The organism is Streptomyces sp. NPDC046985, from assembly GCF_040644415.1.
GTDB lineage: Bacteria > Actinomycetota > Actinomycetes > Streptomycetales > Streptomycetaceae > Streptomyces.
In genome coordinates, this window is record NZ_JBEYWK010000006.1 from 124462 (window position 1) to 239804 (window position 115343).

Below are 115343 nucleotides of genomic sequence, written 5' to 3' on the forward strand. Positions count from 1 at the left end.
TGGCGAACGCAGAGATCGGTGTCATCGGCGGTTCCGGCTTCTACTCGTTCCTGGACGACGTCACCGAGATCCAGGTGGACACGCCGTACGGGGCGCCCAGCGACTCCCTGTTCCTCGGCGAGATCGCCGGGCGGCGCGTGGCGTTCCTGCCCCGGCACGGCCGCGGCCACCACCTTCCGCCGCACCGCATCAACTACCGGGCCAACCTCTGGGCGCTGCGCTCGGTGGGCGTGCGCCAGGTCCTCGGCCCGTGCGCGGTGGGCGGTCTGCGCCCCGAGTACGGACCGGGCACGCTGCTCGTGCCGGATCAGTTCGCCGACCGCACCAAGTCCCGCGAGCAGACCTACTTCGACGGGCTGCCGCTGGCCGACGGCTCGTTGCCGAACGTCGTGCACGTCTCCCTGGCCGACCCCTACTGTCCCGCGGGCCGGGCCGCCGCGCTGAAGGCGGCCCGCGGACAGGACTGGGACGCGGTCGACGGCGGCACGCTGGTCGTGGTCGAGGGGCCGCGCTTCTCCACCCGCGCCGAGTCGCTGTGGCACCAGGCGCAGGGCTGGTCCGTGGTGGGCATGACCGGTCACCCCGAGGCGGCGCTCGCCCGGGAACTGGAACTCTGCTACACCTCGCTGACCCTGGTCACCGACCTCGACGCCGGCGCCGAGAGCGGCGAGGGCGTCTCCCACGAGGAGGTGCTGCGGGTGTTCGCCGCCAACGTGGAGCGGCTGCGGGGCGTCCTGTTCGACGCCGTGGCCGCGCTGCCCGCCCCCGGGGAGCGGGACTGCCCGTGCGCGAACGCGCTGGGCGGCATGGATCCGGGGTTCGCGCTGCCGTAGCGCATGACGGGGCGAGGGGGCTGCCCGGCGGCCGGGCGGGGCGCACGGGACGTGCGGGTGCGGCGGCGCCGCGGGGGGCTGTGCCCAGCGGCTGCGCTGCGCACACCGCCCGTCGGGGTGGGGCGGTTGTCCACAACCCGTGAGTAGCTCACAGGCTCAAGCGGGCGGCGGCGCGATGCCCGATCGTGGGGGTCGCAAGCGATTCCGCCCGTCCCCGCACCGCAGGTGGTGGTCCCGTGTCCGCGCCGTCCCGTCGTCCTTTCGCCGTCGACATCAGCGTCCCCGCGCATGACGTCCGCGCGCCCTCAGACGTCCCCGCTCCCCGCGAGGTGCCGCACTTCGCGCCGGTGCGGCTGCGGGGCGGGCCGGGCGGCGTGCGCCGGCTGCTGCGCCGGCGCCGGCGGCCCGTGGCCGCCGGGCTCGCCGTAGCCGCGGTGGCCCTGGCGGCGGGCGCCCGCGCGGCGCCCGGAGCGCCGCACATCGGAGTACCGCGCACCGGCTTTCCACGGACCGCGCACGCCCTCGCCGGCATGCCGGACATCAGCGGCCGAGCGGACACCCCGGGCGCCGCGGACACCCCGGGCGCCGCGGACACCTCGGGCGCCGAAGACACCGGTTCTGCGTCCGCTCCCCCATCCGACCAGGTCAGAGCGCCGGACGCGAGGCGCGCGCCGGTCGCGCCCGTCGTGCCGCGCTCCACCGCGACGCGTCCGTCCCGGGCCAATGCGCGGACCCGGCTGGCGGTGACCCGGTGGTGAGCCGTAGGTTGCTGAACTGTTTGTTCAGCAACCGGTACGTCCTAGGAGGGGCCACAGGTGAGCGCAAAGAAGGACCCGAGCGTCTGGCAGGGCTTCAGAGCCTTTCTGATGCGCGGGAACGTCGTCGATCTAGCCGTCGCCGTAGTCGTCGGCGCCGCCTTCAGCAACATCGTCAGCTCGGTCGTGAAGGGAGTGATCAATCCGGTCGTCGGAGCGATCGGCACGCAGAACCTCGACCACTACAACTCCTGCCTGAGCGAGACGTGCAAGGGCGACGACGGCATCCGCATCATGTGGGGCTCGGTCCTGGGCGCCGCGCTTCAGTTCACGATCACCGCGGCGGTGGTCTACTTCCTGATGGTGCTGCCGATGGCCAAGTTCCTGGCCCGGCAGGAGGCGCGCCGGAAGGCGAAGGAGGGCTCCGAGGAGGTCGCGCAGGTGACCGAGCTACAGGTGCTCCAGGATATCCGCGACGAGCTGGTCGCCCAACGCGGCCCGCGGCAGGGCGTGCCGGAGCCGGGAGTTCCGCAGCAGGGCGGCGCGCGGGAGCAGGGCGGACGGTAGCGGCCCGGCAGCGCGGGCCACGCCGGCCTCAGAGGTGGTGGGGCGGCTTCTCGTCCAGGAAGCGCTTGAGGTCGGCGGCGGCGCCGTCCGCGCGCTCGCCCCAGCCCCGGTCGGTGTCGTCCGTGGACTGCTGGTTCAGCGGATCGTCGAAGATCAGCGCGTTCTTGGGATCGCGCGGCTCGGGAGCGGTGGTCATGCCTCCAGGGTACGGTGACCGCCCCGCCCGCCCGTCCCGGGCGGTCCCGGCCGGTTTCTGCTGTGCTGGGAGCCATGACGTCCCGTTCCGGATTCCCCGGGGGTTCCGCCCCCAGGAGCCGTCCGCCCCACCCCCTGCGTCCCCTCCGCCCGCTGACGGCGCGCGGGCGCCACGAGGAGCACCGGGTCGCCTCCTCGCTGGAGCTGCTGTTCGACCTGTGCTTCGTCGTGGCGGTGGCGCAGGCGGGCACGGAGCTGGTGCACACCGTGGCGGAGGGCCGGGCCGCCACGGGCATCCTGAACTACGCGATGGTGTTCTTCGCCGTCTGGTGGGCGTGAACCAACGGAGCAACACTTCATCGCGGGGCGTCTGAGCAGCGGGGATAAACGCGAAAGAGCCCCGCCGCACACCACGGGGGTGGTGCGGGACGGGGCGGATGCGAGCGTCGCTGAGGGGCTTACCCGCGGGTGCTCTGGTCCCGCAGCTCAGCTAGCCGCCGCTGGTACACGGCCCCGGCGGCGTGAGCGCCCCTCTCCCTGCTGGGGGTGGCTTGCTCGATCAGGTGATGAGCCGCCGCCTTCAGATGCGCCGACCACGCCAAGACGTGTTGCTGAGCAGTCCGCCCGCACTGCTGAGGCTCGCCAGGCAGACACAGCGGAAGATCGGGGCCCACCTTGTCCGCGGCGTGCCGGATGTACCGGGCGATGGTGGCCCACTCCTCTTCGGTTCGCTGTATGGCGCTGGCGTTGCCGTCCACGCCCCACGGGCCGAAGTCGTCACCGTGATCGTGCATGTGCGTGCTCCCTGGTGATCTCAGCGTCTTACGCAGGTGCGCCGATCGTATCCGTGGCCGCTGAGCTGTCTGCCTCTCTCGGGTCGCAGTGCCCCACGGATGGGACGCATGGACCGCATGGCCCGCACATGGGCAGGAACTGCGGGGGCGTACACGATTGCGCGCCCTCTCCGTGAACAGCAGAGATATCGGCCAGCACCGCCGCCATTCGCACCCCTTCCCAGATTTCGGAAAGCGGCGACTCAAGCACGTTCCGGACATTCAGGAACCGTCCCAGCACGCACGGCCACACGTTCCCGTCGGGGCCAATGGCGCACTTCTCATGCGCACAGTGCCCGCACAGGTCACCGATGGTCGGCTCAGCGCCCTTGCCGGCCCGTCCGAAGGCACGGGTGCGGTCTCCGCCGACAGTTCCCACACCAAGCGCCGAAAGGTCCCGTGCCGCCTCCCGGACGCGCTGCCCGGACTGCACAGCGACGACGCCACCCCGAAGCGGGATATTCAGGCTGAGCGCCTTTTCGATGTTCGCCCGCGTCTTCTTGTGGGAACCCCGGAGCCTGGTCACCTCGTCGTGTTCCTCCGCCGTATCGGAGTAGTACGACGTTGCGAGCTTGACCCCGCACCCCGTAAAGGTCTCCCACAGCTCATCCTGGATGTGGGTCATGTTCGAGAACACTTCGACAGACAGACCCGCGCCGTGAGCGTGCGTGATCAGCTCCCGAAGGTGCGGGTACAGGGTGGGTTCCCCGCCGATGAACTGCACGTCAAGCGCGCCGATTTCAGCGAGCTGGTCGATGGTGCGCTTCCAGTCCCGCACGGTCATGGCGCCATGCGTTCCCTTCGGAGACGAGTCCGCATAGCAATGACCGCAGAACTCGTTGCAAAGACCCGTCACCTCCAACCACACAAATTTCAGTCGGTTTCGGGCAGCGCTCATCGTGAGACTCCTTACGACTGGTGTTCAGCGGACAGGACACCGCCCCTGCCGGGATTCCGAATGGGCATCGAAGGGAGCCCCAGTTCGGCTACGTTCGGCAGGGGCCGAGATCAGAGGCGGCCAGTAGCGGTCAGGTGTCGCCCCATCCGGACGTTGCAGTCACTTACGCCACTGGCGTCGCCGTTGGCCTGCGCGCGGTCTCGGTCGGTTGCGATGCTGTCGCACAGCGGGCGCCCCGGCACGGGCTTGGGTTCGCCCTGCAACCTCAACGCGAGGCCTGCGGGGTCCGCCTGCGTCGTCTGCGTGGTGGTCATGTCGTCCCCTCGCGTCGGCGATCCGGGGTCCACCCTCCGACCGCGTCCGATCTCCGACTAGCGGCCGCCTGTAGGCCAGTTGTCGGCCAGACTGGGTGCATGACCAGCACCATCGGGGCCAACATCAAGCGCCTTCGTGAAGAGCGGGAGTGGAGCCAAGCGCGTCTAGCACGGGAGACGTGCCGTGCTGCCGGGATCAACGGTGAACCCATCGGGCGGCAGGAAATCAGCCGGTACGAGACGGGCAAGCGCACCCCCCGCGAATGGTTGCCGTTCATCGCGACAGCCCTCGGCGTTCCGGTGACCACCCTCAAAGAGCCGCAGAGGACAACTGAAATTCCTTTGCCGACTCTTGCTGACTTCGTCCCCGCCGAGGACCCGCTAAGCCTTCTCACTGTTCGCACGGGGCGTCGCTTAGGCATCCAATCAGTCAATGACCTACAGCAGCGGGTGCACGGGCTCAGGCTCGCTGATGATGTTCTCGCCGGGGGTGATCTGATCCGCCCGGCGCTTCGGGAACTCCGATCAGCCGTCAGGCTGTACCGGGAAAGCTCGCACACAGGCGAAGTGGGACGGCAACTCCTCAGCCAGATTGGCGAATTGGCGCAGATCGTCGGATGGATCGCCAGCGACGCCGGGCAGCGCGATGAAGCCGAGCGCATTTACAGGTTGGGGATCAGCGCGGCAAGGCAGGCCGGGGACCACACCCTAGCCGGGAATCTGGCAGGGTCTCTTGCCTACCAGATGAGCAATACCGGCCGAGAGGCAGAAGGGCTGCTACTCGCTCAGGCGGCTTTGAGAGAAGCGGGAGTCAACGCCCCTGCGAAAGCCCGAGCGCTCTATCTCGACAGGGTTGCGTGGGCGCATACGCAGGCAGGAGAAGCGCAATCAGCTATGCGGGCGCTCGGAGAAGCAGCAGAGGCATTGGCGGAGGACAGCGAGGAGAGTGAGGCCCCAGCCTATTTGTATTGGGTCGATGCCGGAGAACTCCAAGTCATGGAGTCTCGCGTTTACACGGAACTGCATCGGCCGCTACGTGCCGTCCCGCTATTAAGGGGCGTTCTCAAGAAGTACGACGCCACACACACCCGCGAAATTGCCCTCTATCTCTCATGGCTTGCTGTCGCGCTAGCCGATGCGAACGAGCCCGAAGAGGCGGCGATAGTTGCAGAGCGCGTCATCAGGATTTCTGCTGATGTCGCATCGGAGCGCACCGCCGAACGAATCAAGGTCGTCATGGCCCGTTTGCAGGACTTCGCGGATGTTCCCGAGGTTTCCTCCTTGCTCGCCGACAACGCTGCCTGAACGCACGGAAGCCCTCGAACCGCCACGTCTTTCCCTTGGCACCCGCACCACATCGCCGAGCGGTACGGGCTGTTCACCCTCATCGTGCTGGGCGAGACGGTCTCGGCGGCCACGATCGCGGTGAAGTCGGCCGCCGACGAGCACGACGCGCTGGGCGCGTTGCTGCCGATCGCGGTGGGCGGCCTGCTGATCGTCTTCTCCGCCTGGTGGATCTACTTCGTGGCGCCGGTCCACGCGCATCTGCGCGCCAGCCGCGACGCGTTCCTGTGGGGCTACGGCCACTACCTGATCCTCGCCTCGGCGGCGGCGATCGGCGCGGGCCTGGAGGTGGCGGTGGAGCAGGCGGTCGGCAGGACACGTCTGTCGGCAGGACACGTCTGTCGGCCCTGGAGGCGTCGGCCGCCACGGGCCTCGTCTCGGCGCTGGCGGTGGCGGTGGCGGTGAGCGTCGCCTTCGCGGCCCGCCGGGCGCCGGGCCGCGAGACTGTCCCCCATGAAAGCTGACGCTCTGACGGACGTCCCCGGTGTGCGGGTGGGCCATGCGACGCGCAGGGGCGGAGGACAGCTCACCGGAACGACGGTCGTACTGGCCCCCGAGGGCGGCGCCGTCGCCGCGGTGGACGTGCGCGGCGGCGGCCCCGGCACCAAGGAGACCGACGCCCTCGACCCGCGCAACCTGGTGCGGACGGTGGAGGCAGTCGTGCTGACCGGAGGCAGCGCCTACGGTCTGGACGCCGCCTCGGGGGTGATGGCCTGGCTGGAGGAGCACGGGCGCGGGGTGCGCGTCGGGCCCGACCCCTCCCATGTCGTGCCGGTCGTGCCCGCGGCCTGCGTGTTCGACCTGGGCCGAGGCGGCGACTTCCGGGCCCGCCCGGACGCGGCCGCCGGACGCGAGGCGGTGCGGGCCGCGGCGGCGAGCGACCCGGGCGCCCGCGTGCCGCAGGGCTGCGTCGGCGCCGGGACGGGAGCGGCGGTGGGCCCGCTCAAGGGCGGGGTCGGCAGCGCGAGCACGGTGCTCGACTCGGGCGTCACGGTGGCGGCCCTCGTGGTGGCCAACGCGGCCGGATCGGCGGTGGATCCCGAAACGGGGGTGCTGTACGGGGAGTTGTTCCAGGGGCGGGTGGAGTATCCCGGCGCCGGGGTGCACGAGGCGGCCCGGCGGCGCATGGCCGAGTCCGCCGCGCGCAACGCGCCGCCGCCGCTCAACACCACGCTCGCCGTGGTCGCCACCGACGCCGACCTGTCCAAGGCGCAGGCGCAGAAGCTCGCCGGGACCGCGCACGACGGCATCGCCCGCGCCGTCCGCCCGGTGCACCTGCTCAACGACGGCGACACGGTGTTCGCGCTGGCCACCGGCGCCCGCCCGCTCGACCCGGCCCAGCCGCTCGCGCTGAACGAGATCCTCGCCGCCGGAGCGGACGTCGTGACCCGCGCGATCGTCCACGCCGTCCGCGCGGCGGAACCGGTGAACGGGCCGGGCGGATGGTGGCCGGCCTACGAGGAGTTGTACGGGGCCGGGTGAGAGGAGGCGGTCGCCGGACCGCGCGGGCCGTCCGTCGGTTTTTCGCGGACAGTCGCTTCCCCGGGACGCTGTCGGCAGCGGAACGGCCCCCTCCCCGTCTCCACCGGGCCTCGTTTGTCGCGGTTCTGTCACGTGCGAGCCCGTGAGGCGCGGGGCGGGAACCCGGGGCCGGGCGATCCGCCTCTCTCCCCACACACTGCGGCGGACCACGCCCTCCACACGACCCGGGAGCAGCCCGTGACAAGGCCGGACACAGCAGCGCGGCGCGTACTGGGGGCGTGTGCCGCCCTGATGGTCGGCGCCCTCGCCCTCACCGGATGCGGCGGCGGCGCCGCAGGCGACGCCAAGAGCGGCGGCGGGCAGGGGACCGTGGCCCCCGGCGCGCAGATCGTCATCTCGGCCAAGGACGGATCGACCGGAGCGTCCATCAACGCGACCGGGGTCCAGGTCAGTCACGGCCGGCTCACCGGAGTCCGGATGACCACGGCGGCCTCCGGGCAGGCCGTGCCGGGCGCGATCACGGCGGACGGCGCCGCCTGGAAGCCGAAGGAGCAGTTGGAGCGCGGCGAGAAGTACCGGATCTCGGCGACCGCGAAGGGCGCGGACGGCCGCACGGCCACCGCCACGTCCGAGTTCACCACCGTCACCACGGCGCACAGCTTCATCGGCGCCTACACCCCGGAGAACGGGACCACGGTGGGCGTGGGCATGCCGGTGTCGTTCGTGTTCGACAAGGCGATCCGCGACGAGAAGGCCGTGCAGTCGCACATCACGGTCGCCTCCAGCAGCGGACAGCGGGTGGCGGGCCACTGGTTCGGCGCGCAGCGGCTCGACTTCCGGCCCGAGGAGTACTGGAAGCCCGGTTCCAAGGTCACGATGCGGATCGATCTGGACGGCGTGCGGGGCGCCGACGGCCTCTACGGCGTGCAGCGCAAGACCGTGACGTTCACCGTCGGCCGCTCCCAGGTCTCCACGGTGGACGCCGCGTCGCAGACCATGAGGGTCGTCCGCGACGGACGGACCGTCCGGACGCTCAAGGTCTCCACCGGCAGCCCGGAGCACACCACGTACAACGGCATGATGGTGATCTCGGAGAAGTTCGCCCAGACGCGGATGAACAGCCAGACGGTCTCCCTGGGCGGCGAGTACGACATACCGGACGTGCCGCACGCGATGCGCCTGACGGAGTCCGGCACCTTCATCCACGGCAACTACTGGTACAAGAAGGACAATCCGCCGTTCGGGCGGGTGGGTTCCAGCCACGGCTGCGTCGGCATGGCGGACCTCCGGGGCGGCCAGGGCGCCACCGACGCCGGGTGGTTCTACGACCACTCGCTGCTCGGCGACGTCGTGGTGGTCGAGCACTCCGCCGACAAGACCGTCGCGCCGGACAACGGGCTCAACGGCTGGAACATGCCGTGGAGTCAGTGGACCGCGGGCAGCGCGCTGTGACCGTGCCGCGGTCCCCCGCCCCTCGGTGAGCCGCGCGCTTCCCGACGGGCAGGGCGCCGCGGCACGGGCGGGGGCCGCGCGGGGAACTCCCCACGCGGCCTGGGCGTTCGCTGGGCGACGGCTTCCCCGCCGGCCCGGGTCGGCCGAGATCTCCGGGTCTTTTCCGGTTCTTTTCCCCGTTCCCGGAGACGACGGCCGACCGAGGGGCTACGGTATGCACCCACCAGGTGACATGCAGCAACGCCGGGAGAAGCCTTGAGCGTTCCGTACGAGACGGCGGCGCACGAGCCACGCGAGTCGACCCAGTCCCCCGAGGAGCGCCTCGCGCGGCTCCTCGGCCGCGCCCTGAACTCCTTCGAGCTGCCCGACGAGGCCCTGCGGCCCATGGAGTCGGCGCTGGCCTACGACGGCTCGCTGCACTCGGCGATGCACAGCGCCGGGCTGCACCGCGAGACCTACCGGCACACCTGGCTGCTCGCCGACGGCTCGGCGCTGACCCTGTGGGAGCTGGTGCACAACACCGCCCTCACCGGCGAGCCGCAGCACGAGCTGTACGTCGACGAGGAGGAGCTGCGCGCGGCCACCGTCCGGCTGCCGCTGCCGTCGGACGCCCCGGAGCTGGAACTGCCGCCGCCGTCGCTGCTCTCCTCGCTCTCTTCCATGCCCGAGATCCCGCGCGCCTACGCCCCCGACGCCTCGGCCGACCACGCGCGCCGTCTGCTGCGGCGCGCGGAGAACGCGGACCGGCCGGGCGCGGACGTCGCCGCCGTGCTGGAGGCCGCGTGCGGGCACCGGATCACGCAGGCGTTCGGCCGCCCGTGCCGCGCGGGCCGCACCGGCCTGTGCTTCTCGCTCTACGAGCACGCGTTCCTGCTGGGGGACGGCAGGGAGACGTCGCTGTGGGAGGTCGAGCACACGGCGACTCCCGACGGGCGCCACATGTGCGAGGTCTACGCCACGGAGGACGCGGCCCGAAACGCCATGGAGGACCGGGCGGCGCGAGTGAGCTGAGCCGGGCGGCGGCGGGGGCGGTGAGCCCGGCGGCGCAGGTGCGGTGAGCCCGTCGGCGCAGGTGCGCTGAAGCCGGGTCGGCGCGGGGGTGCGGTGAGCCGGGCGACGGCGGGCCGCCGCGGCGGGCGTAGCGGTCCCGGAGGTCGTGAAGGTCCCGGGGGGCGTGGCGGTCCCAGAGGTCCCGGCGGGCGTGACGGTCCCGGCGGGCGTTCAGCGGCCGTTGCCGAGCTGGCGCATCAGTCCGGCGAAGGCGGCGCGCTCGGCCGGGGTCAGCTCGACGTACTCCCGGTGCGGGCCGGAGCCGCGCTGCGGCGGTATGACCGTGGAGGCGACGGGCTGGCGGCGGCGGAGCTCGAAGCGCAGACCGTACCGGTAGCCGGCGAGGGCGACGGCGCTGGCGGCCATCAAGACGGCGGGTATGGCCACGCCGAGCCACATGACGGTCGAGACGTGGTCAGGCATGCCTCAAGTGAACACCACGGTCCGGGGCGTGGGCCCCGGACCGTGACGTACCTCGCAGGTGACGTGAACTACTCATCGCACCGCAAAGGCGCTTGATCTGCGCGTTCCGGATCAGGCCGCCACCGGGTGCTTGCGCTCCGCCGACCCGGCCGGGGCGTCCTGGCCGCTCGCCCCGCTGCCGGCCGCGTCCCCGGCCGCGCCGCCCTCGGCGGGCTTGCGCAGCGACTTGAGGACGACGACCAGCGCGGTCGTCGCGCACACGCCGGCCGCGATGGCGATCAGGTAGAGGAAGGGGTTGCCGATCAGCGGGACCACGAAGACGCCGCCGTGCGGGGCGCGCAGCGTGGCGCCGAAGATCATCGACAGGGCGCCGGTGAGCGCGCCGCCGACCATGGAGGCGGGGATGACGCGCAGCGGGTCGGCCGCCGCGAACGGGATCGCGCCCTCGGAGATGAAGGAGGCGCCCAGCACCCAGGCCGCCTTGCCGTTCTCGCGCTCGGCGCGGGTGAACAGCCTGCCGCGCACGGTCGTGGCCAGGGCCATCGCCAGCGGAGGCACCATGCCCGCCGCCATCACCGCCGCCATGATCTTCATCGCGGAGTCGCTCGGGTCGGACACCGCGATTCCGGCGGTGGCGAAGGTGTAGGCGACCTTGTTGACCGGGCCGCCGAGGTCGAAGCACATCATCAGGCCGAGCAGCGCGCCGAGCAGGACGGCGTTGGAGCCGGTGAGGCCGTTCAGCCAGTCGGTCATCGCCTTCTGCGCGGCGGCGATGGGCTTGCCGATGACCACGAACATCAGGAAGCCGACCACCGCCGAGGAGATCAGCGGGATCACCACCACCGGCATGATGCCGCGCAGCGCGGCGGGGATCCGCACCCTCTGGACTCCCATCACCACGCCGCCGGCGATCAGGCCGGCCGCGAGACCGCCGAGGAAGCCCGCGTTGACGGTGAGGGCGATCGAGCCGCCGACGAAGCCGGGCACGAGTCCGGGGCGGTCCGCCATGCCGTAGGCGATGTAGCCGGCCAGGACCGGGACCAGGAAGGCGAAGGCCACCCCGCCGATCTGGAACAGCAGGGCCGCCCAGCTATCGCCCTGGCTCCATATGAAGTGGTCCACGACGGAGGGCGCCTTGTTGATGCGGTAGCCGCCGATCGCGAAGCCCAGGGCGATCAGCAGACCGCCCGCCGCGACGAACGGGACCATGTAACTAACGCCGGACATCAGCCACTTGCGCAGCTTGGTCCCATACCCCTCGCCCGCCTCGCCGGACCGTTCGACCGGGCTCGCGCCGGACGCCGCCGGGGCGGTCGCCTCGCCGCGCGCGGCCTTCTGCCGCACCTCGCCGATCAGTTCGGCGGGCCGGTTGATGCCCGCCTTGACGCCGACGTCGACGGTCGGCTTCCCGGCGAAGCGGTCCTTGTCGCGCACGGGGACGTCGTGCGCGAAGATCACGCCGTCCGCCGCCGCGATCACCGCCGGGTCGAGCCGGGTGAAGCCGGCCGAGCCCTGCGTCTCGACGGTCACCTCGACGCCCGCCTCGCGTCCGGCGTTCTCCAGCGACTCGGCCGCCATGTAGGTGTGGGCGATGCCGGTGGGGCAGGAGGTGACGGCGACGATGCGGAAGGGGCGGTCGCCCGCGGCGGTCGCCGGGGCGCCGGGCCTCGTGGTGGTACCCGCCGCGGCGCCGGGAGAGGCCGCTCCCGGCGTCGCGGCGGAGTCTGCGGTGGGTACGGCGCCCGCGGGGGCGGTGTCCGTGTCGGCGCCTGCGGTGGCGGTGTCTGCGGGAGCAGTGTTCGTAGCGGCGCCGGCCGACGCGCTCGCATCCGGGGACGGCGCCTCGGCGGGAGTCCCGGCCGACGTCGGGGCTGACGTCGCGGCCGAGGCGACGGCCGGGGTGGGGGCCGGGACGTCGGCGGCCGGTTCCTCCGTCGGCGTCGCGTCGCCGCGGATGAGGGCCGCCGCGCGCCCGGCGTCGTCCACCGCGCGCAGCGCGCCGGTGAACTCGGCGTTCATCAGCTTCCGCGCCAGCGAGGACAGGATCGTCAGGTGGGCGTCGTCGGCGCCGGCCGGAGCGGCGATCAGGAACACCAGGTCGGCCGGGCCGTCCGGGGCGCCGAAGTCGATGCCGGCGGCGCTGCGCCCGAAGGCGAGCGTCGGCTCGGTGACGTGAGCGCTGCGGCAGTGCGGGATGCCGATGCCGCCGTCGAGGCCGGTCGGCGTCTGCGCCTCGCGGGCGGCGACGTCGGCGAGGAAGCCCTCCAGGTCGGTCACCCGCCCTTGGGCCGCCATCCGCTCGGCGAGCGCGCGCGCCGCCGCTTCCTTGGTGTCGGCGGACAGGTCGAGATCGACCAGGTCCGCGGTGATCATCTCGCTCATCGCGGGCTCCTTCGCACGCGTATCGCCCCGTGATGGGGAGGGGCGGGGGTGGGGACGGGAACGGGGGTGACGCGGGGGGTGGCAGCAGGGCCGGGGGTGGCGCACGAGCGGACCGTGGGGACGGCGGCTCGGTGGGGAGCGGTGAAGAGGGCTGAAGGGGCGGAGGGCGCTGAGGGGCCGGAGAGGGAACGGCGCGCGGGGGCGGCGCGGCGGGCGGTCACGGGGCCGGCTCCGTCAGGAGGCGGTCGGCCGGGACGTCCGCGGTGACCGTCACCGCGCCCGGGTCCAGGTCGTCCGGCGTCGGCATCACGCTGCCGGGCAGTCCGACCGCCGCGGCGCCGTGCGCGACCGCGGAGGCCAGGGCCCGGGGGCCGGAGCCGCCCGCGATCAGGAACCCCGCGAGCGAGGAGTCGCCGGCGCCGACGTTGCTGCGGACCGCGTCGACGCGCGCGCTGCCGAACCAGACGCCCGTGTCCTCCACCAGGAGCTGGCCGTCGGCGCCCAGGCTCGCCAGCACGGTGCGGGCGCCCAGGGCGCGCAGTTCCTCGGCCGCCTTCAGCGCGTCGCCCACCGTCGCCAGGGGGCGCCCGACGGCCTCGGCGAGTTCCGCGGCGTTGGGCTTGACCACGTCCGGGCCCTCGCGCAGCGCCTGGAGCAGGGCGGGCCCGGAGGTGTCCAGGGCGATGCGGCCCCCGGCGGCGTGCGCCCCGGCGACCAGGTCGGCGTACCAGGAGGGCGCGAGGCCGCGGGGCAGGCTGCCGCAGCAGGCGATCCAGTCGGCGCCGCGCGAGGTCAGGCGCACGGTCTCCAGGAGCAGTTCCCGCTCCGGCGGGCCGAGCTGCGGGCCGGGGGCGTTGATCTTCGTCAGGACGCCGTCGGCCTCGGCGAGCGCGATGTTGGACCGGGTGGCGCCGGCCACGGGGACCGGCGCGACCTCGATGCCCTGTGCGTCGAGCAGTTCCGCGACGAGAGCGCCCGGCGCGCCGCCGAGGGGCAGCACCGCGACCGTGCGGCGGCCCGCGGCGGCGACGGCGCGCGAGACGTTCACGCCCTTGCCGCCCGGGTCCACGCGTTCGCCGGAGGCGCGGACGACTCCGCCGCGGTCGAGGCGGGGGACTTCGTAGGTGCGGTCCAGCGAAGGGTTGGGGGTGACGGTGACGATCATGCGCGTACTACTTCCGTGCCGCCGCACCCGAGGGCGGCGGCGTCCTCGGGGCTCAGCCCGCTGTCGGTGATCAGCAGGTCCACGTCGCTCAGGTCCCCGAAGCGGGCGAAGTGCTCCTGGCCGTGCTTGGCGGAGTCGGCGAGCAGCACCACGCGGCGGGCGGCGGCGATCGCCGCGCGCTTCACCGCCGCTTCCGCGAGATCGGGGGTGGTCAGACCGTGGGCGGCGGAGAAGCCGTTGGCGGCGACGAACAGCACGTCGGCGCGGATCTCGCCGTACGCCCTGAGCGCCCAGGCGTCCACCGCCGCTCGCGTGCGGTGCCGCACGCGGCCGCCGACGAGGTGGAGCTGGAGGCCGGGGTGGTCGGCGAGGCGGGCCGCGATCGGCAGCGCGTGGGTGACGATGGTGATCTCGGCCTCCAAGGGCAGGACGGCGGCGAAGCGGGCCACCGTCGTGCCGGCGTCGAGGATCACCGTGCCCTCGGCGGGCAGTTCGGCGAGGGCCGCCTTGGCGATGCGGTCCTTCTCGTCGGCCGCCGTGGACTCGCGCTCGGTGAGGTCCGGCTCGAAGTCCAGGCGTCCGGCCGGAAGCGCACCGCCGTGCACCCGGCGCAGCAGGCCGGCGCGGTCGAGGGCCTTGAGGTCGCGGCGGATGGTCTCCGCCGTCACCTGGAACTCCTCGGCGAGCGACACGACGTCCACCCGGCCGCCGTCCCGGGCGAGCCGGAGGATCTCCTGCTGCCGCTCCGGTGCGTACATGCCCGCTTACCTCCGAACCGTGCCCGAACGTGTGGTTTCCCCGGAGAGTACGCCCGACCGTGTGGAAAGTAAACGGGATCAGAAACCAAGCGGGCGTGAACGGACTTCCGGGGGGGGCGGCACGGGCGGGGGAAACGACGTAGGCCCGGCACACCTTCCGGTGCCGGGCCCACGCCTCATCCGATGACCGCTGACGGCTGACCGCTGACCGCTGACCGCTGACCGCTGACGGCTGACGGCTGACCGCTGACGGCTGACCGCCCCGAGATGCGGTCCGCCGACCGTCTCCGGATCAGGCCACCAGTTCGCCCTGCCGCGCAGGCGCCGCACCGTCCGCCGTCTGCGCCGCGTCGGCGCCGGTGTCGCCGCCGCCCTCGACGTGCTGGGCCGGGCGCCGGGGCAGGGCGGACATCAGGACGAAGATGACGGCGAGCACCGCGGTCACGTAGACCAGCGCGTGCTGGAAGGCGTGGACGAACGCCGGGCCGACCTGGGCCGGGGTCAGCCGGTCGCCGATCACGCCGAAGAACACCACCGACACCAGGCCGAGTCCCAGCGCGTTGCCCATCTGCTGCACGGTGTTGATCAGCCCGGACGCCGAGCCGGCGTGCTCGCGCGGCACCTCGGAGAGCACCGCGTCGGTCAGCGGGGCGACGATCAGGCCCATGCCCAGGCCCATGACGACCAGCGGCAGCGCCATCTGCCAGGAGGCGATGCGCAGTCCGTACCGCTCGGACTCGCCGATGTAGAGCAGCACGCCGACGGCCATCAGCAGCGCGCCCGCCTGGAGCACCTTGCGGCCGAAGCGCGGCACCAGCATCTGCACCGACATCCCGGCCGCCGCCGACACCGCGATCGAGAACGGCACGCCCGTCAGGCCCGCCCGCAGCGGGCTCCAGCCGAGGCCGATCTGCATGTACAGGGTCCAGGTCAGGAAGAACACGCCCAGCGCGACGCCGAAGACGGTCTGCACCGCCACGCCCGCCGCGAAGCTCTTGACCCGGAACAGCGACAGCTCGATCAGCGGGGAGCCGTCCCGCGCCGCCTTGCGCCGCTCGTAGGCCACGAGCACCGCGAGGACCAGCAGGGAACCCGCCATCGACAGGTACCCCCACAGCGGCCAGCCCAGCTCGCGGCCGCGGGTCAGCGGGTACAGCAGCATCAGCAGGCCGAGCGTCACCAGGCCCACGCCCACCAGGTCCAGTTTCAGCGCGCGCGGCGCCTTGGACTCGGCGATGAAGCGGCTGCCCAGCAGCAGGGCGACGGCGCCCACCGGCAGGTTGATCAGGAAGATCGGCCGCCATTCGAGGCCGAAGAGGTTCCACTCGGTCAGCAGGGCGCCGAGCAGCGGGCCGGAGACCGCGCCCAGGCCGACGATCGCGCCGAACAGGCCGAAGACCTTGCCCCGCTCGTGCGCCGGGAAGGTGGCGTGCACGATCGACAGCACCTGCGGGACCATCAGCGCCGCCATGCCGCCCTGGAGTATGCGGGAGGCCACCAGCATGCTCGGGTCGACCGCGAAGCCGCACAGGGCGGAGGCGACGGTGAACCCTCCGATGCCGATGAGGAACACCCGCTTGCGGCCGTGGATGTCGCCGAGCCGGCCGCCGGTGATCAGCCCGGCCGCGAAGGCGAGCGCGTAACCGGCGGTGATCCACTGGATCTGGCTGAAGGACGCGCCCGCGTCCCGCTGGATGGAGGGGATCGCGATGTTGACGATCGTCACGTCCACGAGGTCCATGAAGGCCGCGGTCATCACGATCGCCAGCGCGAACCAGCGGCGGCGGTCGGCTGCCCGCGCCGGGTCGCCGGGGGCTTGCGCCGCACTGCTGACTGGGGTTTCGCTGGAGGTCATGCAGGCACACTAGGTCGGGTGTAGGTCAGAGCGTGTCCTACATCTGCGGCATCCTCGGACGTATGACGACGGACACTCCGGCCCGGCTCCTCCAGCTCCTCTCCCTGCTCCAGACGCCCCGCGAGTGGCCCGGCGGCGAGCTGGCCGACCGGCTCGGGGTGTCCCGGCGCACCGTGCGGCGGGACGTCGACCGACTCCGCGAGCTGGGCTATCCAGTGCAGGCGACCATGGGCGCCGACGGCGGTTACCGGCTGGTCGCGGGCAAGGCGATGCCCCCGCTGCTCCTCGACGACGAGGAGGCGGTGGCGATAGCGGTCGGCCTGCGGGCGGGCGCCGGGCACGCGATCGAGGGCCTGGACGAGGCGTCGGTGCGGGCACTGGCCAAGCTGGAGCAGGTGCTGCCGTCCCGGCTGCGCCGCCGCGTCTCCACCCTCCAGGCCGCGACGACCCCGCTGGTCAGCGGGGACGCGGCGAGCGTCGCACCGGAGACGCTGACCGTGATGGCCTCGGCCATCGCCGGGCAGGAACGGCTGCGGTTCGCCTACCGGGCCGGGGACGGGACCGACAGCCGACGGCAGACCGAGCCCTATCGCCTGGTGTCGACCGGGCGGCGCTGGTACCTCGTGGCGTACGACCTGGACCGGGCGGACTGGCGCACGTTCCGGATGGACCGGGTGAGCGAGCCGTTGGCCACGGGCGCGCGGTTCGCCCCACGGGAGCTGCCCACGGGCAGCGCGGCGGAGTACCTGCGGCAGTCGATGCAGCGCAGGCAGGAGACGTACACGCTCACGGTGACGTTCGCGGCGCCGGCGGAGGCGGTCGCGCGGCGCCTGCCCGGCTGGCTCGGCGCCCCGGAGCCGCTGCCGGGCGGGGAGTGCCGGGTGCGGGCCTCGGTCGGGGAGTCGATGGACTGGCTCGCCGCCCGGCTGGCCCTGACGGGATACGACTTCACAGTGCACGAACCGGCCGAACTGGCCGAGTGCGTGGGGCGCTTGGGGGAACGCCTGACCCGGGCGGCGAACGGCCGCTGACCGCGTCGGCGGGCCGGGCCCTGTGGCAGAATCTGCCGTCCGGGCGGGCCACCCCGGGGTTCAGGTTCGGGGTGGCCCGCCCTCCGGCGCGAGGACAGGTCCCCCGCCGGGACTCCGGACGGAAGCGGACGCGGGGCGGCGCGGAGACGCGGACGAAAGGGAGCCGGGCTCCGGCACCCGGGGGGAGTGGCGCCGGAGCCCGGCTCGCGGGAGGTCCCGGCGCCGGGGGGGAGTTGCGTCGGGACGTGGTTCGTGGATCCGCGGGACGTGCCGCGCGGATACCGTGCTGTGGCGTGAGACGCGGCTCGCGGCCGGGTCTCCCGCGCACGGCAACTGTACGAGGCGACAGCCCGCGACGACGGATCGCCTCGGGCGTCCGGCCGGATTCCTCAGCCGGGCCCGGGAGGGTTTTTCCCGGGCCGCCGTCGGTTGAAGCGGCGGTACACAGCCATGTTCGCGCGGTCTTTCGCCACCGGGCGCACGCCGTTCCGCGCCCTCGCACTCACCCGCGCCCGCCTCGCACCGGGCGCGCCGCCCGCGTGAAGCACCCGCGCCAGCCTCGCACCGGGCGCCGTCGCCCGCGTGAAGCACCTGCCCCGCCCCGCCCGGCCCCGGGCACGGCACGCCCCCGTGCGAAGCGCCCGGTCGGTCAACCCGCCGGTGAGGCCGCTCGCCGATGAGGCCAGTGGATCAGGCCGCCAGCTAAGGCCGCAGGATCAGGCCGCCGCGTCGAAGCCCGTCGCGTGAGCCAGCTTCTTCAGCTCCAGCAGCGCGTGCTTCTCGATCTGGCGGATGCGCTCGCGCGTCAGGCCGTGCTCCTTGCCGACCTCGGTCAGCGTGCGCTCCCGGCCGTCCTCGATGCCGTACCGCATCTTGATGATCGAGGCCGTGCGCTGGTCGAGACGGCCGATCAGGTCGTCCAGCTCCTCGCTGCGCAGCAGGGTCAGGACCGACTGCTCGGGCGACACCGCGGAGGTGTCCTCCAGGAGGTCGCCGAACTGGGTCTCGCCCTCGTCGTCCACCGCCATGTTCAGCGAGACCGGGTCGCGGGCCCAGTCGAGCACGTCGGCGATCCGCTCCGGCGTGGAGCCCAGCTCCGCGGCGATCTCCGTGGGCTCCGGCTCGCGGCCGTTCTCACGGTTGAACTCGCGCTGCACACGTCGGATGCGGCCCAGCTCCTCCACCAGGTGGACGGGCAGCCGGATCGTGCGGGACTGGTCCGCGATCGAGCGCGTGATCGCCTGGCGTATCCACCAGGTCGCGTACGTCGAGAACTTGAAGCCCTTGCGGTAGTCGAACTTCTCCACCGCGCGCACCAGACCGGCGTTGCCCTCCTGGATCAGGTCGAGGAGCGGCAGGCCGCTGCGCGGGTAGCGGCGGGCCACCGCGACGACCAGGCGCAGGTTGGAGCGGATGAAGACGTCCTTGGCCCGCTCGCTCTCGGCCACCAGGGACTCCAGCTCGTCCCGGCTGGCGTCCGCCCTGGACTCCTCGCATCCGTCGAGGATCTGCTGCGCGAACACACCGGCCTCGATGACCTGGGACAGCTCGACCTCCTTGGCGGCGTCCAGCAGCGGCGTGCGCGCTATCTCGTCGAGATACATGCCGACCAGGTCGCGGTCGGCGATCTCGCCGCCGCGGGCGCGAACACTGCTTGCCGCTTCGGCCGTCTCGCCGGAGGCGGACTGACGACGGGCGACGGCACGGGTTGCCATGCGTGCTCCCTTGCGATGGTGGATCAGCGGGTGGTCCTTGGACACTCGGCACTGGATTACGGAGTCTCTGGAACTCTCCTCGTGTGCCCGCATCCAAGGGAAACAACGACTGGAATCCGGACACAATTCCCAACCCGCCCGCCGATTTTTCTGATCATGCAGTATCCTGCCGTCCCGCACCGCGCGGAACGCTTCGGCCGCCGGGGCGGACGCCCAGGTCAGGGTGGGGGCGAGCCACGTTCCGCACACCCTTGTCACCTGCCCGCGAGCCGCCGTTCGACCCGTCGCTGAGACGCCCGTCACACTGATGCAGCAGCCTTTCGCGCCCCGGCGCCGCGACCCGCGCCGCAGAGCGGCGCCGCCTTCGGCCATATGCCGTCCACCCCCTCCCCTTAAGAGGGCCGGTACCGGCGAACGGTTGCCGCAAACCGGAAGTCCCAGGAGGTTCCCAGGCTCTCCACACCGCGGCCCCACACGGGCGCCGCACAGCACCGCAGCACCCCAGCGCCCCAGCGCCTCATCACACCGCACGCCGGCCGGAGCGCACCTCTGCCGCACCGCACGTCAGCCGGACGGCGCCTCAGCGGACCGCACCTCGGCCGACCTGCGTCTCAGCCGGACCGCACCTCGGCCGACCTGCGTCTCAGCCGGACCGCACCTCAGCCGAACTGCACCGACCGCTTCGCCATTCCCATCCAGAAGCCGTCGATCACCGACTTCTGCGCGTCCAGCTCGCCGCCGGCCTCCGCCGCGCCCATGGTCACGAACAGCGGCGCGAAATGCTCGGTGCGCGGGTGGGCGTACCGTCCGGCCGGCGCCTTGTCCAGGAAGTCCAGCAGGGCGTCCCAGTCCCGGGCCTCCAGAGCGCGCCGCCCCCAGTCGTCGAACTCCGACGACCAGCTCGGCACACCCTCGCCCGTGTGCCGCAGCGCGGCCAGGTTGTGGGTGAAGAACCCGGAGCCGACGATCAGGACGCCCTCGTCGCGCAGCGGCGCCAGCCTGCGGCCGATGTCCATGAGCCGTACGGGGTCCAGGGTCGGCATGGAGACCTGGAGCACGGGGATGTCCGCGGCCGGGAACATCTCCAGGAGCGGGACGTAGGCGCCGTGGTCGAGGCCGCGGTCGGGCACGTCCTGCACGGGCGTGCCGGGGCCGCGCAGCGCCTTGCGCACGCGCTCGGCGAGGTCGGGGGCGCCGGGGGCGGCATACGTCACCTGGTAGTAGCGCTCGGGGAAGCCCCAGAAGTCGTAGACGAGGGGGACGGTCGCGGTGGCGCCGAGGGCGAGGGGGGCCTCCTCCCAGTGGGCGGAGACGACGAGGATCGCCGTGGGGCGCGGCAGGGCCGCCGACCAGGCGGCGAGCTGGCCGGTCCAGAGGGCGTCGTCCGCCAGGGGCGGCGCTCCGTGGCTGAGGTAGAGGGCGGGCATGCGCTCCGGGGCGGTGACGGACATGGCGGCGGCTCCCTGCGGACTCCGGTCGGGCCTGACGGGCTTGCTGACGGGCTTGCTCGCTGGCTGACGAACCTGCTGACTGGCTGACTCGCCAGCTTGGCGACTTGCTTGAACTCTAAAGCTCTCTGCGGTCGAGAATACGCCCGAACGGTTTTTCGTTCAACATTCAAGGAAGCTCTCGTACAGTGAACTCATGGACACGGCATCCCCCTCTTCGGCTTCCTCCCGCTCCACCGGCGCCCCCGGCGTCCACGACGCGCCCGGCGCACCCCGTTCCTCCGCGCCGTCGCAGCACGCCCCCGCCGCGCCCACGGCCGAGGCCCCCCGGTGGCTCACCGCCGAGGAGCAGCGCGTCTGGCGCTCCTACCTGCACGCGACCACGCTTCTGGAAGACCACCTGGACCGGCAGCTCCAACGCGACGCGGGCATGCCGCACATCTACTACGGCCTGCTCGTCAAGCTCGCCGAGGCCCCGCGCCGGAGGCTGCGGATGACCGAGCTGGCCATGGACGCCAAGATCACCCGTTCCCGCCTCTCGCACGCCGTCGCCCGCCTGGAGAAGAACGGCTGGGTGCGCCGCGAGGACTGCCCCGCGGACAAGCGGGGGCAGTTCGCGGTGCTCACGGACGAGGGGCTCGACGTGCTGCGGCGCACCGCGCCGGGCCACGTGGCCGCGGTCCGCCAGGCGCTGTTCGACCGGCTCAGCCCGGAACAGCAGAAGTCCCTCGGCGAGATCATGCAGATCGTCGCCGAGGGACTTCAGCCGAACGAAGCGGGCGCCGACCTGCCCTGGCTCCGCTGAGCGGCAGCCAGGGCAGGCCGGTGTTCAGACCGCGGTGACCGGTCCCGCGCGCAGGCCGTGGTGACCGGGACGGGGCTCAGGCCGCGGTGACCGGCACGGCGGCCGAGCGGACCGCGGTGACCGGTACGGCGGCCGCGCGGACCGCAGTGTCCGGTATGGCGGCCGCGCGGACCGCAGTGTCCGGTATGGCGGCCGCGCGGACCGCAGTGTCCGGTATGGCGGCCGCGCGGACCGCGGTGACCGGTGCGGCGCTCAGTGCGCGATGACCGGCAGCGCCACCGCGTCCTCGGCCTCCTCGCCGGAGGCGGACTCCGCGCCGGAGTCGGAACCGGCCCTCTTGGTGCCGCCCGGACGGCCCGCGGTGACGAGCGTCAGCGCGATGACCCCGGCCAGGGCCAGGATGCCGACGGCGAGCCAGATGGCCTGGGTGTAGCCGTGCACCAGGCCCTGGAGCTGGACCAGCCGCTGAGCGGGCCGGGCGGCGCCGGCGGCCGCGATGTGGTCCTTGATGTAGGCGGCCGTCGCGGAGGAGGCGATCGTGTTCAGCAGCGCCGTGCCGATGGCGCCGCCCACCTGCTGCGAGGTGTTGACCATCGCGGAGGCGACGCCCGCGTCGCGCGGCTGGACGCCCAGCGTGGCCAGGGACATCGCCGGCATGAACGCCGTGCCCATGCCGAGGCCGAGCAGCAGCATCGCGGGGAGCAGCAGCGCCGGGTAGGAGGAGTCGATCCCGAGCTGGGACAGCAGCAGCATGCCGACGGACGCGACCAGGAAGCCGGGACCCATCAGCGCCCGCGCCGGGACCCGGGTCATCAGGCGGGCGCCGATCTGCGTGGAGCCGGTGATCATGCCCGCGACCATCGGGAGGAAGGCGAAGCCGGTCTTGACCGGCGAGTAGCCCCGCACGACCTGGAGGTAGTAGGTGAGGAAGAGGAACAGGCCGAACATGCCGATGATCGCCAGGCCCAGCGAGAGGTAGACGCCGCCGCGGTTGCGCTCGGTGACCACGCGCAGCGGCAGCAGCGGCGCCCGCGTCTTGGACTCGACCAGCACGAAGGCGGCCAGCAGTACGGCGGACGCGACGAACATAGAGACGGTCACGGCGTCGCTCCAGCCGTCGGTCTCGGCGCGGGTGAAGCCGTACACGAGGGAGACCAGGCCGAGGGTGGACAGGATCACGCCCGGGATGTCGAGCGGCGAGCGGTTACGGCCGCCGGCGGGCTCGCGGATGACGGAGAACGCGCCGATCGCGGCGACGACAGCGAACGGGATGTTCACGAAGAACGTCCAGCGCCAGTCCAGGTACTCGGTGAGGAAGCCGCCGAGGATCAGCCCGACGGCGCCGCCGCCGCCGGCGATGGCGCCGTAGATGCCGAACGCCTTGGCGCGCTCCTTGGCGTCGGTGAACGTCACCGCGAGCAGGGAGAGCGCGGCGGGCGCGAGCAGTGCGCCGAAGGCGCCCTGGAGCGCGCGGGCGCCGAACATCATCGCGCCGGTCGTGGCCGTGCCGCCCAGCGCGGAGGCCGCGGCGAAGCCGATCAGACCGGTCACGAAGGCGCGCTTGCGGCCCCACAGGTCGGCGATCCGGCCGCCGAAGAGCAGCAGCCCGCCGAAGGCGAGGGCGTACGCGGTGACGACCCACTGCCGGTTGCCGTCGGAGATGCCCAGGTCACGCTGGGCGGAGGGCAGGGCGATGTTCACGATGGTCGCGTCGAGGACGACCATCAACTGGGCGAGCGCGATGAAGACGAGCGCCTTCCAGCGGTTGGCGTCCACTGGCTTCTCCAGGACGCCGGGAGCTTGTGCGGCTGATGCGGACATGGGGATACCCACTTCTGATGCGGTGAGGGAGAGCTTCATCAGCGTTGAAGAAGCGAAAGTGAACTAAAAAGGGCAGATAAGGGGCGGCGGGCAGGCGTTCGTTCGCACTGCCCGGCGGTCGGCCGACGGTCGGTCCGTCCCGGCGCCGATCGGACGGGCGGCGGTCGGCGGCGACCCGCGGCGGCCGATCAGCGCCGCGCGACTGCTGAGCGCGGCTCGCTGACGGGGTGCGCTGACGGGGTGCTGATCGGCGGCCTGGCCGACCGCCTGGTCGGCGGACTGAGGCGGCTGCCGCTCGAACGTCGGCTGGCTGTCGGTCGGTGAGTATCGGTCGGTCAGGTGGGGGCCGGTCAAGCCCGGCGGAGGTCCTCCATGGTCGTGGCCGTACCCGGGAGGACGGAACGGGCCGGGGCCCGGAGCCCGTCCAGGAACAGTTGCAGGTGACGGTGGACGAAGCGGTCGAGGCTGGGACAGCCGGTGCCTGCCGGGGGCCGGCTGAGCTGGGACACGGCGATCAGCAGGTCGCCGACGCCCACGTCGGGACGGAGCTGCCCGGCCGCCCTGGCGCGGTCCATGACCTCCTCGACGAGGCGTTCGCACCGTTCGCGCGCCGCCTCCAGGTCGGGGTGGCTGCGGTCGAATGCGCTGGAGATCATCGGGCACAGCGCGCTGACCCGCTCGTCGGCGGCGACGTGCACGAAGCGCGACAGCGCCTCGAACGCGTCGCCGGTCTCGGCGAGCGCCTGCTCGGCGGCCTGGGCCGTGCGGTCCATGACGGAGCAGACGACCTCGCGGGCGAGGGCGTCGCGGTCCGGGAAGTTGCGGTACAGGGTGGCGTTGCCGACGCCGGCCCGCCGGGCGATCTCGTCGAGCGGGACCTCGGGTCCGTGCTCGACGAGCATCTCCCGGGCGGCGGCGACGATCCGCTCCCGGTTGCGCAGGGCGTCGGCGCGGAGCCGGGTCGCCTTGCGCGGTACGGGATGCACGGTGGTCGCGGCCTGCACGGCGTACTCCTCAAGTGGTCTGGGTCAAAGGGTCGGTCGGCGGTGGGGCGCCTGGGGCGGGCGCCCGGCTCGATCCGGGGAGAGGTTCCCCGCTTCGGCCGGACACAGGTGTAAACGGGGAAGACGTCCCCAGATATTTCCCGCACCCCGAGAGTTTTCCAGTGACCTGGGTCACAGTGCGACGCCTTGGAGGTTTCGGGCGTCCCGGAAGTATCGCGCGTCTCAGGAGTCTCGCGTGTCTCGCTCGCGCGGCCGCCCCGACCCCGCCCTCCTCAGAGATCGCCGTGGTGCGTACGGGCCGCCCCGACAGCCAGAGCCGGCCCGGCCGCCGGAGCCGACCCCCGGCATCCCGAGCCGACCCCCGACAGCCGGAGCCGACCCCCGGAAGCCGCCCCAGCCACCGGCGTCAGCCCCCGGCAGCCGGGGCGAGGCGGGGCGGGGCGGGACCCCCCTCCGCGCACCACCACCCGCGCGCACCCACCTGGCCCTGCCCGTTCCCACGACCGGAGCGTTCGTCGCACGAGTGGACCGCCCCAGCGCGCACCCCACGCCCCCGTGACACAGGGTGATCGAAAGGGTGCAACCGGAGACCGGTGGCCGCCATGGCGAACCGGTGGCCGCCTGGAGCGAAAGGGCCACGCATGCAGCCGCCACCGCCCCGCCGCCGGATACGCAAGCGCCGCGCGGCCGCCCTGGCGTCCGTCGCCGTACTGACCCTCGCGGTCTGCACGTCGTCGGACGCCGCGCACCTCACCGAGGGTGCGTCGGGGACAGGGGCCGGCGCGGCGTCATTGGCCCGCTATCCCGCCCTCGCACCCTGCATGATCAGCGGCGCCAGCACCGTACAGATGACGGAGGGCGTGCCCACGGCCAGCGGCTACGCCCGCTCCACCGGCACCGTGCACGCGCTGACCCTGATGATCGACTTCTCGGACGCACCCGGCGAGGGCACGGCGCTCGACCGCTTCCACGAGTTCTTCCCGCAGACGCAGAACTGGTACCGCACCGCTTCGTACGGGCGCCTCGACTACCGCCCGGAGACCCCGATAGCCCACTGGCTGCGCATGCCGAAACCGTTCAAGGACTACGGCATAGAACGCGGCGCCGCCTTCGACCCCGGCTATCGCGATCTGGTCCAGGACATAGTCAAAGCGGCCGACCCGATGGTGAACTTCCGGGACTACGACCTGCTCAACGTGCTGATGACCCCGAACGCCGGCCCCTCCGCCCTGGACACCGTGCTCTCCGTGACCTTCGCGGGCAACCTGGACGCCCCGGTCGCCGACGGCGTCCCCATAGGGAACGCGTCCTTCGTCTTCTCCCGCCAGGACGACGGCTCCGGCTCCTACGACCACACCGGCTACCGCGTGCTCCCCCACGAGAACGGCCACGTCTTCGGCCTCCCCGACCTCTACACCCAGGACGGCGGGGGCGCGGTGGGCCACTGGGACATCATGAGCGAGGACTGGGGCGTCGACAACGACCTGCTCGGCTGGCACAAATGGAAACTGGGCTGGCTGGACCCGAGCCAGGTGAGCTGCGCGCCGAAACGGGGCTCCGCCGAGTACACGCTGACCCCGCTGGAGCGCAAGGGCGGCCCCAAAATGGTCTTCGTCCCCCTCGCCAACGGCACCGTCTACGCCCTCGAACTGCGCATGCGCGAGGGGAACGACGAGGGGGTCTGCCAGCCGGGCGTCCTCATCTACAAGGTCGACGCGAACGTCGACACCGGCCGCGGCCCCATCACGGTCTACGACGCGCACCGCGACTCCGGCGGCTGCACCCACAGCCCCAACGTCGAGGCGGAACTCTCCGACGCCGCCTTCTCCCCGGGCCAGACGTTCAAGGACCCCAAGGCCGGCCTCCGCATCGACGTGACGTCCGCCGACCTCAAGGGGGACTACCGGGTGCGGGTGACGCGGGAGTAGGGACGACGAGCCACGTTCGAAGACGACGAGCCGCGCTGGACGACGGGCGTCGGACGGCAGGCGTTGGACGTTGGACGACGGGCGTTGGACGACGGGCGTTGGACAGTGGACCCGGACTCGACTCGACGACTTGACTTGACTCGACTCGACCCCGGCGAGCGCGCGCCGCCTCGGGCGCCGACCGATTGCGCACGCCGCGAGAACGTAACTAAGGTACGCCTTACCTAACTGGATCGCCGCGCCCCGTGCGCGCCACCTGTCGGAGAAGGACGCCTGTGCCCCAGCCACCCGCCATGCAGTACACGGAATTGCAGGTCGTCGCCGCGGAGCAGGTGTCCCCGGCCATGCGGCGCGTCACCTTCGACGGCGCCGGGCTCGCGGGGTTCACGTCGGTCTCGCCCGACCAGCAGGTGAAGCTCTTCTTCGCCCAGGACGGCGGCGTACCGCGAGTCCCCGAGCCGCCCGCCGACGGCGACGTAATGCGCTGGTACCAGCGCTACCTGGCGATGCCGGAGGCCGAACGGCCGTGGATGCGGACGTACACGATCCGCCGTCACCGCCCCGAACGGCAGCGGATCGAGATCGACTTCGCCCTGCACGGCGAGGGCGGCGCCCAGGGCCCGGCCACCCGCTGGGCCGTCGCGGCCCGCCCCGGCGACGTCATCGGCATGTACGGCCCCTCCCCCAGCCACTACCGCACCCCGGCCGAGGGCGCCTGGAAACTGCTCGTCGGCGACGAGACGGCGCTGCCCGCGCTCGGCGCGCTGGCCGAGTCCCTGGCGCCGGGCGAACGGGCGGTCGTCTACGCCGAGGTGGCCGACGCCGCGGAGGAGCAGGAGTGGGAGAGCGCGGGCGACCTGACGGTGCACTGGCTGCACCGCGGCGCCACGCCGGCCGGCGACTCCACGGCACTGCTCGACGCGGTCCGGAACACCGCCTTCCCGGAGGGCCCGGTGTTCGCCTGGGTCGCCGGCGAGGCGGCGGCGGTCCGCGCCATCCGCCGCTGCCTGGTCCAGGACCACGGCCTCGACAAGCGCGCCGTCGCGTTCAGCGGCTACTGGCGCCTCCACCTCACCCAGGACGACGCCCCCACCACGGACGACATCGCCGACCAGACGGAAGCCCTGGCCGACGCGACCCCCCTCCCCTGACCGCCCCGCCCCCTCACGACCCCCGACGATCAAACCCGGCCCGCCCCCCAACCACCCGCTACACTGACGGCGGTGGCCCAGCCGCACCCGGCCGAACCACCAGCAGATCCCCGCCTTCGTAGCTCAGGGGATAGAGCACCGCTCTCCTAAAGCGGGTGTCGCAGGTTCGAATCCTGCCGGGGGCACCAGTGCAAAGGCCCCGGACCGATCACGGTCCGGGGCCTTTGGCATCTACTTCTGACATCAACCCGGGCGGTCACCTACGACCGGGACGCCGCTTCCTGAGCAGCCGGTCCATGTGGCTCATCGCCTCGCGCCGCGCGTCCTGCACGACGTGCGTGTAACTTGCCCACTCGTCTATATGAGTATGCCTGTGGGCGGGCATAAGTTCGGGAAGCAAGCCGCCGGCCCGGTTGATGACCGCGCCTGTCAGACCCCTCATGCAGGATCTGTCCATGCTAATCGCCACGAACGCCCGAGGACACACGGTGAAGCGCCCTTCGAAGCCTGCGATAGGGACGATGCTCGCGAACCTGAGCCGCGACAACCAACATATGGTCGTCGACCGCCAGGACGAGGACATCTCTGGGGACTGGTACATCCAAGTCCTCATGCGAGAGGACGACACATACCAACTGGAGTTCCGGGACGGCGTTGCCGCCGAGCACTACCAGACCCGTACCGTCTCGCAGGAGAAAGTGCTCCGAGCGATGCTCGGTTGGGCGGCGGGCACGTCGGAGTGGCGAGAAGAGTTCATGTGGAGCAACATCGGCTCGATGTTCGCCCCCCTGTGACGCCGAGGACCTGCAAGACCTCACCCCCTAGCGTCAGCACCTTCCCGGTCACGCGATCACGTGGCCGGGAGCTGGTACGACAGCACGTAGGCGTCGGCCGCCATGACCGTGTCGCAGACCTCCACGGCCCGCCCGTCCGTGTCGAAGGCGGTGCGGATCAGGTGGATCACGGGCACGCCCGAGGCCAGCCGGAGCGTCCTCACCTCGGACGGCGAGGGCATCCGGGCGCGAATCTCCTCGTCGAAGTGGTCGAGGTGATGGCCCAGCTCTTCGAGGCGGGCGTAGATACCGCCGGGGCCGGGGTTGGGCTCCGCGACCGGCGTTCCTCGGGCGATGTCGAGCGGGAGGTAGGACGTGGCGAACTCGACTGGGCGCCCGTCGAGCAGGTAGCGGCGACGGCGGGCCAGGACGCGGCGCACGGAGCCGAGCCGGGCGGAGACGTCCTGTCCGGCTTTCTCCTCCTTGACCTCCAGACTGTCGACCTGCGGGTGGCTTCCGGCGGCGTCGGCCTCGACGATGAACGCGGACTTGCCCTGTTGGCGGTGACGCTGGGCGAACCGGTCGGAGGCCAGCCGGTGTACCGGCGGGCGCAGTCGCACGAACACGCCCTTGCCGTGCTCGGCGTGCACCAGGCCCTCGCCCTGGAGGACGGAGAAGGAGTTGCGCACCGTCATACGGGACACCCCGTAATGGTCGACTAGTTCCGCCTCGGAGGGCACCTTCTCCCCCTCCTTGAAGCGCCCGCGGTCGATCGCCTCGCGCAAGTGGTCGGCGATCTGCCGGAAGACCGCACGATCACTCGTGGGGTCGAGATCACCGAGCAGACTCGGAAGGAAGGCCACGGGTACTCCCTTATAGGTATCTAGACGAGTGGGCGAGTACTTGTTGAGACGGTGGAGAGCCTAGCCATCTGAGAGGGCCCAGGAACGTGAGCACTGACCGTCCGCACTCCGTGAGCGTCGCAGGAGTCATCGTCGACGACCGGGGCCGCGCTCTGTTGATCAAGCGCCGCGACAACGGCCACTGGGAGCCGCCGGGCGGAGTGGTGGAGCGGGAGGAAACACTTCCCGAAGCCCTTCAGCGCGAAGTCCTCGAAGAGACCGGCATCAAGATCGCGCTTCCCGCGACCCTCACCGGCGTCTACAAGAACATGACGGGCCTGATCGTCTCCCTGGTCTTCCGCTGCGAGGCCGCCGACGGTACGCCCGCCACCGGGGACGAGACTCGGGCGCTGCGCTGGGCAACCCGGGAAGAAGTCACCGAACTCGCCGACGAGGCGTACGCGATCCGCGTCCTGGACGCTCTGGACGCGATGTCTCCGCCGGCCATTCGCGCGCACGACGGCGTGAAACTCGTCTAGCCCGTACCCGCTGCACATGGCGGCCTACCAGCGTGAAGGAACTTGTACACACGAGTACATGAGTACGGCCCGGGTGTGGGGGCTCAGTTGCCCAGGATTTCCCGAGGAGGTAGGCCGGGCCCGACGCTGGACGCGGGACATCCTGCGCGGCTCCCCGCTGGCCGAGGACGCCGCACTGATCGTGAGCGAGCTGAGCGCGAACGCGATCCTGCACACCGCGAGCGGCCACGAGTCGGGCAGCTTCCACCTGGTACTCGCCGTCTCCCCGCAGGTGGTCGCCCTGTCGGTCACCGACGCCGGCGGAACTGGCACCGCCCCCAAGATCGAGCACAAGGACCAGGACGCCGAACACGGCCGGGGCCTGAGCATGGTCAGCACCATCGCCCACCGGGTCGCGGTCCACGACGGCGACGGCGGCCGCACGGTCACCGCGGAACTCTTCACGGCGGGTCGCCCGGAAGGCCGCGTGTGCTGACGCCGACGCCTGCTGAGGAACGCTTAGCCGTCGGGGAGCGCAGCAGCGCCTACCGATGCTGGGCAGCCGCGTACCCGGCACGGAGAACTCGGCCCGTTCCCCTCGGTTCCCACCGCGCCTCCAGCTCTCGCCTGGCGCTGCGCTGGCTACGCGAACGAACCCGTCACGTCACCGACCAGCTCGACACCGCATACGCCCAGCCCGGCCGCCACTGGCTAACGGACGACGCGGAGCACGAACGGGCCCTCGCCTTGCTGACCATGGGCAGCGCCTACCGACTCACGCTGTACGACGAGGACGCCCGCTACGTGCTCGTGGCCAGCCCACCGGGAGGCGGCGACACGTGAACGGACTCCCCCGCGGCCACTGGTGCGAACACTGGACCCAGAACCTCAGCACCGACCAACCGCCCACACTGCACGCTTCCTTCGGCGCCTACTCCCCCGATGAAGCGGACCGCTGGATATCCGCCACACTGCGCACCATCATCCCGGTGCCGGATGCCGCAGCCTCCGAGCACGCGTGGGAGCTGCTATACGAGAGCCGCATCGACACCAGGCGCGCACTCCTCCAAGCAGAACCCTGCTCAGTCACGGTCGAACAGACCGGCACGCTCATCACGTGGACGGTCCGCCCGGTCATCTTCCTGCCGCTGATACAGCGAGGCAGCAAACCACCATGCCTCGCAGTCACCTTCGAGCCTCCCACGGGCGACTGAGTTACAACTTTCTCTACTGGTTCAAGGCGGCTCGCTCCGCTCCCCGCGCGCGGCCCGGCCCCCGGCCGGGCCTGCGCTCCTGTCTCCGCCCCGCTCAGCCCGGCCGGCGACCGGGCCGCGCACGGTTCTCAGTGCGTGAGTCCAGAGGAGGGCTCATCGGGCGGCAACCTACCCTCCAAAGCTTGGCAGCCCTACTCGACAGATCCCTCGTACCACCAAGCCCAGGGGCCTTGCCTGCCACCACGAGCCCCAGATCGTGCTCGTACGCAGGGACACCACAGCCCGAGCCCTACCTGCCTCATTAGCCAGATCTCACAGCCTGCGTAGCACTTTCTCGGTACGCCGCCTGGAGGGGTGCTCATCAACATGAGCCAGGGCAGATCAGCTCGGGGGTCGCATGCAGCAGGGGGAAGAGCGAAACCATCTCCGGATATCAGACCATGCGTCTGTCGACAAAGCCGTAGTGATTGAACATGCTGACCACGTATCGCTTTCCGGGGGAGGGCTCAAGCAGCGAAGACGACCTCTTCAGGCTCCGCGCGATATTCCAGAATTCACGGGACGCCAGGCGATAATCAAACGGGTCGAAGAGTCACTACTCAGCGATCGGGGCGCGCCCGCAGTTTGGGTTCTTTCCGGTATGGCCGGCGTGGGGAAATCTTCAATAGCGATCAGAATAGCGAATGCATTTCCCAATAGCTTCCCAGACGGCATCCTCTATGCCAACCTAGCTGGCGCTAGCGCTAAGCCCACTGATACCGCGGAAATATTGAATCGCTTCCTCAAAGATCTTGGGGTCTCCGTCGGGGAACTTCCCAGTACTTACGAAAGTTTAGTAACCGCCTACAGGACATTGATCGCCACCAAGGCGATCCTCGTCGTGCTCGATGACGCGGCCGACACGGCGCAAGTAAACGACCTTATCCCCACGTCGCCCCTGAGTGCAGCCCTAATTACCAGCCGCCGACCACTCGCGACCCTTCCAGGATCACAGAGTATCCCCATTGATGTTTGGACAGTGGACGAGTGCATCAAATTCCTCCAAGCCCTTCTTGGAACTTCACGGGTAGAAAGTGCAAGCGACGAAGCAATTAAACTCGCGGAGATTTGCGGGCGCCTTCCGATTGCTCTGAGGATCATCGGAGCTCAACTGACAAGAAGGCCCCTTTGGCCTCTTGCTCGCATGGTGGCCCGGCTTCGCGATGAACAGCGAAGGCTCGAGGTCCTGCGGGCAGACGACATTGCGATTCGCTCTGTTTTTGCCACGGCTTATGAATCTCTCACGCCTGATCAAGCGCGCCTATTCCGCAGAGCGGGACTAACTCTCGGTTCGACTTTTAGCATAGAATCGGTCGCCACAATGGCCGATGAGGACGAGTATACGGTCGAGGATCTTCTGGAAGACCTTGCGGATCACTACCTGATTAGTTCAGACGAGGTTCCTGGGAGATATCGACTTCACGACCTTATGCGACTCTTCGCAAAAGAGAGAGCGTACGACGAGGAGCCGCCCGAAGAAAGAATCGCCAGCCTACGGCGCCTCCTAGAGTGGCATTTGCGGGTGCTAGAGGGGGACAGTCCGTCAATCCGCACGTGGGTGCGCCTAGAAAGGCGGAGCCTCGTGACTGGCGTGCTTATTGCCGGAGAAAATGGATGGGACGAGATCTGCTGGCGAACGGCCAACGAGTTGGCCACCTACAACTCGTTGGACAGCGACTACGTAGACTGGATCACCTGCAATCAAGCTGGATTGAAAGCTGCACAGAATTGCCGGTCACGTGAGGGTCAGGCCCTTATGGCTGGCGGGCTCGGTCAGGCTTCAAGGGCACTCGACAAACTCAACGACGCGCGATCCTATCTTGAACAGTCTTTGCAAGCCTTTCGTGAAATAGATGACCAGTACCGTTGTGCTGAAATTCTCTGGGAAATAGGGAAAACTGCAAGTGAGCAATGGGATATCGCGCAAGCCATTTCCGCTTACACTGAGTCGATAGAAATTGCCAAGGCAATCAAACGTCCGGCCTACGTCGCGCGCGCTTTCCACGCTCTGGGGCATCTGTATAGCGGCATCGGTCGTCACGATGAAGCTTTAGCGTGGTACGAAAAGGAATTGCAACTTGCTGCAGAGAATGGTGCTAGTGCCCGCCGCCGCGGCGTCGCTTACCAAGGAATGGCTGCCTGCCTGGATGCCAGCGGCATGGCTGAGCAATCGGTCGATTCTTACGAAAAATCGATCACGCTAGCAAGAGAGACTGACGACACTAGAGGATTGCGCATTCGGCTTGTCCGAAAAGCTAAGGTACTAGAAAATTTGGGGCGCGTAGCGGAAGCTAATGCAGCATATCAAGAGGCTCTAGAGATATCCCGCGAGGAACAGAACGACAACGCGATCACCTGGGCTACGCACTCATTGGCTGATGCGCTCGCGCGACAGAATGAGATTGAGAAAGCCGACGCGCTTTACGCCGAAGCTCTTACAGTTGCGGAGTTGGAAGATGATCCAGAAGGGTTCATTAGCACACTTCACTGCTGGGGAGATTCGTACACGAAACGCGGAGATTTTGATCGCGCTATTGAGCTGCTCGAGGAAGCTGCGCTAGTTGCTCGCCGTACCGAAAAGGACCAGGACCTAATTCAGATTTTGCTCTGTCGAAGCCGGGTCGAGGAAAAGAGGGCCGATCTCCCTTCTGCTCTCCTTCATGTACAAGAGGCGGTGAACGTAGCACGCTCCTATGGCTCAGCAAGAATTTTGGCAGATTGCCTCAGGCGTGAGGGAAGGCTGCTTAAAAAGCTTGAAAATTTCAGAGTCGCGGCAGACGTCTTCGATGAACAACTCCGTCTAGAGGTTCTCATGCAGCAGTGGGAATCAGCCCGCAATGCCGCTAACGAGCTTTCGTTGATTTGGGCCGAATTGGGGGATGTAACCAAGGCGGAACAATTCGACACTATCGCATCAAGGTATTCTACGAAAGAAGGAACGAAAAAGTAGTTCCACCCCTTCATCAAGCGCGACAACTCAAAGAAAGTGGGCACCGCAATGGCTGAACCTATTTCCCTGACAGTAGTAAGTCTCATTGCCGGGGGTTTCCTAGCCGAGGCTGGCAGCGGCACCTGGCGAACTGCGACCCGTGTGGCTGACTTTTTGAGGCGGAAATTCGGGAGGGATCAGGGGGCGAGTGAGGCTCTTCAGCAATGCGAGGAAGCCCCCTCCGACGAGTCAGCAAGAAACAATCTTCGTGCGGTGATTGACCGTTACCTGGAGGGTGATAACCGGTTCCAAGGGGCTTTGTTGTCCACTCTCGAAGCTGAAGGCTACAGTCGCGATGAGGTGCAAAACAATCGCATCGCAGTATCCGACAACGCTAACGTGGGCAAGATTGTCCAGATAAAGAGTGTCCATGGCGACGTCAGTTTCTGACGGTATGCAGGGAGCGCAGAAACGCGCGGAGCTATTGGGCTCTGGCCGATGACACAAACCAGTAGCGTGGCTAAGGCCAGTGGGGGTACCAGCGAGGCATACGCGTGCCTGATTGGCCGGTGCACCCGCCGTAGTGGCCGGCTGTCGTTGGCTGAGGTTCGTACCACTGCCGTGCCAGATGCAGCGATCAGCCACGCTCAACGAAGGTGTCGGGCAGTCGAGTTGCTAGGGCATCTCACCAGCCTTCGAAGCACCTGTTCAGCGGCACGACACCCCAGCCGCTCCCCCCAAAGCGGGCGTACGCGAAGCGTAAGGGCGTCCCGGGCATGTGGAGACGCCATGTCATCGCCCAAGGCCGAACACTCACCCAAGTGGCTTCGGGACGAACAGGTCATCACGCAAGGTGCCACCTATCCGCTTCCGTCGTAGCGGCTTGTGCTGGTCAACGGCCGACAGCGTGGCTCAGACCGGCGGGGGCACAGCGAGGCACACGCGTGCCTGCACGGGCGGCTGACCCATCGTCGTGGCTGACTGTCGCCGGCGGAGGTTCAGGCAGGGCGCATCGAGGGTGCTGGCCGTCAGCCGAGCGCGCCGAAGCTGGGCCGTCCCTGGGCCGTCCCACGCCGCTCAACAGTGGTCAATGACGACCAACGACGACCACCAGGCCCAGGAGCCCACCGCTCCTGAGCAGCGAAAACGCAGGTCACCAAGATCCCCGGCAAGACCCCAGGCAAGAAGAAGTAGTCCGCCGAGCGGTCAGCGCCTGTCGTGTGGGTCAGGCCTTGCGACGCTGACGAGCGTGGAGCCAGCGGACACCCTTCACGGCGTACACGGCGGTCATGAGCACGAAGCCAGCGCAGGTGAGCCAGAACCAGGATTCCGCAACTGCGAGACTCAGTACTAGGCCGCCGAAGAGCAGCAGAGAGGCGACGACATCCAGCAGGTCGAGGCGCGTCTCGAAACGCACCGCCGAGTCGGATACGCGCAGTCGGCGGAAGACGGGAACGAGGCCGAGGGCCTGCAAGACGGCCAGACCGAGAGCGAGCCAGACGAACCAGCCGGGTATGTCCACGGCGCGCACTGTATCGCGTCCCCGGAACCCACCCTGTCATCGGCCAGGCCAGACGTGGCGCGCGGTCGGCGCTGGCAGGTCACTGCTTGGCCATCGACGAAGCCCAGCCGTCGGTTAGGTCCCGGACGAGTCTCCAGGCCGCCCTCAGACAGGCCAGGGATGCAACCATTCCTTTCAGAGCTGGAACCCCCGGAAGCCGACCGCGCGCTGGAGAACATAGCCGTCGGCACTGACAACGGACCCGACGGTGACCGGCCGTCAGTTGTGCACCACAACCGCACCAGAACGAGGGGGGAAGCGCGGGGAACCACGGTGAAAGCAGCCGAGCAGGCAAGGGCCGCTCCCTGGCCGTTCGCGCAGGTCAGCGCGCGAACCCGTTGTAAATGCCCGCAGCTTCCCAAGCTGAGAGCTCGCATCCGGCACGGTCCCGCCGGCGCGGCTTGCTCTGGTCGACGTCGGGGATAGCGTGGCTGAGGACGGTGATGGGGCAGCGAGACACACACGCACCCGCCCAGTCGGCAAGCCCGCCGTCGTGGCTGACTGTCGTCGGCTGAGGCACAGGCGGGCTTCGTCGCGTCCGTTGACCGGGCCCCGTCAGCAGCGGATCGGGCATAGGTGGTGATGGTGACTATCGCAGGCCAAGACGGGCCAAGCCCCACTCCGTTTCTGCTCATCTGGGGCGTCGTGGCCCTCGCTCTCGGAGGAGCGTTGGCGACCCGCGGGGTTTCCGAGCGCTTCCGCGCCTTCATCGTCGAAGGCCTGGCCTCCAAGCCGGGCTATCAGGGCCGAGCGCGGTCCATGTCTCTGGGCTTCCCCCGCTTCATCGGCGGTGTCTTCATGGTCTGTGGCATGGTCGCGATACCCGTGTCCATCGCCATGATGGTCAGGAGCTGAGTCCAGACGGACCTGCCTGCTGACATCCACACGTGACATCAACGAAGGCAGACAACGGCAGCCACGAGCGACCTCTCACGGCCTCGCATCCTTCGTTCCCTGCTGCAGCGAAGCCTCGTGGATCGAACTCCTAAAGCGGGTGGCGCAGGTTCGAATCCCGCCGGGGGCACCAGGCGAAAGGCCGCCTAGGAATGCTCCTAGGCGGCCTTTGACATCCGCTTCCGAAGCGGACCGAGCACACGGTGGATAGAGAACGGCTGGTCAGCGCAAGGTCGGTGTCCAGTGCACGCGCCTGTGCGGCGCGGGTCGCAGCGCAGCGTGGCGCCCTGGCGCACCCATACGGGCGGCAAAGGCTGTCCCGTCCCCGCAGGCGCCGTGTGCGTTCCGCGACCCTGATCACACCCGCTCGGACAACCTGGGGGTGAGCAGCTCCAGCGCTTCCTCCCAGCGGAAGTGGTCGGCCCCGCCGCCGGCCTTCGGCCGGTGAGGCTCGTACGAGCCGATCAGGACGCCCATCTCGCGTAGCCGGTCAAGGCTCTGCTCATACGCGGGGTGGGCGGCCTGGGCCGAGTTCACGTACGGCAGGACGGCGGTGGGGATGCCGAAGCCGTGCGCCTCGCACAGGATGCCCAGGGCGAGCGTGTCGGATATCCCCGCCGCCCACTTGTTGACCGTGTTGAAGGTGGCCGGGGCCACCGCGATGGCGTCGGCGGGCGGCAGCGGGCGGGGATCGCCGGGCGAGCGCCACGCCGAGCGGATCGGATAGCCGGTCTGGGCCTCGATGGCCGTCGCGTCCACGAAGCCCAGACCCTGCGGAGTGGCGATGACGCCGACGTCCCAGTCCGCCTCCTGCGCGGACGTGATCAGCTTGCCGACGTCGCCCGCGACTCCGGCCGCGCACACGACGACGTACAGGAACGGCTTTTTGGTCTGCTGGTCGGACTGATCGCTCACGCGGGGACTCCCAGTTGACGGCTGAAGTGGTGCAGTGCAGGCAGGGTACGGCGGCGATCGCGGGCTGCCATGTCGGCGACCAGCTCCCGGACAGCGGGGCGGCGGACGTCCTGGGCCGCGCAGCTCTCGGCAATACGCAGCGCCTGGTACCCATCGGCGAGGCGGCCCTGTTGGCTGTAGGCGCGGGCGGCGTCGACCCACAGGGCGGCACGACGCTCGGGGACCGGGATGTGCCGGCGCATGAGCGGCCGGGCTGTTTCCAGGGCGATGCCTGCGTCACCGAAGGAGACAGCCGCGCTGACCTGGTGGAGGGCGACGTTGGTCGGGCTGAAGTTCGCCCAGGCGTCGGGCCGGTCGAAAGCGACGTAGCGGGCCACCTCTCGGGCTTCGGTGAGGAAGTCCTCGGTGGTGTCGCGGTCGCCGTTCCTGCTGGCTGCGGTCGCCCCCCGGAGCAGCAGCAGGCCGACCGCTGCCAGGTAGCGCGGCGACCGCTGGTCGTAGGAGCCGGTGAGCTGGTCGGCGGTGTGGCGGATGATGTTCACGGCCTGTGGGGTGTGCTTCTCGCGGATGAGGACGTGGGCGTGAACGCGGACGCTGGCGGCGAGGACGACGGGGTCTCCGGATCGCTCCGCCTCGGCCATGGCGCGACCGGCCGCGAGCCAGGCGTTGCCCTGGTCCGCACGCTTCAGTAGGAGGCTCACGGACGTTTGGTACGCGGTCGCGAGCAATCCGGACGCCTCGGCCGTGCCGGATGAGCCACGGGCTGCCTGGCGCAGGTCGGCGATCAGCCCTGGCAGGGTGCGCTCCAGCTCCGTGTAGTCGCACGTGCAGAACAAGTGCCGTACGGCTCGTGTCCGATCACGCAGCCCATTGATGTCCAAGACTTGGCCCGTGGCCGTTGGGCTCGTACCGGGCAGCAAGACCCGAACCAGGTCGTGATGCGTTGCGGCGGGCGAAGTCGGAACCGCGAGCGCGGCGACGCCTGCGGCAAGAAGGGTACGGCGGTGCATGTCCTCTGCCTCAAGGTCCGAGGTGTTGGTATTCGGCGCGACAGCGAGGCCAAGGTGGTGTAACGGAATGTTCAGCGCCTGCGCGACCTCGCGCAGCATGCGGACATCGTCGGTACCCCGGCCACTCTCCAGGCGGCTCACCTTCGACTGGTGATACCCCAGTGCGGATGCGACGTCTTTCTGCGAGCGCCGCTGTAACACGCGTGCCCGACGGATCATTTCGCCGATCCGTCTCGCCTCGTTCTGCGCCTCGGCCATCCGTGCCACGGCTCCTCCTGCCGCCGCCGATCCTGCCCCTTCAACCGAGCGTAGCCGAGGGGCGATTGACCGTGATGCAGCTCCTGCATAAGTGATGCAGCCCCGGCATCCGGCGTGGCTCCGCTTGTGCCTGGCGCGGTTGTGTGGGAGAGCCGCACCGATCCAGGAGGTCGCTCATGGAAGTGCACCAAGTCCGTTTCCCCGTCTCCGGCACACCTGCTGCAGCTACGGCTGCACGGCAGCAGCTCGCGGGCGTGATACGGACCTGGGATTCGTTCCTGGGGCCGGAACTCCTGGACACGGCGGAGCTGGTGGCTGCCGAGCTGATCACGAACGCGGTGCGGCACTCAGGAAACGGGCCGATCTTGGCCGGCGCCCGCCTGAGCGACGTGCGTCTGCTGATCGAGGTAACAGACACGAGTCCTGACCTCCCGCAGGTCGGTCTGCCCGACACGGACGAGGAAGGAGGACGGGGCCTGTTCCTCGTCGCCGCGCTCGCAGATCGCCACGGATTCGATCAGGTGCCACGAGGCAAGCGCTGCTGGGCCGAGTTCAAGGTCAGCGCACCGCTCCAGCCCTCTCCACGCTCTCCCTTGCAGAGGAGTTGACTGTTGACAACCGTACGGATTCCCCCAATCGCAGCCGAAGTAGTCGCCATCCGGCCCGGCAGCCCCCTTGCCGGTTCCGTCGGTGTCGACGGGTCCAAGAACACAGCGTTGCCCCTGCTGGCCGCTGCCGCGGCCATGCACCGACCGGTGCATGTGGGCAACGTTCCGAGCAACACCGACGTCGAGACCATGCTCACCCTGCTTCAGCAGGCCGGCTGGCACACGGCGCGTCCCGTCAGCGATCCGCACACCGTGGTGATCCTGCCGAGCGACAAGATCCAGCCGGGCCCTGATGCCGACACCGCCGCCCGCATCCGGGCCTCGTACTACCTCGTACCCGCACTGCTGGGCGCTTACGGGCGAGCCCGACTTCCCTGGCCGGGCGGCTGCCGCATCGGGGAGCGCGGGATGGAGCAGCACTTCAAGGTCTACGAGCGCTTCGGTGACCGCACGACCGTCGACGACCACGGCTACCTCGTGGAGGCAGCATCCGCCCCGACCGGCACGGTTTCGATCATGCTGCCCTTCCGCTCTCGGGGTGCGAGCATCGCCGCTCTCCTGCGTGCGGTCGTAGCCGGACGGCCGCTGCGTCTTGGCCAGCCGAACCTGTCACCGGAAGTGCTCAGCATCGTCGAAGCATTGGAGGTGGCCGGATGGGAGTGCCGGGTCAGCGAGTCCGTACTGACGCTCGCACCGCCCCCGGCTGCCCCCACCGGGACCATCACCTGGAGAGTGCCCGGCGACAAGGTCGAGGCCGGAACGCTGGCCTGTGCGGTCGCGGCGACCGGCGGCGACGCGCGCATCTGCGGCGTCCGCGGCGATGACGTCGCTCCTCTGGTCGCCGCCCTGCGATCGCTCGGCGTACCCGCCGACACCGAGGGCGACGTGCTCGCGGTGCAGGCCCGGAACTCCCACCCTGCCGACAAGCCGCTGCGAGCCATCGCCTCCCTCTCCCCCGGCGGCCTGGACGCGGACTTTGAGCCACCGCTGTTGGCGTTGGCTCTCGGCCGTCCTGGCACCCACCTGTTCGCTGACGCCATCAACCCCGGCCGCCACGGTAACCTGCTGCCCCAACTCGCTTGCCTGGGTGCCGAGATCCACGAGCTCTCCTCCACCGAGTGCCGCTTCACCGGCCCGCAGCAGCTCGCCGGCGCAGGGGTGGAGGCCACCGACATCCGCACAGGCTCCGCCCTGCTCATCGCCGGCCTCACCGCTCGCGGCGTCACCACGCTCGGCGGCCTCGAACAGCTCCGGCGCGGCCATGCCGACCTGCCCACCAAGCTGCACGCCCTCGGCGCCGACATCTGCGAGGTCACTCAATGACCCGACATCTGCGGCAGATCATCGCCACGACCGACGTGCATTCCGCCTTCGACTCGGCCGCAGCGATGCTCGCTCACCTCCACACCGCCAGGGCCGACAGCCTGATCGTGGACTGCGGTGACTTCTTCGAGGGCAGCGGCTTCTACCGCTTAGGCAAGGGCCGGATCGAGCACCAGGCCCTGACTGGCCTCTACGACTTGCTCGCACCGGGTAATCACGGCTGGCCGCACTACTTCGAGCCGACGCTGCACGAGATGACCGTGTGCGCCAATGCGGTCGACGAGAACGGCAAGCCCCTCTTCGACCGCGTACGCATCAAACGCATCGGCGGCCGTCGAGTCGCCGTCACCGCGGTGATCGGACCGCAGGCGTTCAACGCGGTTCCCGTCGACCAGCGCGCAGGCCATCAGGTCACAGATCCGGCCCAGGCCCTGCGGAAGGTGATGCTGGAGCATCACCACTGCACTGATGCCTGGATCGTGTTGTCCCACTCCGGCTTCGACGAGGATCTGAAGCTCGCCGCCGCGTGCCCGTTCGCGGACGTCATCTTCTCCGGCCACTGTCACAGCGACACCTACGGCCCCGTGCACATCGGCGACACCCTCGTCGTGAAGGGCCTCGAACTCGGCCTCGGATACGCCACCGCAGAGCCCGTCGGCAGCGGCTGGGGCGCCCGCGCGTGCACCTTCCCGGACTCGGCCGCGGTCCCCGAGGACCTCGCCGCACTGCACGACGAGATCACCCTCATCGCCCAGACGCTGACAAGACCACTCGGCACCGTGAACGAGCCCTACCGTAATGCGCCGTTGGACCGACGCCACCTCCTGACAGAGATCGCCGGCCGACTGCACTCCAGTCTCGGCGCGGACGCGGTCATCCTCAACGAGACCGCCCTGCGTTCCACCCCGCTCGGCCACATCCTGACCCTCGGCGACCTGCTGTCCATCGAACCCTTCGACAACCAGCTCGTCCACGCGTTCCTCCCCGACGAGTACGCCCAGGGCCACGACAAGCTGCTCAACCGCCTCTCCGAACGCGTCGGTCCGCTGGTCATCACGCCCGAGCCTCTGCCCTCCGCGATACGCAGCGTGCTGACCACCGACTACCTCGCCGACAGCTACCTCGGCGGACGTACGCATCAAGCCGGACTGCGGCTGGGGCAGGCCGCACGAAGCGTCCTCGCCACGCCCTTCCCCTCGACTGCCGGCCTCATCGAAGGAGGCGAACAATGATCCTCACCGGACCCGAGATCACCGCCGCGACCCACGACGGCCGCCTGGTCATCAACCCCTTTGAGCCGGACCAGGTCAACCCCAACAGCTACAACGTCCGCCTCGGCCCCACTCTGCTGACCTACACCGCCGCCGAGATCGACGCCCACCGCCCCAACCCCACCCGTGAGGTCAAGATCGGCCAAGGCGGATACGCACTCCAGCCCGGCGAGCTCTACCTCGGCCACACGGTCGAACACGTCGGCTCCGACACCTTCGTGCCGCTGCTGTTCGGCCGCTCCTCCGTCGGCCGACTGGGCCTGTTCGTCGAGATCACCGCCCCGATCGGAGACGTCGGCTTTCACGGCCAGTGGACGCTGATGCTCTCCCCGATCCGCCCGTTGCGCGTGTACGCGGGCATGAAGATCGGGCAGATCATGTTCTTCCTCTCCACCGGCGCCATCGACCTCTACCGCGGCAAGTACCAGGCCGCCGTAGGCCCCCGACCGTCGGCCTACTGGCGCGACGTCACAAAATTTCGGACGGTTGCCTCGTGATCCTCACCGGCCCCGCAATCGCCGCCGCCGTCCAGGCCGGCGAGATCACCATCGAGCCGTACGACCCCACCCGGCTCTCTCCGAATGCCTACGACTGGCGTCTCGGCGACACACTCCGCGTCTGCGACGGTGACCTCGACGCCGCCACACCTACCGCATTCATCGAGCAGCCCATCCCGGTCAACGGCCTGGTGCTACAGCCCGAGACGCTTTACCTCGGCGTCACGCTGGAGAAGACCGGTTCGGAGACGTACGCACAGATGCTCAACGGCGACCGCACCATCGGCGCCCTCGGCATCTGGGTCCACGTCTCAGCCCCGCTCGGACACCAGGGCCACGCCATCCGCTGGACCCTGGAAATCCGGGCTGCCCGGCCCGTGCGCGTCTACCCGGGGATGACCTTCGGAAAGCTCGTTTTCCTCACGGCCTTCGGCGCCCCGGCCAGCTACCAGCAGCAACCCGCCAAGTACGCCTCGACAGAAGGCATCGACATCTCCCGCCTCTACGAAGAGATTCCCGGAGGTGCCTTGTGAGCTCCCGCTCAGCCACCGGGCCGCTAGTCGCCACCTTCCTGGACCTGGCCGCCGGAAGCCCCGGCGGCAGCGTCGAACTCTTCCTCGACCTCTACACGGGCGAACGCCCCCTCATTCCTGCACGCGCGTTCATGCTGGGCCCGTCGAGTCCCAGACGCCTTCTCCCTGCCGGGCTCGACCTGCTGCCCGTGACCGGGAAGTGTCTGGAGGGTTCCGCCTTCGGTCGCTACGTCGCGGCCCTTCGCAGGGCTCTCGCGATGGCGATCGACCCGGCCCAGATCGGCGTACTGCACCTGCAGCACCTCTCCTTCGGTGCCGCTCCCGCCTTGATGCGGGCGCTCCCCCTGCAACCCCGCATCGCCTTGGTCCACGGCACGGACCTGATCTTCGCCGAAGCCCACCGCGACCAACTCCAGGTTCTGCGCGAAACCGCGAGAGCAGCCGACGCGATCGTCGTTCCGACGGGGGCAATGGCCGACCACCTCCTCAAGCTCGCCCCACAAGTCGACCGCCGAAAGATCACCCGCATCCCCTGGGGCATCCCCGACCACCTGCTCACCGATCCACCGGCCCGACCCACCCGCACGACCTCCAGCCACCTACGACTGCTGTACGCGGGGCGGTTGACCGCCGAGAAGGGCGTCGAGGCCCTGGTCAAGAGCGTGGCCCCGGTGCCAGGCATCGAGCTGAGCATCGCCGCTCCCAGAACCCAGTTCCATGCCCTGGCTCCGCTACTGCAACGGGCCGGCGTAAGGACCCGCTACCTCGGCTGGCTCCGCCGTCCACAGCTCTGGAGAGCGTTCACCGAGCACGACGTACTGGTCATGCCGTCAACCACCCTGGAGGCCATGGGCCTGGTCGCGCTGGAGGCCCAAGCCTGCGGGCTGCCCGTCCTCTACCAACCCGTTCCCGGCCTCAACGAAGCCCTCGCCGCCTCCGGCGCTGCCACCGACTTCACCCACTCTGCCGCCCTGGCCCGAGACCTCGACCGGCTACGCACCTCCCCCGGCCTGTTGGCCGCCCTGCGGCAGGCGGGCTACGCGAACGCCGCGCGCTATCCGCTCTCGGCGACCGCACGATCCCTGACCGAACTCGGCCGCCAACTCGCCTGAACGGCCTTCGAGCAGTCCGCCACGTCGCTGCCCGCCCCGCTCCGTGAACGTCACTACGCTGGCCGGCGGGATGTCCTAGCGAAGAGGGAGACCATGACGTACGACGTCGACCGCATCGAAGCCCTGCTCGACGAGGGCGTCCGCGACAAGGTGTACCCCGGCGCCGTGTGGGCCGTCGGCGACGCCCATGGCATCCGCGCCCAAGGCACCAGGGGCGTCCTCGATCCCGACGAGCCGGACGTGCCGATGCGCGCCGACACCGTCTTCGACGCCGCCAGCCTTACCAAGATCCTCGCCGTGTGGTCATGCATCGGCGCTCTGTGGGAGGACGGCGCCCTTGACCTCGATCAGCCGCTTGGCGGCTTCTGGCCCGAGGTCACCGGCCATCCTCTTGGAGCCGTAACCGCGCGACAACTGCTGACGCACACAGCCGGCCTCCCCCTGCGGGCGCAACTGAAGAACCTCTACGGCACCAACAGGGAGGACATCCGCCGGGGCGTGCTGCACGAGCAACTCAACCGGTCACCCGGCGAGGCCGTCGAGTACACCGACCGGGCCGCCCTCATCCTCGGTTTTCTGGCTGAGCACATCGCCGGCTGCCCATTGGACCAGTTGGCGACCGACCGCATCTGGCGCCCCTTGGGCATGGACTCCACTCGCTTCGGCCCGTTGCCGAACGCGATCGCGGCGCGCTGCGCCCCAACCGAATTCGACCAGGACACCGACACCCACCTCAAGGGCGTCGCACACGACTTTTCCGCCCGACTCCTTGGCGGAGTGTGTGGCATCGCTGGCTCCTTCACCGTCCTGGACGACGTCGCCCTATTCCTGCGCCACATGCTGGACACCGCCACCATGCTGGAGCAGCTCGGGTTCGGCCCCACCTGGATCGCGGAATCATTGACCGTTCAGACTGGTCCACTGGAGCCCGCACGCGGCCTGTTCTGGCACCCCGCCCCCGGCACGCGCCCCGGCGACGACATCTGGGTCCACTACGGCTTCACCGGGACGGGCATGTGGATCTCACCCCGGCAGCATCGATGGGCGGTGCTGCTGACCAACAAGCTCTTCTACACCCGCGACCGCCAGCCTCTCACCGAAGTGCGCAACACCTTTCGCGCATTCGCTTTCGACTGAGGATGTAGCCTCCGGCACCACCGTTAGGAAGCCTTACCCTCCACATGGATCAAGCCAACATCGCTAAGTACCGGACACATCGCGCTCCCGGTTGACCATGTCCCTCACCTGGGAGACCAGGAGTCAGTCCGCTAAACACATCCCGCCATGGCACGGCCGAACAGGTTTCAGTCTCGGCGTAACCCTGGTTATCCACGTGACACGTGGGCAGGATGCCCGCTCAGGATGGGGCTTCCGGGGGGGGGAGGTGGCGTATGTCCCTGCTACCGTGGCGGGTCTCAGCGCTGGATGATTCATCCAGCAACGGCATGAAGAAAACCGGCCCTTCGGACTCTTTCCCAGGCGTCCCTGTGCAGGCAGCCCCAGACGATCTGAGCCCCGTCAGTGGCCACTGGGCGTGGCGCACCACCTATGCCAAGCGCAATGACGTACCCGACGCGAACGCGGTAACTCGCCAACTAGCGGGCATCATGCATGCGCGTGTGGACCGCATCGGACAGGCACGCGATCTGATCGGACGTTGGCAGGACCGCACCCTGGGGCGGCGGCAGCGGGAGATCCGGCAACTGCCTGACATTGCCGGCGAGAAACTCGCCAAGTGGGCGCTGGACAACGTACTCAACACACGCACGCGACCAGCCCCCTCATTCGGATTCGGGCTGTCCCCGGTCCTCACTCACAGCGTCGCAGCGCACCGCCAACAGCGGATGCGCGGCCTCCTGCTCGCAGGAGTCGTCGTGCTGATCGCGGTGCGTCACCCGTGGGGGACGGCCGCCTTGATGGCGACGGCACTCCTGTACCAATTCGTCGCCACTGGCCGCTTCGGCTCTCTGCTCCGCTGGGGTGTCAGCTCACTGGTCTCCTTGGCCGTCCTGGTGGCGGGCGCCTTCTTGGCCTGGACTCAGATGACGTCCCACTCGTTCCTGCTCAAAACCATGGTGCAGGACGCGGTTTCGGCCGGGGTATGGCTTACGGTACTGATCACAGGCGTCTATACCGCGGACGGCTGGGTGGTCCTGGGCTATATGTCGTCCCTGAGACCGTCACGCGAGAGGGTCGCACGACGCCCCCGGCTCGCCCCGCGCGCAAAAGCGAGAATCGCTCAATGCGAGAAGGCCGAGCGCTGGCAAAGCACGCCGTACCTGAAGGAAAAGAACGGGGCGCACCGCTTCGTAGGTGCCGGCCTCGATGCCTGGGGCTCAGGTGGACCACGCATTCAGCTCACGCCTGCCCGTCGAGCATCTGACGGCGAAGGTACCGAGGGCGGCAGCGACAGCATGGTGCCCGGCAGCAAGGCAGCCTCTGAAAATGTGGGAGACGGGAACCAGGACGGCATCCTCAAGTTCGAAGCAGATGAGTTGCTCGACAAGGTGCGTGACGAGCTGGAACGGCTCTGCGGTGTACTCGTCGAGACACACGCCCTGCCCACCTGCGACGTCTTCGAGACACTCGCGGTGCCGCAGTCTCGATGGACGAGCCTGCTGCGCGTACCCGACCACCCGAAGAAGGACCCGGGAGTAGTCAGCCCGGGAAAGACCCGATTTGCGCCCTGGCCGGAAGCCCGGGAGATGATCGCCCAAGGCAGGCAGGCCCCTTCGGGGCATCTATCGCGCCGCTATCTGGCTGCCCAAGTCGTCGGTTGGGAAGGTCAGGTCGTCGTCACGGTATTCGCCCACGCGGCGTTGGAGGGCAAGACGCTGCATTTCGTCACCCGCCCCCAAGTCCTTGCCCCGCTCAGGAAGGAAGTCCGCGCCGTACCTGTCGAGGGTCGGGCGCTGGTCTGGAACATCCTGCTCACACCTGTCCACGCCCTCGGCGACACGGTTGCCCTGGCACATCGGTCGTACGGCATCCTCATCCGCGCACTGACCAGCCTCGTACCCGGCGTACTCGGACGGGCCATGCGCCAACAGGTGGCAATCGCTCTGGACGAGGCGGCCAGGGATGACGACAGCCCGGTCAGCCTGCGTGAGCACTGTGCGCTCGTCGAACCGGAGGACATGCACCAGATCGAAGACGCCCGTCGACACATCTCCATCCTCCAGTCCCGCATGTTCAGCACGGTCAGCGCATTCCTCGATGACCACGGGGTGTTCACCGGCGACTTCAGGCGACAGGCGGAACAGTTCGTCACCAAGGTCTTCATCAACGGCGACCACAACCAGGTGAACACCGGCACTGTGCAAGGCAGTCAGACGCAGGCGAACCCGACCGACGACGCGACGGCGAAAGGATGACGATGGGCACCTGGCGAGAGCGACGCGACACCCGCGGTGGCATGCACATCACTGGCAGCGGCAATCAGATCAACACGGGACGGGTGGGCGGAGACCAACGTCAGTTCCACATCAGCGGCACCGCACCTGAGGCAGCCCACCACCTGGCGGCAGCACAGGCGAGGCTGGACGAGCTGACCGCCGCCCTGGAGGAACACGCGACGGAACTGAGCAACCCCGACCTCGCCCGCCGCACCGCCGCACGTATCGGCGAAGAACTGGAGAGCCCTAGTCCTGACCAGCGCCGTCTGACGGAGAACCTCGAAGACCTCGGCCTGGCCGTCGGAGCGGTGGCATCCGTGGTGAACATCCTGCAAACGCTGACAGATGCAGTAGTCGCGCTGCGTGGCTGAAGGCCCGCCAAGGGCGTCAGAACTGGGAGTCATCTGGGCGCCAACGTGTGTCGGCGTCGCTTGATGGGGTTGACTGCGTCAGTCGAGCGCCGCTGTACTTCCACGCATGCCAAGGACGCATGACGACCAGTCGACCGATGCCTACCCCGCTGTCGGTCGGCCTGTGGCCACGGCGCAGGACTACGTAGACACCAGGCTGACTCAATACCAGAAGTGGTACGACAAGAGGGCCGTCAAAGCGAAGGCCATGCACCTGCGGATGCGGACGATATCTGTGGTCGGGGGCGCCTTGGTCCCGGTTTTAGTCAACCTGGATCTGTCCTTCGCGAAGCTCACCGCTACTGTGCTGAGCTTGATCGTCGTCGGCTCCGTGTCGCTGGAGAGCGTGTACCGCTACCGCGAGCAGTGGAAGAACTACCGGTCGACCGAACAACTCCTCGGACATGAGCGGGTCTATTTCGAGACCAAGGTAGGGCCGTACTTGGGTCTCTCCGACAGCGAGGCGTTCACGACCCTAGTCGCCCGTGTGGAAAGCGCGATCGCCAACGAGAACTCCGCGACTCTCAACGTGATGACCTTGGGCGGCCAGGTGAACGCTGATGTTCAAACGCCACCGAACATCCCCGGCGCCAGATGAGAGCTTCTGTGACGAGTTGGTCGGCGCGCAGGTCAGCGGTCGACGCCGAGCCCGGGAGGCGGGCAGTCGAGGCCCAGGGAGAGGTAAAGATCGCGATATAACCTGCGGCCAGGGGAGAACGATCGTGCCGAGAGCGCATCGGCCACACCACTGGGGGGAGATCAAAATGGAGACGGAGAATTCGGTCAGACTGGCCGTGCTGATCGATGCGGACAATGCCAGTCCGGCGATCGTCGAGACTCTGCTGGCCGAGGTGGCCAAGTACGGGACCGCGTACGTCAAACGGGCCTACGGCGACTGGACCGGCACCTCGCTCAAGGGCTGGAAGGATCAGCTTCTCACCCAGTCGATCCAGCCCATCCAGCAGTTCGCTTACACCACCGGGAAGAACGCCACCGACGCGGCGATGGTGATCGATGCGATGGACCTGCTGTACACGGACCGTTTCAACGGGTTCTGCATCGTGTCGAGCGACAGTGACTTCACCCGGCTGGCCGCGAGGATCCGTGAGTCCGGCCTCACCGTGTACGGCTTCGGGGAGCGCAAGACGCCCAAGGCTTTCGTCGCGGCCTGCGACAAGTTCATCTACACCGAGAACCTGACCTACACTCAGAGCGTTCCCCCGTCCTCCGTGAAGCCAGTTGCGGACCGGTCCGTGGAAGGCAAGTCATGGGACGACGCCCTCCTCGGTCTCCTGCGCAGCGCCGTCGAGGACTCGTCGAACGACGACGGCTGGTCGCACCTCGGAGGCGTCGGGAACATCATCCGGAAGCGGCAGCCCGACTTCGACGCACGCACCTACGGGTACCTGAAGCTCATGCCTCTCATCGAGGCGACCGGCCTGTTCGACGTGGACAAGCGTGATCCCGGAGACGGGAACCCGACGGTCGTCTACGTCCGTAACCGCTGACCCGTTCCCCGTTGACGCGTCAAGCCGCCGACAGTAGGAAGAGTCCGCCCTTCAAACGCCGCGTTCCATCACGGCTCCGCCACGATTTCCCAAGTTGACCGCAGTCGCGGTTAGGCTGCGTAAGTGTCACACCAGCCCGTATCCCTTGCCTCCGGACGGCGGCGCTCCCCCTCCTCGCGGCGGTCGGGGGTGAGGCGGCGACTTCTCGGCGTCCTCGTCTCCGTCGGCGTGCTCGCCGGATCGGTGGCCGCCGCCGTGGCCCTGACCGGTTCTGACGCCCCGTCGCGCAGCCCCGACGACGGCATCGGGGCGCCGACGTCCGGGGCGGGGTCGGCCGCGGCGACGTCGGGCGGCGCCGGCAACCGGGGGCTGGGCTTCGGGCTGTCCTACGGGGACACCCTGACCTGGATGACGGACGCGGAGCGGACCAAGGCGATGGACGACGCCGTGGAACTGGGGGTGCGCTGGCTGCGGGTGGACCTGTCGTGGCGCAACGTCCAGCCCGACTCCCCGAGCCGGTACCAGTGGGGGCGCTTCGACCGGGTGGTGGCGGCGGCCCGTGCCCGCGGGCTCGACGTGCTGCCCACGCTCTCCTACACCCCGGGCTGGGCCGCCGACCCGAGCTGCGGGAGCGACAACCAGGCGTGCCCGCCGGCCGACGACGACCGGTTCGCCGAGTTCGCGCGGCAGGCGGCCGAGCGCTACGCGCCCCAGGGCGTGCACACCTGGGAGATCTGGAACGAGCCCAACATCAAGCCGTTCTGGTTCAGCGGTCCGAGCGCCGAGCGCTACACCGCCCTGCTGAACGCGACCGCTCCCGCCGTCCGGGCCGCCGATCCGCACGCGTATCTGCTGCTCGGCGGGCTCGCCGCCGTGCGGACGATCCCCTCCCGGCAGTACGTGTCCCACACGACCTTCCTGGAGGAGCTGGCCCGGCTGGGAGCGCTGAAGCAGGTGGACGCCGTCTCGTACCACCCGTACACCTACCCCCTGCTGCCCAGCACCGAGACCGCGACCGGCAGCCGCTTCCAGGAGATCGACCGCACCGAGGACAGTCTGGTCTCCATCCTGGCGCGGTACGGCGCCGCCGACATGCCGATCTGGCTCACGGAGACCGGCGCGCCGACCTGGGCGCAGGGCACAGCGGCGGACACCGAGGCCGCCCAGGGCACCACGCACGTCACGCCGCGGCTCCAGGCCGAGATCGCCGGGGACACGGTGAGCGCTGCCGCGGCGATCCACTCGGTGAAGGTCGTCTTCTGGTTCTCCTACCGGGACGGGGCGCCCGAGACCCCGCACAGCCGCAAGTCGCAGCACTACGGCCTGACGTACTACGACGGGCGGCGCAAGCCCGCCTTCGACGCCTTGGAGCAGGCCATCCGCGGCTACCGGGAGAAACAGGCGAAGCAGGCCGACTAGTGCGGTGACGCGGACCGGTCCCGGAACAGCTCCAGGTACCGGGCCGTCAGGCGGGGCCAGGCGTAGTGCTCCTCAGCCGTGCGCCGGCCGGCCGCGCCCATCCGGTCCGCGAGGCCCCCGTCGGTCAGCAGCTTGGCGCAGGCGGCGGCCAGGGCGTCCGGGTCGCCGGGCGGCACCAGCAGACCCGTCTCGCCGTCGGCGACGACGTGCGGGATGCCGCCGACGTCCGAGCCCACCAGGGGCGTGGCGCAGGCCATGCCCTCGACCAGGGCCATGCCGAAGGACTCGGCCTCGGTGAGGGAGGGCAGCGCGAGGACGGCGGCCGTGCGCACCGCGTCGGCCAGGGCCTCGCCGCTCAGCGCGCCCGGCGTCTGGAGCCGCTCCGCGACGCCGAGTTCGGCGGCGAGCGCGCGCAGGCCGGGCAGGGCGTCTCCGTCGCCGACCAGGCGCAGCCGCGCCTCGGGCACGTCGCGGGCGAGGCGCGCGAAGGCCCGGACGAGCACGTCGACCCCCTTCCACGCCGAGGAACGGTCCATCCGCCCGACGTAGACGATCGTGCGGGGGCGGCGGGAGGCCGGCTCGCCCGGGGTGAAGCGGTCGGTGTCGACGCCCGGTGTGATGCGCACGGCGTGCGGGCGGCCGTCGGCCAGCGACACCGGGGACACGGCGACCAGGTGCCGGGCGCGGGCGAAGACCCGGGGCAGCACGGCCCGCTCGTACAGGCCGATCAGCCGGTCCGCGGCGCCGCTGCCGGCGGCGCCCTTGTGCATCGAGCCCGCGTGGTACGTCAGCACGGTCGTCCGCCGGCGGCCCGCCGCGGCGACGGCGAGGTCGCCCAGTCCGGGCACGGGCGCGTGCGCGTTGACCACGTCGGCGCCGGTCCGCCGCAGCCAGCGGCGCAGTTGCAGGGGCCACAGGGGGCTGAGCGGGGTGTTGGACAGCTTCAGCCAGGCGCCCAGGCGCACGACCAGGACGCCGTCCTCGGTGCTGACGCGGGTGCGCAGGCCGCCGTCGAGACGCGTGGTGATCACCACGGCCCGCATGCCGGGGTCGGCGGCGACGGCGGCGGCCAGGCGCGCGGTGTACTGCTCGACTCCGCCGATCTTCGGCGGGTAGTACGGGGTGACGACGGCGACGGTGCGGCGGCGGCTCACACCGCCTCCCGCAGCCGGGCGGGCAGGGACTCGGCGCGGGCGAGGTAGCCGGGCAGGTTCGCGTCGAGGATCCGGCGGTACGGGTCGGGGTCCTTCAGCAGCGGTTCCACCAGCGTCCACAGCCGGTCGTGGGTGACGTCGGCGATGGGCAGGACCCACGCGCCGAGGTCCAGGTCGGCCATGATGCCGCGGGTCTTGTGCTCGTACTCGATGGCCACGCACGGGACGCCGCTGGTCAGCGAGAAGATCACCGAGTGGAAGCGGGTGCCGATGAGCAGCGCGCACTCGTCGTACAGGCCCTTGAGGTCGCGGTAGTCGACGACCTCGTCGACCATCAGCGGGCGGGTGGCGCAGTACCCGGCGATCCTGCGCTCGCAGACGCGGTCGTCGTCGCCGAGGTAGTCGGTGCTGACCTGGGGGATGAGGACGACGCGGGCGCCGGTGGCCTGGACGGCGTCGAGGGTGCGGGCGAGTTCCCGTTCGTAGCGCTCTTGGGCGGCGGGGGCCAGCCAGCGGCGGGCGGTGACGCCGACCAGCCGCTCGTCCGGGCCGACGCCGAGCCGGGACCGCCAGTCGGTGCGCCGCTCCGGCTGGAAGGCGAAACCGGCGTCCACCGCCCGCTCGACGCGGTCGGCCGGGACGCCGCACGCCAGCAGCTCGCCCACGCTGACGTCCTCGCGGGCGAGCACCGCGGCCGAGCGGCGCATGACCCGGCCGACCAGGCGGCGCTGGAGGGCGGCCGGGAACGGGCCGAAGGACTGCGGGGCCCAGACCACGGGGACTCCCGCCTTCTGCGCGAGCAGCGCCGGAAGCAGCACGAAGAAGACGTTCTGGTAGCCGTCCAGGCCGGGGCGGGCCAGCACGTAGCCGCCGCCCATGGACACCACCAGGTCCGCCCGCATCACGGCGTCGGCCTCGCGCCGGGCCTCGGCGGGCAGCGTCCGCAGCAGCACGCGGGCGAGCGGGGCGGGCAGCATGACGGCGCCGGCCCCGACCAGGCCCGCCAGCGCCTTGCGCAGGAGGCGGCGGGGCAGGGTGACCGTGCCGTCGGCGACGTGGCGGCGGATGGAGCCGATGTTGGGCACCCCCTCGAACGCCGGGTGCACGGCCGCGTCCTCCATCCCCGCGATCACTGTGTCGGCGCCGGGGAAGGCGTCGTGCACGTGGCGCAGGCAGACGGAGAGGAGCGCCGCGTCGCCCGCGTTCTCACGGACGTAGGCGTTGATCACGACGATGTTCACGGTGCGGGCCTCTCGGGGCTGGTGCTGGGCCGGGACGGACCGGCCGGGTGGGTGGCGGCGTAGGGCGCGGGGGCGCCGGGAGCGGGTGTACGGGGGGCGGGGGTACGGGAGGCGGGGGTACGGGAGGCGGCCTCGCCGGGGCGATCAGGCCAGGCGCCGTGCTCCTGGGGCTCGGCCTCCTCCCAGGGCCAGGCGCCGCGTGCCTGGGGATCCGCCTCTTCCGGGGGCCGGGCGTCGCGCGCCGGGGGCCCGGCCTCCTCCCGAGGCCAAGCGCCGCCTGCTGGGGGGTCCGCCTCCTCCCGGGGCCGGGCGCCGCGCGCCGGGGGCTCGGCCTCCTCGCGGGGCCAGGCACCGGCTGCCTGGGGGCCCGCCTCCTCCCGGGGCCAGGCGCCGCGCACCGGGGGCCCGGCCTCCTCCCGGGGCCAGGCGCCGCGTGCCTGGGGGGCCGCTACGTCCCGGGGCCGGGCGAAGGCGTCCGGTGCCGCACCGGGGACCACCGGCCCCGCGACGGCGGCCACCGGCCCCAGCGCCGCTGCCACGGGAGACGGACCCGCGGCCGCCGGTGACGCGCCCGCACCCGCCGGAGACGCCCCCGCACCCGCCGGAGACGCCCCCGCACCCGCCGGAGACGCCCCCGCAACCACCGGAGACGCCCCCGCGACCACCGGAGTCGCGTCGTCGCCCGCGATCGGCGTGGTGACCGTCTTCGGTCGGGACGGGCGGCCCAGGATCAGGGCCGCCGTGGAGTAGACGCCGGCCACGGCGTTGCCCGCGGCCCAGGCGTAGCCGACCCAGACCAGTCCGCGGTCGGCGAAGGCCGCGCTCAGGCCGATCGACAGGACGGCCATGACGGTGTTGGCGGTGATCAGGTGCCCCATGCGCTGGGCCAGCTTCAGGGCGAAGCACGCCCAGGTGTTCAGGGCGACGGGCAGGGCGGCGACCGCGAGGACGGTCAGCAGGGGCCGGGCGTGCTCCGCGTAGCCCGCGCCGAACACGTGCAGCAGCAGTCCGCCGCCGAAGGCCACCGCCGCCGCGGCGGGCACCTGGACGACCGCGATGATCCGCGCCGAACGCAGCATCAGCTCGCGGAACTTGGACTGCTGGTGCGACACCTCGGCGAAGACGGCCTCGCCGACGGCCGTGGACACCGCGTTCAGCATGGCCGCGATCTGGAAGGCGACGAAGAAGTAGCCGGCCTCGGCCGCGCCCAGGTGGTGCAGCACGATCAGCGGGGTGGCCAGCACCGGTGCCAGGTTGATCAGGTTGGAGGCGTGACTGGCCGCGGAGAAGCGGAACTTCTCGCGCAGCCGGGTGCCGCGGGTGCGCAGGTCGGCGCGGAAGCCGAGGCGGCGCCAGAGCACCAGCAGGGCGACGCCCAGCGTGACGACGTAGCCCACGCCCGCGGAGGCGACGATGCCGAAGACGCCGAGCCCGGTGAGGACGGCCGGGACGGCGACCTTGGCCGCGCCCTGGGTCAGCCCGTCGATCAGCACGTTGTACTCGGGGATGCGGGCAGCGTTGAAGATCGACTTCACCAGCATGCTCGCCGCCGCGCAGCCGCAGAAGGCCGTGAAGGCGACGGCCGACGTCCAGTCGTCGCGGACGAACGCCAGCTTGGCGCCGTACCAGGGCAGCCCGAGCAGGTAGAGGCCGCCCGCCGCGCAGCCGACGCCCGCGACCAGCAGCAGCGCCTGGCTGATCTGCGCGTTGCGCGCCTGCCGTTCGGCCGGGAACCGGATCAGCGTGTTGTTCAGCCCGAGCAGGCTGAAGGTGGCGAGCAGCGAGGTCGCGGAGATCAGCGAGGTCGCCAGGCCGACCTGGGCGGCGGTGTAGAAGCGGGCGACCACGACCCAGAAAACGAAGCTCAGCGCGGCCGTGACCACGGTGGAGACGAGCAGGAAGAAGGAGCTGCGGTAGACGCGGTCGCCCGACTGGCGGTGCCGGCCGCGTCCGCGGGCGACCGGGGCGGAAGGGGCGGCGGCCGTCATCGGGGCGCCTCGCCGCGGTAGTGCGCCAGCAGGGTCTGGACGTGGTCGTCCCAGGCGAAGGACTTCTCCGCGTAGGCGCGGGAGTACGCGCCCATCAGGACGCGGCGCTCCGGGTCGGCCGCCAGGGCGCGCAGTGCGGCGGCCAGCGCGGGCGTCTCCCGGGGCAGCAGGGACACCCGGTCGCGGTCCAGGGCGTAGGGCGCGTAGCCGGGGTCGTCGGTGGTGACGAGCGGCAGCCCGGACGCCATCGCCTCCTGCACGGTGAGCGGGAAGCCCTCGGCGGTCGAGGGGAGCGCGAAGACGTCGCAGGCGCGGTAGGCGTCGGCGACGTCCTCCTGCGCCAGCGCGCCCAGCCAGTGCACGCCCGGCCGCCCGGCGAGCGCGGCGGTGTCGCCGCTGCCGGAGAAGACCAGGTCGTAGCCCGCGTCGGGGGTGTGTGCGGCGAGCAGCAGGTCGTACCCCTTCTTGGGGACGAGCCGGCCGGCGAACAGGACCAGGACCCGGTCGGCGGGCAGGCCGAACCGCTCGCGCAGAGCGGCGCGTTCGGCGGCGGAGGCGGCCGGGCGGAAGCGCTCGGCGTCCACCCCGTTGGCCAGGTGGCGGGTGCGGTGCTCGGGCGCGCCGTGCGCGCGCACGAAGCGGGCGACGGAGGCGTTGAGGGTGAACACGGAGCGGGCGCCGCGCAGCAGCGCGCGGCCCGCCGCCCCGTACACCGCGCGCTGCACGGCCTGGACCAGGGCGGAGGGGTGCTCGACGACGGCCACGTGCTGGGTGAGGACGTACGGCGTGCGGGTGAGCCGCGCGGCCAGTCCGGCCGCCCACGAGCTGAGGTAGAGGCAGTCGTGGACGTGCACGGCGTCCGCCCGGCGCGCCAGGCGCAGCGCGGTCGTCAGCAGCGCGGGCGAGAACAGCGGGAAGGGGACGCCGGCCCGGCGTTCGGCGCCGTTCCACGCGGCCACGCGGACCACGCGCACGCCGTCCTCGACGGTGACGGACGAGCGGTCGCCGCTGGTGAGGACGGTGACGTGGGCGCCCTGAGCGGCCAGGCCGCGGGCCTCGCGGTGCACGACGTTCTCGATGCCGCCGAGGTGCGGCGGGTAGTAGTGGCTGACCAGCAGGATTCTCAAGCCGCGTGTGCTCATCGGTAGATCACCGCTCCCCCGTTGCTGTAGATCAGGTCCCGGGAGTCCAGGACGTCCATCGGATACCGGTACGTGATCAGGTCGCCGCCGTAGAAGACCGTGACCAGGCCGGTGCGGGCGGGCGTGGTGCCCAGCAGCACGTAGGAGTCGGTGCGCAGGGCGGCCGGGTGCACGTCGGCGAGGGTCGGATGGGTGAGCAGCGCCTGGAGCCGGCCGTAGCTGAACCGGTCGGTCTGCACCAGTCCGCTGCCCTGCTTGGTCAGGCGCGCGTCGAGCCACAGGGCGGCCCTGCGCTCCTCGGCGTGCGGGTAATAGATGGCGTAGTACTGGCCGGAATCGGACAGTTGGAGCTGCGCCGGGTAGCCGCCGAGCACCTTGGGCACGACTCCGGACAGGTCGAGCAGCAGCGCGGCGAGGAGCGCGCAGGCCAGGGGCACGGTGCGGCGTCCGGCCCAGCGCAGCGCCCACAGGGTGGCGGTGGCGAGGAACGGCGCGAAGAAGAACAGGCCCTGCTGGAAGGCGCGCAGCAGGCTGTAGTCCACGGACAGTTGGGGCACGAGGGTGAAGACGGCGACCATGCACCAGGCGCCGGCGGCGATGGTCACCTGGTCGCGCAGCGGGCGGAACGCGGAGCGGCGCGCCCACAGCGCCACCGCGAAGCCGGCCATGGCCATCACCTGGAAGAACAGCGCGGCCGCCTGGCGCAGTCCGCCGTTGAGGCCGGGCACGCTGACGCCGAGCCCTTCGAGCGCCCGGCCGACGGGGGTGAGCCGCATCGCCGGCGCCGGGACGACGGGCGTGGACAGGTCGGCGACCTGCCGCGCCGGCAGGTAGTCCCCCTCCGTCCGCTGCGCCGCGGTCTGCTTCAGCAGGTCCGCCCGGTAGTCCTTCATGCGCTGGGCGGCGGGCACTTTCGCGCCGCCGAAGATGCTGTACGCGGTGTCCGAGGAGCCGGACTCCGACGAGCCGCCGAGCAGGGCCGACGCCACGGCGTGCAGGGTGCGCTGGGCCTGGCCGCCGGTGTGGGTGAGCGGGCCCGCCCACAGCAGGGCGAGCACGGCGGGCACGACCACGACCCACCAGGTGAGGAAGGAGCGCATCCGGTCCTCGCGCCGCCTGCGCCGCATGCGGCCCCGGCCGCGCCGGGACGCCAGCCGCCACGCCTTGTCGAGGAGGAACGAGACCGCGAGGGTGCCGACGACGACGTAGGTGGTCGAGTAGTGCGACAGCACGATGCCGGCGAGCAGCACCACGAACACGATCCGGCGCAGCCGCAGCGGTCCCCGCGAGTCGGTGAGCACCACCATGGCGCAGCCCAGCAGCAGGAAGGCGATCTCCTGGCGGCCGAGGTAGGGCATGTCGGTGAGGAAGGTCGGGAAGACGACGAAGTACACCGCCGAGATCAGCGCGACCACCCGCGGCGCCACGTTGCGCACCGCGCGGTGCACCAGCACCGGGGTGAGGGCGAACAGCAGCGGCAGCACGACCTTGAAGATCGCGGTCTCGGAGAGCGCGGTGAGCTGGAAGGCGCTCACCGGCAGCAGGGTGATGCTCAGGCAGGCGTTGTACGGGTCGCTGTACTTCGCGATGTCCCAGTGCTCGCCGCCGAGCGCGAGCCGGAAGTACAGGAACTCCTTCTGGATGTCGTGGCCGGTGATGTACTGCCCGCGCAGCGAGGTGAGCAGGAGCAGCGCGGCCGACGCGCAGTACAGGCCGAACTCCAGGACGGTCACCGGGTAGCGGCCCCGGCGCAGCAGGAGCAGCGCGACCAGCGCGGCGACGACGACCATGGCGACCGTGCTGACGGTCCCGCCCAGACCGTTGTTGAGCCGGATCGGCCCGGCGACCGCGAGGAGCAGGGCGGCGGCGCCGACGGCGGCGACCGGCCTGACGCCGCGGGTCGCGAGCAGCGCGCGGCCCGGCGGGCGCTCGGAGCGTTGCGGCTCCGGGGCCAGCGCGCCGAGCACGACCAGGGCCGCGGCGGTCCCGATCGTGAGGGCGAGCCGGGTCAGCGGGCGTGCCACGCCGAACGGCGGCAGGGCGGTGTTCACGGTGAGCGCGACGACGATGTCGGTGATCACCGTGAAGCCGACCGAGAGCAGCAGGGCGGCCGTCGCGGTGGTCACGACGCGCTGGGCCACCCCCCGCCACAGCACGATGGGCGCGCCGAACAGCAGCCACAGCCCGGCCAGGGTGTGCAGGACGGCGGGCGGCTGGGGCAGCAGTTCGACGACGCTGGCGGGGGCGAGGCTGAGCAGCAGGACGAAACGCCGGTTCCGGCGGAACAGCCGGGGGAGCCGGGGGCCCCAGGCGGGCCGCTCCCGCCGTTCCTCGCCGGCCGGCGGGAGCGGCTCGGGGGCCGCCACGCGCAGGGCCAGGGTGTCCTTCACGCTCACAGGCCCGCCTTGGCGTAGACGTCCTCGACCAGCCGGGCCACGGTCTCCCAGGAGTAGCCGCCGGCGCGGTCGGCGCTGGCGCGCGCCAGCCGGGCCCGCAGCGCCTGGTCGGCGGCCAGGGCGTCGATCGCCTGCGCGAGGGCGACCGGTTCGGGCGCGGCCAGCAGTCCGGCCCCCTGGACCAGCTCCCGGGTGCCGGGCACGTCGGTGGCCACCACCGGCAGCCCGGCCGCCATCGCCTCCAGCACGACCAGGGGCATGCCCTCCTTGTCCGAGGGCAGCACGAAGGCGTCCGCGTCGGCGTACGCCTTGACCAGGTCCTCGCCGAGCAGTCCCCCGCTGAACTCCACGTGCTCCAGGCCCAGTCGGCGGGCCTGCTCCTCCAGGCGGCCGCGCAGCTCGCCGTCCCCGACGATCCGCAGCCGTACGTCCTGGCGCGTCAGGCTCAGGGCGTCCAGCAGCCGGGCCACGTTCTTCTGCGCGCCGAGCCGCCCGACGTACAGCAGGTTCAACGGCCCCGGCGCGGGTATGCGGGGCGGCATGAAGTACGCCTCGGACACGCCGTTGGGCACGACGTGGACGCGGTCGGCGGGCACCTGGTAGGCGTCGGCGAGGAAGGCGGCCTGGGCGTCGGAGAGCGCGATGACGCCGGCCGCGGACCGCAGGACGCGGCCGAAGACGTGCTTCTTGTAGTGCGGCAGAAGGGCGCCCAGCGGACCGGAGGCGTCCACGTCGAGGTGGAAGTGCAGCAGGAAGCGGAGGCCGCGCAGCCGGGCGGCCAGCGCGACCGTCTCGGGCAGCAGGGCGTGCGCGCAGTGCAGGTGGAGCACCGCGTCGCGGGGCAGCCGGGCCAGGTGGGCCGCGAGGCCGGGGGCGACGGCGGTGTGGGCGACCTCCGCCGCGCGGTGCCGGTGCACGACGACGCCGTCCTCGCGCGCGGTGCGCGGCGCGTCCGCGGCGCCGAGGGAGGTGGTCAGGACCCGTACGTCGTGCCGCTTGGCCTGCTCCCGCGCCAGGTGGGAGACGACGCGCTCGAGCCCACCCAGATGCGGCGGGTAGTAGGGGGTGATCTGGACGATGCTGCGCATGAGGCTTCCCCTGGGGTGGGCTGGTGCGGCTCGGGCGAGCGGGCGGGTGGCCGCGTGGGCCGGCGGCCGGGTGCGGCGCGGTCAGTGCAGGTGCATCCGCAGTCGCTGCGGATGACCGGGCAGCGTCACCTCGACCAGGTCCGCGTCACGCTGCTCGCCCTTCTTGAGGCGGAGCCGGACGTCGAGGCCGATCAGGGCGCCCGGCTTGGTGGCGACCGTTTCGGTGCGGGCGGCCAGGCGGCGGCCGTCGGCGGCCTGGACCCAGGTCCGCACGGAGCGGCGGCCGCCGCTCTCGCCGTGCTCGACGAGTTCCAGCGGTACGACGAGTTCGCCGCCGTCGAAGAACGGCTCCTTGCCGGAGTACAGCTCGATGTAGGACTGCTGGCGCTCGGTGAAGGAGTCCCGCAGCACGGACCGCACCGTGGAGGAGGTCCAGGCCGCGCCGCACAGGCCGAGCACGGCCAGGACGCAGACGACCGGGCCGAGCACCCGGCGCGGCAGCCCGCGTCCGCCGCCGCGCGCCGCCGTCCGGCCGGGGCCGGCGGGCCGCCGGGGACCAGTGGTCCCGGCGACCCGCGGCCGCGGCGTCTCCTCGAACGGCGGTGTGCTCACGCCATTTCCAGCGGAACCTCATTGACGGTGCGCGGCGCCGGCATGGTCGGCAGCGTCATGACGCCGCCCCGCGGTTCGGCCCGGTCGGAGACCAGCCGGGCGGCGTCGAGGGCGGTCAGCTCCTCGGCGGCGGCCGCGGCCCGCTCGGCGGCCTCGACGGCCCGCTCGGCGGCGGCCTGGGCGCGGGCCACCTCGGCCAGCGGCACCATGCGCGTGGGCGCGGTGCGCAGGCGGTTGTCGCGGATCTTGTGCTGGAACAACTGACGCAGGTTGGCGACCCCGTCGGGCAGCGCGTTCAGCTTGACCTCGCCGCCGCGGACCCGGTACTCGATGGGGACCTCCAGGCAGCGGAACCCGGCCCGGGTGGCCGCGTTCTTGATCTCCTGCGAGAAGGCCATGCCCGGCGAGCGGACCTCTATCGCCTGCCAGACGTGGCGCTGGAAGATCCACATGCCCGACTGGGAGTCGCGCAGCCCGTTGCGGAAGAGCGCCCGGCTGAGGGCGCTGAGCGCGTGGTTGGCCACCGTGTGGGACGGCTTCATGGCGTGCCGGTTCTCCAGGCCGAGCCGGTTGGTGGTCATGAACTCGACGCCCCGGGCGTCCAGGATGTGCAGGAGATGCGGCAGGGCGTCGAACGGGTAGGTGCAGTCGGCGTCGCCGGTGGCGATGACGTCTCCACGGGCCGCGTCGAATCCCGCCTGGTAGGCGTTGCCGTAGCCGCGGCGCGGCTGCGAGACGACGGTGGCGCCGAGGGACCGGGCCACCTCGGCGGTGGCGTCGGTCGAGGCGTTGTCGACGACGATGACGTCTACCGACCAGCCCGCTTCCGCCAGTTCGCGGCGCGGGATGGACGACATCACCGTCGGCAGGTTCTCGGCCTCGTTGAGCGCGGGAATGATGATGGACAGAGATCGCAAGGAAAGCCCCCCAGACCAGGCAGATGGTCTCGAGACACCACTGAGGACCGCGGGCCCCTTTACCCGCTCCAGGCGGCGTCGCGGCTCGTGTCACGGGACACGAGCCCCCCTACTTCGCTACTTCGCCGCGGGATCCCCGCGCCCCCTTGAGGGACGCGTCGTCAAGTGGTGTCTGTTTCAAGTATTTCACAGGCACCCTAGCCGATCCTCACGGCACCTCCACGCTTCCTTGGCTCAGTTGTTACCCATATCTCTTGCGTACCGCCGAGGGAAACGCACTAATGCGGGCATCTCATGCAAACGGGATGATCGCCTCTCGACTCGCCTTTATCGGGGCAGACTTGGCCGCCGCTCCGTCAGGGCGGACTCGGCCGCCGCTCTTTCAGGTCGGTCTCGGTCATCGCTTTCTCAGGGCGGACTCGGTCGCCCGCCCGGCGTGCCTCACCGCACCCGCGGCGTCCCGATCCGGATGTCGCCGCAGACCACCGCGCGCACCCGGCGTCCGTGCGCGTCGGTCATCGTCAGCAGGGCGCCGGCGTCGGTGCGGGACGGGTGAGGGGGGCGGACCGCGACCGAGGGGGTCACGTGCGCCGGCAGGGCGCAGTAGCCGTGGAAGGGCGCCGCCGGGTAGTAGAGCGGGAACTGCGCGCTGCGGCCGTGCAGGAGGACGAGCCGGACCCGTCCGGCGGAGGCCGGCGCCGCCGAGACCGACGGGCCCTTGCCGACGTACACCTCAAGGGAGGGGTAGCCGTCGAAGGCGCAGGGGGCGCCGCCCGTGTTGGCGGCGCTCAGCAGGGCCGCGGGCGCGTGCCGGCGCGCGGCGCCGTGCAGGCGGGTGAGCGTCCACCGCAGGCGGTCGCCGCCGCAGTCGGCCAGGCGCGGGGCGCCGTGTCCGTGCGGGGACGTGCGGGGCGGCCGGGCGCCGTCCGCGCGGCCCTCGGCGGGTCCCGTGGACCGGGCGGGGCCGGTGGGCTTCGGGGAGGCGGCGGAGCGGCCGGGAGCGGACGCGGACGGCGTGTGCCGCGCGGACGGCGACGCGGACGGCGCCGAGTCCGGGCGGGCGCCGCCGGAGCGCCGCGCGTCCGGTGCGGCGTGCCGTCCGTCGGGCGCGCGCTGTGCGTCGCCGCGGCCGTCCGGGCCGCAGGCCGCGGTCGTCGCGGCCAGCACCAGGGCGAGCGCGCAGGCCGCCGCCGTCCGCCTGGTCATGGGCCGTCCCTCCGGCGAGGATCCCCGCGGCGGCCGGGCGCCGCCGCTCGTACGTCCCGCACGGGGAAGATGCGCGGGGCGGCCTCCGGGTTCCCGGCTCGGGCCGTTGTCACCCGTCGCGGTTACCATCCGCCCATGACCACAGCAGACAGCGTCAACGCACCCCTCGACACGGAGATCGGCGCCCTCCAGGGCGGTTCCGCCGACCTCGGCCAGTACGCCGGACGGCCCGTCCTCATCGTGAACGTGGCCTCCAAGTGCGGGCTCACCCCGCAGTACACCGGACTGGAGAAGCTGCACGAGCGGTACGCCGAACAGGGCTTCACCGTCCTCGGCGTGCCGTGCAACCAGTTCATGGGACAGGAGCCGGGCAGCGCCGAGGAGATCTCCGAGTTCTGCTCGGCGACCTACGGCGTCACCTTCCCGATGACCGAGAAGATCGAGGTCAACGGCGAGGACCGGCACCCGCTCTACGCCCGGCTGACCGGCTTCGCCGACGCCGAGGGGCACAGCGGCGACGTCCGCTGGAACTTCGAGAAGTTCCTGATCGGCCGGAACGGCGAGGTCGTCGCCCGCTTCTCCCCGCGGACCGAGCCGGACGCCCCCGAGGTCGTCGCCGCGGTGGAGGCGCAGCTCGGCTGAGCCGCACGACGCGGACCGCGACGCCGCGTAGGGGGGCGCGGCGGGCGCGTACGGGGGCGCGGCTCGCGGCAGACGCGTGCCGCACGGTTGACCTTGCCCCTGGGGGAAGGCCGAGCGTTCTTCCCACCGGGCGGAACAGGCCGCCCGGCGACGGAGGACGGCGAAAGGGGCCGGGGCGTGAGCCGGGATAAGGGGGCCCAGGCCGTGAGCCGGGACGGGGAGCGCGGCAGGGCGCGCGGCGCCGACGGTGAGCTGCTCGGCATCGGCGCGTTCGCCGCGCGGGCACGGCTGTCGGCCAAGGCGCTGCGGCTGTACGACCGCCTCGGGCTGCTGGTCCCGGCGCACGTCGACGAGGCCACCGGCTACCGCTTCTACCGCGCCTCGCAGGCCGAGCGAGCCCGGCTGGTGGCGCTGCTGCGCCAGCTCGACATGCCGCTGGCCACGATCGCCCAGGTGGCCGAGGCCGACGGCGACGAGGCCGCCGCGCTGCTCGCCGCCTACTGGGCCGGGGTCGAGACGCGTCTGGCCGGGCAGCGGACCCTCGCCGCCTACCTCCGTGGACGGTTGTCCGGAAGGAGTTCCGAGATGCACGGCATGTTCAGGGTGGAGACGGTCGACGTACCCGAGCGGACGGTGATCACCGAGACCCGGCACACGCTGGCGGACGAGCTGCCCGCGTGGATCGGGGCGTCGCTGGCTCGGCTGGAGTCGGCGGCGGCCGCGTGCGGGGGCATGACCGGGGCGCCGTTCGTCGTCTACCGGGCCGAGGTGTCCATGGAGAGCGACGGGCCCGCCGAGGCGTGCGTGCCCGTGGCGGACGCGGCGGCGGCCCGCAGGTGGGCCGCGGAGCGCGGACGGTCCCGGGACATCGGAGTGCGGGTAGAGCCCGCGCGGCGGCTCGCCTTCACGCGGATCGCCAAGGCGCAGGTGGCCCACCCTCAGATCCTGGCGGCGTTCGAGGCGGTGGAGCGGTGGATCGCGGATCAGGGCCTGGAGCAGGCCGGCCCGTGCCGTGAGGTGTACTTCGCCGACTGGGAGGCCGCCGGGCCCGACGATCCGGTGTGCGACGTGGCGTTCCCGGTGCGGTGAGGCCGGCCGGATCCGCGCCCGGCGACGCGCGGGGGCGCGATGCGCGCGGCGGCGCCTCCCCGGGCGGTGCGGGGAGGCGGCGGCGTCACTTCAGCTCGTCCGGGCAGGGGGTGCCGCGGGGGAGCTGGTAGGGCGCGGCGAGGCGGTACGTTCCCGCGTGCGGGGCGAGCAGCGTCGTCCACTGGTCGCCGCTGGCGTCCTCCTGCGTCTGCGCCAGGCAGCCGTTGACGTTGTCGAACGTCTTGGGGGCGCCCTCGGGCCGGTGCTTGGAGGCGAGCGTCTCCTGGGGGGCCTTCAGGCTCTTGCCGTGGCCGTCGACGAGGCTCAGCCAGGGCGAGTACGGGATGCGGATGAGGATGCGGCCCGGCTCGCGCACCTCGATGGTCAGCTCGCCCTGCTCGGCGCGGTCGACGACCGCGTCGGGCTCGGCGAGCGGCGCGGGGTCCGTCACCCGGAAGAGCTGCCAGTCGGCGTCGCCCCACACCTGGCGCAGGTACGGCGTGCCCTGCCGCACCAGGGCGCGCTCGCGCTGACCGCCGTCGCCGTCCGGCTCGTCCTTGGGCAGCACCACGTAGTGGACCGCCCAGCGCTGGAGCCACTCGTGGTAGTTGGCGGAGTCCAGGGTGTCGTCGTAGAAGAGCGGGTTGCGCTGCATGTCGGCCTGGCGGTTCCAGCCGCGGGCGAGGTTGACGTAGGGGGCCAGCGCGGAGGCCTCGCGGTGCGAGCTGGCCGGGACCACCTCCACCCGGCCCTTCTCCGCGCCCGCCCGCTGCAACTGGTTGACCAGGGGCGCCAGCTCGCGCGACCAGGACGCGGCCGGCGCCGTGTGGACGACGTCGTCGACCGACTTGAACCCGATCCAGACGCCGAAGCCGACGAGCGCGAGCACGGTCGCGTACCAGGTGCGCGAGCGCGGCGCCGCGAACGGCAGCGCGGCCGCCAGGACTGCTCCGGCGAACAGCATCGCCAGCCGGGTGATGTTGGAGCCGATCTGGGAGCTGACCAGCCAGACCCCGACGACCGCCAGGGCGTACACCCAGGAGGTGATCCGGACCGTTTTCCACCGGCGGGGGACGAGGACGGCGGCCAGCACCGCGAACAGCAGCGGCAGCACCACCGAGCCGAAGCCCATGGGCTGGGTGCCGGAGAAGGGGAACAGCAGCGCCGAGACGGCCACCACGGCGGCCGGCGCCAGCCCCAGCGCCCAGGCCCCCGGGCGGCGCCGTTGCAGGAACAGCGCCACCGCGATCAGCCCCAGGAACAGGCCCGCGACCGGCGAGGACATGGTGGCGAGAGCGGCCAGCGGGGCCGCGACCAGCGCCTTCGCCCACCGCTTGTGACGCCAGCGGTACGGCCAGCAGAACACGGCCGCGAGCGCGCCCAGCGCGAACATCGTGCCCAGGCCGAACGTCACCCGGCCCGAGACCGCGTTGCACAGCAGCCCGAAGACCCCGGCAAGCGCCGCCCACAGCGGGTTCCTGACCCGGCGGCTGCGGACCAGCACCAGCGTCAGCAGGCCCGCGGAGACCGTCCCGGCGATCATCATCGTCGTCCGGACGCCCAGCACGGACATGAGATACGGCGACACCACGCTGTACGACACCGGGTGCATGCCCCCGTACCAGGCGAGGTTGTACGCCGAGTCCGGGTGCCGGCCGACGAACTCGGCCCACGCGTCCTGGGCCGCGAGGTCGCCGCCGCTGTTGGCGAACGTGAAGAACCAGATGACGTGCAGGACGGCGGACACGGCGGTGACGGACAGGGCCGGGTGCCGCAGCATCCGCTCCCGCACCGTCATGACCGCGGCCCGCAGTCGGCCGCCTTGACGGCCGCCCTGACGGCCGTCCACGGGCGCGCGGTCACCGGCCGGTCCGCCGCCGGGCGCGGTTATTCGCGGGCGGGCGCTCCGGCCCGCCTCGGCGTCGTCGGCGCGTGTCGGCTCCGCAGTGGCCACCTGAAGGCACTCCCCGTGTCCCGTTCCCTGTTCGCCGGCCGCGCCTCGCGACCGGCGACGTGCCCCGATTCGTGACGCTAGCACGCACCCCGCCGGGGAGCGCCCGGACGGGGCTTCCCGGCGGGGTGCGCGCGGTGCGCCGGTCAGCCGAGGCGGGTCAGCTTGTCCGCGAAGCCGGGCTCGGCGAGGTCCTTCTGAAGGACCACGGGCGCCTGGACCGCGCCGCGGTCGCCGTCGCCCACGGTGAGCGTGCCCACCTCGGTCCCGGCCTTCGCCGTGTGCGGCACGTCGTGGGCGGAGAAGGACAGCTTCGCCTTCAGCCCGGCCCAGCCGACCGCGGGGAGGTCCTTCGTGAGGACGACCGGGGTACGGCCGCCGAGCTGGTCGTCCACGTAGCCGACGACGTCGCCCTTCTTCAGGATCGTCTCCGAGGTCAGCGCGTTCCGTGCGGCGACCAGCGCGGTCTTGCTCACCGCGTTGACCGTGTCCAGGATCGACGGGCCCTTGTGCTGGCCGAGGATCGCACCGACCACGGTGACCGTCCGGCCGCCGACCTGCTTGCGGGCGGCGAAGAGCAGGTTGCCGCCGGCCGCGGTGGTCGTGCCGGTCTTGATGCCGATCGCGCCGATCGTGAACGGCAGCGAGTTGTAGTTCTGCCAGCCGTGACCGGAGGGGTCCCTCCAGCTCGCGGCCCCGGTGATGGCCACCAGGGCGGGCAGCTTCACCACCCCGTCGCCCAGCTTCACCTGGTCCTGGGCTGTGGAGACGGTGCTCTCCTTCAGGCCCGAGGGGTCGGTGTACGTCGTGCCGGTCATCCCCAGGTCCCGCGCGGCGGCGTTCATCTTCTTGACGAACGCCGTCTCGGAGCCCGCGTCCCAGCGCGCCAGCAGCCGCGCGATGTTGTTCGCCGAGGGGATCATGACGGCGGACAGGGCCTGCTTCTCGGTGAGGAAGTCGCCGGCCTTGACGGTGTTGAGCGTGGACTCGCCGCTCTTGTCGTAGCCGCCCTCCTTCTCCGCCGTCGCGTCGACCTTGATCTTCGGGCCCTCCTGGCCCGGCTTCAGCGGGTGGTCCCGCAGAACGATGTAGGAGGTCATGGTCTTGGCGACCGAGCCGATGGCCACCGGCGTCTGCTTGCCGAAGCGGCCCATCGTGCCGATGCCGTCGACGTCCATCCAGCCCTGCCCCTCGCCCGGCCAGGGCAGACTCACCTGGGCGCCGGCGAAGTCGTAGCTCTGCTTGGCGGTGAGCGCGACGGCGGGGGACGGCAGCGGGCGCAGCGCCTGCACGACCGCCAGCACGATCGCGAGGAGCAGCACCAGCGGCGTCCAGATCTTCACCCGGCGCCACGTGGTGCGCAGCGGGGTCTCCGGCGGCGGCGGGGTGTTCGTCAGCTCCGCCAGCAGGTCCAGCGGGGGCTTGGGGGGCAGCGGCTGCTGGGTGGTGCGCTCGGGGCCGACGGAGGCGGGCTTGTCGGCGGCGGGGGCGGCCTTGTCGGCAGCCGGGGCGGCCTTGTCAGGGGCGGGAGCGGGGGCGGCGGGCGCCGGCGCCTCGGCGGCCGCGGCGCCGGACGCCTTGCCGGCCGGCGGGGCGTCCAGCGACTTGAGCGCGATGAATTTGCTGGTGCGCTCCACTTCGGACTCGGGCGCGGGCGCGGGTGCGGGCGCGGACGCCTTGGAGGCGGGGGACGGGTTCTTGCCGTCCCCCGCCTCGGCGTCCTGGTCGCCGTCCTGGGGGGCGCTGGGGTCCCTGGGGTCCTTGAGGTTCGTGGGTTTCTTGTCCTGCTTGTCGCTCTTGACAGCCTCGTCGCTCTTGCCGACCTTGCCGCCGCCCAGCTTCAGCATCGTGGTCGGCTGGTCCACGGCGGGCCTGGGGGCCCGGAAGATCGCGGTGGGCTGGTCGACGAAGGGCTCGGACGGGGCGTCGGCGGGGGCGTCGGCGGCGGCCTTCGACTCGAGGTCGGGCTCCGGCTTGGACTCGGGCTCGGGCTTGCTGTCGTCGTCACCGGCGGCGTCGGCGTCTGCGCCCTCGTCGGCGGCGTCACGGGCGGGCTTGGACTCGGGCTCTGCCTTCGGCTTGGCGTCGGCCTTCGCTTCCGGTTTGGTCTCGGGCTTGGGCTTGACGTCGGCCTTCGCTTCCGGCTTGGCCTCGGGCTCGGGCTTGGCGTCGGTCTCAGCTTCCGGCTCCGCCTCGGCCTCGTCCGCGTCTGCGGCGGCCTCGGCGTCGGCTTCGGCTTCGGGGAGGGAAACGGGGGCGGCGTCGGCGTCGGCGTCAGGGACGTCTTCGGCGTCGGCCCCCGCCTGCTCGGCCTTCCCCGCGCCCTCGGGGTCCTCCGGGGTCTCCGCTTCCTCCGAGGCGTGCTCTGCGGAGTCCTCCGCGTCCTCCGCGTCCGCGGCCGGCCCCTCCGCCGTCTCGGCGGCGCCCGTGCTCTTCGCGGAGCCCACCCAGGCGGCCACGGCGGCGCGCAGCCGGGCGTCCTCGCCCGCGTCCTCGCCCGGGGCGTCCTCAGGCTTCCGTGCGCCCTCGGACGGGCTCTCCGGGCTCGCAGCCGACTTCCCGGCCGTCTCCTCAGCCTTGGCCGGGGCCTCAGCCTTCACCGGAGTATCGGCCTCCACCGGGGCCTCAGCCTTCGCCGGAGTGTCGGCCTCCACCGGGGCCTCAGCCTTCACCGGAGTCTCGGCCTTCGCCGAGCCCGCGCCGGTCCGGGTCCGGGTCGCGGCGCCGGGGGCCTCCTCGGCGTCAGTGTCGGCGTCGGCGTCGACGGCCGGCAGCGACAGCACCTTCGTCGCCGTGTCCACACCGCCGCGCCCGTCGCCGCCGTCGTGCCCCTGGGACACCGCTCCGGCGGACTCCCCCGTCAGCGCGAGGCGGGGGTCGCGGGTCTCCCGCGCCTCACCCCCGGACGCGGGAACCGGACCCGCGCCCCCCGACGTCGTTCCCGCTGACGACTCGCGCTGCTTCGACCTGTCCGGGGACTCGCCCGCCACCGATGCCTCCTCCATGTTCCACACGCCCACTCGGCCGTACCGCTGTCGGAACCATGTACCAGTGTCCTGTGTACGGGCCAAACCCATGCGCTAGACGAGAACGACATATGTACCGGTTCCACTACGAAGAGGTCACGCACCCTCGACAGACCAATGTGAGAGGGGTCACCCTGTCATTCATCCACGCGGGGAGGCATGGATGGGCAGGAGCCGCAGAACACTTCCGGAAGAGCTTCTGCTGCTGGCACTGGACCCGACGACGGGTACCACTGCGCAGCCGCAGTCGCTCGACCTCGGTCTGGCCGGAGCGCAGCTAGTGGAGCTGGCGCTGGCCGGACGAATAGCCCCGGACGGGGATCGTATCGCCGTGGTGGCGCCACGGCCGACAGGAGATCCGACTCTGGACTGCGCGTTGGAGCTGCTGCGAAGGCGCGGCGCTCCGGTACGGGCCGTCCACTGGATCGGCGGGCCGCGTCTCGGGCTCCGCCAGACGTATCTCTCGCACTTGGAGCGGTGCGGCATGGTCGCCGCCGTGCCGGGCCAGATGTGCGGGGTGCTGCCGACCACTCGCTACCAGGCGACGGACACCGCCATCAGCCGCGAGATCAGGGCCCGGCTGGACTCCGCGATCCGCACCGGCGTGCCGCCGGATCCGCGGACCGCGGCGCTCGCCGCGCTCGCGCACGCGGTGGGGCTCGGCAAGCACCTGTACCCGGGCAACGAGGGGCGCTCGTCCCGTTCCCGGCTACGGGACTTGATCAGGCACGACCCCATGGGCGGCCTCGTGGCGCACGCCGTGATGGACGTGCAGAACGGTGCGGCGGCACCACCGCGCCGGCCCCCGGGGCCGGCGGGCCGACCGCCCGCCGCGGCCAGGTCGGCGCCCGCGCCGGAACCAGCCCGCGGCGTCCCGATGCAGCCGCACCACGGCTCCATGGCGTCTATGGCACGCGCAGCCGTCCACTGAGGCCCGCTGCGGCGGCCTGAGCCCGCTGGGGACGCTGGACCGCTCTGAGGCCGCGCACGGTCCCGGCCGCCAGCGGGGCAGTCGCCATACGGCGGCCCTCGCACCCGTAGCGCACGCCTGACGCACCATCCGGCCGCCGAGCGGCGGCGGACGCGCCCGTACGGGACAGCGGCCGCCGCCGGGCCCGGACGGGCGCCGCCGTCCCGGGCGCCGCGCCGCACATCGCATTTCGCACATAGCACGTCGCACCGCACGTCCCCGGGCCCGGTCCGGGCGCCGTCGGCAGGGCGGGGCGCCGAGAACCGCGTGGTCTCGGCGCCCCGCCCTGCCGTGCAGCGGGCGCGCGGCGCCGTGGACCCCGGCCAGCGCTGTGGCGGGACCGGTCAGCGCTGTGGCCGGAAAGGTGCGCTGCGAGCCGATAACCCTATCCGGTCACAGCGTCGGCGCCGCACATCCGGCGTTCGCCAGCGGCGGGAAGCACCTTGATGGCAGTCTGCCGAACAGCAGATACGTAGAAGTCGAGCCATGCAGGCGGAGGTGCGCGTTACGTGGCGTCCAATGTCAATCCCACTGTCAGGCGGCGCCGACTCGGCCAGGAGTTGCGCAGGCTCCGCGAGCTGAAGGGCATGACGGCCGAGGAGGTGGCGGAGCGGCTGCTGGTGTCGCAGTCGAAGATCAGCCGCCTGGAGAACGGCAGACGCAGCATCAGCCAGCGCGACGTGCGCGACCTGTGCGGGGTCTACGAGGTGGAGGACCACCGGATCGTCGACTCGCTGATGCAGATGGCCAAGGACTCGCGCCAGCAGGGCTGGTGGCACTCGTTCGGGGACATCCCCTACAGCGTCTACATCGGTCTGGAGACGGACGCCGCGAGTCTGCGCGTCTACGACCCGCAGGTCGTCCCCGGTCTGCTCCAGACGCGCCAGTACGCCGAGGCGCTGATCGCCGGCGCGCTGCCGGAGACGGCGCCCGCCGACGTCGACAAGCGCGTGCAGGTCCGGATGCGGCGGCAGGAGCGCATCAGCGCCGCCGAGAGCCCGCTGCGGCTGTGGACCGTGCTCGACGAGGCCGCGCTGCGCCGGGTGGTCGGCAACCGCTCGCTGATGCGGGACCAGTTGGAGCACCTGGTCGAGCAGTCCTGGCTCCCGCACGTCACCGTGCAGGTCATCCCCTTCGACCTGGGCGCCCATCCGGGTCTCAACGGCCAGTACGCCATCCTGGAGTTCCCCGACGCGGCCGACTCCAGCGTGGTCTACATCGAGGGCGTCACCAGCGACCTGTACCTGGAGAAGGCGAACGACGTGCAGAAGTACAGCGTGATGTACGAGCACCTGCGCGCGCAGGCCCTGAACGTGGAGCAGTCACGGCAGTTCATCACGGACATGTCGAAGCTCCACGAACGCTGAGAAGCGGGCACAGTACACCCCTGACTCAGGTACGGGCAAGAACAATCGGAATATGCCATACGGTCGAGTGAATGATCTCCTCAGCCTTCGGGCCGGGCGAGTAGCGTCGATCACGCCAATCGGGCCACAGCGTTGGCGCGAACCGCACGATGGTTTTCGGGGGAGAGCCTCGTGCGGTGAGGCAACTCAACCACTCCACTGGCAATCCGGAGCAGAAATGGCTATTCGTCAGGGCGCCACGAAGACGTGGACCAAGTCTTCGTACTCCACGGGCAACGGCGCATGCGTCGAGGTCAAGTCACCGTTGGTCGCGGCCATGGCGGTCCGGGACTCCAAGGTCCCCGAGGGCCCGTTGCTGGGCTTCCCCGCCGCCGCGTGGAACTCCTTCGTGGCCTCGATCAGGGCGTGAGCCGGAGGATCTCCGCGATCCTCCCTCCGGCGCAGCCATCGGCAGATCGACCACCGAATCCGACCGTCGCGTCCGGCCGCCCGGCCGGGCCCTCGAAAGCAGTGCAGCGGGTGCGCCCGACGCGTCAGGCGCCCCGCCCGTAGCCCCCTCGCCAGCTCGCCGACCTTGCCGAGGGGGCTCCGCGCTGCCCGCGCCACGCCCGCCCGGCGCGTCAGCCCGGTCTCGCGGGTCAGGCCCGTCCCGTGCGTGGGCCCGTCCCGTGCGTCAGCCCCGTCTCGCGGGTCAGGCCCGCCTCGTGCGTGGGCCCCGTCTCGTGCGTCAGCCCCGTCTCGCGGGTCAGGCCCGCCTCGTGCGTGGGCCCCGTCCCGTGCGTCAGCCCCGTCTCGCGGGTCAGGCCCGCCTCGTGCGTGGGCCCCGTCTCGTGCGTCAGCCCCGTCCCCGCGTCGGCGCCGGTGACGCCGCCCGGACCCCGCATCCCCGCTCCCGCCCCCTGCCGGCCGGTTCAGGCCCCGCGCGGGTACCTGGCCAGCCATCCCGGGGCCGACACGGCCGGTCCGTGCAGGGCGGGGCCCTGGGTCATCTCCATCGCGAAGTCGTCCGCGAGGACCAGCAGCGTGGGGCGGCCCTCCAATTCGGCCAGCCAGGACGGCGGGAGAGCCGTCTCCCCGTGCAGAGCGCCGAGCAGTCCTCCGGCGAGCGCGCCGGCCGCGGCCGAGGGGCCGCTCTGGTTCACCGCCAGGCACAGCCCGTGCCGCACGTCCTCGCCGACCAGCGCGCAGTACACGGCGGCGGCCAGCAGCGACTCCGCCGTCCCGTCCCCGGCCAGCTCCTCCACCCGCGCCGGGGAGGGCATGCCCTGCCGCACGGCGCCCAGCGCGCGCTGGAGGGCGTCCGAGACCGGCTGGTGGCCGGGCCGCGGGGCGAGCAGCGCCAGCGCCTTCTGCACCGCCCCGTCGAGTCCGTCCGCGCGGGCCAGCGCATGCACGATCACCGCGTACGCGCCGGCGGCGAGTCCGGCGGCCGGGCCGCCGTGGGTCTGCGCGGCGCACTCCACGGCGAGCTGCACGACCAGTTGCGGCTCCCAGCCGACGAGCAGCCCGAACGGCGCGGACCGGACGGCCGCCTCCGGACCCGGCTCCCCCGGGTTCTTGGGCGCCTCCAGGGTGCCCATGGTCTCGTCGGCGAAGCCCAGGAGCAGGGCGCGCGGAGCGTCGCGGCGGGCGTAGAGCCACTCCTCGCGGGCCAGCCACCCGTCGTCCGCGCGCCGTTCGTCCGGGCCCCAGTCCCGCTGGGTCGCGGCCCAGCGCAGATAGGCACGGTGCAGGTCGGTGGGCGGATGCCAGGCGCCGGCGTCGCGCCGCACCTGGGCGCGGATGAGGCCGTCGACGGAGAACATCGTGAGCTGGGTGAGGTGGGTGACGGCGCCGCGCCGCCCGTAGGCGGGCGCCAGGTCGGCGACGCCCTCGGGGCCGTGCGCCTCCTGGATCGCGTCGAGTGCCAGCCCGTCCACGGGCGCGCCGAGCGCGTCGCCGAGCGCCAGGCCCAGCAGCGTGCCCCGTACCCGGCTGCGGAAGTCCTGCTGCTCCTCACGCCCCCAGACGGCACCGGACGTCGTCCCCACCCAGACCTCCTCGCGGCGCCGCCCGCACGTACGACCCTCAGCACTGTAATCGAACACAGACGCTGTGGTCAGCGGCGGAGGTCGCTGCCGCGGCGGACGCGGGAGCGCGGGAAGGCGTGAGAGGCGGTACGGGGCAGGTGGTGCGGGAAGGCCGGGGCGCGGTGAGACGCGGACGGGCGTGGGGAGGTGCGGGGCGCGGTCAGGGGCCCTGGCAGGGCGCTTGGGTGCGGGCAGGGCGCTTGGGTGCGGGCACGCGTCGGCCGCGGCGGCTCCCCCTCGGCGCCGCCGCGGCCGTTCCCCCGTGTCCCCCGTGTCCCTTTGGTCCCCCCGTTTTCCCCGTTGTCCCCGTTCTCCCCCGGGTTCCTTCGGCCCCCGCCGACGACCGGCCGTCAGGCCTTTTCGTCGGTGATGTGGGTGTCGTGCGGCTTGACGGCGGCGCTGTCCGCCTTGACGTCCGTGATGTGGGTGTCCTGCGGCTTGACGACGCCGTGGTCCGCCTTGACGTCGGTGATGTGGGTGTCCTGGGGCTTGACGACGCCGCCGGACTTCTTCGCTTCGGACATGGGTGTTCAGCTCCTGTGGTTCCGTGGTGACGCCCGACCGGCGACTCCCCCGAGGGCCGCCGGACGGGCCGGCGCGGACCGGCGCCGTGAACGGCGGGTCCCGTACCGGCCGTCTGCCCCCCGACGCGACGGTGCGGTAGGACAAGAGTGCCGCGGCGGCATAAACGAATGATGAACGCCCCGGCCGCACGTCTCAGCAGACGGCCTCGGCGACGCCCGCCGGGGAGAGCAGCAGCCGGACCTCGGCCGCCTCGGCCGCCCCCGACTCCTCGTAGAGCGCCAGCGCGTCGCGCCAGCAGGCGCGGGCCCGGTCGACCTGTCCGGCCTGGTGAAGCGCGGTGCCGAGCAGCGTGAGGACGTTGCCGCGGCGCCAGTCGCCGCCGATGCCGCGCAGCAGGGCGAGGGACTGCTCCGCGAGGGCGGCGGACCGGGCCGGGCCGTCCTGGGCGAGCGCTGTCTCCGCGAGCCGGAAGACCGTCATGCCCTCCCACAGCCGCTGTCTGCTGTCCCGGAAGACGTCGAGCGCGACGGTGAACTGCGCCTTCGCATCGTCGAGTTCGCCCGACTGGGTCAGCGCGAGTCCGAGCGCGTAGCGTCCGTTCGCGCCGCGCAGCGTGTGGCCGAGGCGGTCGTAGACGGCGACGCCCTGCCGCGCCAGGTCGATGGCGCTCGCCGTGTCCCCCATGGCGAGGTGCGCGCGGGAGAGGTTGCACAGCGCGCTCGCCTCGCCCGCCAGGTTGCCGTCGACGCGGAAGCTGGCGATGGCCTGCTCCAGGAAGGCGGCGCCCTCGGCGTGCCGGCCCAGGTACACCGCGATCACACCGCAGTGGTTGGGGACCCAGCAGTCCAGGGCCGCGTCGTCGATGTCCGCCCCCAGCGACGCGGCCTGCGCGGCCTCCTCCTCGGCCTGCGCGAAACGGCCGGCGGCCAGGTGCGTCTCGGTGAGCGTGACGCGGGCCCTGGCCTGCGCGTGGGCGTCGCCGCGGGCCCGCGCGGCCTCGCGGGCCGCGGTCGCGGCCGCTCCGTAGCCGGGCGCGTTGGCGCCGGACTCGGCCAGGTCCTTCGCCGCCCACAGCAGATCCACCGCGCGCCGCAGGCCCCGGCCCGCCGCCGACTGGCTCACGCAGGCCAGCAGGCAGTCAGCCTCCGCGTACAGCCAGTCCCGCGCCGCGTGCCGGTCGCTGAACTGGATGCCCGGGAACGCGGTCGGCGCCAGGTGGTCCACCAGCCGGTCCCCGGGCCGTTCGATGGCGTACACGCCCGCGGCCGTGGCCAGGTAGAAGTCCAGCAGCCGGGACATCGCCGCGTCGCGTTCGCTCGGCGGGTGCTCGTCGCGTTCCGCGCAGGCGCGGGCGTAGAGGCGGACCAGGTCGTGGAAACGGTAACGGCCGGGGGCCGCCGACTCCAGCAGGGAGGTGTCGACCAGGGCTTCGAGCAGGTCCTCCGTGCGGTCGGCCGGACGGTCCAGGACGGCCGCGGCCGCCGCCAGGGAGACGTCGGGGCCGTCGGCGAGGCCGAGCAGCCGGAAGGCGCGCGCCTGCGCGGGCTCCAACTGGCCGTAGCCCAGCTCGAAGGTGGCCTTGACGGCGAGGTCGCCTGCCTGGAGTTCGTCGAGGCGGCGGCGTTCGTCGGCCAGCTTGCCCGCCAGGGCGGCGACCGTCCAGGTGCGGCGGGCGGCGAGGCGGGAGGCGGCGATGCGCAGCGCCAGCGGGAGGAAGCCGCAGGCGGCGACCACGTCCAGCGCGGCCTCGCGCTCGCCGCGCACCCGCTCCTCGCCCACGATCTTCGTGAACAGCGACAGCGCCTCGTCGGGGCTCATCACGTCCAGGTCGACCAGGTGCGCGCCCACCAGGTCCACCATGCGCACCCGGGAGGTGATCAGGGCCGCGCAGCCCTCGGTGCCCGGCAGCAGGGGTCTGACCTGGGCCGCGTCCCGCGCGTTGTCCAGCAGCACCAGGACCCGGCGGCCGTCCAGCACCGAGCGGTACAGGGCGGCGCGCTCCTCCAGGGAGTCCGGGATCGCGGAGTCGGCCGTGCCCAGGGCGCGCAGGAACGAGCCGAGGACCGTCTCCGGGTCGGCGGCGCGGTGGCCCGCGCCTTGCAGGTCCACGTACAACTGGCCGTCGGGGAAGGCGGTCCGCGCCTGGTGGGCCACGTGCACCGCCAGCGTCGTCTTGCCCACGCCGCCGATCCCCGCCAGCGCCGACACGGCCATCACCCGGCCCTCGGCCGACGCCAGCACCTCGCTCAGCTCGGCCACGAACGACGAGCGGCCGGTGAAGTCCGGCACGGTGGCCGGGAGTTGCGCGGGACGCACCGGGGGCGTGGACGGCTCCGGCGCAGGCGCCGACGGCTCCGCGAGCGCCGGGTCCGCCCGGAGGATGCGCTGCTGGAGGTCGCGCAGCGCCGGGCGCGGGTCCACGCCGAGTTCGTCGGCGAGCAGGCGGCGGGTGTCCGCGTACACCGCCAGCGCCTCGGCCTGACGGCCGCTGCGGTAGAGCGCGAGCATCAGCAGTTCGCGCAGGCGCTCGCGCAGCGGGCAGGCCGCGGTGAGGGCGGTCAGCTCCGACACCGCCTCCGCGTGGCAGCCCTGCTCCAGGTCCAGGTCCAGCCGGGACTCCAGCAGGCTGAGCCGCCACTCCTCCAGCCGGACGCGCTGCGCCTGCGCGTACGGGCCCGGGACGCCGGCCAGGGCCTCGCCGTCCCACAGGTCCAGCGCGCCGGCCAGCGCCTCCCGCGCCCGGCGCAGGTCCCCGGCGGCGCGCGCCTTCTCCGCCTCCGCGGCCAGCCGCTGCGCGTCCGCCAAGTCCACGGCGTCTTCGGCCAGTCCGCGCACCGCGTAGCCGCCCGACTCGCTGACCAGGACGCCCGGGTCGAGCACCTTGCGCAGCCGGGAGGCGTATGTGCGCACCGCGGCCAGCGCCTGCAAGGGCGGCTCCTCGCCCCACAGGGCGTCGATCAGCTCGGCGGCGGTGGCCGTGCGGCCCTTGCGCAGCAACAGCGCCGCGAACAGGGCGCGTTGCTGGGGGGAGCCGGTGTTCACCGGCGCCGGGCCGCGCCAGGCGCGCACCGGTCCGAGCACGCTGAAGCGCAGCGTCGCCGGTTCTCCGGGACCCCGCTGTCCAGGCACTCGCGGTACACCGTCCATCGCTGCCCCCTGGCCCCCCTGGCGAATCTTCCCTAACTGAGAGGCAAGTCTGCCTTGTTCGCGGCAGATGCGTCAGCTCGGGGAGACGCCGATCACAGGCCGCCCGGGGGCGTCACAGGGACTCCACATCCTCTCCGCACTCCCCTGGCGCGCGTTCCTACGGCCCGCGTTCCGGCCGGGCGGCCGGACGGCCGTCGCCGAGGAAGATCGGGTTGGTGAGGGCCGCCGCCACGCCCGGCACCGGTCCCGCAGCCGTCTCGTGCCGCAGCTCCGCCCGTACGTAGGCGGCGTGCGCCGGGGTGGTGCGCCACTCGACCTCGCCGGTTCCGGAGACCGGGAACGGGCCCGCGGTCAGCACGGCGCCCTGGTCGGTCACCAGCCGGGCCGTGCAGCGCGGCGCACCCGACGCCGTCAGGCGGACCGTCACCGGGGCGTCCTCGGGCGCCGCCAGCCGCTCGCCGATCCCCGCGGACAGGGGGGCGCCGTCGGCCGCGGTCGCCGTGGCGGTGAAGGCGAGGCTGACGCGAGCGGACTCGGCGATGTAGGAGCGGCCCGCGCGCAGGCCCGCGAGGATCGCCTCACGGGTCAGGTCGTCGGCGAGGACGACCGTCTGGGGCGCGCCGACCGCGTCCGGCGGCCGGTGAGCGTCGCTGTTCCCCATCGCGGGCAGCCAGTGGGGGGCGGGGCTTGTGCGGGCGGCGCCTCCGTGCCCGGCGCCTCCAAGGGCGGGGTCTCCAAGGGCGGGGTCTCCAAGGGCGGGGTCTCCAAGGGCGGGGTCTCCAAGGGCGCCGTGCCTACGGCCCTCGTCCTGGCGGCCGCCATCTCCCTGCCCGGCGTCTCCGAGGTCGCCGTCTCCTTGCCCGGCGTCTGCGCGGGCGGCGTCTCCATGGGCGCGGTGCCCACGGTCGTCATGGGCGCCGTGCCCACGGTCGTCATCCTGGCGCCCGCCGTCCCCGTGCCCGCCGTCTCCGCGGTCGCCGTCCCTCTGCCCGACGTCCCCGCGGTCGCCGTCCCCCCGCCCCGCGTGCTCGCGGTCGCCGTGGTCGTGCGCGGAGGTCGTCAGCAGGGCGTCCCAGGCGGCCAGGGCCGTCTCGTCGTCGGGGGTGAAGGGGCCGTTCCACACCTCCGCCGCGTCCGCCTGCGCGTACCCGAACTTCCAGGCGCAGCCGAGGCAGTCGGCGTACGGGTGGGCGGGGACGACCAGGCCGCCGGCGCTGCGGATCTCGCGGGCGACGGCGGCGAACCGGCCGTCGCGGGCGCGGTAGCGCCAGTCCGCGAAGGCGCCGGGGGCGGCGCCGACGACCAGGACGTGGCCGTTCCTCGTGGTCACCTCCTCGCCCAGCATGATCAGCAGGTCGTCGCCCGCGTGCTCGGCCCAATGCGCGTGGGAGGAGGTCGTGTTGTGGTCCGAGGAGTTGATGAAGTCCAGTCCCGCGGCCCGCGCCCCGGCCGCGATCTCGGCGGGGGCGCGGCGGCCGTCGGAGTGCACGGAGTGGAGGTGGCAGTCGCCCCGGTACCAGGCGCGGCCCCGCCCCTTCGCCCGGTCGGGCGGATAGACCGGGCGGGGCGCGCGGCCGGGCTCGCCGCGCGTGAGCGTGACGGCGACCTCGTACGCGAGTCCCCGGGGCGCCACGGTGTAGGGGGCGAGCGCGATGTGCCAGAGGCCCGCGCCGACCGGGCCGGGCAGGTAGCCGGGGGTCGCCTCGTCGGCGCGCACGAAGAACTCCGTGCGCGCCCCGCCCGACCAGCCCCGGAAGCCGCGCCCGCCGAACGCCGTGCCGCGCTCGTCGAAGAGGCCGACGTCCAGCGCGTTGCCCCGGGCGCCGGGCGGCGCCGACGGCCGGTCGTAGGCGTAGGAGACCGCGATCTCCCGTGTGCCGGGCGGGACTTCGACGGGCAGGTAGACGTAGTCAGGCGAGCCCGGCGGCAGCATCCCGCGGAGGACCCGGGTCCGGCGGACACCGCCCGCCGCCCCGTCGCCGCTGCCGCTGCCGCTGCCGCTCGCGATGGTCACGTCTTCTAACGTAAGCGGCGAGGCGGCGCGCGTCACGGCGGGCGGACGCCGTCGCCCGGGGGGCGGGGAGGCACAGCGGGCGGACGCCGTCACCGGGGGGCGAGGGCCCATGGGGGGGGCGGACGCCGTCGCGGCTGCCGGGGCGTGCCAGGGCGAACACGGACGCGAACCCGTACCCGCCCACCCCACGACGTGAGCAAGCGATACGAGCACGGAGACGCCGAGCGCCGGCCCGGACCCGTACGCCCCCCGGAGGCGCGGGCGCGTACGGGTCCACGGCAGATCGCAGCGCGGCCGGATCGAGACGTGGGAGCTGATCACCCCTCCGTATGCTCGGAGGATGACGACCTCCGCGGCTTCCGGAACCGGCCCCAGCGAGAACTCCCTGCGTCGCGCCCTCAAACGCGCCCGTGACGGCGTGGCCCTGGACGTCGCCGAGGCGGCGGTGCTGCTCCAGGCGCGCGGCGGGCATCTGGACGACCTCGCCGCCTCGGCCGCCCGGGTGCGGGACGCCGGGCTCGAGGCCGCCGGGCGGCCCGGCGTCATCACCTACTCCAAGAGCGTCTTCATCCCGCTGACCCGGCTGTGCCGGGACAAGTGCCACTACTGCACGTTCGTCACCGTCCCGGGCCGGCTGCGCAGGGACGGTCACGGGATGTTCATGTCGCCGGACGAGGTGCTGGACGTCGCCCGCCGGGGCGCCGAACTCGGCTGCAAGGAAGCCCTGATCACGCTCGGCGACAAGCCCGAGGACCGGTGGCCCGAGGCGCGCGAGTGGCTGGACGCGCACGGGTACGACGACACCCTCGCCTACGTGCGGGCCGTCTCGATCCTCATCCTGGAGGAGACCGGGCTGCTGCCCCACCTCAACCCGGGCGTGATGTCCTGGACCGACTTCCAGCGGCTCAAGCCGGTCGCCCCCTCCATGGGGATGATGCTGGAGACCACCGCTGCCCGGCTGTGGTCCGAGCCCGGCGGCCCCCATTACGGCTCCCCGGACAAGGATCCCGCCGTGCGGCTGCGGGTCCTTGAGGACGCCGGCCGCTCCTCCGTGCCGTTCACCTCCGGCCTGCTGATCGGCATCGGGGAGACCTACGAGGAGCGCGCGGAGTCCCTGTTCGCGCTGCGGAAGGTCGCCCGCGCCTACCACGGCGTTCAGGAGCTGATCATCCAGAACTTCCGCGCCAAGCCGGACACGGCGATGCGCGGCATGCCGGACGCCGAGCTGGACGACCTGGTGGCGACGGTCGCCGTGGCCCGGCTCCTGATGGGTCCGGCCGCCTGTCTCCAGGCGCCGCCCAACCTGGTGGACGCGGAGCACGGGCGGCTCATCGGCGCGGGCGTCGACGACTGGGGCGGCGTCTCGCCGCTCACCATCGACCACGTCAACCCCGAGCGCCCCTGGCCGCAGATCGAGGTGCTGCGCGAGCGCTCCGCCGCCGCGGGCTTCGAGCTGCGCGAACGGCTGTGCGTCTACCCGGAGTTCGTCAGCCGGGGCGAGCCGTGGCTGGACCCGCGGCTGCTGCCGCACGTGCGGGCGCTGGCCGACCCGGAGACCGGCCTGGCGCGCGAGGACGCCGTGGTCGAGGGCCGGCCCTGGCAGGAGCCGGACGAGGGCTTCACCGCCTCCGGCCGCACCGATCTGCACCGCACCGTCGACACCGAGGGCCGCACCGCCGACCGCCGGGACGACTTCGACGAGGTCTACGGCGACTGGGACGCCCTGCGCGAGGCGGCCGTCCCCGGCATGGCGCCCGAGCGGATCGACGCCGACGTGCGGCAGGCGCTGCGCACGGCCGCCGACGACCCGACCCGGCTGACGGACGCGGAGGCGCTGGCGCTGCTGCACGCGGACGGCCCCGCGCTGGACGCGCTGTGCCGGATCGCCGACGGCGTGCGCCAGGCGGCGGCGGGCGAGGAGGTGACGTACATCGTCACCCGGAACATCAACTTCACCAACGTCTGCTACACCGGCTGCCGTTTCTGCGCCTTCGCCCAGCGCCGCACGGACGCCGACGCCTACACCCTGTCGCTGGAGCAGGTGGCGGACCGCGCGCGGCAGGCGTGGGACGTGGGCGCGGTGGAGGTGTGCATGCAGGGCGGCATCCACCCGGACCTGCCCGGCACGGCGTACTTCGACCTCGTCAGGGCGGTCAAGGAGCGCGTCCCCGGCATGCACGTGCACGCCTTCTCGCCGATGGAGGTGGTCAACGGCGCGACGCGCACCGGGATGTCCGTGCGCGAGTGGCTGACGGCGGCCAAGGAGGCGGGCCTGGACACCATTCCGGGCACGGCGGCGGAGATCCTGGACGACGAGGTCCGCTGGGTGCTGACCAAGGGCAAGCTGCCGGCGGCGACCTGGATCGAGGTGGTGACCACCGCGCACGAGCTGGGCATCAGGTCGTCGTCGACGATGATGTACGGCCACGTCGACCAGCCCCGGCACTGGCTCGGCCACCTGCGCACCCTGGCCCGCGTGCAGCAGGAGACCGGCGGCTTCACCGAGTTCGTGACGCTGCCGTTCGTGCACACCAACGCCCCGGTGTACCTGGCGGGGATCGCCCGGCCCGGCCCGACCGCGCGGGACAACCGGGCGGTGACGGCGATGGCCCGGCTGCTGCTGCATCCGTGGATCCCGAACATCCAGACGAGCTGGGTGAAGCTGGGCGCGGAGGGGGCGGCGGAGATGCTCCGCTCGGGCGCCAACGACCTGGGCGGCACGCTGATGGAGGAGACCATCTCGCGGATGGCGGGCTCGTCGTACGGGTCGTACAAGTCGGTCGAGGACCTGGTCGCGGTCGCGGCGGCCGCCGGGCGCCCGGCGAGGCCGCGCACCACGCTCTACGGCGAGGTCCCGCAGGAGCGGCAGCGCGCGGCCGCGGCGTCGGACGGCCGCCTGCCGGAGCTGCTGCCGGTGCTGGACTGACCGGGACGGGAGGAACCGGGCAGGACCCGGGCAGGACCCGGGCCGGGGCCGGGGTCGCCGAGGGCGCGTGGCGGAGGCCGGGGTGGCTGAGGGCGCTTGGCGGAGGCCGGGGTGGCCGAGGGCCTGCGACGGACGCCGGGAGGGAGGGCCGGGGGCGTGCGACGGAGGCCCGGAACCCAGGCTGGGGCGGGACCAGCGGCGACCCACAGTACGATGATCCGACCCTCCATGGGGCCAGCAACTGAGTAGCCGAGGAGATACGTGCCGTGCCTGCCCGAATACCTTCGTGGGCCTGGGTCAGCGGCCTGACCGCCGCGGCGGTCGTCGCGGTCGGGGTGCTGGCGGCGAAGGCGGACCAGGGTCCGCACCCCACGGCCGGCCGCCCGGCCGCGTCCGCCTCGGCGAGCGCCCGCCCCTCCGCGGCGCCGAAGCCGCCCGCGCCGCCGGCCGTCCCGGCGGGCTCGGGCACGGGCCGGCGGATCGTCTACTCGCTCGGGCAGAAGCGCGTCTGGCTGGTCGACGCGAGCGAGAAGCCGTCCCGGATCCTCCCGGTGTGGCCGGGCACGGTGAACCCCGATCCGGGCGCCTACAAGGTCTCCCTGCGCCGCCGGTCGACCACCGGGTCGGACGGCGTCGCGATCGAGCACATCGTCTACTTCGCCGCCAAGTCCGGCCACTCCGTGGCCTTCTCCAACGCCCTGGACGGCGCCTCGCCGCCGCCCGCCGCCGGGAAGCAGACGGGCGGCATCCGGATGGCGGCGGCGGACGGCGCGGCCCTGTGGGCGTTCACGTCCGCCCCGACCACGGTGACGGTGGTGAACTGAGCTTGGGCTGACGCTGCGTCGGAACTGACGTAGCGTCACTATTAACGGAGACGCCGCCCCTCCCCAGGAAGCGCACCGTCACGTCGAAGGTCGCCTCGCGGCTGTCGGGGTGGGAGACCTCGGCGGTCGGGTGCCGCGGCGGTCACGGCAGGCCACCGGCGGGCCGCCCCGAAGACCGACGGCCGCCGTCCGCGCCCTTCCGTGAACCCGCGCGGCGGCCGTCACCCTTCACGCGCCGACCCCGCCGCGCGCCTGGCCTGAGCGATGCGCGCAGCCGGTCTCACGCGCCGCGAGCCCGGCGCCGCGCACCGCGCCGGTCTCAGGACGTGCGGGCCGTCCCCGTCCCCTTCTCCGCGTCCAGGGCGTACACGCAGCGGTCCTTGCTGCACGCGTACACCACGCCGTCCCGGACCGCCGGGGAGCCGGTGATCTCGCCGCCGGTCGCCAGCTTCCAGCGCAGGCGGCCGTCGTCGGCCTTGAGGGTGTACAGCAGGTGGTCGGTGGAGCCGAAGTGGATGCGGCCCTCGGCGACCGCCGGGGCGCCGACGATCTCGCCGCCCGCCTGGAAGCGCCACTTGGGCGTTCCGGTCACCGCGTCCAGGGTGTACAGGCCCTTGCCGCTGCCCACGTGCACGTGTCCGGCGGCGACCAGCACCGGGTCGGTCGAGGCGCGGGCCTCGGTGGCGATGCGCCAGCGGTCGCGGCCGTCGGCGGCGTCCAGGGCGTAGACGGTGCCGAGGTAGTCGGCCAGGTACACGCCGCCGCCGGTCACCGCCGGTCCCGGGGCGAAGGCGGGCGGGCACAGGAAGACCGCGGGCGCCTCGAAGTGCCAGCGGACCCGGCCGCCGGCCGCGTCCACGGCGAGTACGCGGGCGCCGGCGCAGACGTAGACGAAGCCGTCGGGCGCCGGGGCGATGCGGACCGGGACGCCGCCGCAGGAGGCCGCGTCGCCGACGGGGTACGACCAGCGCTCCTCGCCGGTGCGGGCGTCCAGCGCGCGCAGCCGGGCGTCCTGCCAGACGTAGACCGTGCCGTCGTGCAGGGCGGGGCCGGCCTCGGCGGACTCGAAGTCGCTCTGGCAGCCGGTCAGCTCCCACAGCTTCTGGCCGCCGGCGGCCTCCCACGCCTGGACGCCGCCGCCCCGGGTGCCGGTGACGACCGTGCCCCGGTCCGCCGCGAGCGAGTACACCCAGCCGTCGGTCTGGACCCGCCACAGGTCGGCGCCCTCGCGGGCGTCCAGGGCGAACAGCGTGGGCCCGTCGGAGGCGTGCACCCTGCCGTCGGAGACCGCCGTCGACCAGGCGACGTCCCGTGTCTTGAAGCGGCGGCGGCCGGTCGCCACGTCCAGGGCGTGCACCTCGAAGGAGGTGACGTAGACCAGGTCGCCCGCGACGGACGGGGTGCCCCAGACGTCGTTGGACATGCGGAAGCGCCAGGGGCGCCAGCCGCCCGCGGTCTCCGGGAGCGGCGCCGGGGCCGGGTCGGCGCCGTTCGCGCCGGGTCGGGCGCTGTGGCGCCGGGTCCACGAGGCGGCGAGGCCCGCCTCCGGCGGCGGCGCCTTGACGGCGGCGGCGCGCGCGTCGGCCACCCGCGGGCCGGGCCCGATCGGCATCTGGGCGCCGGCCAGCCGGACCGGACCGGAGTCGGGGCCGCCGAGCGGGGCCGGGACGCCGGGCCGGGGCGGGACCGGCGGGGCGGGCGGGATCACCGGGTCGTGCGCGGGCGGGGGCGGCGCCGGCGGCCGGGCGACGCTGCGCGGACCGGGCGCGGCCCGCGGCGGGACGGGCCGCCCGCCGCGGCGGGACTCGATGAGGCTCACCGCCTGCTCGGGCAGCCAGGCGGAGGCCGTGCCGCTGTCGTCGGTGCCGGAGCCGAACAGGTGCGGGGCGAGCTGGGCTTGGAGGTCGGCCGGGGAGGGCCGGCCGGCGGCCTCCATCTTCATGCAGGACTCGATGAGCGGGCGCAGCTCGTCGGGGAGCCCTTCGACGTCGGGTCCCTCGCGCAGCAGCATGAAGACCGTCTCGACCGGGTTGGCGCCGTGGTATGGCGCATGGCCGGTGGCCGCGAAGACGAGGGTGGAGCCGAGCGAGAAGACGTCGCTGGCGCCGGTGACGCTACGCGAGTCCTTGGCCTGCTCGGGCGACATGTAGGCGGGGGTGCCGACGGCGACGTTGGTCATGGTCAGCCGGGTGTTGGACACACCGGAGGCGATCCCGAAGTCGATCACCCGCGGGCCGTCCTCGACCACGAGCACGTTGGACGGCTTGAGGTCCCGGTGCACCAGCCCGGCGCCGTGGATGGACTGGAGCGCCTCGGCCACGCCCGCCGCCAGCCAGCGCACCGCCTGGGCCGGGAGCGGACCGCACTCGGTCACTATCTCCTCCAGGGAGGGCGCGGGCACGTAGGCGGTGGCCAGCCAGGGCACGGCGGCGCGCGGGTCGGCGTCGACGACCGCGGCCGTGTAGAACCCGGAGACCGCCCGCGCCGCCTCGACCTCGCGGGTGAAGCGGACCCGGAAGAGCTGGTCCTCGGCCAGCTCGGTGCGGACCGTCTTGATCGCCACCCGGCGGCCGGACGCCGAGCGCGCGAGATAGACCAGCCCCATGCCGCCGGCGCCCAGCCGTCCCAGCACCTCGAACGGCCCGATCCGCCGCGGATCGTGCTGCGTAAGCTGCCCCACCACTTGCCTGCCACCTCCCCGTACGAGCCGCGCCGCCTTCGTGTGCACGCGGCCCCCGTGCAGCGTCTCACCACCGCACCGCCGCGGCGGTGCGCACCCCGATTCTTCCTGGCCGAAGCGCTGGTGGCGAACCCGGCGACGAATCGGTGCGTCCCGCCGCAAATCCTCCGCGGATCGGCTAAGCGCCCGCCGTCCACCGGCCATGAGCGCCCCTTCCGCGCCGCGCGGAGGGGCGCCGTCAGCGTTGCTGGAGGGCGAAGGACGCCCCCTGGTCGTCGGCGACGACGGCCACGGTCCCGTAGGACGTCTCGAAGGGCGCCGCCCGCACCCGGCCGCCGAGCCGGTCGACGACCGCCAGCGCGTCCGGGAGGTCGGCGACGCGGAAGTGGACGAGGAAGTGGGGCGGCATCCCGGCGTCGAAGACCTCCGAGACGGCGGCCCGGCCGAAGTCGGGGCGGGCGCCGGGGCCGAACAGGGCCTCGTGGAACAGGGCGCCGTAGAAGGCGTTGGCGGTCTCGGTGTCGCGGGCGTAGAGCTGGACCCAGCCGAAGGCGCCCGGCCGGTGCCGCAGGCCGAAGCCCTGGTGCAGCCCCGGCTGCCACAGGCCGAAGACGGCGCCCTGCGGGTCGGCGGCGAGCAGGAAGGCGCCGTAGGGGCCTACGCGACGGGCTTCGCCGAGGATCTGGCCGCCCCGCTCCCGGACCCGTGCGGACAGCGCGCGGGCGTCCGGGGCGGAGAAGTACACCGTCCACTCGGTGGGCATCCGGCCGTCCGCCTTCCGCGTGAGCGCGGCGACGGGCTTCCCCTCCAGGCGGGCCAGCACGGAGCCGCCGTACTCCCGCTTCTCCTCGAAGGACCACCCGAAGAGCTCACCGTAGAAACGCTTGCCCGCCTCGACGTCGGGAAGCTGCGCGTCCGTCCAGCAGGGGACGCCCTCTGTGTACGCGGATGCCCTGTTTTCGGCCATGTGATCAACGTAGTCGCGTCTCCCACGGCCCGCAGACCAGGCACACCACCCTCCGAACGCTCCCGCACCCCATTTGCAGTCGGCCGAATCGCGCTCTCACACCCCCTCGGTAAGCTGACGACATGACAGGACAAGTGCGTACCGTCGACGGCCGCGTGGCCGGACGGCGTGGGCAGGCGACCCGGCAGAAGCTGCTCGACTGCCTCAGCGAGATGCTCAGCTCCTCCCCCTACCGGGACGTCAAGGTCATCGACGTCGCCCGGAAGGCGGGGACTTCGCCCGCGACCTTCTATCAGTACTTTCCGGACGTCGAAGGCGCCGTTCTGGAGATCGCAGAGCAAATGGCCGCGGAGAGCGCCGGCTTGACCGATCTGGTCGAGGGCCGCTCCTGGGTCGGCAAGGCCGGCTGGCAGACGTCGCAGGAACTCGTGGACGGGTTCATGGACTTCTGGCGGCGCAACGACGCCATCCTGCGCGTGATCGACCTCGGCGCGGCCGAGGGCGACAAGCGCTTCTACAAGATCCGTATGAAGATCCTTAACTCTGTGAACAGCTCCCTCGCGGATTCGGTCGCCGAACTCCAGTCCAAGGGAAAGATCGACAAGGAGGTGAACCCCGCCGCCATCGCCGGTTCGCTGGTCACGATGCTCGCGGCGGTCGCCTCCCACCAGAAGGGGTTCACCTCCTGGGGCGTGAAGCAGGCCGAACTCAAGCCTAATCTGGCGCTGTTGGTGCACCTGGCGATGACCGGGAAGAAGCCTGCGCGGTAGCGGAACACTCCGGCCCGCGACGCGCTCGACGCGGTCCTGGCCGGCAAGTCCTGTCAGACAGGCGGCGGTCCACCCGGGTGGACCGCCGCCTGTCGCGCTGTCCGGCGCGGTGCGCCCGGCCCGGCCGGAACGGGGACGGACGCGGGCAGGGGTGCGGACGCGGGTACGGGGAGGCCGCCGTCGGCGCGCGGGGCGATACTCGGGACATGCACGACGACGCCGACGCCACCGAGGACAGCGCGAACACGGAGTACGGCGCGGACGACGCCGCCGACGCCGAGGGCGCCCGTAGCACCGACGAGCTGCTGAGGGCGGCGCGCGTCTGGGATCCGCAGGTCACGCGGCTGCCCGCGTTCGACCCGGAGACCGCGCCCGAGACCCCGCTCCCCCTCTTCGCGAACTGGTTCGCCGAGGCGGTGGCGGCCGGTGAGCGGGAACCGCACACGGTGTCGCTGGCGACCTCCGACGAGGAGGGCCTCCCGGACGCGCGGATCGTGATCCTGCACGGCGCCGACGCGGAGGGCTGGTCCTTCGCGACCCACGACGACAGCCGCAAGGGCCGCCAACTGGACGCCCGCCCGTACGCCGCCCTCGTCTTCTACTGGCCCCTGCTGGGCCGCCAGGTCCGGCTGCGCGGCCCGGTCGCCGCCGCCCCGCACGAGCAGTCCCGCGCCGACCTGCACGCCCGCTCCACCGGCGCGCTGGCCGCCGCCCTCACCGGACGTCAGAGCGAGGTCCTGGGCTCCCTGGACGACCTGTCCCGCGCCTCGGAGGCGGCCTGGGAGCAGGCGCGGCGGGCCCCGGAGACCGACGCCCCGTCCTGGACCCTGTACCGCCTCGCCCCCGCGGAGGCGGAGTTCTTCCAGGGCGACCCCGACCGGCGCCACGTCCGGCTGCGCTACCGCCGCACGCCGGACGGCTGGCGCCGGGAACTGCTGTGGCCGTGAGGCGGCCCAAGGCACTGCGGGACACGGGCCAGGCTGACGAGCGCGGGCGCGGCTCCGGCTCGGCTCTGGATGCCGCTACGACTCCGGGCGCGACTCCTGCTCCTGCTCCTGCTCCTGCTCCTGCTCCTGCTCCGGGTGCCGTACGACCCCGAGTGTCCTACGACTCCGCTCCGGCCACGGCTACGGGGCGAGGTCCGGCTCAGGGTCCGTGGACAGGCGGGCGTGGAGGTGGCAGTCGCGGAAGGCGTCGCGCCGCTCCGCCTCCCACATCGCCTCCCGGAGCGTCCCCTCGGGCGGGTAGCCGCACCGTTCGGCGACGCGGCACGACGCCTCGTGCCCGAGGGCGTGGCCCAGTTCGAGGCGGTGCATGCCGAACTCCGTGAACGCCCAGCGCGTGGCGAGCAGCAGCGCCGAGGTGGCGACGCGGCGGCCCCGGGCCTCGGGCAGCACCCAGTAGCCGACCCGCCCGGTGCGCATCGGGCGGCTGACGGCGCCGACGCTGATCTGGCCCAGGATCGCCCCGGTCGCCTCGTCCGCGACGCAGAACGTCACGGCGGCGCTCTCGGCCGCCTCCCGGAGGCGGGTGGTCAGCGCCCCGCGGACCTCCGCCAGGTTCCTCTCGGGCGCCAGCGGCGTGTTCCAGCGCCGGAACTCCGGGTCGGACCGCCCGCGCAGCCAGGCCGCGGCGTCGGTCTCGGACTCCGGGTCCCAGGCGCGGAGCCGCAGACCGCGACCGTGCACCTCGGGGGCGGCGCCGAAGGGAAGCGCTTCGGGTATGTCAGCCATCGGATCATTGTGGCCGACGCCGTGGCGCCTGAGTCCGGGAATTAAAGGGGCGGACCGCGGGGCGGCGGTGCACCACAGGGCCTGGACTCCGCCGGACTCCGCCGGACTCCGCCGGACTCCGGGGAACGGCATCAGGGGCCGACGGCGAACCCCGGGCGCCGCAGGCGGGGTTCGGCGCGGGACGCCGGTAGCCGTCTGTGATCAATCCGCAACCAACTTCCGGGCTTGACGGAACCCCAACAAGCGGGAGCGTGATTACGCTCGCGCTCATGGCCGACTCCCCTTCCGACTCCACGACCGCGGACTCCACGACCGCAGCCGACACCGGCGCCGACACTGCGACGGACGCCGCCGCCCGCGCCGACGCGCCCGCCGCCGGGCGGTCCGCTCCCAGCCGCCCCGTCTACGTCATCGGCGGCGGACCGGGCGGGCTGGCCGCCTCGTACGCGCTGCGCGCGCGGGGCGTACGGGCCGTGGTCCTGGAGCGCTCCGACCGGGTCGGCGCCTCCTGGAGGGGCCACTACGACCGGCTGCGCCTGCACACCACCCGCCGCCTGTCCGCGCTGCCCGGCCTGCCGATGCCGCGCCGGTTCGGGCGCTGGGTCGCGCGGGACGACGTGGTGCGGTATCTGGAGAAGTACGCCGAGCACCACGAGCTGGAGATCGTGACCGGCGTCGAGGTCTCGCGCGTCGAGCGCGCCGCCGACGGCACGGGATGGCTGCTGCGCGCCACCGGCGGCCGGGAGCTGACCGGGTCCGCGGTGGTGGTCGCCACCGGCTTCAACCACACGCCCCGCCTGCCCGAGTGGCCGGGCCGCGCCGGATACGCCGGCGAGCTGCTGCACGCGTCCGCCTACCGCGGTCCCCAGCCGTTCGCGGGCCGGGACGTGCTGGTCGTCGGCGCCGGCAACACCGGGGCCGAGATCGCCGTGGACCTGGCGGAGGGCGGCGCCGGGCGGGTGCGCCTGGCGGTGCGCACCGTCCCGCACATCGTGCGCCGGTCGACGGCGGGCTGGGCGGCCCAGTACACCGGCGTCCTCTGCCGCCGGCTGCCCGTGGCGCTGGTCGACCGGCTCGCCCGGCCGCTGGCCCGGCTGAGCGTGCCGGACCTGTCGGCGCACGGCCTGCCCCGGCCCGAGACGGGCCTGTACTCACGGGTCAAGGAGGGCGCGATCCCGGTCCAGGACGTCGGCCTGATCGACGCCGTGCGCGGGGGCGCGGTCGAGGTGGTGGCCGCGGTGGACGGCTTCGAGGACGGCGAGGCGGTCCTCGCCGACGGCAGCCGGATCGCACCGGACGCCGTCGTCGCCGCCACCGGCTACGCGCGCGGCCTGGAGGACCTGGTCGGCCACCTCGGCGTGCTCGACGCCCGGGGCCGACCGGTCGTCCACGGCCCGCGCACCCCGGCAGACGCCCCGGGGCTGTACTTCACCGGCTTCACCAACCCGATCAGCGGAATGCTCCGCGAACTGGCCGCCGACGCGGGGAGGATAGCCAAGGCGATCGACAAGGCGGCCGCCGCCGGGAAGTCCTCGTGACGCGTCAGGCGACGGCCGGTGATCCGGCCCGCGGCCCGCGCCGGATCACCAGGGCCATCAGCGCCGCCGCCGCGCACAGCGCGCCGGAGGCGTACCAGACCACGTCATAGGAGCCGAAGACGTCGCGCGCGAGGCCGCCGAGGTAGGCGACGAGGGCGGCGCCGACCTGGTGGGAGGCGAGGACCCAGCCGAAGACGATCGCGCTGTCCTCGCCGTAGTGCTCGCGGCACAGGGCCAGGGTGGGCGGGACGGTGGCGACCCAGTCCAGGCCGTAGAAGACGATGAAGAAGATCATCGGGGGATGCACGGCCGGGGCCAGCAGCAGCGGCAGGAACAGCAGGGACACTCCGCGCAGGGCGTAGTAGACGGCGAGCAGGCGGCGCGGCGCCAAGCGGTCGGTGAACCAGCCGGAGGCGATCGTCCCGGCCACGTCGAAGACGCCGACCACCGCGAGCAGCGAGGCCGCCGCCGTGACGGGCATGCCGTGGTCGTGGGCGGCGGGCACGAAGTGGGTCTGGATCAGGCCGTTGGTGGACGCCCCGCAGATCGCGAAGGTGCCGGCCAGCAGCCAGAAGGGGCCGGTGCGCGCCGCGGAGGACAGCGCGGTCAGCGCCCGCAGCGCGGCCCCCGGCGCCGGTTCCGGCTTCGGGACGAACTCCACGGCGCCCAGCGGCCGTTCCCCCACGTCCGCCGGGTGGTCGCGCAGCAGCAGCCAGACGAAGGGGACGACGGCGAGGGCGGCCAGCGCCACGGTGAGCGCCGCGGGCCGCCAGCCGTGCGACTCGACCGTCCAGGACAGCAGGGGCAGGAAGATGAGCTGTCCGGAGGCGGAGGCGGCGGTGAGGATGCCGCTGACCAGGCCGCGCCGGGCGGTGAACCAGCGGTTGGTGACCGTCGCCGCGAAGGCCAGCGCCATCGAGCCGGAGCCGAGGCCGACCAGCAGGCCCCAGCAGAGCCACAGTTGCCACGGCGCGGTCATCCACACGGTCAGGGCCGCGCCGAGGGAGATCACGGTCAGCGCCGCGGCGACCACCCGGCGGATGCCGAAGCGGTCCATCAGCGCGGCGGCGAAGGGGGCGGTGAGCCCGTACAGCGCGAGGTTGAGCGAGACGGCGGCGCCGATCGTGCCGCGCGACCAGCCGAACTCCTGGTGCAGGGGGTCGATGAGCAGTCCGGGCAGCGAGCGGAAGGCGGCCGCGCCGATGATCGTGACGAAGGTCACGGCGGCGACGAACCACGCCCGGTGCACGCGGACGCGGCGCCGGGGCGACCGCTGACCGGCGGCGAGGGCGTCGGATGCGGGGTCGGTTGTCTGGGTCACGTCCTAGAGCCTGCGCCGTGCGGCGACGGCCAACGAGTGGCCCGGAAGACAGTGTTCGCTAGGATCGGGCCATGGACCCGGCCACCGACCCGACCGCCTTCCGCCCGCACCGCGTCGTCGTCCTCGCCCTGGACGGGCTGCTCCCCTTCGAACTGGGCATCCCGCACCGGATCTTCGGCCGCCCCAAGGACGCCCTGGGACGGCCGCTGTACGAGGTCGTCACCTGCGCGGTCCGGGCGCCGGGCCCGGTGCGGACGGACGCCGACTTCGCGATCACGGTCGCGCACGGCCCCGAGGCGCTGGCCGGCGCCGACACCGTGATCGTCCCCGCCTCCTACGAACGGGGCCCGGTCTTCGAGGAGGGCCGGCTGACCGAGGAGCTGGCCGCCGCCCTCGCGCACATCCGGCCCGGCGCCCGGCTCGCCTCGATCTGCACCGGCGTCTACGTGCTGGCCGCCGCCGGGTACCTGGACGGCCGCCCCGCCACCACGCACTGGTCCGACGCCGAGCGCTTCCAGCGGATGTTCCCGCGGATCGACGTGGACGCGGACGTGCTGTTCATCGACGACGGCGACGTGCTGACGTCGGCGGGGGTCGCGGCCGGGATCGACCTGTGCCTGCACATGGTGCGCCGCGACCACGGCGCCGCGGTCGCCAACGACATAGCCCGCCGCACCGTCGTGCCGCCCCACCGCGACGGCGGGCAGGCGCAGTTCATCCAGCGTCCGGTGCCCGACCCGCAGGTGGCGACCACCACCGCGGCGCGCGCCTGGGCGCTGGGGCGGCTGCACGAGCCGATCCAGTTGCGGGACATGGCCGAGCGGGAGGCCATGTCGGTGCGGACGTTCACCCGGCGCTTCCGCGAGGAGGTCGGCGTCAGCCCGGGGCAGTGGCTGACCGGGCAGCGCGTGGAACGGGCCCGCCATCTGCTGGAGTCCACGGACCTGTCGGTCGACCAGGTGGCGCGCGACGCGGGGTTCGGCACCGCGCAGTCGATGCGGCAGCACCTCCAGTCGTCCCTCGGAGTGACGCCCACGGCCTACCGGCGCACGTTCCGAGCGACGACCGCGGACGCCTGAACGCACACGGGACCGAAGTCCGCCGCGCGCAGCGCGCGCCCGCGTACGGGGCGGCCGGGTCGCCCGCCCCCGGCCCCCGGGCCGCACGACGGCGAAGGCCGGGCGGCGGCGGCGAAGGCCGAGCAGCGGCGGCCGGAGGACGGCGGCGGCCGAGCAGCGGCGGGACCGCAGGGCAACAGCCGCAGGGCGGCGGCAGCTCAGCAGCGACGACGGGTGAAGGGCGGCGGCGGCCAGCAGCGACGAGGGCTGAAGGGCGGCGGCTGAAGGGCGACAGCCGCAGGGCACCGACGGCCGGCAGCGACCGCGCGGCGCCCTGCCCGCCACGGGCAGGGCGCCGCGCGGCGCCATACAGTTCCGGCGCGCCGGTCCCGCCCCCCTCGTCCCAGCCGGGAACGGCCCTCGCCGGCCTCGCGACCCGCGCTCGGCGAGGGCTCCGGCGAGCGGGTCCTCGCCGTCCCCTCACGGCGCGTCGCTGCCCACCAGCGTGATCACAAGCACACGATCCGTCAACACCGCATAGTTGATTCACCCGTTATGCCGGGATCGCATCGGACGCGCACGGGAGCACCCCCGGCGCACGGCCCCGCCCAGGCGCCGTGCCCGCGGAACAGGCCGACGAGAACGAAGCCGAGGACGCCGAGGACGCCGTGCGCCGCCCGCAGGGCCGCGCATGCGCAACGCCGCGGCTACACCGCCTCGTAGGCCAGCCCGTCGTAGGCGGGACCCGCGTGCGCGGCGCCCTCGCGCCCGGCGCCGCAGGGCGTCCCGTCGCCCGCCGGGGCGTGGCCGCCGCAGGCCGCGGGCGTCGCCGCCGAGGGCGGCTTCGACGCGCAGCGGTCCAGTTCGCACCAGATGCTCTTGCCACCGCCCTCGGTGCTCCAGCCCCAGCGGTCGGCGAGGCCGTCGACGAGGGCCAGACCGCGGCCGCCCGTGGCCTCGTCGCCCGCGCAACGCGGCACGGGAGCGCGGGCGCTGGCGTCCGCCACCTCCAGACGCACCACGGCCTCGTCGGCCGCCGAGCCGGGCAGCGAGAGTCTCAGCACGGCCGGTCTGCCGGTGTGCACCACCGCGTTGGTGACCAACTCCGAGACGAGCAGCACGAGAGTCTCCGAGAGCGACTCGTCGGCGGCCACCGCCGACACCGCGAGCCGCGCACGCGCCCATCTGCGGGCCCTGGCCACCTCAGCGGGGTCGGGCCGGATCTCTAGCTGCACTTGTAGCACCTGCACCGCTCACACCATCCGAACCGGCGGCCCCATGGCCCCGCGCCGCACGAGGGCCACGATCGCAGCCATTTTCTGCAGGACCAGAACAACGGCCAGAGCAAGGATCACGGACTGTGACTTCCTTGCCGTCCAGCATGGTTGACGTACCGTCACCACAACAAGCGCTTCGGGCATATTCCCCCGCGAAGGACTACTCGTGCGGCATACTGTGCGACGCTCGCCGCAGGGCGTAGCGCAGGCGGGCAGCGGAGGCCGCCCGACCTCACAAGGCGTGACGCGCACCGCCTGTTTCCGGGCCACCGCAGGGGCGGCGCCGGGACAGCCGGCGCTCGGAGCCTCTCGCACCCTGCACAAGGTACCGGAGCGAGACGGCGACTCCGGTACGTGACGGGCCCCGTCGCCGTAACGACTCGCCGACTACGCTCCGCAACCGGCCTGCGGGCGCCCCGGGCGACGGCGCCGCCGCTACTCGGACACGGTGAAGTACCGCGCGACGGCGGGCACGACCTCCCGTTCGCTCACCCGCCCGTCGCCGTCGGCGTCGAGCGCGGCGACGGCGGTCCGCGCGACGTCCTGCGGCACGCCGAGCACCCTGAGCACGCGCACGGCGTCGTCGACCGTGGCGGCCACCGCGTCGCCGTCGGCGCCCGCGACGGCCAGGGCGGCGTGCAGGAAGGGGCGGGCGATCTCGGCGAACCGGTCGGGGTTGTCGCGCAGCCGCTTGACCGCGCCGGTGACGAACTCCTCGCGGCTGATGCGCTGGTCGCCGTCGCGGTCGGCGATCCCCGCCATGCCCTGCCAGAACGCCTCCGCGCCCGCGTAGAGGGCCTGGCCCCGGTCGGAGCGCGCGGGAACGCCGAACTCGGCGAGCAGCGCCTTGGCCGCGACGCTGAAGTCCTCGCGGTCGATGGCGCCGTTGCCGTCCTGGTCGAAGGCGGCGAACCGGGCCGCGATCCTGCGCTCGTACTCGCTGCTGAACATCTTCTCTCCGGCGGCTTCGAGGTGGGGGGAGCGTCTGGCGCCGTGACCGTGCGACGCACGGCGGGCGCGGGTCACGCGGACAGCGGCTCGTCGTCGTCCAACGCCGCCGTGACGTCGGGGTAGACGTCGAAGAGGCGGCGCACGCCGAGGGCGCCGAGCACCCGGTTGACGTGCGAGCCGTCGACCGCCCCGCCGGCCGGCAGGATCAGGCGCAGTCGCCCCTGGCAGGAGCGGATCAGGCGGCGCACGGCGATGAGGACGCCGACGCCGCTGGAGTCGCAGAAGAAGACGTCGGAGAGGTCCAGCACGAGATCGTGCCGTCCCTCGGCCACCACGTCGTGCACCCGCTGGCGCAGCACCGGCGAGGTCACGAGATCCAGCTCGCCCGAGACCCGGAGCACGCTCCACGCGTCCTGCTCGCCGCGCCGGCCGCTCGGCCCTCCGCCGCCCTTCCCGCCTTCCGCGCCCTTCTCACCGCCGGTCTCATAACCGGTCACTTCGAACGCCACGGCTGCCCTCCGCTCGCCGGATCTTCCCGGAACCGCTCGGAAACGGAAGCAGTTCCCACGCTTCTCTTTCCGCGCCGCTGCCCACGCCGCCGTTCCCGCAAACCCCGCACGGCAAACCGGCCCCGGTCACCGACAGACGTGTTTCGGTCACCGTCCCCCGTCTCCCCGGGCACCGTCTCCCGTGCGCGCGGAGTCGGCGGGCGGAGAAGTGGGTAGGCGCGTTCCGAGGCGCCGTCCTCTACCACCTGCGGGTCCCTGGGGGGCGCATATTGCGGTAAAGGGGCGTGCGGGGTCGTACGCGCCGACTGCATGCGAGAGGATTCAGTCGGGGACGCTGGATCCGTACACCGGAGACGGGCGCCGGTTTCGGCCACCGGACGCGGGTGCCGTTCTTCGGACGCCGCGTCAGGCGGGACGAGGCGGAGGCGGCAGCACGGCCGGGTGGGGAGGGGCCGCATGGCGAACAGGAACGCACAGCCGCGCTGGGACCGGGACATGCAGCGGCGGCTCGCCCGCGGAGAGGCGGCCGCCCTCGGCGAGTTGTACGACCGGTTCGCCTCGCTCGTGCACGGCCTCGCCCACCGCGTGCTCGACGACGAGCAGGCCGCGGACGACGTGACCCGCGAGGTCTTCGCCTGCGCCTGGCAGCACCCGGGGAGCTACCGCTCCGACCGCGAGTCCCTTCGCTCGTGGGTCGCCGGACTCGCCCACGTCCTCGCGGTGCGGCGGCTGCGCGCCACCGAGACCGCGGCCCTCGCCCGCCAGGAGGACTCCCCGGAGCTGCGGGAGGACCTGGAGAGCAGGGTGCGCCGCGCCTCGGTGGCCGCACGCGCCGACTACATCGTCCACTCGATGCCCGCGCCGCTGCGCGCGGCGCTGGAGCTGGCCTACTTCCAGCGCCAGGACTGCCGGCAGACCGCCGCCCGCCTCGGCGTCACCGAGGACGAGGCCCGCCGCCGGCTCCGCCTCGGACTTCAGATGCTGGCCACCGCCCACGAGACCGCGGCGTTCGGGTCACCCCCGGAGCAGGACGGAGCGGCATGAGCGGAACAGGACCGCCCGCGGACGACGGCGACCGCGCCGCAGGCGACCGCGCCGCGGACGGCGGCGGGTGCAAGGACCGGCTCGGGCTCGCGGGACGCGGCGGCCCCGCTCGGCGGCCCGAACGCACCGAACGCACCGGACGGCGGGGTGAGAGCGGCCGGCAGACGTGCGGCGCCGTGCTCCGGACCGCCGTCGGCGACGGCGACCGCACGCGGCCCGCGCGGCAACAGCAACCACAGCAACAACCACAGCCACAGCCACAGCCACAGCCGTCGGCGCTGCCCGCCGAACCCGCCGTTCCCGCCGTTCCCGCCGTTCCCGCCGTGTCTTCCGCGTCCGCCGGAGCGGCGGCGTCCGCGAGGGCCGGGGCGGCGGCCTCCGGCGAACACCGCGTCCTCAAGTCGTTCCTCGGCGCCTGGGCGCTGGCCGCCTGCTCCGCTCGTGAGGCGCAGGTCGTCGAGGCGCACCTCGGCGGGTGCGGCGACTGCGCGGAGGAGGCGCTGCGGCTGCGGCACGCGGTCGGCCTGCTGCACCGGTCCGAGCCCCTCGACCTCGACCCGGCCCTGCGCCGCCGGGTCCTGGAGACCTGCCTGGCGCGGCGGCCGGCGCGCTCCCCGGTGCCCGAGTGGGCGGCCCCCTACGACGCCGAGACCGCCCGGCTGGACGCGCTGCTCCAGGACATGGGGGACGCCGAGTGGGACGCGCCGGTGCGGCTGCGGTGGTTCGACGGCGCGGGGACGGCGAGCCGCCGTACCACCGTCGCCGGAGTCATCGGGCATCTCACGAGCGTCGACGGGCTGGTCGCGGTCGCGCTGGGCCTCGACGACCCGCTCGGCGGGGCCGCCGGGCCGACCCCGGCGGCGCGTACCGAGGCGTACTGGCGGGCCCGGCGGACCTCGGCGGCCGGTTCGGTCCGGTCGGCCTGGCGGCAGCAGACGCACGCGCTGGTCCGGGCGGCGTCCCGGGCGGCCTGCGCCGGCCCGCCGCCCGTCGTCTCCTACGGCGCGTTCGCGCTGCCGCTGCCGGACTCGCTGCTCGACCGGGCCTTCGAGTGCTGGACGCACGCGGAGGACATCGCGGAGGCGGTGGACTACCCCTACGGGCCGCCCGCCCCGCGCCATCTGCGCAGGATGATCGACCTCGCGGCCCGTATGCTGCCGGTCGCGCTGGCCGCACAGCGCGAGGCCGGGCTCGCCGCGCCCGCTCGCGACCTGCGCCCGGCGGCCGCGAGGCGTTCCGGGCGCAGCCTGCGGCTGGAGATCGAGGGACCGGCCCGCGGCGAATGGCTGATTCCGCTGGACGCGCCCGGAGCGCAGGACTCCGCCGCGCACCAGGTGGCCCATGTGGCGCTGGACGGCGTGGAGTTCTGCCGGATCGCGGCCGGGCGCCTCGCCCCGCGCGAGGCGGCGGCGGGCCAGGACGGCGACCGGGAGGCGATCCGGGACGTGCTGTACGCGGCGGCGTCGCTGAGCCGGATGTAGCCCACCCGGCCCACCGGGCGCCTCGCACCCGTCGGTCGGGCGGTCGGGCGGTCGGGCGGTCGGCTAGGCGAAGACCACCGTGCGGCGGCCGTTGAGCAGGATGCGGTGCTCCGCGTGCCACTTCACCGCACGGGCCAGCGCCTGGCACTCCACGTCCCGGCCGACGGCGACCAGTTGGTCGGGAGTGACGTCGTGGCCGACCCGCTCGACCCCCTGTTCGATGATCGGGCCTTCGTCCAGGTCGGCGGTCACGTAGTGGGCCGTCGCGCCGATCAGCTTCACGCCCCGGGCGTGCGCCTGGTGGTACGGCTTGGCGCCCTTGAAGCTCGGCAGGAAGGAGTGGTGGATGTTGATGATCCGGCCGCTGAGCTGCTTGCACAGGTCGTCGGAGAGGACCTGCATATAGCGGGCGAGGACGACCAGTTCGACGTTCTCCTCGCGGACCAGCTCCAGCAACCGCGCCTCGGCCGCGGACCTGGTGTCGCGGGTCACCGGGATGTGATGGAAGGGGATGTCATAGGAGCCCACCAGCTCGGCGAAATCGGTGTGATTGGACACCACCGCCGCGATCTCCACGGGCAGCGCGCCGATCCGGGCCCGGAAGAGCAGGTCGTTCAGGCAGTGCCCGAACTTGCTGACCATCAGCACGATCCGCATCCGGTCCTCGGCCCGGTGGATCTGCCAGTCCATCCCGAAGGAGTCGCCGATCGCCGCGAAGCTGGCGCGCAGCTTCTCCACGGTCGCCGGGGCCTCGGCGGAGAAGTGGACGCGCATGAAGAACAGTCCCGTGTCCTGGTCACCGAACTGCTGGCTGTCCACGATGTTGCATCCGGTCATGAACAGAAAACTCGACACGGCGTGCACGATGCCCTTTTTGTCCGGGCAGGACAAGGTCAGGAGGTACTGGTCGGCCGGCTCGGCCGCCGCGGCTCGCGGGGACTGCTCGCTCATGCAGGACAGAGTCCCACACACCGCGCCTCCCACGACGGCGCGCCCGCGGGGCGGAACGGGCGGTTCACCCCACGTCGGCCGGCCGGGCCCGGCAGCGGTCCTCCCTGCCACGCGGTGCGGTCCTCCCCTGTATATGCGGCGCGGGCGCTCCTGTGTATATGCGGCGCGGGCGCTCCTGCTACGCGGCGCGGGTCATGATCCGCAGCACCTCCAGGCTGCGCGGCTGGACCTCCGGGTCGTCGCCGTCGCTCGCCGCCATCCGCACGTGCGCGTCGCGGGCCGCCCGCACCGCCTCCGGCCAGCCGTGGTGGTCGAGGTACGCGGCCACCGGGGCGTCCGGCCCGACCTGGTGCATGATCCGCAGCACCCGCAGCACGGCCGTGTCGACGAGGGCCGCCTCCTGCGAGTCGCGGAAGATCGTGCCGACGTACTTCTCGGCGGACCAGCTATCCAGCCAGGTGTCCTCCACCAGGCGGTAGACGGCGTCGGTGACGTCGCCGTACCCTTCGACCCCCGCCAGCCACACGTCCCGCTGGAACGCCGGGTCGGAAAGCATGTGCAGCGCGGAGCGCACGTTGCTGCGCCAGCGCCACCACGGCATGTCGTTGAGTGGCATGCCGTCCATGGTGGAGGAGCGACGGCCACGACGGGAAGAGTTCTCCGAAGCTTGCACGGTCATCGATCGTACGTTCCCTTCGTCGGCGCGTCGGACGCCCCCCGTTGTTCACCCGCGCGTCACTCTTCGTTGGGTGCGGGTCACTCATCGGTTAGCCATGTGCGGGAATCGTGCGTGTGCATGACCGGCAGGCGACGCACACGCACCATCGACGTCAGTGTCCCCACCGCCCCCCGCCGCTCCGCCCGGCGGCGCAGAGCGCTGCTGGCCGCCGGCGCGCTGGCGGCCGGCGCCTCGCTCACCGCCGGGTGCAGTGCCGTCCCCGGCGTCACCGGGGGCTCCGGGAGCGACACGGTGACCGTCATGACGTGGGCGCCGGACGGCACCAAGACGACGAACAAGCCGGGGATGCCCGCCCTGGCCCGCGCCTACGCCCGCTGGATCAACGCCAACGGCGGCATAGCCGGCCGCAAGCTCAACGTCCTGACCTGCAACGAGGCGAACGACAGCGTGGCCGCCGGGGACTGCGCCCGGCGCGCGGTCAAGGAGGGCGTGGTCGCCGTCGTCGGCTCCTACAGCCAGTTCAGCGACTCCTTCTTCCCGCCGCTGGAGGGCGCGGGCATCCCGTACATCGGCGGCTACGGCGTGACCACGACCGAGTTCACCCGCGCCCAGTCCTACCCCGTCAACGGCGGTCAGCCCGCGCTGCTGGTCGGCCTCGGCAAGGAGCTGGCCTCCCACTGCGGCCCCGTCTCGCTCGTCCGCCCCGACAGCATCGCGGGCGACGAGCTGCCCGGACTGCTCGACGCCGGTCTCCAGGCGGGCGGCCACAGCCGCGCCCACGACGAGATGGCCGCCGAGGACGCCACCGAGTACTCCGCCCCCGCGGACCGCGCGCTGCGGCAGGCCACGGCGGCGCCGGGAAAGAAGGGGTGCGTGATCCCTGCCCTGGGCGAGCGCACCAGCACCTTCATGGACTCCTTCCGCCGCAGCCGGGAGAGCTATCCGCCGGTGCGCACCGACGCCGTGCTCGACAGCGTCGACCAGACGGTGGTCGACGCCAGCGGCGGCGCGTCGGGACCCTACGAGGGGTCGTACGTCACCGGCTGGTACCCGGTGGCCAGCGATCCGCGCTGGGAGCCGATGAAGAAGGTGATCAACAAGGAGGCGTTCGGCGACAACCGCGTCGACCCCGCCGACCCCGGAGTGCAGACGACCTGGATCGCCTACACCGTCCTGCGGGCCGCCCTGGAGAAGATCGGCTCGGGTGACGTGACCGCCGACAGCGTGCGGCGCACCCTCGACGACGGGCTGCGGGTGGACACCGGCGGTCTGACGCCGCCGTTGCAGTGGCGCCCCTCGGGCCCCTTCACCAGCGCCGGGTTCGCCCGGCTGGTCAACGCCGAGGTGACCCTCCAGATGGTCCGCCAGGGCCGGCTGATCGCCGCGCCGAAGGACGTCCTCGACGTGACGAGGACGCTCCAGAACGCGACCATCGACTAAAGCCCCGCTCCGGGGGTCGTCGCTCCCGGAGCGCGCACGGCGGTTCCGGGGCCGGAGCAGCGCCCCGCGCCCCGCGCCGGGCGCCGGGATCGCCGTGCGCCCGCCCGCCATGCGGCGTCCCGCCCGGCGGGCTGGGGGCGCACTCGGCTGCCCCGCACACGACGCGCCGCAGCCGCTCGCGCCGCGTCGCCCCGCTTTCGGGCGGGCGGGCCGCGGGCGGGTGAGCGGGCCGCGGGCGGGTGAGCGACGGGAGGCTGCCGACCTGGTCTCGGCAGGGCGCCCCCAGACCCGGGCTGGGCTGGGCTGGGCTGGGCTGGGCTGGGTGAGGCTGGGCGGCGGCTAGCCAGTGCCGCCGCCGGAAAGGTCCACCGGCGCGCGACGCGTCCGGCGGACCCCTCCGGCCGCAGCCACTAGAGCTGGGTCGGCTGGCGCTCGGTGAGGCCGTATGTGCGGGCGATGGTGTTCCAGAGCTGGGCCGCCTTGGCCTTCTGCGCGCTGGCGACGCCGCTCTGGCGGTTGCCCTGCTGGACCTCGCCGGTGACACGGGCGTGGCCCTTGTGGCAGCCCTTCGCGGCGCCGGTCTGGTCGGCCCAGGCCGCGTAGTGCCGGTCAGCCGACTCCGACGCCTTCCACGCGCTGGTGAGCGCGGCGGTCAGCTCGGCGTGGGCGGGGAGCTTGTCCACGGCCAGCCCGCCCAGCCGGGTCACCAGCTCGCCGCGCTTGCCGCCCGCCGCGCGCAGGTCGTCGCCCGCCTTGCCGAGGTCGGCGCACTTCTTGACGTTCGCCACCGCGTTGATCACCGAGGTGCGGCTGCCGCCGCTGTCGGCCAGCAGCTTGTCCAGCTCGACGGCCTGCGCACGGGCCGCGTCGCCGCCCGGGGAGGCGGAGGAGCCGGCGGTGGGCGCGGTGGCCGAGACGCTGGCCTTCTTGCCGGTGTCGTCGCTGTCGCCGCCGCCGCTGAGCAGGGCCCCGGCGCCCACGCCGAGCGCGATGATCCCCACGCCGACGGCCGCGATCAGCGGCACGCGCGAGCCGCCGCGCCCCCGGCCGCCGTCGCCGTCGTCGCCCCGGCCGTCGAAGGCGCCGCCGCCCGGACCGCCCGGTCCCGGCACGCCGGGTCCCGGCGTGCCCGGCCAGCCCGGACCGGCGCCGTGCGGCTGCTGGACGGGCGGGAACTGCCGGGTGGAGGAGGCGGCGTCGGCGTCGCTGCGGAAGAGGTTGTCGAACTCCGCGGGCGGCTGCCGCTCCCCGGCGGCCGCCGCGCCGTACGGGGCCGCGGCGTCCATGGGCGGGATGTACCGGGTGGCCTCGGCGTCCGGGTCGCCGCCGGACGGCAGCGGGCCGTGGCCGCCCTGCGGGAAGTGGCCCAGGTAGTGGGTCCCCGGGTCGCCGGACGCCTCGGGCGGCGCCGTCCCGGAGGTCACCGGCGGTATGTACTGCGTCGCGCCCTCGTCCGCCGGGGCGGCGGGCACGGGCGGCAGGTACTGCGTGGCGCCCTCGTCCGCCGGGCCGCCGTAGCCGGAGGAGGCCGCCGGAGCGCCGTACGCGGGCCCGTGTCCGGACGGGGCGCCGTAGCCGTGGCCGTCCGAGGCCGCCGGGGGCAGCGGGGCGCCGTAGCCGCCCATGGCGTACGGGTTGGGGGCGGCCTGCTGCGGGGCCGGGGCGCCCTCCGGCGGCAGGGCGCCCGGAGGCGCGGACTGGGCGGCGCCGTAACCGTCCCAGGAGGACTGCGGCGGCTGGTGCTGCTGGGCGCCGGGGTCCCAGGACTGCTCGGACGGGGCGCCCCAGCCCTGTCCGGGCGAGGCGGGCGACGCCTGGCGGCCGTCCGGTCCCCACGGCTGGCCCCAGGCCCGGCCTTCGGCCGGGGCCGGGGGCTGTCCGGCGGGCGGCACGGGCGCGGGACCGCCCTGCCCTCCCGCCGTGCCCGGCAGCAGGGGCTGCCCACCGTCGGAGGGCAGCACGATGCCTTCGCGCGCGGGCCGCGCCGAGGGCTCCTCGCCCTGTCCGCTCTGCGTCACCGGGACTCCTACGTATGGGGGACCTTCGGAATCGTCGGCTCACGCTACCGGGTCCCCGGAGTCCGGTGCCACGCAGCGGGGGGCGCGGCCCCCTTCCCTGGGCCGGCGGTAACAGAACCCGCGCCGGATGCGCTGTATAGGACCTCCGCGCGCGTCAGGCCGCGGCCCGCACCTCCAGCCGCGCCCCGAACTCCCTGACCGCCGACTCCTCCCGGTACGGTTCCAGCCGCTGCTGGAAGTCCTCCAGATACTCCGCGCCCCGGTCGGACCGCAGCGTCTGGAGCAGTTCGACGGCCTTCAGGCCGGTGGCGCAGGCCTGTTCGACCTCCCGCTGCTGCGCCTGCGCCGTGGCGAGCAGCACATAGCCGATCGCCCGGCGCCGGGTCCGCGACGCCGGATGCCCGGCCAGCGCCGCCCGCGCCTGCCGCTCCGCCGCCTCCGGCTGCCCCAGGTCCCGGTAGCAGTGCGCCAACTCGTCGGCGAGATACGCCTCGTCGAAGTGTGCGATCCACGGCGGGTCGTCCCCGGACTGCGGCTCGGCCGCCTCCAGGGCGCCCTCCGCCCGCCCCGCCGCCAGCCGGGCCGCGCGCGCGTCGCCCAGGAGCGCGTGCCCGCGGGCCTCCGCCGCGTGGAACATCGCCTCGGCGCGCGGCGTCACCCGCCCCCGGGCCCCCTCCTGCGCGGCGCGGGCCAACTGCGAGATCTCGCGCGGGTTGCCGAGCTGGGCGGCGAGGTGGCTCATGGAGGCGGCGAGCACGTAGCCGCCGTAACCGCGGTCGCCGGCCGCCTGGGCGAGCCGCAGCGCCTGGATGTAGTACCGCTGGGCCAGACCCGGTTGCCCGGTGTCCACGGCCATGTACCCCGCCAGCTCGGTCAGTCGGGCGACGGCGGCGAACAGGTCGCGGCCCACCGCCTCCCGGTAGGCCCCGGCCAGCAGCCCGGAGACCACGCTGTTGAGGTAGTGCACGACCACCGGGCGCACGTGCCCGCTGCCGTAGGTGTGGTCCAGCTCCACCAGGGCCTGCGTCATGGACCGCACGGCTGACACGTCGGACTGGCCGACCCGCGGTCCGGCGGAGCGCGCCACCTGGCCGTCCGGCGCGGTGATCAGCCAGTCGCGGCTGGGCTCGACCAGCGCGGAGGACGCCACGGCGGAGCCGGACAGGAAGTCGCGCCGTCCCACGTCGCTGCGCCACAGCTCGCAGACCTGCTCGATGGCCCCCAGGACCGTCGGCGAGAACTGGAGGCCCACCCCCGAGGCGAGGTTCTTGCCGTCGGCCATGCCGATCTCGTCGATGGTGACCGTGCGGCCCAGCTTGCGGCCCAGCGCCTCGGCGATGACGGCCGGGGCCCGTCCGCGCGGCTGCTGTCCGCGCAGCCAGCGCGCGACGGACGTCTTGTCGTAGCGCAGGTCCAGGCCGTGCTCGGCGCCGCACATGTTGACCCGCCGGGCCAGTCCGGCGTTCGAGCAGCCCGCTTCCTGGATGAGCGCTTGCAGCCGTTCGTTCGGCTGCCGCGCGACGAGAGGCCGTGCGGCCATGTGGTGACCCCCTGCTTCCTGGCGGCTCGCGTGCGGCTGCCGCGCCTGCCCACGCACCGGGTTGACGTGAAGATCGATGCCCAACGGACATGCTGACAATGCGGGACATGCGCGGATTGCCGGGGTAACAGTGGATGCCCCCGCGTACAGGACTACCCGGCGACCGGCGGCGATCCGCCCGCGCGCCCCCGCCGATGCACCCGTGCGCCCCGGGCGGAGGTCCAGTGCTCCCCTCCCGCGCGCGACGGCCGTGACGTTGCCGCCGGGACCGTACGCCCGGAAGCGGGCAGCCGGGACCGTACGTCCGGGAGCGGGCAGCCGGGCCCGTGGTTTCCCCGCCCCCTCCCCCGCCCCTCGGCGTGGCGTCCCGCCGTAGGGTTCGTCTCTGACGGAGGGAGCAGCGGACGTGAGTACCAGCGCTCTACGCGTGCAGGGGCTGTGGAAGCGGTTCGGTCAGCAGGTCGCCGTGGCCGGGGTCGATCTGGACGTGCCCGCGGGCCGGTTCATCGGACTCGTGGGGCCCAACGGGGCCGGGAAGACCACCACGCTGTCCATGGCGACCGGGCTGCTGCGGCCCGACCAGGGGACCGTCGAGGTGGGCGGCCACGACGTGTGGCGGGACCCGGTGGCGGTGAAGGCGCGGATCGGGGTGCTGCCGGAGGGACTTCGGCTCTTCGAGCGGCTGACCGGACGTGAACTGCTGTCGTACGCCGGGCGGTTGCGCGGGCTGCCCGCGGCCGAGACGGACCGGCGGGCCACGCAACTGCTGGACGTCCTGGACCTGGCCGGGGCCCAGCACAAGCTCGTCGTGGACTACTCGACGGGCATGCGCAAGAAGACCGGTCTGGCCGCCGCCCTGCTGCACAACCCCGAAGTGCTGTTCCTGGACGAGCCGTTCGAGGGCGTCGACCCGGTGTCCGCGCAGACCATCCGGGGCGTCCTGGAGCGCTACACCGCCTCCGGGGCGACCGTCGTCTTCTCCTCGCACGTGATGGAGCTGGTGGAGTCGCTGTGCGACTGGGTGGCGGTCATGGTCGCGGGCCGCATCCGCGCCCACGGCCCCCTCGCCGAGGTGCGCGGCGACGCCCCGAGCCTTCAGCAGGCGTTCCTCGAACTGGTCGGCGCGCAGGACCGGCACGCGGGCGCCGACCTGGACTGGCTGGGCGGCGGCGCCCGATGAGCGACGCCGCCGGCGCCCCCGCCCGGGGCGGCTCGCCCGCTCCCGGCGCGCGCCTCTCCCCCGCCGCCCCGCTCGGCGCCACCCCGCTCGGCGCCGCCGCGCCCGGTGTGCCCGCCGCTCCCGGCGCGCCCGCCGAGTCGGTGACCCGCGTCATGATGCGGCTGAAGCTGTCGCTGCTGCGCAACGGGCTGCGGCGGTCCGGCGGCCGCCGCGCCGCGTACGTCGTCTCGGCCGTCCTGGCGCTGCTGTTCGCCGTGCTGCAACTGGCGGGACTGGTCGCGCTGCGCGGTCACGCGCACATCGCCTCGGCGGCCGTGCCCGTGGTGGCCGTGCTCGCCGTGGGCTGGGCGGTGATGCCGCTGTTCTTCCCCAGCGGCGACGAGACGCTGGACCCGACCCGCCTGGCGATGCTGCCGCTGCGCCCGCGACCGCTCGTCCGGGCGCTGCTCGCGGCCTCGCTGATCGGCGTCGGGCCGCTGTTCACGGCGCTGATCGCGGCGGGTTGCGTGATCGCGGTGGCGCACGGGGCCGTGGCGTACGCCGTCGGGGTCGTCGCGGCAGCGCTGGTGCTGCTGGTGTGCACGGCCCTCGCGCGCGCCGTGGCCGCCGCCAACGTCCGGCTGCTGTCCAGCCGCAAGGGCCGCGACCTGGCGGTGCTCAGCGGACTGGTCGTCGCGGTCGGCACGCAACTGGTCGACTTCGGCATGAGGCAGCTCGGTTCGGCGGGGCTGGAGCGACTGGCCCCGGTGGCGGACGTGCTGAGCTGGGCGCCGCCGGCCTCGGCGGTGGGCGCGGTGGACGCGGCGAGCGCGGGGGCGTACGGCACGGCCGCGGCCAGACTCGCGGTGACCGCGGCCGCGCTGGCCGCCCTGCTGGCGGCGTGGGCGCGCAGCCTGGACCGGCTGATGACCGCCCCGGACGCCTCCACGATCCAGCCCGCCGAGACCGCCGCGGGCGGCCGGTCCCGCACCGCCGGCCTGGCCCGGCTGCTGCCCTCCGGCCGCACCGGCGCCGTGATGGAGCGCAGCCTGCGCTACGTCTGGCGGGACCCCAAGACCAAGGCGGCCTGGGTGACCTCGCTGGCCATCGGCCTGATCGTGCCGGTGTTCAACGCGCTCCAGGGCACCGGGACGCCCTACTTCGCCTGCTTCGCCGCCGGGATGCTCGGCGTCCAGATGTACAACCAGTTCGGGCAGGACACGTCGGCGTTCTGGATGGTGGCGCTCGCCGTCTCCACCCCGCGCGACGCCTATCTCGAACTGCGCGGCCGGGCCCTGGCCCTGCTGCTGGTGACCGTGCCCTACGCCGTGCTGGTCACCGCGCTGACGACCGGCCTGCTCGGCGACTGGTCCCGGCTGCCCGAGGTGCTGGGACTGTCCTTCGCCCTGCTCGGCGCCATGCTCGCGACGGGCGCGTGGACCTCGGCTCGCTTCCCGTACTCCGTCCCGCAGGAGGGCCACAAGAACGTGGCCCCCGGTCAGGCCGGGCTCGCCTGCGTCGCCATCGTCGGCGGCATGGTCTCCTCGGCCCTGCTGTCGGCCCCCGTCATCGCGCTGGCCGTCTGGACCCACGTCAGCGCGAGCGGCGGCCACTGGAGCGGCCTGGTCCTCCCGGTGGGCGCGGCGTACGGCGCCGGGCTCACCCTCCTGGGCCTCCGCCTGGCCGCCCCGCGCACAGCGGCCCGCCTCCCGGAGATCCTGGCCTCGGTGAGCAGGGGATGAACGCGGCGGGCGCCCCGACCCCGCCGGGGCGGGCGGGGCGCCCGTGGGCGCCTGGCGGGGCGCTCGCTGGCGGCCGGCGGCGTTCGCGGGGGCCGGGGGCTCGGCTCTGACGCGGCGCGGGCGGCAGGGAACGCTCTACGCGCGCGGGCGGCCGGGGACGGCTCTACGCGGCGCCGGGCGGCTGGGTAGGGCTCACGTAAGCGGCTGAGGGCCGCTCACGGCGACGCGGCGCCGGGCCGACCGGCTACGGCTCACGTCAGCGGCTGAGGGTCGCTCACGGCTACGCGGCGCCGGGCCGACCGGGTACGGCTCAGCGGCTGAGGGGCGCTCACGGCGTCAGGACCTCCTTCAGGAAGGGCTCGACGGCCGCGCGCCAGGCGTCCGGCTGGTCGTAGTGGACGAGGTGACCGGCGTCGGGGACCTCCGCGTACCGGCCGTGCGGCAGGACGCGCACCATCTCCTGCGCCTCGGCGCGGCCCAGTTCGCCGTCGAGGCCGCGGACGACAAGGGTGGGGCAGCGGACCTGGGCCAGCTCGTCCCAGTGGGCGTCGTAGACCCAGCTCTCGCGGGCGACGAGCATCTGCTCAGGGTCGAAGACGGGGCGCCAGCCGTCCGCGCACTCGTGCATGATCTCGGCGTAGAAGGCGCCGCGGGCCGGGTTGGGGCGCTCCACCCAGGGGTCGTCCTCGCCGAACCACTTGCGCGCGTCGGCGAGGGTGGCGAAGGGCGTGGGCCAGGCCGCGAACCAGTCCTCCCACTCGCGCTGGGAGGCCGCGCCGAGCGCGGAGGCCCGCATGTCGCAGATGACCACGCCGCGCACCAGGTCGGGGCGCTCCGCGGCGAGCTGCCAGGCGGTCAGGGCGCCCATCGCGTGGCCGACGAGCACGGCGGGGCCGAGTCCGAGCTGTTCCAGGGCGGCCCCGGCGTCCTCCACGTAGGCGTCACGGGTGTGGGCCGTTCGCGGGGGCTTGTCGCTCTGGCCGTGACCGCGCTGGTCGAGGGCGACGGCCCGGTGCCGGCCGGAGAGCCAGCGGGCGGTGCCGGCCCAGTGCGAGGCCCGGCCCATGAGCCCGTGCAGCAGGAGCACGCCGGGCCGGGACGCGGGGTCCGCCGCGCGGGCGTGCTCGGCTTCCGGTTCTGGCGGCTCGGGCGGCTCGGGCGACGCCCGGCGCCGACGGGATCCCGCCTGGGCCGGGATGAACGGCCGGTCCCGCGGAGGCTCGGCGAACTCCCAGGCGGCGAGCCGCACACCGCCCGCCCCGGTCACGTCGATGCGTCGAACCACTGGTCCTGGCACCCCCCTGGATCCGTCCCGCCCGCTGGCGCGGGTCGGGGCGGCCGGCTCTGTGTACCGCGTTCCGCTTGTCCGTTGCCGTGTATACGCCGTCGCACGCCATGGTGCACGTAGGGCGGCGTCCGGGTCACGCATGACCCTCTCTCAGGCTATCGAATACTCATTCGAAAGAGCCCGTTTCCGCGCGAACACCCCTCGTTCGAGTGACCCCCTGTGAGGCATGATCGCCGCCGCCACGGGGAGATCTTCAACGGGAGGCGGACCACTCGGGGAAAAGGGGTCCGATAGGGGACGACCCTGGGAGCTCGGGGCTCCGGGTCGTGACAGGGGAGGAATGGCCCCGGCGTCGTACGGCGCCGGGGCCTTCCCCATGTCTGCGGCACATCCTCCCCACTCCTTCGAGTCATATGCCTCTGGTGACAGCCTCCCACGCGAACGGCGCGGGCGCTGCGCTCCGACGCGCTGCACTCGTAAATCACGCCAGCCCTCCGGACCGCGCGCACTCCGGGCCGCGCACCGGCCCGGAGAGACGGCCGCCGGGGGCGAGGAGGGAGCGGGGCGCGGGGTGGCGAGAGGGAGAGCCGAGGGCGGGAGTGGGGGGGGGGACGGACATGGCGCGGGAGCGGCCCGACCGGGGCCGGTCAGACCCGGTCCCGAGACTGGTCAGGACCAGAGACCGGTCAGGCCCGAGCCCCGTCAGGCCCGGAGACCGGTCAGGTCCGAGCCCCGTCAGGTCCGAAGGCCGGTCAGACCCGGAGACCGGTCAGACCCGAAGGCCGGTCAGACCCGGAGACCCGTCAGACCCGGAGACCCGTCAGACCCGGAGACCCGTCAGACCCGGAGACCCGTCAGACCCGGAGACCCGTCAGACCCGGAGACCCGTCAGGTCCGGAAACCCGTCAGGTCCGGAAACCCGTCAGGTCCGGCGGCCGACCGTGGCCGGATCGGGGTCAGCGCTTGGCGACGAAGACGTGCGAGGCGACGTCCGCCGCCAGCTCGGCGGCCTCGCCGCCGCTGCCGACCAGCACCCCGCCGGCCGCCTCCGTCACGCTCACCACCGATCCGGGCCGCACGCCCGCGCGGCGCAGCGTGTGCATGAGCTGCGCGTCCGTCTGGATCGGCTCCCCGATCCGGCGGACGACGACCGTCTTGCCGTCGGCGCCCGGGTCGAGGTCGGCCAGCGAGACCATGCCCTCGTCCAGGAACGGGTCGGCGCCGTCCTTCTCGCCCAGCTCCTCCAGGCCCGGGATGGGATTGCCGTACGGCGACTCGGTCGGGTGCCGCAGCAGCTCCAGCACCCGGCGCTCGACCGCCTCGCTCATCACGTGCTCCCAGCGGCACGCCTCGGCGTGCACCTGCTCCCACTCCAGGCCGATCACGTCGACCAGCAGGCACTCCGCGAGCCGGTGCTTGCGCATGACCCGCGTGGCCAGGCGGCGGCCCTCGTCCGTCAGCTCCAGGTGCCGGTCGGGGGCCACCGAGACCAAGCCGTCGCGTTCCATCCGCGCGACCGTCTGGCTCACCGTCGGCCCGCTCTGGTCCAGCCGCTCGGCGATCCGGGCGCGCATGGGGACGACGCCTTCCTCCTCCAGCTCGAGGATGGTGCGGAGATACATCTCCGTGGTGTCGATCAATCCGGACATACGTGCCCCTCGATTAGCTCTGAGTAGCTCTAAGCTCTGCCGCGGCTCGACGGCTCCGGCAGGTGCGCCGGCCCTGACGTCAATTCTGACGCATGGCGCCGACAACCGGAGCGCTCCGTCGCCGGAGCGGTCCGGGCGCGCCCCCGCGGCCGTGCCGCACGCCCGTGTTGACAGGACTCTGGTCCAGACCTCACCGTGATCCGCGGCACACAGGCCGGGGAGTGACAGCCCCCGCAGCCCCGCAGGCACTCCGGAGGGATCCCGCATGAGCGACCGCACGCTGGCCGGCCAGTTCTTCGACGCGGCCGTCGGCCTGCTCCAGCGGGTCCGGGACGAGGAGGCCGAGTCCGTGGCGGCCGCCGGCTCGCTGCTCGCCGACACCGTGGCCACGGGCGGCCGCCTGTTCGCCTTCGGCGCGGGCCACTCCTCGCTCGCCGCCCAGGACGTCGTCTACCGGGCCGGCGGCCTCGCCCTGATGAACCTGCTCGCCGTCCCCGGCACGGTCGGCGTCGACGTCGTGCCCGCCACCCTCGGCTCCGCCCTGGAGTGCGTGGACGGCCTCGCGACGGCCGTGCTGGACAGCTCCCCCCTGCGGTCCGGCGACGCCCTGGTGATCGTCTCGCTGTCCGGCCGCAACGCGCTGCCCGTCGAGATGGCCATGACGGCCCGCGAGCGGGGCGTGAAGGTCATCGGCGTGACGTCGGTGGCGTACGCGGCGCAGACCGCCTCGCGGCACGCCTCGGGGACGTTCCTGAAGGACCACTGCGACCTCGTGCTCGATTCGAAGATCGCCGTCGGCGACGCGGAGCTCACCGCGGACGCCGTCCCGGCGCCCTTCGCCCCGGCCTCCACCGTCGTCACCTCGGCCCTGCTCCAGGCGGTCGTGGCCACCGCCGCCGGCGCCCTGGCCGAGCGCGGCGTCGAGCCGCCGCTGCTGCGCTCGGGCAACGTCGACGGCGGCCACGAGTGGAACGCCCGGCTGTTCGAGCGGTACGCGGACCGGATCTTCTACCGCCGCTGACTCCGCCCCCGCCTCTGTCCCTGGCCCGGCGGCCCCCTGCGGTGCGGCGCGGCGCGGATTCACTCGATCCGGCCGTCTTGCGGGAACTCGATGTGCGCTGCGTCACGTTCACGTTCAATGAGAGGCAGTGAGCGAACCGGCGCGCCGTGCGTGCGGGCGCAGGCTGCGCAGGGGGTCCAGGTGAGTGCTTCCCGGCATGGCGGGTCCACCGACGAGCTGGGGCCGGAGGAGCCCGAGCCGGGTCGGAGCGGTCCGCGCGACAAGCGGGACGAGGACGGGGTGCGGGACGAGGACGGGGTGCGGGACGAGAAGGACGTGCGGGACGGGCGAGACAGGCGGGTCGGGCAGGACGGGCGCGGCGACGCGGGCGCGCGGAACGCGGCGGAGAGCGGGCAGGAGGACGACGCGGCCGGTCCGGCGGACCGTGACGGGACCCGGGAACGGCACGCCCCCGGCGAGGCGGGCGGTCCGGGCGGTCCCGGCGACCCCGTAGGCGCTGGCGATCCGGGCGGTCCCCGCGATCCCGTAGGCGCCGCCGATCCACGCGGCCCCGGCGATCCCGTAGGCCCCGGTGACCCCGTAGGCGCCGCCGATCCGCGCGGCCCCGGCGACCCCGTAGGCGTCGACGATCCGCGCGGTCCCGGCGACCCCGTAGGCACCGGCAATCCGCGCGATCCCGTAGGCACCGGCGATCCCGTAGGCGCCGGCAATCCGCATGGCCCCCGCGATGCCCTAGGCGCCGACGGTCCCCGCGACCCCGTAGGCGCCAGCGGTCCCGTAGGGACCGCCGATCCCGTCGGCCCCGACGACTCCGCTCTGCTCGCCGCTCTGCTGGACGGCATGGACGCGGCTCTGTGCGCCTTCGACGCCCGGGGCGCGGTGACGCACTGGAACCGCGAGGCCGAGCGCGTCCTCGGGTGGAGCGCGGCGGAGGCGGTGGGACGGCGCGGCCTGGCCGGCTGGGCGGTGCGCAGCGCGGACGCCGAGGAGGTCGAGCGGCGGCTGACGTCGGCCATGCACGCGCCCGGCCGCCAGGTGCACGAGTTCGCCCTGCTCACCAAGGACGGCGGCCGGGTGCTGGTGCGCACCCAGTCCGCGGCCGTCCGCGGACCCGACGGCGGGGCCGCGGGGCTGTACTGCGCCTTCAGCGAGGTGCACACGCAGATCGACCTGGAGCGGTCCATCGCGCTCAGCGAGGCCCTGTTCGACGACGCCTCCTGGGGCGTCGTCGTCATAGACGCCGACCTGCGGCCCGCCGTGGTCAACGCGCACGCCGCCCGCGCCCTCGGCGCCGGGCGCACGGCGGCGCTCGGGCGGCCGCTGGGCGAGCTGCTCTCCCACGGCGCGGAGGAGGTGGAGAGCGCCCTCACCCACGTCCTGGCCGAGGGGACGCCCCGCGCGCCCGCCGAGATCTGGGTCGGGGTGCGCACGCCGGACGGCGAGCGGCGGCGCTGCTGGCGCTGCGGATTCGTCCGGCTCGCCTCGCCGCTCGCGGAGGAGCCCGTCCCGCTGGGCGTCGCCTGGCTCTTCGTCGACGTCACCGAGAACCGGCGGAGCGAGCAGGAGGCCGCGCTCCTGCGGTTCCGCACCAACCAGGTGCACCGGGCGGCCCGCGCCGCCGCCGAGTGCGAGAACCCGCTGGAGGCCGCCGCCGTCCACCTGGACTTCGCGCTCGCGGGCTTCGCCGACCACGCCCTGATCGACCGCGTGGCCGACGGCGCCGCCCCGGGCGAGGGCGTCTCCGCGGCCCCGGTGCGCCTGGTCCGCCTCGCCGCCACGCCCGCCGGGGACCCCGGGCCGAGCCTGCTCACCGGCCGCGCGGGGCTGCCCGTGCGCTACGGCGAGGGGCATCCGGCCCTGCGGTGCGTCGAGCGGACCGGCTCCGTGCGGACCGAGGCGGGACGCGAGCCGGCCGAGCGGGCGCGCGAGCGGGCCCTCTCCCGGCAGTGGCCCGCGGACGCGGTGCACGCCCTGTGCGCGGTGCTGCGCAGCCGGGGCCGGACGCTGGGCGTGCTGACCTTCCTGCGCGGCGCCGGCCGCCCCGCGTTCGAACGGTCCGACGCCGCGCACGCCGAGGACGTGGCCGTACGCATCGCCGCGGCTCTGGATCTGGCCGGGCTCGAAAAAAGCGGTTGATGAAGCGGACGCGGCTTCCTAGGCTTGTAGTCACTTCGGAAAGGAGGTGGTTCGGCAGATGTATGACAACCGGACGGAAGAGGTGGCTGCGGGCTGACGGCCCGTCACCACATTCTTGTGCGGTGCCGGACCGGCGTGGACTGGATCCACGCGACCGGCCCAATCCCACGCAGTCACCCGACCCGCGAACTCGCCGGCGCGTCCGGCCGGCCCCCCGCCGCCAGGCGGAGGACCCGAGTTCGCGGGTCGCCTGCGTACGGGGCCCGGCAGCCGCGCCTGACCGTTCAGGCCGCCCCGGCGCGTCCGTTAGTGCTGTGGCCGGAAAGGTTTGCCGGAAAGCTCGCGGCGTCCGGTGCGGTGCATCGCAAGGCGGAGCACTGCCCGCGTACTGGACGTACTCGGGCGGTGCGACAACGCGGCGAGGCGCCGTGCCGGGCGTCGCGAGCCGGTGAGCCTTTCCGGTCACAGCACTAAGGACTCAGCCGCTCCACCCGCCAGCCGCCGTCGGGCTCGGCGACGTAGCGGAGGCGGTCGTGCAGCCGGTTCTCGCGGCCCTGCCAGAACTCCACCGATCCCGGCGCGACGCGGAAACCGCCCCAGTGCGGCGGGACCGGCACCTGCTCGCCCTCCGGGTACCGCGCCGCCAGGTCCGCGTAGGAGGCGTCGACGGCGTCGCGTGTGTCGATCACCGAGGACTGGGCGCTGGCCCAGGCGCCGAGCTGGGAGCCGTGCGGGCGGGTGCGGAAGTAGGCGGCGGTCTCGTCCCGGCCGGTGCGGCGGGCGACGCCCTGGACGATGACCTGGCGGCTCATCGGGTGCCAGGGGAAGAGCAGCGAGACGTGCGGGTTCGCGGCCAGCTCGCGGGCCTTGCGGGAGCCGTAGTTGGTGTAGAAGACGAAGCCGTGCTCGTCGAAGCCCTTGAGCAGCACCGTGCGGGAGCTGGGCCGTCCCTCGGCGTCCGCGGTGGAGACGACCATGGCGTTCGGCTCGGACAGGCGGTCCTCGGCGGCGGCCTGCCGGAACCAGCGGGCGAACTGCTCCACCGGCGTGTCGGCGAGGTCGGACGCGGACAGCCCCTCGGACTGGTATTGCAGGCGCATCGCGGCGAGGTCGAAGGGCGCGGATTCTCCGGCTTCTCGGTCGGTCACGCGGTCATCTTGCCGTATCGGCGGCCGCGACCCGCCGGATGGCTTTCCTCACGGCCTGGCACTGAGTGCCGGACGCTCTCCCCAAACGTGGCACCCGGGGATATCGTGCTGGTGCCGTGCCGTTGGGATGAGCGCCGACCGCTCGGGGCATGACAGGGATGGCCGCCCCGGACGGCGTGTCGGCGCGCATGACCGCGGATTCGCGCGGACGGTGACCGCACGCACGCGAACGGCGTCCGTCCGCCCCCTTGAACGCCCGTTTTCGATAGCTGGTCGTCGTCTTCCGTCGCACCATCTGTCGCACAGACCACGAGGAGCCGCCAGATGTCCGACTTCGTACCCGGACTCGAGGGAGTCGTCGCGTTCGAGACGGAGATCGCCGAACCGGACAAGGAGGGCAGCGCCCTGCGGTACCGGGGCGTCGACATCGAGGAGCTGGTCGGCCACGTCTCCTTCGGCAACGTGTGGGGGCTGCTGGTCGACGGCGCCTTCAACCCGGGGCTGCCGCCCGCCGAGCCGTTCCCGATCCCGGTGCACTCCGGCGACATCCGGGTCGACGTCCAGTCGGCGCTGGCGATGCTGGCGCCGGTGTGGGGTCTCCGGCCGCTGCTGGACATCGACGCCGAGCAGGCCCGCGACGACCTGGCGCGGGCCGCCGTGACGGCGCTGTCCTACGTCGCGCAGTCGGCGCGCGGGCAGGGGCTGCCGATG

97 protein-coding genes, 1 tRNA gene and 3 pseudogenes (2 of these 101 only partly in view) are annotated in these 115343 nt (G+C 72.7%); 53 read left to right on the plus strand and 48 right to left on the minus strand.

What is annotated here, in order from left to right:
* From ABZ861_RS09785 to mscL, 3 genes are all read left to right on the plus strand, one after another.
* A protein-coding gene (locus tag ABZ861_RS09785) for an S-methyl-5'-thioadenosine phosphorylase (RefSeq protein ID WP_361626497.1) crosses the window boundary here: on the plus strand, nucleotides 1–833 show its 3' portion. Its footprint begins 1 nt before the window's first position; 833 of the gene's 834 nt are visible here — the last part of the coding sequence; the start codon is cut by the window's left edge — 2 of its three bases fall inside, at nucleotides 1–2; the stop codon is at nucleotides 831–833.
* Nucleotides 834–1069: 236 nt separating this feature from the next.
* Nucleotides 1070–1591: a hypothetical protein gene (locus ABZ861_RS09790; protein WP_361626500.1), complete on the plus strand. Its 522-nt coding sequence runs from the start codon at nucleotides 1070–1072 to the stop codon at nucleotides 1589–1591.
* Between the two features lie 57 nt (nucleotides 1592–1648).
* Complete coding sequence (mscL, locus tag ABZ861_RS09795) at nucleotides 1649–2155, plus strand: large conductance mechanosensitive channel protein MscL (protein WP_361626503.1); 507 nt, start codon at nucleotides 1649–1651, stop codon at nucleotides 2153–2155.
* Between the two features lie 28 nt (nucleotides 2156–2183).
* On the opposite strand, the gene ABZ861_RS09800 is transcribed toward mscL, so the two are convergent.
* Nucleotides 2184–2351: a hypothetical protein gene (locus ABZ861_RS09800; RefSeq protein WP_361626506.1), complete on the minus strand. Its 168-nt coding sequence runs from the start codon at nucleotides 2349–2351 to the stop codon at nucleotides 2184–2186.
* A 74-nt stretch (nucleotides 2352–2425) separates the two neighbouring features.
* Here ABZ861_RS09800 and ABZ861_RS09805 point away from each other — a divergent pair.
* Nucleotides 2426–2686 (plus strand): annotated as a pseudogene (locus tag ABZ861_RS09805) (low temperature requirement protein A); the annotation flags it as partial.
* A 122-nt stretch (nucleotides 2687–2808) separates the two neighbouring features.
* Here ABZ861_RS09805 and ABZ861_RS09810 read toward each other — a convergent pair.
* The 3 genes from ABZ861_RS09810 to ABZ861_RS09820 form a co-directional block, all read right to left on the minus strand.
* On the minus strand, nucleotides 2809–3144 hold the full coding sequence (locus ABZ861_RS09810; protein ID WP_361626509.1) for a hypothetical protein: 336 nt from the start codon (nucleotides 3142–3144) through the stop codon (nucleotides 2809–2811).
* A 28-nt stretch (nucleotides 3145–3172) separates the two neighbouring features.
* Nucleotides 3173–4081 (minus strand): radical SAM protein, encoded by a 909-nt coding sequence (locus ABZ861_RS09815; RefSeq protein ID WP_361626512.1) that lies wholly within the window; start codon nucleotides 4079–4081, stop codon nucleotides 3173–3175.
* Nucleotides 4082–4191: 110 nt separating this feature from the next.
* A complete protein-coding gene (locus tag ABZ861_RS09820; protein ID WP_361626515.1) occupies nucleotides 4192–4395 on the minus strand; it encodes a hypothetical protein in 204 nt (67 codons plus the stop codon).
* 99 nt (nucleotides 4396–4494) lie between these two features.
* Between ABZ861_RS09820 and ABZ861_RS09825 the strand changes: the two genes are divergently transcribed.
* The 5 genes and pseudogenes from ABZ861_RS09825 to ABZ861_RS09845 all read left to right on the plus strand — a co-directional run bounded on the left by ABZ861_RS09825 (nucleotide 4495) and on the right by ABZ861_RS09845 (nucleotide 9684).
* Complete coding sequence (locus tag ABZ861_RS09825) at nucleotides 4495–5700, plus strand: helix-turn-helix transcriptional regulator (RefSeq protein WP_361626518.1); 1206 nt, start codon at nucleotides 4495–4497, stop codon at nucleotides 5698–5700.
* 36 nt (nucleotides 5701–5736) lie between these two features.
* Nucleotides 5737–6125: pseudogene (locus ABZ861_RS09830) on the plus strand (low temperature requirement protein A); the annotation flags it as partial.
* Nucleotides 6126–6192: 67 nt separating this feature from the next.
* Nucleotides 6193–7221 (plus strand): P1 family peptidase, encoded by a 1029-nt coding sequence (locus ABZ861_RS09835; protein WP_361626521.1) that lies wholly within the window; start codon nucleotides 6193–6195, stop codon nucleotides 7219–7221.
* Between the two features lie 237 nt (nucleotides 7222–7458).
* Nucleotides 7459–8673: an Ig-like domain-containing protein gene (locus tag ABZ861_RS09840; RefSeq protein WP_361626524.1), complete on the plus strand. Its 1215-nt coding sequence runs from the start codon at nucleotides 7459–7461 to the stop codon at nucleotides 8671–8673.
* Nucleotides 8674–8928: 255 nt separating this feature from the next.
* On the plus strand, nucleotides 8929–9684 hold the full coding sequence (locus ABZ861_RS09845) for a DUF6227 family protein (RefSeq protein ID WP_361626527.1): 756 nt from the start codon (nucleotides 8929–8931) through the stop codon (nucleotides 9682–9684).
* 210 nt (nucleotides 9685–9894) lie between these two features.
* Here the strand turns inward: ABZ861_RS09845 and ABZ861_RS09850 are convergent, their stop codons facing one another.
* The 5 genes from ABZ861_RS09850 to ABZ861_RS09870 form a co-directional block, all read right to left on the minus strand.
* The gene (locus tag ABZ861_RS09850; RefSeq protein WP_361626530.1) at nucleotides 9895–10146 is read right to left on the minus strand and encodes a hypothetical protein; all 252 of its coding nucleotides are present in this window, start codon (nucleotides 10144–10146) and stop codon (nucleotides 9895–9897) included.
* A gap of 111 nt (nucleotides 10147–10257) precedes the next feature.
* Nucleotides 10258–12528 carry a fructose-specific PTS transporter subunit EIIC gene (locus ABZ861_RS09855; RefSeq protein ID WP_361626533.1) on the minus strand — a complete coding sequence of 757 codons (2271 nt, stop codon included), beginning with the start codon at nucleotides 12526–12528 and terminating at the stop codon, nucleotides 10258–10260.
* 217 nt (nucleotides 12529–12745) lie between these two features.
* Nucleotides 12746–13693, minus strand: a complete 948-nt coding sequence (pfkB, locus tag ABZ861_RS09860; RefSeq protein WP_361626536.1) for a 1-phosphofructokinase — start codon at nucleotides 13691–13693, stop codon at nucleotides 12746–12748.
* Nucleotides 13690–14451: a DeoR/GlpR family DNA-binding transcription regulator gene (locus ABZ861_RS09865; protein ID WP_361626539.1), complete on the minus strand. Its 762-nt coding sequence runs from the start codon at nucleotides 14449–14451 to the stop codon at nucleotides 13690–13692. Before ABZ861_RS09865 ends, pfkB begins: the two co-directional genes overlap by 4 nt.
* 292 nt (nucleotides 14452–14743) lie before the next feature.
* Complete coding sequence (locus ABZ861_RS09870; RefSeq protein WP_361626542.1) at nucleotides 14744–16306, minus strand: MFS transporter; 1563 nt, start codon at nucleotides 16304–16306, stop codon at nucleotides 14744–14746.
* Nucleotides 16307–16368: 62 nt separating this feature from the next.
* On the opposite strand from ABZ861_RS09870, the gene ABZ861_RS09875 reads away from it, so the two are divergent.
* Nucleotides 16369–17337, plus strand: a complete 969-nt coding sequence (locus ABZ861_RS09875) for a YafY family protein (protein WP_361626545.1) — start codon at nucleotides 16369–16371, stop codon at nucleotides 17335–17337.
* Nucleotides 17338–18053: 716 nt separating this feature from the next.
* Here the strand turns inward: ABZ861_RS09875 and ABZ861_RS09880 are convergent.
* Nucleotides 18054–19052: a sigma-70 family RNA polymerase sigma factor gene (locus tag ABZ861_RS09880; protein ID WP_361626548.1), complete on the minus strand. Its 999-nt coding sequence runs from the start codon at nucleotides 19050–19052 to the stop codon at nucleotides 18054–18056.
* Nucleotides 19053–19711: 659 nt separating this feature from the next.
* Nucleotides 19712–20503, minus strand: a complete 792-nt coding sequence (locus ABZ861_RS09885; protein ID WP_361626551.1) for a class III extradiol ring-cleavage dioxygenase — start codon at nucleotides 20501–20503, stop codon at nucleotides 19712–19714.
* A 193-nt stretch (nucleotides 20504–20696) separates the two neighbouring features.
* On the opposite strand from ABZ861_RS09885, the gene ABZ861_RS09890 reads away from it, so the two are divergent.
* A complete protein-coding gene (locus ABZ861_RS09890; RefSeq protein ID WP_361626554.1) occupies nucleotides 20697–21305 on the plus strand; it encodes a MarR family transcriptional regulator in 609 nt (202 codons plus the stop codon).
* Between the two features lie 252 nt (nucleotides 21306–21557).
* Here ABZ861_RS09890 and ABZ861_RS09895 read toward each other — a convergent pair whose 3' ends face one another.
* A complete protein-coding gene (locus ABZ861_RS09895; protein ID WP_361626557.1) occupies nucleotides 21558–23126 on the minus strand; it encodes an MFS transporter in 1569 nt (522 codons plus the stop codon).
* A gap of 350 nt (nucleotides 23127–23476) precedes the next feature.
* Nucleotides 23477–24130: a helix-turn-helix domain-containing protein gene (locus ABZ861_RS09900; protein ID WP_361626560.1), complete on the minus strand. Its 654-nt coding sequence runs from the start codon at nucleotides 24128–24130 to the stop codon at nucleotides 23477–23479.
* Nucleotides 24131–24771: 641 nt separating this feature from the next.
* Between ABZ861_RS09900 and ABZ861_RS09905 the strand changes: the two genes are divergently transcribed.
* The 4 genes from ABZ861_RS09905 (at nucleotide 24772) to ABZ861_RS09920 (ending at nucleotide 28003) form a co-directional block, all read left to right on the plus strand.
* Entirely contained in the window at nucleotides 24772–26058 is a 1287-nt protein-coding gene (locus ABZ861_RS09905) for a M6 family metalloprotease domain-containing protein (RefSeq protein WP_361626563.1), read from the plus strand.
* A 293-nt stretch (nucleotides 26059–26351) separates the two neighbouring features.
* A complete protein-coding gene (locus ABZ861_RS09910; protein ID WP_361627022.1) occupies nucleotides 26352–27209 on the plus strand; it encodes a siderophore-interacting protein in 858 nt (285 codons plus the stop codon).
* Nucleotides 27210–27321: 112 nt separating this feature from the next.
* Nucleotides 27322–27397 (plus strand) — tRNA-Arg (locus ABZ861_RS09915).
* 267 nt (nucleotides 27398–27664) lie between these two features.
* Nucleotides 27665–28003 carry a hypothetical protein gene (locus ABZ861_RS09920; protein ID WP_361626566.1) on the plus strand — a complete coding sequence of 113 codons (339 nt, stop codon included), beginning with the start codon at nucleotides 27665–27667 and terminating at the stop codon, nucleotides 28001–28003.
* Between the two features lie 56 nt (nucleotides 28004–28059).
* Here ABZ861_RS09920 and ABZ861_RS09925 read toward each other — a convergent pair whose 3' ends face one another.
* The gene (locus ABZ861_RS09925; protein ID WP_361626569.1) at nucleotides 28060–28845 is read right to left on the minus strand and encodes a GntR family transcriptional regulator; all 786 of its coding nucleotides are present in this window, start codon (nucleotides 28843–28845) and stop codon (nucleotides 28060–28062) included.
* A gap of 110 nt (nucleotides 28846–28955) precedes the next feature.
* Here ABZ861_RS09925 and ABZ861_RS09930 point away from each other — a divergent pair, with 110 nt between their 5' ends.
* The 6 genes from ABZ861_RS09930 (at nucleotide 28956) to ABZ861_RS09955 (ending at nucleotide 33974) form a co-directional block, all read left to right on the plus strand.
* Nucleotides 28956–29363 (plus strand): NUDIX domain-containing protein, encoded by a 408-nt coding sequence (locus ABZ861_RS09930; RefSeq protein ID WP_361627025.1) that lies wholly within the window; start codon nucleotides 28956–28958, stop codon nucleotides 29361–29363.
* A gap of 16 nt (nucleotides 29364–29379) precedes the next feature.
* A complete protein-coding gene (locus tag ABZ861_RS09935) occupies nucleotides 29380–29838 on the plus strand; it encodes an ATP-binding protein (RefSeq protein WP_361626572.1) in 459 nt (152 codons plus the stop codon).
* A complete protein-coding gene (locus tag ABZ861_RS09940; protein ID WP_361626575.1) occupies nucleotides 29832–30185 on the plus strand; it encodes a hypothetical protein in 354 nt (117 codons plus the stop codon). Before ABZ861_RS09935 ends, ABZ861_RS09940 begins: the two co-directional genes overlap by 7 nt.
* Entirely contained in the window at nucleotides 30182–30556 is a 375-nt protein-coding gene (locus ABZ861_RS09945) for a hypothetical protein (protein WP_361626578.1), read from the plus strand. Before ABZ861_RS09940 ends, ABZ861_RS09945 begins: the two co-directional genes overlap by 4 nt.
* A 463-nt stretch (nucleotides 30557–31019) precedes the next feature.
* Complete coding sequence (locus ABZ861_RS09950; RefSeq protein ID WP_361626581.1) at nucleotides 31020–33545, plus strand: tetratricopeptide repeat protein; 2526 nt, start codon at nucleotides 31020–31022, stop codon at nucleotides 33543–33545.
* 48 nt (nucleotides 33546–33593) lie between these two features.
* On the plus strand, nucleotides 33594–33974 hold the full coding sequence (locus ABZ861_RS09955) for a hypothetical protein (RefSeq protein WP_361626584.1): 381 nt from the start codon (nucleotides 33594–33596) through the stop codon (nucleotides 33972–33974).
* 775 nt (nucleotides 33975–34749) lie between these two features.
* Here ABZ861_RS09955 and ABZ861_RS09960 read toward each other — a convergent pair.
* A complete protein-coding gene (locus ABZ861_RS09960) occupies nucleotides 34750–35046 on the minus strand; it encodes a hypothetical protein (RefSeq protein WP_361626587.1) in 297 nt (98 codons plus the stop codon).
* Nucleotides 35047–35667: 621 nt separating this feature from the next.
* Between ABZ861_RS09960 and ABZ861_RS09965 the strand changes: the two genes are divergently transcribed.
* Nucleotides 35668–35940: a hypothetical protein gene (locus ABZ861_RS09965; protein ID WP_361626590.1), complete on the plus strand. Its 273-nt coding sequence runs from the start codon at nucleotides 35668–35670 to the stop codon at nucleotides 35938–35940.
* Between the two features lie 396 nt (nucleotides 35941–36336).
* Here ABZ861_RS09965 and ABZ861_RS09970 read toward each other — a convergent pair whose 3' ends face one another.
* Complete coding sequence (locus ABZ861_RS09970; RefSeq protein ID WP_361626593.1) at nucleotides 36337–36894, minus strand: flavoprotein; 558 nt, start codon at nucleotides 36892–36894, stop codon at nucleotides 36337–36339.
* A complete protein-coding gene (locus tag ABZ861_RS09975) occupies nucleotides 36891–38162 on the minus strand; it encodes a helix-turn-helix transcriptional regulator (protein ID WP_361626596.1) in 1272 nt (423 codons plus the stop codon). The genes ABZ861_RS09970 and ABZ861_RS09975 overlap by 4 nt, the downstream gene beginning before the upstream one ends.
* A gap of 176 nt (nucleotides 38163–38338) precedes the next feature.
* On the opposite strand from ABZ861_RS09975, the gene ABZ861_RS09980 reads away from it, so the two are divergent.
* From ABZ861_RS09980 to ABZ861_RS10035, 12 genes are all read left to right on the plus strand, one after another.
* Nucleotides 38339–38770 (plus strand): ATP-binding protein, encoded by a 432-nt coding sequence (locus tag ABZ861_RS09980; RefSeq protein ID WP_361626599.1) that lies wholly within the window; start codon nucleotides 38339–38341, stop codon nucleotides 38768–38770.
* 3 nt (nucleotides 38771–38773) lie between these two features.
* Nucleotides 38774–40093, plus strand: a complete 1320-nt coding sequence (locus tag ABZ861_RS09985; RefSeq protein WP_361626602.1) for a UDP-N-acetylglucosamine 1-carboxyvinyltransferase — start codon at nucleotides 38774–38776, stop codon at nucleotides 40091–40093.
* Nucleotides 40090–41325, plus strand: a complete 1236-nt coding sequence (locus tag ABZ861_RS09990) for a metallophosphoesterase (protein WP_361626605.1) — start codon at nucleotides 40090–40092, stop codon at nucleotides 41323–41325. The genes ABZ861_RS09985 and ABZ861_RS09990 overlap by 4 nt, the downstream gene beginning before the upstream one ends.
* Nucleotides 41322–41861 (plus strand): dCTP deaminase, encoded by a 540-nt coding sequence (gene dcd / locus ABZ861_RS09995; protein WP_361626608.1) that lies wholly within the window; start codon nucleotides 41322–41324, stop codon nucleotides 41859–41861. The genes ABZ861_RS09990 and dcd overlap by 4 nt, the downstream gene beginning before the upstream one ends.
* Entirely contained in the window at nucleotides 41858–42394 is a 537-nt protein-coding gene (locus ABZ861_RS10000; protein WP_361626611.1) for a deoxycytidine triphosphate deaminase, read from the plus strand. Before dcd ends, ABZ861_RS10000 begins: the two co-directional genes overlap by 4 nt.
* Nucleotides 42391–43506 (plus strand): glycosyltransferase family 4 protein, encoded by a 1116-nt coding sequence (locus ABZ861_RS10005; protein ID WP_361626614.1) that lies wholly within the window; start codon nucleotides 42391–42393, stop codon nucleotides 43504–43506. Before ABZ861_RS10000 ends, ABZ861_RS10005 begins: the two co-directional genes overlap by 4 nt.
* Nucleotides 43507–43599: 93 nt before the next feature.
* Nucleotides 43600–44643, plus strand: a complete 1044-nt coding sequence (locus tag ABZ861_RS10010; RefSeq protein WP_361626617.1) for a serine hydrolase domain-containing protein — start codon at nucleotides 43600–43602, stop codon at nucleotides 44641–44643.
* A gap of 254 nt (nucleotides 44644–44897) precedes the next feature.
* The gene (locus ABZ861_RS10015) at nucleotides 44898–46880 is read left to right on the plus strand and encodes a hypothetical protein (RefSeq protein ID WP_361626620.1); all 1983 of its coding nucleotides are present in this window, start codon (nucleotides 44898–44900) and stop codon (nucleotides 46878–46880) included.
* 2 nt (nucleotides 46881–46882) lie between these two features.
* Nucleotides 46883–47272, plus strand: coding sequence for a hypothetical protein (locus ABZ861_RS10020; RefSeq protein WP_361626623.1), 390 nt, complete (start codon nucleotides 46883–46885; stop codon nucleotides 47270–47272).
* A gap of 106 nt (nucleotides 47273–47378) precedes the next feature.
* Nucleotides 47379–47909 carry a DUF4231 domain-containing protein gene (locus ABZ861_RS10025; RefSeq protein WP_361626626.1) on the plus strand — a complete coding sequence of 177 codons (531 nt, stop codon included), beginning with the start codon at nucleotides 47379–47381 and terminating at the stop codon, nucleotides 47907–47909.
* A gap of 166 nt (nucleotides 47910–48075) precedes the next feature.
* A complete protein-coding gene (locus ABZ861_RS10030) occupies nucleotides 48076–48819 on the plus strand; it encodes an NYN domain-containing protein (RefSeq protein WP_361626629.1) in 744 nt (247 codons plus the stop codon).
* A 189-nt stretch (nucleotides 48820–49008) separates the two neighbouring features.
* A complete protein-coding gene (locus ABZ861_RS10035) occupies nucleotides 49009–50238 on the plus strand; it encodes a cellulase family glycosylhydrolase (RefSeq protein ID WP_361626632.1) in 1230 nt (409 codons plus the stop codon).
* Here the strand turns inward: ABZ861_RS10035 and ABZ861_RS10040 are convergent.
* From ABZ861_RS10040 to ABZ861_RS10080, 9 genes are all read right to left on the minus strand, one after another.
* Nucleotides 50235–51392, minus strand: a complete 1158-nt coding sequence (locus ABZ861_RS10040) for a glycosyltransferase (RefSeq protein WP_361626635.1) — start codon at nucleotides 51390–51392, stop codon at nucleotides 50235–50237. The two genes, ABZ861_RS10035 and ABZ861_RS10040, sit on opposite strands and share 4 nt — an antisense overlap.
* A complete protein-coding gene (locus ABZ861_RS10045) occupies nucleotides 51389–52633 on the minus strand; it encodes a polysaccharide pyruvyl transferase family protein (RefSeq protein WP_361626638.1) in 1245 nt (414 codons plus the stop codon). Before ABZ861_RS10045 ends, ABZ861_RS10040 begins: the two co-directional genes overlap by 4 nt.
* On the minus strand, nucleotides 52630–54621 hold the full coding sequence (locus ABZ861_RS10050) for an oligosaccharide flippase family protein (RefSeq protein WP_361626641.1): 1992 nt from the start codon (nucleotides 54619–54621) through the stop codon (nucleotides 52630–52632). Before ABZ861_RS10050 ends, ABZ861_RS10045 begins: the two co-directional genes overlap by 4 nt.
* Nucleotides 54618–55763: a glycosyltransferase family 4 protein gene (locus ABZ861_RS10055; protein ID WP_361626644.1), complete on the minus strand. Its 1146-nt coding sequence runs from the start codon at nucleotides 55761–55763 to the stop codon at nucleotides 54618–54620. Before ABZ861_RS10055 ends, ABZ861_RS10050 begins: the two co-directional genes overlap by 4 nt.
* Entirely contained in the window at nucleotides 55760–58159 is a 2400-nt protein-coding gene (locus ABZ861_RS10060) for a DUF2206 domain-containing protein (RefSeq protein WP_361626647.1), read from the minus strand. Before ABZ861_RS10060 ends, ABZ861_RS10055 begins: the two co-directional genes overlap by 4 nt.
* Nucleotides 58156–59247, minus strand: coding sequence for a glycosyltransferase family 4 protein (locus ABZ861_RS10065; protein WP_361626650.1), 1092 nt, complete (start codon nucleotides 59245–59247; stop codon nucleotides 58156–58158). Before ABZ861_RS10065 ends, ABZ861_RS10060 begins: the two co-directional genes overlap by 4 nt.
* Nucleotides 59248–59328: 81 nt before the next feature.
* On the minus strand, nucleotides 59329–59859 hold the full coding sequence (locus ABZ861_RS10070) for a hypothetical protein (RefSeq protein WP_361626653.1): 531 nt from the start codon (nucleotides 59857–59859) through the stop codon (nucleotides 59329–59331).
* Nucleotides 59856–60776 (minus strand): glycosyltransferase family 2 protein, encoded by a 921-nt coding sequence (locus tag ABZ861_RS10075; RefSeq protein WP_361626656.1) that lies wholly within the window; start codon nucleotides 60774–60776, stop codon nucleotides 59856–59858. Before ABZ861_RS10075 ends, ABZ861_RS10070 begins: the two co-directional genes overlap by 4 nt.
* Before the next feature lie 441 nt (nucleotides 60777–61217).
* Entirely contained in the window at nucleotides 61218–61982 is a 765-nt protein-coding gene (locus tag ABZ861_RS10080) for a DUF4232 domain-containing protein (protein WP_361626658.1), read from the minus strand.
* A gap of 135 nt (nucleotides 61983–62117) precedes the next feature.
* Here ABZ861_RS10080 and ABZ861_RS10085 point away from each other — a divergent pair, with 135 nt between their 5' ends.
* On the plus strand, nucleotides 62118–62624 hold the full coding sequence (locus tag ABZ861_RS10085; protein WP_361626661.1) for a glutathione peroxidase: 507 nt from the start codon (nucleotides 62118–62120) through the stop codon (nucleotides 62622–62624).
* Nucleotides 62625–62828: 204 nt separating this feature from the next.
* A complete protein-coding gene (locus tag ABZ861_RS10090; protein ID WP_361627028.1) occupies nucleotides 62829–63713 on the plus strand; it encodes a MerR family transcriptional regulator in 885 nt (294 codons plus the stop codon).
* Between the two features lie 85 nt (nucleotides 63714–63798).
* Here the strand turns inward: ABZ861_RS10090 and ABZ861_RS10095 are convergent, their stop codons facing one another.
* Nucleotides 63799–65667 carry an MFS transporter gene (locus ABZ861_RS10095; RefSeq protein ID WP_361626664.1) on the minus strand — a complete coding sequence of 623 codons (1869 nt, stop codon included), beginning with the start codon at nucleotides 65665–65667 and terminating at the stop codon, nucleotides 63799–63801.
* Between the two features lie 143 nt (nucleotides 65668–65810).
* On the minus strand, nucleotides 65811–68504 hold the full coding sequence (locus tag ABZ861_RS10100; protein WP_361626667.1) for a D-alanyl-D-alanine carboxypeptidase: 2694 nt from the start codon (nucleotides 68502–68504) through the stop codon (nucleotides 65811–65813).
* 349 nt (nucleotides 68505–68853) lie between these two features.
* Between ABZ861_RS10100 and ABZ861_RS10105 the strand changes: the two genes are divergently transcribed.
* The 3 genes from ABZ861_RS10105 (at nucleotide 68854) to ABZ861_RS10115 (ending at nucleotide 71436) form a co-directional block, all read left to right on the plus strand.
* Nucleotides 68854–69621, plus strand: a complete 768-nt coding sequence (locus ABZ861_RS10105) for a GPP34 family phosphoprotein (RefSeq protein WP_361626670.1) — start codon at nucleotides 68854–68856, stop codon at nucleotides 69619–69621.
* Between the two features lie 548 nt (nucleotides 69622–70169).
* Nucleotides 70170–71027: a helix-turn-helix transcriptional regulator gene (locus tag ABZ861_RS10110; RefSeq protein ID WP_361626673.1), complete on the plus strand. Its 858-nt coding sequence runs from the start codon at nucleotides 70170–70172 to the stop codon at nucleotides 71025–71027.
* Nucleotides 71028–71244: 217 nt separating this feature from the next.
* A complete protein-coding gene (locus tag ABZ861_RS10115; protein WP_361626676.1) occupies nucleotides 71245–71436 on the plus strand; it encodes a DUF397 domain-containing protein in 192 nt (63 codons plus the stop codon).
* A gap of 229 nt (nucleotides 71437–71665) precedes the next feature.
* Here ABZ861_RS10115 and ABZ861_RS10120 read toward each other — a convergent pair whose 3' ends face one another.
* The 5 genes from ABZ861_RS10120 to ABZ861_RS10140 all read right to left on the minus strand — a co-directional run bounded on the left by ABZ861_RS10120 (nucleotide 71666) and on the right by ABZ861_RS10140 (nucleotide 78782).
* Entirely contained in the window at nucleotides 71666–71911 is a 246-nt protein-coding gene (locus tag ABZ861_RS10120) for a hypothetical protein (RefSeq protein ID WP_361626679.1), read from the minus strand.
* Nucleotides 71912–71938: 27 nt separating this feature from the next.
* Nucleotides 71939–73057, minus strand: a complete 1119-nt coding sequence (locus tag ABZ861_RS10125; RefSeq protein WP_361626682.1) for an ADP-ribosylglycohydrolase family protein — start codon at nucleotides 73055–73057, stop codon at nucleotides 71939–71941.
* A 389-nt stretch (nucleotides 73058–73446) separates the two neighbouring features.
* Nucleotides 73447–73620, minus strand: coding sequence for a hypothetical protein (locus ABZ861_RS10130; protein WP_361626685.1), 174 nt, complete (start codon nucleotides 73618–73620; stop codon nucleotides 73447–73449).
* A 193-nt stretch (nucleotides 73621–73813) separates the two neighbouring features.
* A complete protein-coding gene (locus ABZ861_RS10135) occupies nucleotides 73814–76768 on the minus strand; it encodes a BTAD domain-containing putative transcriptional regulator (protein ID WP_361626687.1) in 2955 nt (984 codons plus the stop codon).
* A 157-nt stretch (nucleotides 76769–76925) separates the two neighbouring features.
* A complete protein-coding gene (locus ABZ861_RS10140) occupies nucleotides 76926–78782 on the minus strand; it encodes a CehA/McbA family metallohydrolase (protein ID WP_361626690.1) in 1857 nt (618 codons plus the stop codon).
* A gap of 340 nt (nucleotides 78783–79122) precedes the next feature.
* Here ABZ861_RS10140 and ABZ861_RS10145 point away from each other — a divergent pair, with 340 nt between their 5' ends.
* Nucleotides 79123–81708, plus strand: coding sequence for a bifunctional FO biosynthesis protein CofGH (locus tag ABZ861_RS10145; protein WP_361626693.1), 2586 nt, complete (start codon nucleotides 79123–79125; stop codon nucleotides 81706–81708).
* A gap of 266 nt (nucleotides 81709–81974) precedes the next feature.
* Nucleotides 81975–82532, plus strand: coding sequence for a hypothetical protein (locus tag ABZ861_RS10150; protein ID WP_361626696.1), 558 nt, complete (start codon nucleotides 81975–81977; stop codon nucleotides 82530–82532).
* A 319-nt stretch (nucleotides 82533–82851) separates the two neighbouring features.
* On the opposite strand, the gene ABZ861_RS10155 is transcribed toward ABZ861_RS10150, so the two are convergent.
* A complete protein-coding gene (locus ABZ861_RS10155) occupies nucleotides 82852–85215 on the minus strand; it encodes a serine/threonine-protein kinase (protein WP_361626699.1) in 2364 nt (787 codons plus the stop codon).
* 235 nt (nucleotides 85216–85450) lie between these two features.
* The gene (locus tag ABZ861_RS10160) at nucleotides 85451–86179 is read right to left on the minus strand and encodes a VOC family protein (RefSeq protein WP_361626702.1); all 729 of its coding nucleotides are present in this window, start codon (nucleotides 86177–86179) and stop codon (nucleotides 85451–85453) included.
* Nucleotides 86180–86313: 134 nt separating this feature from the next.
* Between ABZ861_RS10160 and ABZ861_RS10165 the strand changes: the two genes are divergently transcribed.
* Both ABZ861_RS10165 and ABZ861_RS10170 read left to right on the plus strand, forming a co-directional pair.
* Nucleotides 86314–86949 carry a TetR family transcriptional regulator gene (locus tag ABZ861_RS10165; protein WP_361627031.1) on the plus strand — a complete coding sequence of 212 codons (636 nt, stop codon included), beginning with the start codon at nucleotides 86314–86316 and terminating at the stop codon, nucleotides 86947–86949.
* A 206-nt stretch (nucleotides 86950–87155) separates the two neighbouring features.
* Nucleotides 87156–87896 (plus strand): pyridoxal 5'-phosphate synthase, encoded by a 741-nt coding sequence (locus tag ABZ861_RS10170; RefSeq protein WP_361626705.1) that lies wholly within the window; start codon nucleotides 87156–87158, stop codon nucleotides 87894–87896.
* A 180-nt stretch (nucleotides 87897–88076) separates the two neighbouring features.
* Here the strand turns inward: ABZ861_RS10170 and ABZ861_RS10175 are convergent, their stop codons facing one another.
* Nucleotides 88077–88682 (minus strand): GNAT family N-acetyltransferase, encoded by a 606-nt coding sequence (locus ABZ861_RS10175; protein WP_361626708.1) that lies wholly within the window; start codon nucleotides 88680–88682, stop codon nucleotides 88077–88079.
* 269 nt (nucleotides 88683–88951) lie between these two features.
* On the opposite strand from ABZ861_RS10175, the gene ABZ861_RS10180 reads away from it, so the two are divergent.
* Entirely contained in the window at nucleotides 88952–90220 is a 1269-nt protein-coding gene (locus ABZ861_RS10180; RefSeq protein ID WP_361626711.1) for an NAD(P)/FAD-dependent oxidoreductase, read from the plus strand.
* A 4-nt stretch (nucleotides 90221–90224) separates the two neighbouring features.
* Here the strand turns inward: ABZ861_RS10180 and ABZ861_RS10185 are convergent, their stop codons facing one another.
* Entirely contained in the window at nucleotides 90225–91541 is a 1317-nt protein-coding gene (locus ABZ861_RS10185; protein ID WP_361626714.1) for an MFS transporter, read from the minus strand.
* A gap of 71 nt (nucleotides 91542–91612) precedes the next feature.
* Here ABZ861_RS10185 and ABZ861_RS10190 point away from each other — a divergent pair, with 71 nt between their 5' ends.
* Nucleotides 91613–92620: a helix-turn-helix domain-containing protein gene (locus ABZ861_RS10190; RefSeq protein ID WP_361626717.1), complete on the plus strand. Its 1008-nt coding sequence runs from the start codon at nucleotides 91613–91615 to the stop codon at nucleotides 92618–92620.
* 686 nt (nucleotides 92621–93306) lie between these two features.
* Here the strand turns inward: ABZ861_RS10190 and ABZ861_RS10195 are convergent.
* From ABZ861_RS10195 to ABZ861_RS10205, 3 genes are all read right to left on the minus strand, one after another.
* Nucleotides 93307–93834 (minus strand): ATP-binding protein, encoded by a 528-nt coding sequence (locus ABZ861_RS10195; protein WP_361627034.1) that lies wholly within the window; start codon nucleotides 93832–93834, stop codon nucleotides 93307–93309.
* A gap of 477 nt (nucleotides 93835–94311) precedes the next feature.
* Nucleotides 94312–94827, minus strand: a complete 516-nt coding sequence (locus ABZ861_RS10200; protein ID WP_361626720.1) for an EF-hand domain-containing protein — start codon at nucleotides 94825–94827, stop codon at nucleotides 94312–94314.
* Between the two features lie 71 nt (nucleotides 94828–94898).
* Complete coding sequence (locus ABZ861_RS10205; RefSeq protein ID WP_361626723.1) at nucleotides 94899–95336, minus strand: STAS domain-containing protein; 438 nt, start codon at nucleotides 95334–95336, stop codon at nucleotides 94899–94901.
* Nucleotides 95337–95792: 456 nt separating this feature from the next.
* Here ABZ861_RS10205 and ABZ861_RS10210 point away from each other — a divergent pair, with 456 nt between their 5' ends.
* The gene (locus ABZ861_RS10210; protein ID WP_361626726.1) at nucleotides 95793–96380 is read left to right on the plus strand and encodes a sigma-70 family RNA polymerase sigma factor; all 588 of its coding nucleotides are present in this window, start codon (nucleotides 95793–95795) and stop codon (nucleotides 96378–96380) included.
* The gene (locus ABZ861_RS10215) at nucleotides 96377–97861 is read left to right on the plus strand and encodes a maleylpyruvate isomerase N-terminal domain-containing protein (RefSeq protein ID WP_361626729.1); all 1485 of its coding nucleotides are present in this window, start codon (nucleotides 96377–96379) and stop codon (nucleotides 97859–97861) included. Before ABZ861_RS10210 ends, ABZ861_RS10215 begins: the two co-directional genes overlap by 4 nt.
* A gap of 63 nt (nucleotides 97862–97924) precedes the next feature.
* On the opposite strand, the gene purU is transcribed toward ABZ861_RS10215, so the two are convergent.
* Together purU and ABZ861_RS10225 are read right to left on the minus strand one after the other, a co-directional pair.
* A complete protein-coding gene (purU, locus tag ABZ861_RS10220) occupies nucleotides 97925–98812 on the minus strand; it encodes a formyltetrahydrofolate deformylase (protein WP_361626732.1) in 888 nt (295 codons plus the stop codon).
* A gap of 178 nt (nucleotides 98813–98990) precedes the next feature.
* Nucleotides 98991–99491, minus strand: a complete 501-nt coding sequence (locus tag ABZ861_RS10225; RefSeq protein ID WP_361626735.1) for a hypothetical protein — start codon at nucleotides 99489–99491, stop codon at nucleotides 98991–98993.
* 117 nt (nucleotides 99492–99608) lie between these two features.
* Between ABZ861_RS10225 and ABZ861_RS10230 the strand changes: the two genes are divergently transcribed.
* On the plus strand, nucleotides 99609–100931 hold the full coding sequence (locus ABZ861_RS10230; protein ID WP_361626738.1) for an ABC transporter substrate-binding protein: 1323 nt from the start codon (nucleotides 99609–99611) through the stop codon (nucleotides 100929–100931).
* Between the two features lie 410 nt (nucleotides 100932–101341).
* On the opposite strand, the gene ABZ861_RS10235 is transcribed toward ABZ861_RS10230, so the two are convergent.
* Together ABZ861_RS10235 and ABZ861_RS10240 are read right to left on the minus strand one after the other, a co-directional pair.
* Nucleotides 101342–102949: a hypothetical protein gene (locus tag ABZ861_RS10235; RefSeq protein ID WP_361626741.1), complete on the minus strand. Its 1608-nt coding sequence runs from the start codon at nucleotides 102947–102949 to the stop codon at nucleotides 101342–101344.
* Between the two features lie 154 nt (nucleotides 102950–103103).
* Nucleotides 103104–104489: a transcriptional regulator gene (locus ABZ861_RS10240; RefSeq protein ID WP_361626744.1), complete on the minus strand. Its 1386-nt coding sequence runs from the start codon at nucleotides 104487–104489 to the stop codon at nucleotides 103104–103106.
* Between the two features lie 385 nt (nucleotides 104490–104874).
* Here ABZ861_RS10240 and ABZ861_RS10245 point away from each other — a divergent pair, with 385 nt between their 5' ends.
* Nucleotides 104875–105669 (plus strand): ABC transporter ATP-binding protein, encoded by a 795-nt coding sequence (locus ABZ861_RS10245; protein WP_361627037.1) that lies wholly within the window; start codon nucleotides 104875–104877, stop codon nucleotides 105667–105669.
* Between the two features lie 152 nt (nucleotides 105670–105821).
* Nucleotides 105822–107390, plus strand: coding sequence for a transporter (locus ABZ861_RS10250; protein WP_361627040.1), 1569 nt, complete (start codon nucleotides 105822–105824; stop codon nucleotides 107388–107390).
* Between the two features lie 328 nt (nucleotides 107391–107718).
* On the opposite strand, the gene ABZ861_RS10255 is transcribed toward ABZ861_RS10250, so the two are convergent.
* Together ABZ861_RS10255 and ABZ861_RS10260 are read right to left on the minus strand one after the other, a co-directional pair.
* Nucleotides 107719–108675: an alpha/beta hydrolase gene (locus ABZ861_RS10255; RefSeq protein ID WP_361626746.1), complete on the minus strand. Its 957-nt coding sequence runs from the start codon at nucleotides 108673–108675 to the stop codon at nucleotides 107719–107721.
* Between the two features lie 959 nt (nucleotides 108676–109634).
* A complete protein-coding gene (locus ABZ861_RS10260; protein ID WP_361626748.1) occupies nucleotides 109635–110327 on the minus strand; it encodes a metal-dependent transcriptional regulator in 693 nt (230 codons plus the stop codon).
* 265 nt (nucleotides 110328–110592) lie between these two features.
* Between ABZ861_RS10260 and ABZ861_RS10265 the strand changes: the two genes are divergently transcribed.
* A complete protein-coding gene (locus ABZ861_RS10265; RefSeq protein WP_361626751.1) occupies nucleotides 110593–111348 on the plus strand; it encodes an SIS domain-containing protein in 756 nt (251 codons plus the stop codon).
* A gap of 114 nt (nucleotides 111349–111462) precedes the next feature.
* On the opposite strand, the gene ABZ861_RS10270 is transcribed toward ABZ861_RS10265, so the two are convergent.
* On the minus strand, nucleotides 111463–112065 hold the full coding sequence (locus tag ABZ861_RS10270) for a hypothetical protein (RefSeq protein ID WP_361627054.1): 603 nt from the start codon (nucleotides 112063–112065) through the stop codon (nucleotides 111463–111465).
* A gap of 99 nt (nucleotides 112066–112164) precedes the next feature.
* On the opposite strand from ABZ861_RS10270, the pseudogene ABZ861_RS10275 reads away from it, so the two are divergent.
* A pseudogene (locus ABZ861_RS10275) lies at nucleotides 112165–113484 on the plus strand (PAS domain-containing protein); the annotation flags it as partial.
* A 470-nt stretch (nucleotides 113485–113954) separates the two neighbouring features.
* On the opposite strand, the gene pdxH reads toward ABZ861_RS10275, so the two are convergent.
* The gene (pdxH, locus tag ABZ861_RS10280; RefSeq protein ID WP_361626754.1) at nucleotides 113955–114632 is read right to left on the minus strand and encodes a pyridoxamine 5'-phosphate oxidase; all 678 of its coding nucleotides are present in this window, start codon (nucleotides 114630–114632) and stop codon (nucleotides 113955–113957) included.
* 324 nt (nucleotides 114633–114956) lie between these two features.
* On the opposite strand from pdxH, the gene ABZ861_RS10285 reads away from it, so the two are divergent.
* A protein-coding gene (locus ABZ861_RS10285; protein ID WP_361626757.1) for a citrate synthase 2 crosses the window boundary here: on the plus strand, nucleotides 114957–115343 show its start. Its footprint extends 714 nt past the window's final position; only the first 387 of its 1101 coding nucleotides appear in the window; its start codon is at nucleotides 114957–114959; its stop codon lies beyond the right edge, outside the window.

Bases quoted from the DNA above. Each gene is read 5' to 3' on its own strand.
- ABZ861_RS09800 (WP_361626506.1), bottom strand. From the start codon at position 2,351: ATGACCACCGCTCCCGAGCCGCGCGATCCCAAGAACGCGCTGATCTTC.
- ABZ861_RS09810 (WP_361626509.1), bottom strand. From the start codon at position 3,144: ATGCACGATCACGGTGACGACTTCGGCCCGTGGGGCGTGGACGGCAAC.
- ABZ861_RS09815 (WP_361626512.1), bottom strand. From the start codon at position 4,081: ATGAGCGCTGCCCGAAACCGACTGAAATTTGTGTGGTTGGAGGTGACG.
- ABZ861_RS09820 (WP_361626515.1), bottom strand. From the start codon at position 4,395: ATGACCACCACGCAGACGACGCAGGCGGACCCCGCAGGCCTCGCGTTG.
- ABZ861_RS09825 (WP_361626518.1), top strand. From the start codon at position 4,495: ATGACCAGCACCATCGGGGCCAACATCAAGCGCCTTCGTGAAGAGCGG.
- ABZ861_RS09835 (WP_361626521.1), top strand. From the start codon at position 6,193: ATGAAAGCTGACGCTCTGACGGACGTCCCCGGTGTGCGGGTGGGCCAT.
- ABZ861_RS09850 (WP_361626530.1), bottom strand. From the start codon at position 10,146: ATGCCTGACCACGTCTCGACCGTCATGTGGCTCGGCGTGGCCATACCC.
- ABZ861_RS09855 (WP_361626533.1), bottom strand. From the start codon at position 12,528: ATGAGCGAGATGATCACCGCGGACCTGGTCGATCTCGACCTGTCCGCC.
- pfkB (WP_361626536.1), bottom strand. From the start codon at position 13,693: ATGATCGTCACCGTCACCCCCAACCCTTCGCTGGACCGCACCTACGAA.
- ABZ861_RS09865 (WP_361626539.1), bottom strand. From the start codon at position 14,451: ATGTACGCACCGGAGCGGCAGCAGGAGATCCTCCGGCTCGCCCGGGAC.
- ABZ861_RS09870 (WP_361626542.1), bottom strand. From the start codon at position 16,306: ATGACCTCCAGCGAAACCCCAGTCAGCAGTGCGGCGCAAGCCCCCGGC.
- ABZ861_RS09875 (WP_361626545.1), top strand. From the start codon at position 16,369: ATGACGACGGACACTCCGGCCCGGCTCCTCCAGCTCCTCTCCCTGCTC.
- ABZ861_RS09880 (WP_361626548.1), bottom strand. From the start codon at position 19,052: ATGGCAACCCGTGCCGTCGCCCGTCGTCAGTCCGCCTCCGGCGAGACG.
- ABZ861_RS09885 (WP_361626551.1), bottom strand. From the start codon at position 20,503: ATGTCCGTCACCGCCCCGGAGCGCATGCCCGCCCTCTACCTCAGCCAC.
- ABZ861_RS09890 (WP_361626554.1), top strand. From the start codon at position 20,697: ATGGACACGGCATCCCCCTCTTCGGCTTCCTCCCGCTCCACCGGCGCC.
- ABZ861_RS09895 (WP_361626557.1), bottom strand. From the start codon at position 23,126: ATGTCCGCATCAGCCGCACAAGCTCCCGGCGTCCTGGAGAAGCCAGTG.
- ABZ861_RS09905 (WP_361626563.1), top strand. From the start codon at position 24,772: ATGCAGCCGCCACCGCCCCGCCGCCGGATACGCAAGCGCCGCGCGGCC.
- ABZ861_RS09910 (WP_361627022.1), top strand. From the start codon at position 26,352: ATGCAGTACACGGAATTGCAGGTCGTCGCCGCGGAGCAGGTGTCCCCG.
- ABZ861_RS09920 (WP_361626566.1), top strand. From the start codon at position 27,665: ATGCTAATCGCCACGAACGCCCGAGGACACACGGTGAAGCGCCCTTCG.
- ABZ861_RS09935 (WP_361626572.1), top strand. From the start codon at position 29,380: ATGGCGGCCTACCAGCGTGAAGGAACTTGTACACACGAGTACATGAGT.
- ABZ861_RS09955 (WP_361626584.1), top strand. From the start codon at position 33,594: ATGGCTGAACCTATTTCCCTGACAGTAGTAAGTCTCATTGCCGGGGGT.
- ABZ861_RS09965 (WP_361626590.1), top strand. From the start codon at position 35,668: ATGGTGACTATCGCAGGCCAAGACGGGCCAAGCCCCACTCCGTTTCTG.
- ABZ861_RS09975 (WP_361626596.1), bottom strand. From the start codon at position 38,162: ATGGCCGAGGCGCAGAACGAGGCGAGACGGATCGGCGAAATGATCCGT.
- ABZ861_RS09980 (WP_361626599.1), top strand. From the start codon at position 38,339: ATGGAAGTGCACCAAGTCCGTTTCCCCGTCTCCGGCACACCTGCTGCA.
- ABZ861_RS09990 (WP_361626605.1), top strand. From the start codon at position 40,090: ATGACCCGACATCTGCGGCAGATCATCGCCACGACCGACGTGCATTCC.
- dcd (WP_361626608.1), top strand. From the start codon at position 41,322: ATGATCCTCACCGGACCCGAGATCACCGCCGCGACCCACGACGGCCGC.
- ABZ861_RS10010 (WP_361626617.1), top strand. From the start codon at position 43,600: ATGACGTACGACGTCGACCGCATCGAAGCCCTGCTCGACGAGGGCGTC.
- ABZ861_RS10015 (WP_361626620.1), top strand. From the start codon at position 44,898: ATGTCCCTGCTACCGTGGCGGGTCTCAGCGCTGGATGATTCATCCAGC.
- ABZ861_RS10020 (WP_361626623.1), top strand. From the start codon at position 46,883: ATGGGCACCTGGCGAGAGCGACGCGACACCCGCGGTGGCATGCACATC.
- ABZ861_RS10025 (WP_361626626.1), top strand. From the start codon at position 47,379: ATGCCAAGGACGCATGACGACCAGTCGACCGATGCCTACCCCGCTGTC.
- ABZ861_RS10030 (WP_361626629.1), top strand. From the start codon at position 48,076: ATGGAGACGGAGAATTCGGTCAGACTGGCCGTGCTGATCGATGCGGAC.
- ABZ861_RS10050 (WP_361626641.1), bottom strand. From the start codon at position 54,621: ATGACGGCCGCCGCCCCTTCCGCCCCGGTCGCCCGCGGACGCGGCCGG.
- ABZ861_RS10055 (WP_361626644.1), bottom strand. From the start codon at position 55,763: ATGAGCACACGCGGCTTGAGAATCCTGCTGGTCAGCCACTACTACCCG.
- ABZ861_RS10065 (WP_361626650.1), bottom strand. From the start codon at position 59,247: ATGCGCAGCATCGTCCAGATCACCCCCTACTACCCGCCGCATCTGGGT.
- ABZ861_RS10080 (WP_361626658.1), bottom strand. From the start codon at position 61,982: ATGACCAGGCGGACGGCGGCGGCCTGCGCGCTCGCCCTGGTGCTGGCC.
- ABZ861_RS10085 (WP_361626661.1), top strand. From the start codon at position 62,118: ATGACCACAGCAGACAGCGTCAACGCACCCCTCGACACGGAGATCGGC.
- ABZ861_RS10105 (WP_361626670.1), top strand. From the start codon at position 68,854: ATGGGCAGGAGCCGCAGAACACTTCCGGAAGAGCTTCTGCTGCTGGCA.
- ABZ861_RS10115 (WP_361626676.1), top strand. From the start codon at position 71,245: ATGGCTATTCGTCAGGGCGCCACGAAGACGTGGACCAAGTCTTCGTAC.
- ABZ861_RS10120 (WP_361626679.1), bottom strand. From the start codon at position 71,911: ATGCGGGGTCCGGGCGGCGTCACCGGCGCCGACGCGGGGACGGGGCTG.
- ABZ861_RS10130 (WP_361626685.1), bottom strand. From the start codon at position 73,620: ATGTCCGAAGCGAAGAAGTCCGGCGGCGTCGTCAAGCCCCAGGACACC.
- ABZ861_RS10135 (WP_361626687.1), bottom strand. From the start codon at position 76,768: ATGGACGGTGTACCGCGAGTGCCTGGACAGCGGGGTCCCGGAGAACCG.
- ABZ861_RS10145 (WP_361626693.1), top strand. From the start codon at position 79,123: ATGACGACCTCCGCGGCTTCCGGAACCGGCCCCAGCGAGAACTCCCTG.
- ABZ861_RS10160 (WP_361626702.1), bottom strand. From the start codon at position 86,179: ATGGCCGAAAACAGGGCATCCGCGTACACAGAGGGCGTCCCCTGCTGG.
- ABZ861_RS10170 (WP_361626705.1), top strand. From the start codon at position 87,156: ATGCACGACGACGCCGACGCCACCGAGGACAGCGCGAACACGGAGTAC.
- ABZ861_RS10175 (WP_361626708.1), bottom strand. From the start codon at position 88,682: ATGGCTGACATACCCGAAGCGCTTCCCTTCGGCGCCGCCCCCGAGGTG.
- ABZ861_RS10180 (WP_361626711.1), top strand. From the start codon at position 88,952: ATGGCCGACTCCCCTTCCGACTCCACGACCGCGGACTCCACGACCGCA.
- ABZ861_RS10190 (WP_361626717.1), top strand. From the start codon at position 91,613: ATGGACCCGGCCACCGACCCGACCGCCTTCCGCCCGCACCGCGTCGTC.
- ABZ861_RS10200 (WP_361626720.1), bottom strand. From the start codon at position 94,827: ATGTTCAGCAGCGAGTACGAGCGCAGGATCGCGGCCCGGTTCGCCGCC.
- ABZ861_RS10210 (WP_361626726.1), top strand. From the start codon at position 95,793: ATGGCGAACAGGAACGCACAGCCGCGCTGGGACCGGGACATGCAGCGG.
- ABZ861_RS10215 (WP_361626729.1), top strand. From the start codon at position 96,377: ATGAGCGGAACAGGACCGCCCGCGGACGACGGCGACCGCGCCGCAGGC.
- purU (WP_361626732.1), bottom strand. From the start codon at position 98,812: ATGAGCGAGCAGTCCCCGCGAGCCGCGGCGGCCGAGCCGGCCGACCAG.
- ABZ861_RS10225 (WP_361626735.1), bottom strand. From the start codon at position 99,491: ATGACCGTGCAAGCTTCGGAGAACTCTTCCCGTCGTGGCCGTCGCTCC.
- ABZ861_RS10230 (WP_361626738.1), top strand. From the start codon at position 99,609: ATGACCGGCAGGCGACGCACACGCACCATCGACGTCAGTGTCCCCACC.
- ABZ861_RS10240 (WP_361626744.1), bottom strand. From the start codon at position 104,489: ATGGCCGCACGGCCTCTCGTCGCGCGGCAGCCGAACGAACGGCTGCAA.
- ABZ861_RS10250 (WP_361627040.1), top strand. From the start codon at position 105,822: ATGATGCGGCTGAAGCTGTCGCTGCTGCGCAACGGGCTGCGGCGGTCC.
- ABZ861_RS10260 (WP_361626748.1), bottom strand. From the start codon at position 110,327: ATGTCCGGATTGATCGACACCACGGAGATGTATCTCCGCACCATCCTC.
- ABZ861_RS10265 (WP_361626751.1), top strand. From the start codon at position 110,593: ATGAGCGACCGCACGCTGGCCGGCCAGTTCTTCGACGCGGCCGTCGGC.
- ABZ861_RS10270 (WP_361627054.1), bottom strand. From the start codon at position 112,065: ATGCGGATTGCCGGCGCCTACGGGATCGCCGGTGCCTACGGGATCGCG.